Here is a 115,343-nt window from a genome sequence, read left to right on the forward strand (position 1 = left end):
CGCTGTAGTGCGTGTACTTCCGTTTGATGCTCGCCGCGCCATGCAGGCGGTATCCCGCCACCCAGCGCCGTACTGTTCCGCTGTCTATTTCATGGCGTTTGGCGATCTCACCATAGCCTGCCTGACCGTCCAGGTAGCTCTGGATAACTRTCAGCCTGAACTGCTCCGAGTACCGATACATGAAAACACCCCAAAAGTTGGTGTCCAACTTTTGGGGTGCAGTTCAGATGCCTGGCTTTCTTGTTTCTGCACGATCCCGTCAGAGGATCTGCCGGCCAATCCACCATGCGATGGCGGCCATGAACGCCGACGCCGGAATGGTCAGCACCCACGCCCAGACGATGTTGCCCGCCACGCCCCAGCGCACGGCGGACATCTTCTGCGCCGAACCCACGCCAACGATGGCACCGGTAATCGTGTGCGTGGTCGACACTGGCACACCAAGCGCCGAGGCGATGAACAGCGTAATCGCCCCGCCCGTCTCAGCACAGAAACCGCCAACCGGCTTCAGCTTGGTGATCTTCTGGCCCATGGTGCGGACAATACGCCAGCCGCCGAACAGCGTGCCCATGCCGATGGCCACGTAGCAGCTCACGATCACCCAGGTCGGCGGGCCCGAGGCCCCCGTGGCGATATGGCCGCTCGCGATCAGCAGCATCCAGATAATGCCGATGGTCTTCTGCGCGTCATTGCCGCCGTGGCCGAGGCTATAGAGCGACGCCGACACCAGTTGCAGACGGCGGAACCAGCGGTCCACGCGCGACGGCGGCGTGCGGAAGAACGTCCAGCCCACCACCACCATCATTATCGATCCCAGCACGAAGCCGAGCAGCGGCGAAATCAGGATGAAGGCCACGGTCTTGATCAGGCCGTTACCAACCAGCGCGCCGGTGCCGGCCTTGGCCACCGCTGCGCCGACCAGTCCGCCGATCAGCGCGTGCGACGACGACGACGGAATCCCGTAGAACCACGTGATGACGTTCCACGCGATGGCGCCGACCAGCGCGCCGAAGATAACGTAGTGATCGACGATGTTGACGTCAATCGTGCCCGTGCCGACGGTGGCGGCCACCTTCAGGTGGAACACGAAGATCGCGACCACGTTGCACATGGCGGCCATCGCCACGGCATGGTGCGGCTTCAGCACACCCGTGGACACCACCGTGGCGATCGAGTTGGCCGCATCGTGGAAGCCGTTCATGAAGTCGAACAGCAACGCGAGCACGACCAGCAGGCCGATCACCCACAAGCTCATTTGAATGGTTTGCATGCGAGTGCGCGCCTCAGGCGTTTTCCAGGACGATGCCTTCGATGATGTTGGCCACGTCCTCGCACTTGTCGGTAATGGTCTCCAACTGCTCGTAAATCGCCTTCAACTTGATCAGGCGCTTCACGTCGGTCTCTTCCCGGAACAGCTTCGACATGGCCGAGCGCATCACGCGGTCTGCCTCGGACTCGAGCTGGTCGATCTGCTGTGCGGTCTTCAGGATCGTGCTGGCATTACCCATGTCTTCGAGCAGCCCCACGGCAATCTTCACCTGATCGCAGCACTGCACGCAGATGGTGGCCAGGCGGCGGGCTTCGTCCGTCAGGCTGGTCACGTCGTAGAGCGAGATCGTCTCGGCCACGTCTTCCATCAGGTCCAGGATGTCGTCCATGGTCGTGATGAGCTTGTGGATCTCGTCGCGGTCCAGCGGCGTGATGAAGGTCTTGTGCAGCAGGTCGATCGTGTCGTGCGTGATGCGGTCAGCCTTCTTCTCGGTGGCCTGCACGCGCCGGGCATGGGCTTCAGCGTTGGGCAGGTCGTTGACGAGGGCTTCCAGCTCGTGGGCGGCGGTCACCGCGCAATCGGCGTGCTGGTTGAAGTATTCGAAGAACTTGCCCTCGGTGGGCATGAATCGGCCGAACATGAAATGTCCTTGTGGCGCGCGCGCTGGCGCGTCAGGTTGTGTTGCAAAGGGGAGCCCGGCACACGCCGGCGCAGATTGCACGACAGCCGCGCTGGGCGGCTGTCATCAAAGCGCAATATTTTACAGGGTTACGGCCCGCTCAGGGGTTGCCGTGTGGGATCAGGTGTCGTTGTCAAAGAACGCCGGCCCACCGCTGAAGTTGTCGAACTTCGTGAATTGACCCAGGAACGTGAGCCGAACGGTGCCGATCGGGCCGTTACGCTGCTTACCGATGATGATTTCCGACGTCCCCTTGTCCTGCGAGTCCGGGTTGTAGACTTCGTCGCGATAAATGAACAGGATCACATCGGCATCCTGTTCGATGGCGCCCGATTCACGCAGATCGGACATCACAGGACGCTTGTTCGGACGCTGCTCCAGGCTTCGGTTCAGCTGCGACAGCGCGATCACCGGGCAGTTGAGTTCCTTGGCGAGGCCCTTCAGCGACCGGGAGATCTCCGAAATCTCGGTCGCGCGGTTCTCGCCGCTGCCCGAGCCGGACATCAGCTGGAGGTAATCGATGATGATCAGGCCAAGCTGCCCGCACTGGCGCGCGAGGCGGCGCGAACGCGCGCGCAGCTCCATCGGGTTCAGTGCTGGCGTTTCGTCGATAAACAATTGTGCGTCGTTCATGCGCTGGATGGCATGGGTTAGACGCGGCCAGTCCTCGTCCAGTAGGCGGCCGGTACGCAACCGGTGCTGGTCGAGCCGGCCCACCGAGCCCAACATACGCATGGCCAGCTGCACACCGGCCATTTCCATCGAGAACACAGCCACGGGCAGACCCTGCTCCACGGCCACATGTTCGCCGATGTTCAGCGAAAATGCCGTCTTACCCATCGACGGACGGCCTGCCACGATGATCAGGTCGCCGGCCTGCATGCCGCTGGTCATCTTGTCCAGGTCGATAAAGCCAGTGGGCACGCCGGTCACGTCGGTGGCGGAATCACGGTGATACAGCTCGTCGATCCGCTCCACCACCTGCGTCAGCAGCGGCTGGATTTCCTGGAAGCCCTTCTGCCCCCGCGAGCCCTCTTCGGCAATCGCAAAAACCTTGGATTCTGCTTCATCAAGCAGCTCACGGACCTCGCGGCCCTTCGGCGCAAAGGCGGCCGAGGCAATGTCGTCCGCCACGGTGACCAGCTTGCGCAGCACCGAGCGCTCGCGCACGATTTCCGCATAGCGGCGGATATTGGCCGCGCTCGGCGTGTTCTGCGCCAGGGAGTTCAGGTAGGCCAGCCCACCCACCTCCTCGGCCTTGCCGGCCACCTGGAGCATTTCATACACCGTGATCACGTCCGCCGGCTTGGTGGCGGAGATCAGGCGGGCAATGCTCTGGAAGATGAGGCGGTGATCGAAGCGGTAGAAGTCCGATTCGGAGAGGAAGTCGGCAATACGGTCCCAGGCGGCGTTATCCAGCAGCAGACCGCCGAGTACCGATTGCTCGGCCTCGATGGAGTGCGGGGGAACCTTGAGACTGTCTAGTTGGGGATCGGCGGCAGGCGCATTCATGGGGTGGGATTATAGCGGCGCCGGACCCGGCCCAAGGGCGCGGCGGCAATAAAAAAGGCAGGAGCGGAGCTCCTGCCTTCTTGTGCATCGGACGCACCGGCCGGGGCCGGCGCATCGATACGGTGCTGCTTAGACGTGCTCGCCCAGGACGGACACGGTCACGTCCACCACCACGTCGGTGTGCAGCGCAACGTTGACCGGGTGGTCGCCAACGATCTTCAGCGGGCCGTTCGGCAGACGCACTTGGGCCTTCTCGACCTTGAAGCCTTGGGTTTCCAGGGCTTCGGCGATGTCGGCGTTGGTCACCGAACCGAACAGTCGGCCGTCCACACCCGACTTCTGGGTGATCTGGACGGTCAGGCCGTTCAGCTTCTCGCCTTCGCCTTGAGCGGCGGCCAGCTTAGCGGCAGCGGCCTTTTCCAGCTCGGCGCGCTTCACTTCGAACTCGGCGATCGCGGTTTGCGTGGCGCGACGCGCCTTCTTCGACGGGATCAGGAAGTTACGAGCGTAACCGTCCTTCACGCGAACGATGTCGCCCAGGTTGCCCAGGTTGATGACTTTTTCCAGCAGAATGACTTGCATCGTGTATTTCTCCTTGCGGTCCTGGGACTATCAGTTCTTGTGCAGGTCGGTGTACGGCATCAGCGCCAGGAAGCGGGCGCGCTTGATGGCCGTATCCAGCTGACGCTGATAGTGAGCCTTGGTACCGGTCAGACGAGCCGGCGTGATCTTGCCGTTATCGCCGATGAAGTCCTTCAGGGTGTCCAGATCCTTGTAGTCGATCTGTTCCACGCCAGCCACGGTGAAGCGGCAGAAGCGCTTGCGCTTGAACAGCGGGTTCTGTTGCTGGAAGCGCTTCTTGTTCTTGTTGTCACGTTTGACGAATGCCATGATTCAATCCTTTACGAATGCTTTACATCCAGTGATGTGAAAGACGAGTGCCTTGCTGTTGCGGTGCCTGCGGGTGAGGAATCCTTCGCAGTCGAGCAGCGTGCCGAGCGGTAACCGCTCCAGACGCTGGCCGACGGGACCGATCCCCATCGCCGCGATGGCGAATTCCACCTGCCGGGGCGTTTCCGCCTCCATGACCTCGCCGGCATGCTGCAGGATGCAGTTGACGACGGGCACACCGGCCGGGGTGTAGCGCAGCGCATCGCGCTCCGCGAGGGTGGCGGTCAGCCTTAACTGGTTCACCGCTGTGCTCCCCCGCTCTCGCTACCTGGCCTGCCGTGGCGGATTTCGCCTGCCACGACCGGCACCGCAGACTGCATTCAGGCAGCCTGGCCTTCCGTGGTCGTTTGCGCGGCCTTGCGGGCTTCTTCGCGCTGCACTTCCTTCATCATCGGCGAAGGAGCGGTCTCGGCCTTCTTGGTCTGCACGATCAGGTGACGCAGCACGGCGTCATTGAACTTGAAGGCGTGCTCGAGTTCGGCCAGGGTTTCCTTGCCGCATTCGATGTTCAGGCAAACGTAGTGAGCCTTGGCCAGCTTCTGGATCATGTAGGCCATCTGACGGCGGCCCCAGTCTTCCACGCGGTGAACCTGGCCGTTTTGCGACGTGACGAGCTGCTTGTAACGCTCGATCATCGCCGGCACTTGTTCGCTTTGGTCCGGATGGACGATAAATACGATTTCGTAATGACGCATTGACGCTCCTTTTGGATGTAGCCACCCGGGCGCCATGTCCGGTGTAGCAAGGTTGAATAGCCCGCGAGTATAGCCCGGTTCCGGGCCAGCACGCAAGCCGGCATCCCGGCAGGACGCTGGGAATCTCTCAGTATTGTCGGAAAACAGCCTGCAGGCGAGCCGGATCGGTGCCAAGCGACGCATCCGCCGCCAGCGCCACCAGCAGCAGCACGCGCGCCTTGTACGGATTGAGATTGCCGGCGGAGGCGAATTCGCCCGAGGCCAGGCGCGGGCGTGCCGGCCCCGCCACATGGCCGGCGCCCGTGCGGGAGCTTCGCACCACGGCCACGCCTCGCGCAGCTGCATCGGCGAGCGCGTCGCCCAGCGTCTCATGAACCGAGCCATTGCCGGTGGCCGCCACCACGAACCCCTTTACGCCGGCCGAGACCATCGCATCCACGGCCACCCTGCCCGGCTGGGCATAGCTCGCCACGATTTCGACAAGTGGCCACGCCGTAGGCACGGGCAGCGCTGGCGCGTCGCCGGGGGCGAACGCGCGTCCAAAGCGCACGTAGGCATCCTGCACGAAACCAATTGGCCCGCCCGCCGGCGACGTGAACGCATTGACCGCCGAGGTATGGGCCTTGGCGACATCGCGGGCCGCATGAATTTCCTGGTTCAGGACCACGAGCACGCCCTGCCCGCGCGCATCCGGGCTTGCCGCCACGCGCACTGCGTCGAGCAAATTCAGCGGACCATCGGCCGAGAGCGACGTGGACGGGCGCATTGCCGCGGTCAGCACCACCGGCACCGCGCTCCGCTGCGTCAGGTGCAGGAACATCGCCGTTTCTTCAAGCGTGTCCGTGCCGTGGGTAATCACCACGCCCACCACATCGGGCTGCGCGACCCAATGCGCCACCCGTGCGGCAAGCGTCGCCCACAGGCTGAAGGCCATGTCCTTGCTGTCGATCTGGGCCACCTGCTCCGTCTCCACACGGGCCACCTCGCCCAGCGCAGGCACGGCCTGGATCAGCGACGAGACCGGCACGGTGGCCGCGCGGTACTGCGCACTGCTGGCGGGGCTGGCGGACGAGCCTGCGATGGTGCCGCCGGTGGCGAGCACGACGATGCGGGGCAATGACGTAGACATATAGCGAGAAAATCGAGCGAGTGAGCGGGTGGTGCAGGCGATTGTAACTGTGGCACGCCGAGGGCCGCCGCTCTCGCAAACCCGTGTCGCCGGGCGCACTGGAGTCCGCCTGGTGTCGCGCATGCCCCACATCGCCACTGCAAATTGTGCTTGCACTTCACTCGATACTGTATAAAATCACAGCATACTGTTTAAACATACAGTGCTTCGGCACCACGAGAGACCGGCGACCCATGGCGACCCTGACACCCCGGCAACAGCAGATCTTCGACCTGATCCGCAACACGATCCGGCACACCGGCATTCCGCCGACCCGTGCCGAGATCGCGTCCGAATTCGGTTTCTCCTCGCCCAACTCTGCCGAGGAACACCTGCGAGCGCTGGCCCGCAAGGGCGTGATCGAGCTGACGCCAGGCGCGTCGCGCGGCATCCGCCTCAAGGTGGCACGTAGCGATTCGGAGATGACGGACCAGTTCTCGCTGCCGATGGCCGGCGTGATGCAGCTAACGCTGCCGCTCGTGGGCCGCGTGGCCGCAGGCAGCCCGATCCTTGCCGCAGAGCACATCGACCGTCAGTACCAGGTAGACGCCTCGGTATTTGATGATCGACCTGATTACCTGCTGCGCGTGCGGGGCCTGAGCATGCGCGATGCCGGCATCCTCGACGGCGACCTGCTCGCCGTCAGGAAAGCCAGCGAAGCCGCCAACGGCAAGATCGTCGTCGCGCGGATCGGCGACGATGTGACCGTCAAACGCCTGAAGCGGCGCGGCGACATGATCGAGCTGATCGCCGAAAACCCGGATTTCGAGAATATCGTGGTGCAGGCCGGCCGCGAGGAATTTTCGCTGGAAGGCATCGCCGTCGGGCTAATCCGCTCCTCGGGCTTCTGACTTCCGAGACCGGACGGGCGGCCGCCTGTCCTGGTCCCCAGTTTCGCATTGCCAACGCCGCCCCGTTCTCTCCGGACGACGGGCGTGGACTCCTGCTGTCGCAAACTTCGAGGTGCCGCCATGCTGCCAGTCAATCACACCGCTTCCCGCCGCCCGGTCAAGCCCGTGCCGTTCCGCCAAACCAAGGGCGTGCGCGTCTACCAGGGCGCCCAGCGTCGTACGATGGTCGGCAGCATGGCTGCAATCTGCCGGATGCTGGAACTTGCGGATATGCCCGACAAACTGGACGCATGAACCGCTAGCGGCGGATCCGCGTCGCCCAAATCATTATAACTAGTGCAGTTGCGAGCCCACCACGTGAAATTAAGAGAACGTTTAATTCATCGTGAAAGGTGCTTTACACTCGATGGCGCGCATCCGTAGTACTGGCGCATTGGCGCCGATGCGCGAAACCGGAACTTGTCGACCCCGCCGAGTGCCGGTTTTTTTTCGCCCTCCCCGGCTGGATCAGGTACCAGGATACATGCCAGTCATGTTCTTGCGCAGACGGTCCCACAGCATACGCACGCCCCGCACGGTCCCGCTCAGACCCGCCGAGTAGCCAGGGTCGTAGTAGTGAATCAGCAACGACCGGCGCTCGCCAACTTCCACATCAAGGTTGGCATGCTGGAGCACAAAGCCGTTGAAGACATAGACGCTGCCCGGCTCCACCGGCACGCGGTTGCAGCGGCCACGGCGCAGATCCCGTAGCGTCAGCCATTTTCTGATGTGAAACGGCAGATTGCGCTGAATGCCATGACGAAGCTTGCAAAAAACATTGGCCACAGTGGATACCGCCAGCCGTGGCGGGTGATAAACCAGCAGATCACCGTTGCAAACGCCATCGGGGGCGAGCTTCAGCGGAATCAGCAGCGTCAGCAGATGCGAATCGTAGTGGCGGCAATGGCTCTCGTTGCGCGTAGACGTGCTGGCACAACGAATCACGTGGAACGCTTCCCAACGCAGCGACTTCTTCAGGAGCGTGGTGGCCATGGCCCGAGTCTCGGCGCACACCGTCTCCTCGAGCTTGCGGAAGGCTTCATTGCGACGTAGTAACTCAGCCATTGCGAATGGCTCGGCACGCTCGGGCTGTTCGCCGAAGGATCGATCGATAGCCGCGTTAATGGCAGCCAAGGTCGGCATCGGAATCACACTGGAAAATGCCGCCAGTGCTACATCAGGGTTGAATCGAATTCGCTCCGCCACGGCATGACCTCGCGCTTCGTATAGGTGATTTGCCTAGATGATATGGATTAGACCATTTGGCCCGCCGTGAAGCGTAGCGAAAATCATTCTCGAAAACTTGTCACTATGTGGGCTGTCGCACATGATCCGGGAACAAAGCCCAGTGCATCCACGCCCCCGACGGTTTTCCGGCACATGGGCCGATCAACGATTATTCTTTGGGTGAAGGATCGACGGACACTGGCTGACGATATAAGGGACGCAATGAGGACAAGCCTGGCGGCATGGCTCCTGGTCATCGCCGCACTGATTTCGGGGCCGGGGGTTGCTGCTGAGTTCGGTAGCAAGGGTGGCCCCGAGCCCGCCAATATCGATCAGATTACCGACCTACTTCGCGAAGAGCCCTACGACCTGGAGCTACTGATCAGCTTTGGGACATCGAAGGGCGGATCGGCTGGCCATATCGCCCTGGGCGTCCGTGACGACACGCTCGGCGACGACATTGTCTACTCGGCAAATTTCTACGCCGACCGCACGCCCAAGCACGAGAATGATTTTTACACCGCCAATCTGATGGCGGGCATCCCAAAGAAGGAATATCTGTTCAAGACGGCCTCCTCCATCGCGGAAACGACGATGTTTGGCCTCGACTATGGCGAGATCTACAAGCGGTCGGTGATCGGTGTGCGGGTCTACGGCGTGCCCACGCAGGAAAAACAGTCGCTGGTCGATTACTTCCGCCGCATCAACGACGATTACCATCGGCGGGCAACGGACACCGAATATCACAGCGGCACAATCCAATACGATTATTTGCGCCTGAACTGCGCCAAGACCATCGGCGCCGCCTTCAAGTACGGCGCCGGCTACAAAAATTTGACGATAAAGAGCCCCAAAGTCCTATCCGGGCGACGCGTGGTGGCCGCCGCGACCGCGAATATTCCCACGGAGATGGCGATGAAGCTGATCAAGGAATGGGGCAAGCGCGGATACGGTATGGACGTAGTGCTGTACAAGAAGTACGGCAGCTCCACCTATGTGGAACCTCGCGAAGAGGAGAAGGTGGCATTCAAGGACCTGCCCAACCGCTTCCCCTCCGTCCTGTCGCTCGATTTCCGCAGGGAGCAAGGGGCCTATCGCGACTTCGACAATCTCTACGCCATGTACCTGTTCTACAACCTGGGCCGGTTCAGCGTGCGCGTGAATGAGCAGACGCGGTTGCTGGAGGTCGAGAAGGACAAGGAGCCGATGCCCTATCGACAAGCCGCGGAACTGGCCAAGGCCAGCGCCGAATCGGACAGCGAAAAATTTCGTCGCCACGCCGAAGCGCCGGACAACACCCATCTCTACTATTTCTCGGAGGGGAATCAGGACGGGAGTGCTCGCTGAGCGGGTAGCAACGGCGCGCAGAAAAGCAAAACGGCCACTTGAGTAAGTGGCCGTTTTGTTAAGCAATTTGGGGTGGCTGATGGGACTCGAACCCACGACGACAGGAATCACAATCCTGGACTCTACCAACTGAGCTACAGCCACCGTAGAGGTTTTGCCAGCTTGCCGCTGGCGCTTCCGCTAACCGGCGTTGCCGTTCAACGAAAAACAAGATTCTACAAGGATCTTCAGAGGATGGCTAGTATTCCGCACAAAAAATTTCAACCGGCCTCGCCTGCCTTATCGACTGCCATGCCACTTCGCTTCGAGCAGCACCGCCTCCTTGATTGCGGCAACAGTCTCGGCCTCGCTCGGGAACAAGCCGAGCAGTCGCCGGGACTTGCCATTGAGCACATCGCGCTGCAATGCTTTACCCGCTTCCACCGAGGTGCCGGCGTGCCAGCAGTACCGCGCAGTCCATTTGCCGTCCTGCAGACGCTCGGCCACCCAGATCAGGCGGAAGTCCTCGAAGACCTCGCCAAATGGCTCTTCCCCATCCACCATGTGCTATCCCCCAAGGCTCGCTTCCGATCCGTCGCGCCGGCCCATGCTCGTGCACGCGCTGCGACGCCGACTACCGGCCAGCCCACTTGCTTTTCCCCCACCGAAACCCTGGTTGCACAGGATTCACAGGCCACATGCCGACTGCCACGGCATTGATGGCATCGTAACATGACGAAAACGCCGCTTACCTACTTTCAGAAATCCAGATGTCTATAGCGTGGGACATCGAACGCCGTTTCGCCAAGTCAAAATGTCTATCGGCTACCGCACGAAAAACGCGGCGGGCCCCACGAACGCAGGGTTCTGGCGCAATTGGTGCTGATAGATACTCTTTCGCGAGGGACATTGACCCCCCTCGACATTCCCGTCAGGCGGCCTTGGTAACCAAGAGTCGCCTGCTTTTTTTGGGGACGCGCAGAATGTGAGGACGAAAAAAAAGAGCCCGCCGTAGCGGACTCTTAAAATTAGCGATCTCAATGCCCTGAAGGCAGGATCAATGTAGTCGGCCCGGATCGTGAGCACTATTCGGGCAAACCCAAGGTACGGCGGACAAAAAAAGAGCCCGCACACGGCGGGCCCAATAATCAGTTGAAGAAAGCCCTGTATTCGAGGGCAAGCACAGTGTAAGAAGGTGCCCGCTAAGCGGCGAATTAGGGGAATCCCTTTGCTGGTGCGGGATTCGACGCCACCGACTGCCCAATACACCGCTGCACGCACCCGTCCGGGCACCCTGCATAGAACGATCGTTCGAAATTAGAGTTTTCCTTCGATTCCGGCGGGCGCTCAGGCTGCCTCAAGCAGGCCCGGACGCAGGTGGCTACGCGCTTCTTCGAAGAGCGCGTCCACGGCGATACGGCTACGCGCGGCGTGCATGCGACGTGCATCTGACAGCACACGCCGCCAACCCCGGCCACCGTGAATGCCCCGATGCAAGCCCAGCATGTGCCGCGTGACGGCGCCCATGTAACCGCCTTGCTCCACCAAAGCGCCGATGTAGTCCTGCATCGCCAACTCCACTTCCTGCCGCGCAGAAATAGGCGTGGTCGCGCCATAGAAGCGCGTATCCATTTCCGACAGGAAATACGGTTGGTGATACGCCTCGCGGCCAATCATGACGCCATCCACGTGTTGCAGATGCTCGGCGATCTCGTCGTAGGTCACGATGCCACCATTGATCAGAATCTCGAGTTTCGGAAACTCGCGTTTTAGCTGATAAGCGACCTCATAACGGAGCTGCGGGATTTCGCGATTTTCTTTTGGGCTCAGGCCCTTCAATATCGCGTTGCGCGCATGGACGATAAACGTCTCGCATCCCGCATCAGCGATCGTGCCAACAAAATCGCGGACAAAATCGTAATGCTCGATCGTGTCGATACCGATCCGGTGCTTGACCGTCACCGGAATGGACACCGCATCGCGCATCGCTTTCACGCAATCCGCCACCAGAGTCGGCTCCGCCATCAGGCAAGCGCCAAACGCGCCACGCTGCACGCGCTCCGACGGGCAGCCGCAGTTGAGGTTGATTTCCTTGTAACCCCATTGTTCGCCGAGTTTTGCCGCCTGGGCGAGGTCGGCAGGCTCGCTGCCGCCCAGTTGAAGCGCTACGGGCTGCTCGGCGGCGTCGAAATCCAGGTGGCGCGCCACATCGCCATGAAGAAGCGCGCCCGTCGTCACCATTTCGGTATAGAGCCAGGTGTCCCGGCTCAACGCGCGGTGAAACGTGCGGCAATGGCGATCAGTCCAATCCATCATCGGGGCCACCGAGATGCGGCGGGGATTTACGGTCATGCGGGTCGTGGGATAGCGGATGTAGCCTGGGACGAACCCGGCTATTGGGAGACCCGCAGTATACGTGAGCTGGGCGTGCGTTGCAGGGCGTGGTAAGGGATGCGCCGGCTGCACTCGGCGGGGTGCTGCGTCAAAGAAAACGGCGCCCGAAAGCGCCGTTTGGCTCTTGCTCGTGATGCGGGGGCATCAATGCATGAACAGCCAGATCAGAACCAGCACGAAGGCCGGGACGCCGAGTAGCCACGCGACGATGTACGGCATGGTTTTCCTCCTGAATATCTGTAGTGGGCTTGACTCCACTATAGAAACAGGCACCTGCCGGCGATGTCGGGGCCGCCCCGCTTCGCACTGTAGGACTGGGCTGACCCTGCCTTCCCCACCTGGATCAGCGAGCGGCGTTCTTGTCGATCCAACTGGCAAACGTCGTCAGGTACTTGCTCAGGAAGCCGCGTGTCGATTCGTTCGCAATCCCGCCCTGCGCGTCGAACAGCTTGTCTGCGCCGCTGATATAGGCTTCGGGCTGCTGCAAGACCGGGATATTGAGGAATACCAGCGACTGGCGCAGGTGGTGATTGGCGCCGAAGCCACCAATGGCACCCGGCGATGCGCTGATCACGCCGCCCGGCTTGCCGTCCCAGGCACTCTGCCCATAGGGGCGCGAGCCGACGTCGATGGCGTTCTTGAGGACGCCGGGCACCGAGCGGTTGTACTCGGGCGTGATGAACAGCACCGCATCTGCGCGGCGGATGCGGTCGCGGAACGCCACCCACTCGGCCGGTGGATTGTCGTCGTCGTCCTGGTTGTACATCTGCAGCTGCCGGATATCCACGATATCCAGTTTCAGCTGCGGCGGCGCCAGCGCTGCCAGCGCTTTGGCCAGCTTCAGGTTCAGGGATTCCTTGCGCAGGCTTCCCACCACTACGGCGACATCACGAGGATTGCTCATCACGGGTTCCTTTCACTGTTGACGGTTGAAGTACAACGGATTGCAACGGATGCAGCGAAAATCCGGGCGGGGCATGTTGCCCTGCCCGAGTTGTCTATCGATTCAGTCTATCGACCCAGACCGGCCAGCGGATGTTCCTCGCGCCGCCACGGGCTATCGAAGAATGATCGCACACGTGCCGTGGTCACGTCGTCAAGCCGCGCCGGCTGCCATTTGGGCTGATGGTCCTTGTCCACGGCGAGCGCGCGGATGCCTTCCACCTTCTCGCCAATGCGGAACACGTGGTACATCATGTCCAGTTCCATGCGCAGCTCGTCGTCCAGCGCCATCGACCGCGCACGGCGAATCTGCTCGAGCGTCACGCATAGCATCAGCGGCGAACGGCTGCGCAGCATCGCGGCGGTCTGGGCGGCCCAATCGCCTTCGGCATCGCTGATGGTGGCGAGGATGGCCGGCACCGTCACGCCCGCGAACGCGGTGTCGATCTGGTCCGACAGCCGCGCGAGGGTGCTGTCGGCCGGCTGGCAGGCCGCTGCGTGCTGGTCCGTGAACCTGGCGATATGTGCCAGCACCGACTCGGGGCTGCTGAACCGGGYCGCCTGCAGCGCCGCTACCATCTCGGCCAGCGCATTGGCGGGCAGGTAGGCATCCGCCAGACGCGCGTACAGCGCATCGGCGGCGTGGATGACCGTGCCGGTCAAGCCCAGGTATTCGCCCAGCCGGCCCGGCGTGCGGGCGAGGAACCAGCCGCCGCCCACGTCTGGGAACAGGCCGATATTGGTCTCGGGCATCGCCATCTTCGTGCGATCCGTGACGATGCGCAGGCGGGCACCTTGCGAAATGCCCATTCCACCGCCCATGACCACGCCGTCCATCAGCGCGATATAGGGCTTCGTGTAGCGGTGAATCAAGTGGTTGAGCGCGTATTCCTCGACGAAGAACTGGTCGAGCAGCGGGTCCTGCGCGTGCCATGCCTTGTGGAACCAGCGGATGTCTCCGCCAGCGCAGAACGCCTTGCCGCCTGCGCCCGCCACCACCACCGCGTGCACCGCCGGATCGGCCTCCCAGCGCGTCAGCGCGTCCGTGATCGCGCGAATCATCTCCAGCGACAGCGCGTTCAGCGCCTGCGGGCGGTTCAGCGTCAGATACGCCACCCCGCCACGCTCCTCGGTCGTCACTTCCACCACTGCCTGCGTCGATCCAAACTCCGTCATGTGTCTCTGCTCCTTTCTTGTTGCCAGCGATTTTACGCCAGCCACATGACGATGCCGGGCCACTTTGCGATTTTCAGAATCGTCTCAACGGACTCGGCTCAGGCCAGCCGGAAGGCGGCCATGAGACCCGTCAGCCGCTGGGCCTGGTCCTGGAGCGACGCCGCCGCGGCAGCCGCTTCCTCGACCAGCGCCGCGTTCTGCTGCGTCATGCCGTCCATATGGGACACCGCCACGTTCACCTGTTCGATGCCGCGCGACTGCTCGTCCGATGCCGCGCTGATGCCGCCGATGATGTCGCTCACGCGTCGTACTTCGTCCACGATGTCCTGCATCGCCCTGCCCGCCCCGTCCACGAGGGAGGTGCCCTCGCGCACGCTGGACACCGACGCGCCGATCAGCCCCCGGATCTCCTTAGACGCCGCCGCGCAGCGTTGAGACAAATCTCGAACATCGCCCGCTACGACGGCAAAGCCGCGCCCGTGCTCCCCCGCCCGGGCGGCTTCCACGGCGGCATTGAGCGCCAGGATGTTGGTCTGGAACGCGATTTTCTCGATCACCTCGATGATGTCGACGATCTTGTTGGCGCCGGCGTCGATGGCGCGCATGGTGTCCACCACGCGCGAAACCGCCGCGCTGCCGCGCTCGGCAAGCGTCTGGGCGTTAGTCGCCAGCGAGGTGGCGTCGCGCGCGCTATCGGCGTTGTGGCGTACGGTGCTGGTCAGCTGCTCCATGCTCGATGCGGTCTCCTCCAGCGACGCGGCCTGCTGCTCGGTGCGCTGCGACAGGTTGGCGTTGCCGCTGGCGATCTGCGCGCTGGCGGCGGCGATCGAGTCGGCGCCGCCGCGCACCTCGCCCACCATCTCGCGCAACCGCGCCTGCATGCGGCCGAGCATCCCCAGCATGCGACTCGTCTCATTCCTGGCGTGCTCGTCGACCATTACGCCGGCGTCCTCCCGATGCGCGGTGCCGAGATCCCCGTCGGCAATGCGGGCGAAGCGGGCGATGGCCACGTCGAGCGGCCGGACAATGGAGACCCGCAGGCGCCAGGCCACCACGGTGCTGAACACCAGACCCACGGCCAGCACGACGAGCGAGAGCGTCAGCAGCCGACCGTAACGATCTTGAGAACTTTCGTACACGGCCTTGGCGCTCGCCACCTGTAGACGGGCCAGTTCCGTGTTGACGGCCGTGAACTGGATGTCGAGCTTGGGAATCGTGTCCATGACCGCCGTCATCATCGCGTCGCGGTTACCGGCATGGAGCGCGGCAATCATTGGCGCCACGCCCTGCGTGAACAGCGCCTGGCGACGGGCCGACACGGCCTCGGTGGCGCGCGTCTGCTCCTCATTGCGAGGAATCTCAAGATACGATTTCCAGGCCGCGTCCGACTGGCGCGCGAAGTCCTGTGCCGTGGCCGCGCGCGCCTTGGCGTCGGCCGGTTCGGTGGCGAATGCGGCCTGGTCCAGCAGCACGCGCACCAGCAACTGGTTGGACCGCGCTTCGGCCAGATACGTCGCAGCGGCAAGCTGCTGCTGATAGACCTGGCGCGTGGCGTCGTTGCTGCGCGACATGCCCAGCCAACCGACGCCGCCGACAATCAGCAGCAACAAATTCGTGACAATCGTGAGGAGCCACAGCCTGGCTCCGATCGTAGTGTTGCGAAACATGGGGGCGACTCTCCGTAACGTGAAAAGCGGCCACTCCTCCTCGGCCGCACACGCAATGACGGCGCGCCCGCACGAACCTTGATGCATCGCGAGGGATAGTCTGTGTTGCAGATTTGTGATGATGTGCGATAGACGACGCGCGCGCGCACGATCGAGCACATGGTGCGTATGGAGGAAGCCCTCCACGCAAAAACCTTGAGAATGTGCACACTTGCGCCATGCACGTCACGCCCCCGCAATCCGCCGGCTTCGATCCCGGCCTGATCCTGATGGCCTTCGCGCCGGTCTTCCTGCTGACTATCGGCTGGGAGGCCTGGTACTGGGCCCGCCGCGACCCCGCCGTCTATAGCTGGCGGGACACGCTATCCAACGCCAGCCTCGCGCTGATGCATCAGGCGTCGGACGCCTTCTTCCTCTGGCTGCTGATCCGCACGGTCTACACGTGGTGCTACGCGCACGGTCTGCGCGCGGTGCCGGAGACCTGGTGGTCGTTCGCGCTGCTGCTGTTACTACAGGATTTTCTTTATTACTGGTTCCACCGGGCCAGCCATCGGGTGCGCTGGCTGTGGGCGTCGCACGTGGCGCACCACTCATCGGAAGGCATGAATTTCTCGACGGCGTTCCGGCAGAGCCTGACCTATCCGATCTCGGGCATGTGGCTGTTCTGGATTCCGCTCGCGTTCATCGGATTTACGCCAGATTGGGTGATCCTGGCCGTCGGCCTGAACCTCGCGTTCCAGTTCTTCGTCCATACGCGGCTGGGCCGGCGCTGGCCGCTCGTTGAGATGGTTCTCAATACGCCGTCGGTACATCGGGTCCACCATGCAAAGAATCCGCAGTACATCGACCGTAACTACGCGGGCGTGCTGACCCTCTGGGATCGCCTGTTCGGCAGCTTCGTGCCCGAGGAGGCCGCGCCCGAATACGGCATCACGCGGCAGATACGCACGCACAACCCGCTGACACTCACCTTCCACGAATGGCGTGACATGTTCCGCGACGCCTGGCACGCCCGAGACCCGCGCTACTTCTGGAAGCCGCCCGAGTGGCGCAGCCCCAAACACGTTGAACCATGAAAAAACCGCGCTCGAGGGCGCGGTTTTTTCACGGGGCAAACCGGTGTTACACGGTGTCGCGCGAAGCACGCTTACGCTCGTGCTCCTTCAGGTGGCGCTTGCGCAGACGAATGCTCTTGGGGGTGATTTCCACGAGTTCGTCATCGGCGATGAATTCCACCGCGTATTCAAGCGACATCTGGATCGGCGGCACCAGGCGCACGGCTTCGTCAGTACCCGAGGCGCGCACGTTGGTCAGTTGCTTGCCCTTGATCGGGTTCACGACGAGGTCGTTGTCCCGGCTATGGATGCCGATGATCATGCCTTCGTACAGCGCATCGCCCGGCTTCACGAACATGCGGCCGCGATCCTGCAGCTTCCACAGTGCGTACGCCACGGCGTCGCCGTCGTCCTGCGAGATCAGCACGCCATTGTGACGCTCGCCCAGGCCGCCTTCGCGCACCGGTGCATAGTCGTCGAAAATGTGGCTGATCAGGCCCGTGCCGCGCGTCAGCGTCAGGAACTCGCCCTGGAAGCCGATCAGGCCACGCGCCGGAATACGGTACTCCAGGCGGGTACGGCCCTTGCCGTCCGATGCCATGTCGAGCAGTTCGCCCTTGCGGCGGCCCAGCTCTTCCATGACGCTGCCCTGGTGGCCGTCTTCCACATCCACGGTCAGCAGTTCGTACGGCTCATGCTTCACGCCATCGATTTCCTTGAACACCACGCGCGGGCGCGACACGGCCAGCTCGTAGCCTTCGCGGCGCATGTTTTCCAGCAGAATGGTCAAGTGCAGTTCGCCACGGCCCGACACTTCGAAAATCGTGTCGTCGCCGGTCTCGGCCACGCGCAGGGCCACGTTCGACTTCAGTTCGCGGTCCAGGCGTTCGCGCAGCTGGCGGCTGGTCACGAACTTGCCTTCACGGCCGGCCAGCGGCGACGTGTTCACGCAGAAGTTCATGGTCAGGGTGGGCTCGTCCACCTTCAGCATCGGCAGGGCGTCCTGGGCGTCCGGCGCGCACACGGTGCAGCCGATACCCAGTTCCTCAATACCGTTGATCAGCACGATGTCGCCGGCTTCCGCCTCGGGCACGATTTCGCGCTCCAGGCCACGGAACTTCAGCACCTGGTTGATACGACCCTTGATCGGGTTGCCTTCCGGGCCGAACTTGACCACCACGTCCTGCAGCGACTTGGCGCGGCCACGCGAAATGCGGCCCACGCCGATCTTGCCGACGTAGCTCGAGTAGTCGAGCGAGATGATCTGCATCTGCAGCGGACCGTCCGGGTCGTCGTTACGAACCGGCACCTTGGTCAGCACGGTCTCGAACAGCGGCTTCATGTCACCATCGCGCACGTCTTCGGTCAGACCGGCATAGCCGTTCAGCCCCGAGGCGAAGATCACCGGGAAGTCSAGCTGCTCGTCGTTGGCGCCGAGCTTGTCGAACAGGTCGAAGGTCTGGTTGATCACCCAGTCAGGGCGTGCGCCCGGACGGTCGATCTTGTTGATCACGACGATCGGCTTCAGGCCGAGCGCGAGTGCCTTGCGCGTCACGAAACGCGTTTGCGGCATCGGGCCTTCCACGGCATCGACGAGCAGCAGCACGCCGTCGACCATCGACAGCACGCGCTCCACTTCACCGCCGAAGTCGGCGTGGCCCGGGGTGTCCACGATGTTGATGTGSGTGCCGTTGTACTCSACGGCACAGTTCTTCGCGAGGATCGTGATCCCGCGTTCCTTTTCCAGGTCGTTCGAGTCCATCACGCGTTCAACCATTTGCTGGTTTTCACGGAAGGTACCTGCCTGGCGCAGGAGCTGGTCGACCAGGGTGGTCTTGCCATGATCGACGTGGGCGATGATGGCGATGTTACGGATGGCGCGGGTCATTGCGGCGTCCCCTTGACGCGGAGCGTTCGAAAAATTAACCCGATATTCTAGCATGCTGCGGCGCAAAACGCTCTGCTGCGGATCGACCTTCTATGTTAGGCGTCGTTGCGGTTTCTGCAATGACGAATTTCCGTTCTTGCGGATCGTGCGTCACATGCATATATTTGTCACAGCAAAGATTGCGGCGACAAACAATGAGTGAATCTAACACCACTTTTACGACCACTTCCGGCGCAGGGCCTGCCGAGCCGGATCTTTTCGATCCGGCCGTCTACGAGCTTGGCTCCAGCGTTGGTTACCTGCTGGCCCGGGCCAAGAACCTGCTAACGCTCGGCATCGAGCAGGAAGTGAATGGCCTGGACATCACGCACGCCCAGGCGAGCTGCCTGATCATGTTGTCGATGGGTGGCGCCAGTACCGTCACCGACATCGGCCGCAGCCTGAACACCGATGCCGGATCGATCACCCGCATGTTGAGCCGGCTTGAGAAACGGGGACTTATCGTGCGCACGCGCCGCGACGACGATCGCCGCGTGGTGGACCTGTCGCTGACGCCCGAGGGCACGGCCATCGCCGCCCAACTGCCTGCCGTCTACTGCAACGTGATGCGGCGCCATTTCGTCGGCTTCAGCCAGGCGGAAATCGACGTACTGCGCGGCATGCTGCATCGGGTCATCGACAACGGTGGCGGGCAGGCCGTCGGCACCTGCTGGACTGAGCGCGATGGCGGCTAGCGCACCCCTGCCCCGCCCTTTGCACGTTTTCTCATCACCCGGCGCCACCATCCTAGCGACAGGCTAAATAAGAAGTCAGATCGATATGCAACCCGTTATCTCCTCCGCATCGCGCCGTCTGGGCGCCCTGGCCCTCACGGTCATGGCCGCGGCCGTGCTGGCCGGCTGCGCGGCGTTGGGTGACTCGCACAGCACCCAAAACCTGGCCGAGCCGCAGGCGCTGGCGTCGCCGCAGACCTTTACCAACGATCACGGCCAGTGGCCGTCGCAGGACTGGGTCGACCAGTTCCACGATGCGCAACTCCGCGCGCTGGCCGACGAGGCCGTCAAGGACAATCCGAGCCTGCAGGCCGCGATTGGCCGCGTGGCGGCATCGCGTGCACTGGCCGAAGCCACGCGCGGCGCGCTGTATCCGAGCGTGGACTTCGAAGGCAGCATCGTGCGCCAGCGGTTCTCCGAAACCGACCTGTTCGAAGGCACGCCGCTGGCCGGCTCCTGGCAGAACCAGTCGCGGCTGCAGATGGGCCTGTCGTGGGACCTCGACTTCTGGGGCAAGAACCGCGATGCGCTGGAAGCTGCGCTCTCCGACGACCGCGCCATGGAGGCCGAGAGTCAGGCCGCGCGCCTGATCCTGACCACCTCCATCGCCCGCAACTACAACCGGCTGGCCGCGCTGTATGCGCAGCGCGATGTGGCCGAGCGCGCCATCGCCCAGCGTCGCGACCTGACCGACCTCTCGCGCCAGCGTCTGGCCGCCGGGCTCGATACCCAGGTCGAGACCACGCAGGCACGCGGCACCGTGGCCGCCGCGCAGACCGACCTCCAACGCGTGGAAGAGGAAATCGCCCTCGCCCGCAACCAGATCGCCGCGCTGCTGGGCAAGGGCCCGGATCGCGGCCTGCAGATCGCCCGCCCCACCCTGCTCGCCAACGCCACGCCGCTGCTGCCCGATGACCTGACCATCGGCCTCATCGGCCGTCGCCCGGATGTGGTGGCGGCGCGCTGGCGCGTGGAGGCGGCGTCGAAGGACATCAGCGTGGCAAAGAAGGAGTTCCTGCCCGACGTGACGCTGACCGCGTTCGCCGGCGTGGCCTCGCTCGATCCGTCGAACCTGCTGATGGGCATCAGCCGCACCTTCGGCATCGGTCCTTCGGTGCGGCTGCCGGTATTCGAAGGCGGCCGGCTGCGCGCCAACCTCAAGGGCAAGAACGCGCAATACGACATCGCCGTGGCGAACTACAACCAGACGCTGGTCGACGCGCTGCGCGAAACCGCCGACACCGTGACCAGCATTCGCAGCGTGGACACCCAGATCAAGACCCAGCGCGAGGCGCTGGACCTGGCCGAGCACGCCTACGCGCTGGCCACCACGCGCTACAAGGCCGGTCTCGGCACGCAGCTGACCGTGCTCAACGCCGAGAGCAATGTGCTCCAGCAGCGCCGGCTGGCCACCGACCTCCAGGCGCGGCGGCTCGATTTGCAGATGGGGCTGATGAAGGCCCTAGGCGGCGGCTACCAGGGCGAGACGCCGGATACCGCGCAAGCGCCGCACGCCGCCCAAGGCTGACCGGGCGCTCGCCCGCCGACACCAGACAATCCGTCAAAGACTACGCAAAAGACAGACATCATGAGCAACACTCCGCGATCTGCCGCGCCGCAAACCCCGACCCCCGCCGCCGACAACAATGGCAAGCGCCGCCGCCTGCTGGTGGCGCTGACCGCCGCCGTCGTTGTGGCCGGGCTTGGCTATGGCCTGTACTGGGGCGTCTACGCGCGCCATTTCGAGAATACCGACGATGCCTACGTCGCCGGCAATGTGGTGCAGGTGACGCCGCTGGTGGGTGGCACGGTGATCTCCATCACTGCCGACGACACGCAGCTCGTTACCGCCGGCCAGCCGCTGATCCAGCTCGACCGCGCCGACTCCCAGGTGGCCATGGAACAGGCCGAGGCCCAGCTCGCCCAGGCCGTGCGCGAGGTGCGCACGCTCTACGTGAACAACGGCTCGCTGTCCGCCAACGTGGCGATGCGCCAGGCCGACGTAGCCAAGGCGCGCGACGACCTGCGCCGCCGCCAGGCCATCGCCGGCTCGGGTGCCGTGTCGAACGAAGAAATTTCTCATGCGCAGACCGGCCTGAAGGCCGCCGAATCGGCGCTGCTGGCCGCGCAGGAGCAACTCGCTTCGAACAAGGTGCTGACCGACCAGACTACGGTTGAGAAACATCCCAATGTGCAGCGCGCTGCCGCGAACCTGCGTTCGGCCTACCTCGCCTTCGCCCGCTCGACGATGCCCGCGCCGGTCACCGGCTACGTGGCCAAGCGCTCGGTCCAGGTGGGCCAGCGCGTGAGCCCCGGCACGCCGCTGATGGCCGTGGTGCCGCTAGACCAAGTGTGGGTGGATGCCAACTTCAAGGAAGTGCAGATCACGCATATGCGGATCGGCCAGCCGGTGGAGCTGGAGGCCGATGTCTATGGCTCGAAGGTCAAGTACACGGGTCACGTGGCGGGCTTCTCGGCCGGCACGGGCTCCGCGTTCTCGCTGCTGCCGGCACAGAACGCCACGGGCAACTGGATCAAGGTGGTGCAGCGCCTGCCGGTGCGTATCGCGCTGGACCCGCAGCAGTTGAAGGACCATCCGCTGCGCGTGGGCCTGTCGATGAACGTCACCGTCGACGTGCGCAAGGAAGAAGGCGGCGCGATGCTCAGCGCCTCCGCCGCCAAGCCGCTCCAGACCGATGTCTACGACAAGGTGGCGCAGGACGCCGACGAACTGATCGCCAAGATCATCTCGCTGAACAACGGCGGCCGCACCTCGGCCGCGCCGCAGGGGGCACCGGCCGTGACCGGCAAGGCGGGCGCCGCGGCTCCCGTGGCCAAGCCGGCCAATACGTAATTGTCTGACTCCCTGATTCCGCACGGCTGACCGCTCATGGCTAATTCCACCACCGCCACGCCGGGCGCGGGCGCTTCGCCGGCACCGGCCAAGGCGCCCTCCGCCACGCCACCGCCGCTGACCGGCGGCAAGCTCGTGATCGGCACGATCGCGCTGTCGCTGGCCACGTTCATGAACGTGCTCGACTCGTCGATTGCCAATGTGTCGATTCCGGCCATCTCGGGCGATCTCGGCGTCTCGCCCAACCAGGGCACCTGGGTCATCACCTCGTTCGCGGTGGCCAACGCCATCTCGGTGCCGCTGACCGGCTGGCTGACCACGCGCTTCGGCGCGGTGCGGCTGTTCGTGCTGTCGATCCTGCTGTTCGTGGTCTCGTCGTGGCTATGCGGCGTGGCGCCGAACCTTGAGACGCTGCTGGCCGCCCGGATCCTCCAGGGTGCTGTGGCCGGGCCGATGATCCCGCTCTCCCAGTCGCTGCTGCTGGCCAGCTATCCACCAGCCAAGAGTTCGATGGCGCTGGCGCTGTGGGGCATGACCACGCTGGTCGCGCCGATCATGGGGCCGCTGCTGGGCGGCTGGATCTCGGACAACATGACCTGGCCGTGGATCTTCTATATCAATATCCCGGTTGGTCTGGGTGCCGCCTACGCCACCTGGGCGATCTATCGCGAGCGGGAAACGCCCACCAAGACGCTGCCGATCGACCGCATCGGGCTGGCGCTGCTGGTGATCTGGGTCGGCTCGATGCAGCTGATGCTCGACAAGGGCAAGGAACTCGACTGGTTCCATTCCAACGTGATCGTGGCGCTGACCGTGATTGCCGTGGTGGGCTTCCTGTTCTTTCTGATCTGGGAAAACTACGAGAAACATCCGGTGGTGGACATCCACCTGTTCAAGGGGCGCAACTTCGCCGCCGGCGTGGTGGCGATCTCGGTCGCGTACGGGCTGTTCTTCGGCAACCTGGTGATCCTGCCGCTGTGGCTGCAGACCATCGTCGGCTACACCGCCACGGACGCGGGCATCGTCATGGCGCCGGTGGGCATTTTCGCGATCATCCTGTCGCCGATCATCGGGCGCATCCTGCCCAAGGTGGACGCGCGCTGGGTGGCGACGGGCGCGTTCATCACGTTCGGCATCGTCAGTTTCATGCGGGCCGGCTTCACCACCGGGGTGGATACGCGCACGCTGATGATTCCCACGCTGATCCAGGGCGCGGCGATGGCGCTGTTCTTCATTCCGCTGACGTCGATCATCCTGTCCGGCCAGCCGCCTGAGAAAATTCCGGCGGCCTCCGGCTTGTCGAACTTCGTGCGGATTACGTTCGGGGCAATCGGGGCGTCGATCTCGACCACGATCTGGGAAAACCGCTCGGCGCTCCATCACGCGCAACTGGTGGAGCAGATCAACCCCTACAGCGCCACCTACACCGAGCAGTTGAACCATCTGATGCAGATGGGTATGACGCAGACGCAGGCCATCGGACTGATGGAGCGGAACATCTCGCTCCAGGCGTCGATGCTGGGCGCCAACGACATCTTCTGGATCTCGGGCGTGCTGTTCTTCGTGCTGATCGGCTTTGTCTGGCTGACCAAGCGCAGCCAGGGCGGCGGCGGCGCCGAGGCGGCCGGCGCGCACTGAGCGCGTCACAAAGCGCACCCGCCGCTATCGCCGCTCCGGCGGCGACGCGGCGCCAACGGGCGGCACCATCCGCGTGCCGCCCTGCCAGGCAAACGCGGCCAGCAACACGGCGGCGCAGCCCCAGGCGAACACCGGCAGCCAGGGCAACCAGCCCGCCAGCGGCGCGGCGGCACCGGCGGCCAGCATGGCGATGCGCGCCAACGCCGCCAGCGCCGCGAGCGAGAACACCAGCCCGACGAAGCGCCCTTCCCGCCCCACATGGCCGGCATCGGTCGCCGCATTGACCACCGTGCCGAAGACCATCGCCCACAACACGCCCGCAACGCCCTGCGCGAGCAACACGCCGGGGAGCGTGGAGGCCGTGGCGAAACCGACCAGCGTGAGCGCCCCCAGCAGCGCTGAAGCCAGCAGCAGCACGGCGGCCGGCACGCGCTTCAGCAAAGGCGCCTGCGGCAGCAACACCCCAAGGACGAAGCCCACCCAGAAGGCCGGCATGTAGCGCACCAGCTCTGTGGCGGGCGCGAAGCGGAGATAGGCGGGACCGGAATTGATCGCGATGTGGATCTGGAAGCCGAACGCCAGCAGCCACGTGGCGGCGAAGAACAGCCAGAGCGCCGGCATCGGCGCGGGCGGGGCGCGGCGTGGCGGGGGAGCTTCGCGCGGCGGCAACTCGATCCAGCGCAGTGCGACCACTGCCACCACGAGGCCGGCGCTCGCCAGCACGAACGGCACTACGGGCGACGACTGGCGCAGCGCCGCCGTCAGCATCGGGGCCAGCGCCCCGGCCAGCCCGATGCCCAGTATCGACCATGCAATCAGAAGCGGCGTGGCGGAGCGTTCAAGACGACGCGCGATGATGACCGTCGGCGGTGCACGCAGCACGGACGAGGTGACGGCCCAGAGCGCGGTCAGGCCCACCAGCAGCGCCGGCGACGTGGCGGCCGGCAGCAGCACGAAAGCGACGCCGGAGACGACCGAAATCGCCAGGATCCAGACGCCCAGACGGTGCATGGCGTTGGCCATGCGGTCGGCGGCGATGCCCATGGCACTGTCGGCGATGACGAAGATCGCCTGATCCATCAACAAGATCCACGCGACCTGCGCCTTGCCAATGCCGACCTGCGCGGCGAGTTGCGGCAGGAAGGCCGCGTAGAGCGTCCACGTCACGGCCAGCAGGCACTGCACCGCGCAAAAAATCAGGCAACGCATGGCTCCCACCGCTGATTCGTGGCTGGTGGGTCAAGGATAGGTCATGGGAGCCTCGGCCCGGGGCCGCTCGGTCAGGGGCCGGGGGCGTAGCCGAAGCCTAGCTGCCTCGCGCCACAATCGAGATCTGCACCTGCCCCTGCGTGTTGCCTCCAGCATTGCGGGCCGTGACCGTGTAGACCGCCTGCGACTGCACGACCGCTGGCGTGCCGGAGATCACGCCGGTTTGCGTGTTCATGCTCAGGCCCACCGGCAAGGGCGGGCTGACCGTATAGGCGATGACCGCGCCGCCAGTCACCACAGGGGTATTGGGTACGATGGCTTCCGCCACGACGTAGCGGGCCGTGGGCGTGCTGAACGCCAGGCTGGCCGGTGCCACGACGCCCGCCTGCACGGCGATACGCAGCGTGGCGGTGGTCTCGCCCGCCCCGTTGTTGCCCGTGACGGTATAGCTCGACTCGGCCGACACGACGGTCGGCGTGCCAGTGATGGCGCCCGTCTGGGTATTGAATGCCATCCCGGCCGGCAGTGCGGGCGCGATGCGGAATGTGGAAATGGGGCCGCCGGCGCTGGTGGCCGTATTGGCCGTGATGGCTGTGCCGACGGTGTAGATGACGGCCGACTCCCGGTAAGTCAGCCCCGAAGGCGCCGCCCCGGTATTGCGCACCTCGATTTGCACCCGGGCGGTAGCGCTGCCGCCGGCGTTCTCGGCGGTCACTACGTATACAGTGGCGGCGCTGACCGAGGCGGGCGTACCGGCAATCACCCCACTGGCCGCGTCGATCGTCAGCCCGGCCGGCAAGGCCGGTGCCACGGAATAGCGCGTCACAGGGTCGCCACTGACGCTGGGTCGATTCGGCACGATGGGCTGGCCGGCTACGTAGATCGCCGATGTCATGGCGTAGCTCAGCCCCGCCGGTGCCTGGACTTTCCCGTCGTCTTCATCGGTGACACATCCCGACAGCAACGCCACACCACACAGAAAGAGAATCGCCAGCCACGACCGGGCCGACGACAGACCAGCATGCGGCGCGCGCAGCGCGGCACCGAAGGATCGGAAAGACATCGTCAGCCCCGTAAGTGGTTGTTTTTATTGCGGCCCTGCCCGCTGGCCGCGCCGATGCCTATGGCATCACGCGTGAATATACAACACGTCCGTCGGGGACTGGCTGGCCGCTGCCCGGCCAGATTTTAGATCTTTACGAGCCGCTCCGGGCGCAGTGCGCCCTCTCGCATCCGGGCCACGCCCAGCAGGCGGGACGGCTCGCCGCCGTACACGCGCGCCAGGGTTTCCTCTTCCAGCGCGGTGCCCTCGGGCAGGTCGCGCCGTGCGATGCGCTGGCCCTGGAGGAATCGCGCCATCGCGGCGTCGTCGAGCTGCACGAGCACGCAGCGTTGCAGCAAGGCGTCCACGGGCGCGAGCATGGTCGGGCGAATATCGTCGGATTGCTGGTCGATTTGTTCCAGCGTGACCGCGCCATCGAGCGTGAGGTCGCCCACGGCCGTGCGGCGCAAGGCGGTCAGGTGGCCGCCGCAACCGAGCGCTTCGCCAATGTCCTCGCCCAGCGTGCGGATGTAGGTGCCCTTGCTGCAGCGCACGCGCATCGTGAATTGCGGCGGACTGGCGTCGAGGGCCACGTCGAGCAGTTCGATCGCATGGATCGTCACCGCCCGCGCCGCGCGTTCGATGGTCTGGCCGGCGCGCGCGTATTCATATAGCGGCTTGCCGTCCTTCTTCAGGGCCGAATACATCGGCGGCACCTGTTCGATTGGGCCCGTAAATCGTAATACCGCCAGATCCAGCGCGGCGCGGTCGCAGGTGACCGGGCGTTCGGCAACGACTTCGCCCTCGGCATCGCCGGTGGTCGTCGTCACGCCGAGCCGCACCACGGCCTCATAGGTCTTGTCGGCCTCGAGTAGATCCTGGGAGAACTTGGTCGCCTCGCCGAAACACAGCGGCAACAGGCCGGTGGCGAGCGGGTCCAGCGTGCCCGTGTGGCCAGCCTTGTTGGCGCGCAGCATGCGCTTGGCGCGCACCAGCGCGTCGTTGGACGACAGGCCCAGTGGCTTGTCGAGCAGCAGCACGCCATGCACGTCGCGGCGCGGCAGCCGGGGCGGACGGGTTGCGGAGGAATCGGTCATTGCGGCGGGGAGAGAAGCGCGGCGCAGGAGCGGGTCCGGCGCGCGTCACAAAGGCGGAACGGCGCGACGGACTTACTCGTCGTCCTTGGCCCGCGTCGAATTGGCTTCGTTGATCAGCTTCGACATTTCGATGGCATGTTCCACCGAGGTGTCGTGATGGAAATGCAGCGTCGGCACGGTGTGGATGTGCAGGCGCTTGAATAGCAGCGAGTGCAGGTAACCGGCCTTCTCACGCAGGATACCGGCGGCCACCTCAGGCTCGGCGCCCAGCACCGTGAAGTAGACCTTGGCGTGCGCGTAATCGGGCGTCAGCGCCACCGATTGCAGCGTGACCAGGCCCAGGCGCGGGTCGCGCAGTTCGCGCTGGATCATCTCGGCCAGTTCCTTCTGGATCTGGTCGGAAAGCCGCAGATTGCGGGAAGAGATATTGCCTTTCTTGGCCATTCAAACCTGTCTTGTGCCCAAAGTGAAAACGGCAGGCCGGAGCCTGCCGTCTTGCGTATCGCCTTACAGCGTACGCGCCACTTCGGTGATTTCGTACACCTCGAGCTGGTCGCCTTCCTGAACGTCGTTGAAGTTCTTGATCGACAAACCGCACTCGAAGCCTTGCTTGACTTCCTTGACGTCGTCCTTGAACCGCTTGAGCGAGTCCAGTTCGCCGGTGTGCACCACCACGTTGTTGCGCAGCACGCGCACCAGCGAGTTGCGCTTGACCATGCCGTCGGTGACCATACAGCCGGCCACGGCGCCAATCTTCGGCACACGGAAGACCTGGCGGACTTCCACCTGGCCGATCGTGGTCTCGCGCTTCTCCGGCGCCAGCATGCCGGACATCGCCGCCTTGATCTCGTCTACCGCATCGTAAATGATGTTGTAGTAGCGGATGTCGATGCCGTTGTGCTCGGCCAGCTTGCGCGCGCCGGAATCAGCCCGCACGTTGAAGCCGATGACGACTGCCTTCGAGGCCACAGCCAGGTTGACGTCCGACTCCGAGATGCCGCCCACGCCGCCGTGCACAATCTGCACGCGCACTTCCTCGGTCGACAGCTTCTGCAGCGACTGCACCAGCGCTTCCTGCGAACCCTGCACGTCGGCCTTCACGATCAGCGGCAGCGATTGCACTTCGCCTTCGCTCATCTGCTCCAGCATCGTTTCCAGCTTGGCGGCCTGCTGCTTGGCGAGCTTCACGTCGCGGAACTTGCCCTGACGGAACAGGGCGATTTCACGCGCCTTGCGCTCGTCCGGGAGCACCAGCACTTCCTCGCCGGCGGCCGGCACTTCCGACAGACCCTGGATTTCCACCGGGATCGACGGACCAGCTTCCTTCGTCGGCTTGCCGTTTTCGTCCAGCATGGCGCGCACGCGGCCGTAGGCACTGCCTGCGAGCACCACGTCGCCACGCTTGAGCGTGCCGCTGCTGACCAGGATCGTCGCGATCGGGCCCTTGCCCTTGTCGAGCTGGGCTTCCACCACCAGACCCTTGGCCGGGGCGTCCACCGGTGCCGTCAACTCCAGCACTTCGGCTTGCAGCAGCACCTGCTCGAGCAGGTCGTCGATGCCCAGGCCGGTCTTGGCGGACACCGGCACGAACGGCGAATCGCCGCCGTACTCTTCCGGCAACACCTGCTCGGCCACCAGTTCCTGCTTCACGCGGTCCGGGTTGGCTTCGGGCTTGTCGATCTTGTTGATCGCCACCACGATGGGCACGCCGGCAGCCTTGGCGTGCGCAATCGCTTCCCTGGTCTGCGGCATCACGCCGTCGTCCGCCGCAACCACCAGGATCACGATGTCGGTGGCCTTGGCGCCACGGGCACGCATGGCCGTGAAGGCCTCGTGACCCGGGGTGTCCAGGAAGGTGATCACGCCACGTTCGGTTTCGACGTGGTAGGCGCCAATGTGCTGCGTAATGCCCCCGGCTTCGCCCGCGGCAACCTTGGTGCGGCGGATGTAGTCGAGCAGCGAGGTCTTGCCGTGGTCGACGTGACCCATCACGGTCACCACCGGCGGACGCGGCAGCAGTTCGGCGTCGGTATGGTCTTCACCATCCACCACCAGCAGTGCTTCCGGATCGTCCAGCTTGGCGGCGAACGCCTTGTGGCCCATTTCTTCCACCACGATCATGGCGGTTTCCTGGTCCAGCACCTGGTTGATCGTGACCATCTGGCCGAGCTTCATCATCTGCTTGATGACCTCGGACGCCTTCACGGCCATCTTGTGCGCCAGATCGGCCACCGAGATGGTTTCCGGCACGTGCACTTCACGCACCACCGGCTCGGTCGGCGCCTGGAAGTTGCTGCGATCGTCGGCATGCTGCTTGCCGCCGCGGCCACGCGGGCCACCGCGCCAGCCACCCACACCGCCCGACGTATCGCCGCGCGTCTTCAGGCCGCTGCCCTTCTTGCGCGAGCTATCGTCCTGCCACGTACCGGTCTTGACCGGCTTGCCGGTCTTCTTGTCGACGGTGGTCGTGGCCGTGGTGGTCGTGGCCGGTTTCTTGTCGTCCTTCTTGGCTTCGGTCGTCGTGCCAGGCGGCTTCACCGGCTTGTGCAGCGTACCGGTCTGCTCGGCCTTCTTTTCCTCGGCCTTGCGTTCCGACGGCGCCTTCAGCACGCGGGCCGGGGCGTTCAGCATCTGCTGGATCGCACGGGCCTCGGCCTCGGCAGCCTCGCGGCGGCGGCGGGCGGCGTCCTGCTCGGCACGGGCCTTGTCGGCCGCTGCCTTCGCGTCATCCGCATCCTTCTGCACCTGCACGCGCTCGGCGGCCACGCGGGCCTGGTCGTCCTCGGCCTTCTTGCGCACGGCAGCGTCCTCGACGGCGTTGTTCACCGCCTGGGCAGCCACGGCCTCTTCCTCGGCCTTGCGGGCGAGAAGTTCGGTCTGGCGGCGCTGCTCGGCCTCGAGGGCTTCCTGGCGCGCACGGCGCTCGGCTTCCTCGCGCTCGGCGGCTTCCTGGCGTGCCTTCAGTTCGGCTTCCTGGCGCGCGAGCGCCTCGGCCTGCTGACGGCTTTCCTCTTCCTCGCGGCGTGCCTGTTCGGCGGCGGCCTCGGCCGCTTCCGCGGCGTCCACGCCATCGGCGTGTGCATCCCCGGCGACCTCGTCACGCTTGATCAGGACGCGCTTCTTGCGCACCTCGACCTGAACGGTACGGGTCTTGCCGGTGGAATCGGCCTGACGGATTTCGGACGTTTCGCGCTTGGTCAGCGTGATCTTTTTGCGTGCGCTGTCGTCGGCCTGACCGTGCGACCGCTTGAGATAATCAAGGAGTCGGGTCTTGTCCGATTCGGTGATGATGTCTTCCGGCGTCGCTTTGCCCACCCCAGCTGCCTGCAATTGTTCCAGCAGGGCAGCTGCGCTGCGGCTCAGTTCTGCGGCCAGTTGGGCAACTGTTGTGCTTGCCATTCAAACCCTTTCAATGCTCGGTTTCTACGTCGGGACAAATCGTATGCGGAAAGCGCCGGGGCCCCTGGCCCCGTACGTGTCCCTCAGTTAAACCAATGTTCCCGTGCTTTCATGATCAGCGCCTTGGCTTCCTCATCCGCCACGCCGGCCAGCTCGACCAGTTCGTCCACAGCCAGTTCGGCCAGGTCGTCACGCGTGTGGATATTGCCTTCGGCCAGCTTGCCGATCAGCTCGGGGGTCAGGCCGTCGAGCGAGCGCAGATCCTGCGACACCTCTTCCACCTTTTCTTCCCGGGCCAGTTCCATCGTCAGCAGCGCATCGCGTGCGCGGTTGCGCAGCTCAGTGACGGTGTCCTCATCGAAGGCCTCGATTTCCATCATTTCACTGATGGGCACGTAGGCAACTTCTTCCAGCGTGGAGAACCCTTCCTCAATCAGGATGTCCGCCACTTCCTCGTCCACGTCCAGCTTGGCCATGAACAGCTTGCGTACCACTTCGCTTTCCTCGGCCTGCTTCTGCGCCGATTCTTCCTGCGTCATGATGTTGATCTGCCAGCCGGTCAGTTCGGACGCCAGGCGTACGTTCTGGCCGCTGCGGCCGATGGCGACGGCGAGGTTTTCCTCGTCCACCACCACATCCATGCAATGCTTTTCCTCGTCCACGACGATGGACTGCACCTGCGCCGGCGCCAGTGCGCCGATCACGAACTGCGCCGGGTCTTCCGACCACAGCACGATATCCACGGCCTCGCCGCCGATCTCGTTGCGCACAGCCGTCACGCGGGTACCGCGCACGCCCACGCAAGTGCCGATCGGGTCGATGCGCTTGTCATGGGCCACCACGGCGATCTTGGCGCGCACGCCGGGGTCGCGGGCGGCCGCCTTGATCTCGAGCAGGCCCTGTTCCATCTCCGGCACTTCGTTCTCGAACAGCTTGATCAGGAACTCGGGTGCCGTACGCGACAGTTCGATCTGCGGGCCGCGCGCGGCGCGATCCACATTGAGGATATACGCCCGTACGCGGTCACCGGTACGGAGATTTTCCTTCGGAATGATCTGGTCGCGGGCCAGCAGCGCTTCCACGCGGCCGGACTCCACGATCAGACCCTTCTTGTCGGCACGCTTGACCGTGCCGGTCATGACCTTTTCGCCACGATCCAGGTAATCGTTCAGGATCTGCTCGCGCTCGGCGTCACGGATACGCTGCAAAATCACCTGCTTGGCCGCCTGGGCGCCAATCCGGCCGAATTCCACGGACTCGATCTGCTCTTCGACAAACTCCTCGAGCTCGATCTCCGGATCCTGATCGCGGGCTTCGAACAGCAGGATCTGCTTGTCCGGCTCCTGCAGGCCCTGCTCGTCGGGGACGACAAGCCAGCGGCGGAACGTTTCGTGCTCACCGGATTCGCGGTCGATGGCGACGCGGATATCCACGTCTTCCTCGAAGCGTTTCTTGGTGGCCGAAGCGAGTGCTGCTTCGAGCGCACCGAATACCACATCCTTGTCGACGTTCTTTTCACGCGCAAGCGCATCGACGAGCAACAGAACTTCGCGGCTCATTGCTTGTTCCCTTTTCTTTGATTTCCCTTGAAGTCGATCACTGGCACGAGCCGTGCCTTGTCGACGTCGGATATGGCGAATTCCAGCAGTGCCGGGCCGTCGCGTCCTTCGAATTCCAGGCCGATTTTCTCGGCTCCGTCATCGCCAGTGGGTGCCTGGATGATGCCGACGAAATTCTTCTGGCCATTCACCGGGAGGCGCAGCGTGATTCTGGCCTCGACGCCGGCAAAACGGACGTAATCGGCCAGCTTCTTCAGCGGCCGGTCCAGACCGGGCGAGGACACCTCGAGGCGCTCGTAGTCGACATTTTCGACCGTAAGCACATGGGTAAGCTGGCGGCTTACTTTCTCGCAATCCTCAATGACGATGCCGGTTTCAGGCTGATCGATATAGACACGCAGCAGTCCGACGGGGGCACGCTCAAGCTCAACCAACTCGTAGCCCATGCCGTTAAGGGTGGTTTCGATCAAATCTGCCAGATGCACTGTATTCCCGAATAGTGGCCTTCAACACCATGGCAGACACCGGACAACGACTTCCGTTCTGAAACTAGGTCCTGAAACGAGGTTCTGGAACGAACCGCTGCCTTGCCTGCCCCGTCATCCCCGGCGCCGGCGTGGCGCAGTCGCGGCCACAAGCACAAAACGGGCGAACCAAAAAAAAATGGGCGCAATGCCCATCATTCGCCCACCCTCGCTAAGGATGACACTTTTGAATAGACTTGGATTATACGCGGATTATGTCCAAAAGGCAAAAGCCGGACAGGATCCGCGGGCAGCGTGCGGCCAGGGCGAGCCCCGGCCGGCATGCCGCCTGCCTGGGTTAGCGGTGACCGCCACCCCCCTGGTTGCCGCCACGACCGCGCGGACGACGCGGGCCGCTGGCATTGCCGCCGCCCTTGGCTGCCTTCGGCATCACATTGCCGTTGGCCTCGCCACCACCGCCGCGACGCTGCTGGCCGCGCTGGCCACCCATGCCTCCGCCGCCCAGGCCACCACCGCCGCCAAGGCCGCCGCGATTGCCACCGCGCCCACCGGCACCGCCGCCACGCAGGCCGCCGGCCGCGCCACCACTGAACTTGGTGGTATGCGACGTCAGCGGCGCCGGGCCGGTCGGGATGTAACCCATCGAGGTCTGCATCGGATCGGGCTGGCCACCACGGCCGGCACCGCCGCCGTTACCGCGCGCGCCTCCCTTTTCGTAGCGCGGCAGGCCGTCCATGCCGGTGTGCATCGGCATGCCCGCAATGGCCGCCTCGGTACGCGCCTTGCGGCCGCCCACCTTGGTGGCACCCTTGCCGCCCTGCTCGCCCTTCGCCGGCGCTTTCAGGCCGATATTGGCCATCAGCGCGCGCACGTCGGTCGGGTCCAGCTCTTGCCAGCGGCCACGCTTCAGGCCGCGCGGCAGCAGGAACTGGCCGTAGCGCGTACGGATCAGGCGCGACACGGTCAGGCCAACGGCCTCGAACATGCGGCGCACCTCGCGATTACGGCCTTCGGTCAGCGCCACGTGATACCACTGGTTCACGCCTTCGCCACCGCCATCAGCGATGCGCAGGAAGTTCGCTTCGCCATCGTCCAATTGGATACCGTGCAGCAGCGCCTGGCGGTCGGCCTCGGCCAGCTCGCCCAGCGTGCGCACCGCGTATTCGCGCTCCACGCCGTAGCGCGGGTGCATGAAGCGGTTGGCGATATCGCCCGAGGTCGTGAAGATCAGCAAGCCTTCGGTATTGAAGTCGAGACGACCCACCGCCACCCACTTGCCGGCCTTGATGCGCGGCAGGCTGTCGAACACGGTCGGACGGCCTTCCGGATCGCTCTGGCTCACGATTTCGCCGGACGGCTTGTGATACAGCAGCACGCGCGGTGGCTTGCTCGACACCTTGCGATGGATCAGCTTGCCGTTCACGCGCACCTGGTCGGTCGGCAAGATCCGCTGGCCGATGTGGGCCGGCAGACCGTTAACCGAGACACGACCCTCGAGGATCAGCTGTTCCATTTCGCGGCGTGAGCCGAGGCCGCCTTCGGCCAGCACCTTGTGCAGCTTGGGCGCGTCATCGTCGGCGGACAGTTCGCGCACCGGCTTGGCCTTGGTGCGCGGCAGCGCCATCTCTTCCTGATCGAATTGTTCCGAGATCACGAATTTGAAGACGTCCTCGGCACCGCCAGCAGGCTTGCCGGCCTTCGCGCCGCGAGCCGGCTTGTCACCGGCGCGCTGCTCGAATTTTTCCGAAGGCTTGCCGCCTGCGGCGCCCGCCTGCCCCTTCCGCTGACCCTGGCCGCCTTGGCCACCCTGACCGCCTTGGCCGCGCTTGTCGCGCCGGCCCGGCTGCTGGGCTGCCGGCTTGTTGTCGCCATCGACCAGCGCAGCCTTGCGCTGGGGCTGCTGGCGGCGCTTGCGCACGCCGGCACCCTGTGGCTGCGCAGGCTGGCCGTCGGCGTCACTCGCCTCGGCGCGCGGTTCGCGGACGTCACKGGCATCACGATCGGCTGCCGGCTTGCGGCGGCCACGGGCGCGCGGCTCGCGACCGGCCGGTGCGGCGGCGTCGGGCTGCGGCGCGTCGGCTTGCGCCGGTGCGGCGGCATCGCCCTCGGCACGGCCACCCTCGCGGTCCTGTGCGGACTGGCGGCGCGACGCCACCAGATTGCGCAGGCCACGGCGCAGGCCCTTGCGGCGCGGCGCGCCGTCGGTGCCATTGCCCGCGTCGGGCGCAGCGCCGGTATCGCCCGGCGCGTCCGGTTGCCGGACGTCTTGCTCAGCGGAATCAGACAAAGTATTCACTATCGATGTTGCGTGTTATTCAGTTGGACACGCGTTCGTCGTCCTCAGCAGGATGCGGCGCGTTGCCGTCCCGGACCGAATCGTCGGCCGCTTCCGGGGAGGAAGCAGCTGTGTCCACGTGGAAACCGTTGGCGTGGGCCAGCGGCGCGTCGTCGTCATGCCCGCCATCGGCGGACCACTGCGCAACGCTGTTGTCTTGCGGGTGCGGCGTGTCGTTCTGTTCGGTATCGGCGCCGTGGGCTTCCGTCTCCACCGGCTCCGCATGGTCGCTCTCCGCCGCGGCCATGACTTCCGCTTCCACCGCATCGGTAGCGGTCTCGGCGGCCTGGGGCTCGGCAAAGGTCTCTTCATCGCCAGCCGGCGGGTTGGCCGTGGCAACTTCTTCAAAATCTATCGCCTGCTGGTCCAGCAGGGCTGCCTGGACCTGGGCCTGGGCATCCTCGAGCGGCGGCAGCTCATCCAGCGTGCGCAGCCCCAGATCGTCCAGAAACGCCTTGGTCGTGGCATAGAGCGCGGGACGGCCCGGTACGTCGCGATGCCCGATCACCTCGATCCAGCTGCGGTCCTCGAGCTTCTTGACCACGTCGGTGCTGACCGTCACGCCGCGAATTTCCTCGATATCGCCGCGCGTCACGGGCTGGCGATAGGCGATGATGGCCAGCGTCTCCATCACCGCGCGCGAATACTTGGGCGGCTTTTCCGGGTTGAGCCGGTCGAGGAACTCGCGCATCTCGGGCCGGCTCTGGAAACGCCAACCGCTGGCCAGGGCCACGAGTTCCACACCGCGTTGCTGCCAGTCCTGTCGCAATTCGTCCAACAGGGCGCGGATGGTGTCGGCGCCGACATCGTCGGCGAAAAGACGGCGGAGATCGTTGACGCGCAGGGGCTCCTGCGCACAAATCAGCGCGGTCTCGAGGACGATCTTCGCCTCTTGGGTATTCATGTGATTGTGTGCAGCCTGTCTTTGCACCTGCTCCCGGACGAATCCCGGAGCACTGGAGATTTCGGATACAGCGGTACCGATGCCACCGCCATCTCATTGCGCAGCCAACTCGCAGCCTGTCGCAGCCCAGGCAGCCAAGCGGTGCACTTCGTTCTTTTGCATCGATTTGCCGGGTCGTTCCGGCAGGAGATCGTCCGCATCCGGCTGGCTTCGCCGGGAGTCGAACCTCTTGCGTCGCGCTCTCGCCTTTACCCTCGCAGGCGGAACCCTTCCCCTTGGAGCGGACATTCGCCAGGACAATCAGATTGCCAAGGCGGCAAGAAAAAACGGATATCGGCCCGGACAAGCTTCGTCCTGCGCCTGCACCACCACTCCACAAGGCCGACCGGCCTTTTAAACCAGATCTTTTGAACCGGATGCACTGTGGGGACGGATCCGGCAAGCCAATGCTGCCTCGGACCCATGGACACGCATCCCAGATCAGGGATGCCGGCCCGGCGACGCCAGGGAATTACGTGGCGCGATACCGTGGTTCTCGCGATTGTATGGCATTCCCGCCCCCCTCCGCAACCCGCCCGCCGCCCGGCGTGGCGAATGGCACGAACCGGGGCGGCCTGTCCGCCGCCCGGAATCGTCCTAGAACACCACGCAGAACCCATGCGCAGCCAGCGTCTCCGGGAGCCAGACCGCCCGCGCCACGCCCACGATGCCGAAGCCGATGATCAGCACGCCCGCCACGGTCCGGACCGCCGGCCGGCGCGACACATGGCGCACATAGCCCGACAACCCCGAAATCACCAGCAGGTTTGGCAGCGTTCCCAACCCAAAGGCGAACAGGACCAGCGCGCCCGACGCCGCATTGCCGGCCAGCAACGCCATTGCGAGTGCCCCATAGACCATCCCGCACGGCACGATCCCCCAGGCGAGTCCCAGACCGAAGCGCCGCAGCAGCGGCGCATGCCGGGCCAGGCCGGCAGGCAGCCTGATACCGAGCGCGCCCATGCGACCCACCACCCCTTGGGCCATGCGCACCGCGAACGCCTCCAGGCGCGCCGCACGCATGGTGCGCCCACGCAACAGCCAGAAGCCCGACATCACCAGCATCGCTCCGCCTGCGCCATAGAGCCATCGCTGCACAGGCAGATAGTCCTGCTTCCATACGGTGGCGCCGACGGCACCCACCACCGCCCCCAGCAACGCGTAGGTGGTCAGGCGGCCGGCGTGCATCGCCAGCAATTCCACGAGCCAGCCGCGCGGCGAGCGATGGATCGTCACCGGCACGCGCACCGCCGCGCGCTGCTCGGCCGCCATCGCAATGCCGCCACACATCGCAGCACAGTGGACGCCACCAAACAACGCAACGATAAAAACGCTGAAAAGCACACCAAATGGCAACGGTCCCTCGCTTCCGCGTCACTTCACGCGGTAAAATTGATCTGTCGCGCCCTCGCTGCAATGCGCATCACCAAGAGCCCTCAATTGCTTACCTCCATACCCGTCACCGAGATCTCGCCCCGCTGCTCTACGTGCGGGATGGGCCAGCTTTGTCTGCCGGTAGGCATGTCGCACCAGGACCTCCTGAAGATGGACACGCTCGTGCAGGAACGCGTGCGCGTGCACAAGGGCGAAACGCTTTACCGCATGGGCGATCCGCTCACCGCCGTCTATGCCGTGCGTTTCGGCACGCTCAAGACGCACGTGACGCTCGAAGACGGCCGCTCGCAGATCACCGGCTTCCATCTGCCCGGCGAGATGGTCGGTATGGATGGCCTCGGCGAAATGCAGCATGCTTCCGATGCCACGGCCCTCGAGGATGCCGAAGTCTGCGTCGTACGCTTCAACGACTTGCAGGCGCTCTCGTCTGACCTGCCCTCGCTGCAAACCCAGTTCCTGCGCTTGATGAGCAAGGAGATTTCGCAGGACCAGGTGATGCTGATGACGTTGGGTTCGATGCGGGCCGAGGAGCGGCTTGCCGCGTTCCTCGTCAATCTTTCCGATCGCCTGTCGGCGCGTGGCTACTCGTCGAGCGAGTTCGTGTTGCGCATGAGTCGCGAGGAGATCGGCAGTTATCTTGGCCTGAAACTCGAAACCGTCAGCCGCCTGTTCTCTCGTTTTGCCGAGGCGGGCCTGATCCAGATCCGCCAGCGCCACGTCAAGCTCATCGACATGGCCGGCATCAAGCAGATCTACAACCGCTCCTGCTAAGGCCGGCTCGCCGGCGGCGGTGCACTCGCTACTCGAGTTCATCGGTATCGCTGAGCGGCGTTGGCATGGTGTAGAGCGTCAGGCCGCTCGACAAGGCGCAGAACAGCCACGCCAGCAGGAATCCCACGGTATAGATCGCCTCACGCGACGCGTCGACCGGATGACCGAAGAAGCTCAGGTCACTGGGATCGACAATCGAGAACACCGTTGCCGTGGCCACGCCGCCCATCAGGAACGCTGGCCACATCACCCACATCAGCCAGCGTAGTCTCATGGCCGCCTCGCCGTGTCATTGACATGGGCGTCGGCACGCACGGCGGACCCATCCAGCTTCTCCACCACCAGCCCATGCCGCGCGGCATCGCGCACCGGCACGTCGGCGTGGGTATTGGCGAGCCAGATCGTCACACCACAGCCGATCATCGCCAGCAGCGGTCCGCTCATCAGCAGCCACGGCCACGGTTCCTTCCACCACGGCTTGACTTGTTGCGCTGTCATTGCCTACTCCTTGCGTCGAATATTTCCTGAATGACCTGTCCTACAGGCCGCGCGGCACGATGAAACTGGTCGCTTCCTGGATCTGCGCGCGTCCGCGTGCGTCGTCCATACCCTCCCCCGTGACCGTGATACGGATCTTGTGCGTGCCCTGCGGCGCGTGGTCGATCGGGATACGGATCCGCACCGGCAACAGCCGGTTCGACGTAGGCGCCAGCGTTTCTGCCGACTTGTCATACTCGATGGTCAACCCTTGCAGCTCCGCGCTCGTCGCCTGTACCCGGACGCGCATCGGCGTCTCGGTCGTATTGATCAGTTGCAGCCGGTACACGTTCTCGATCCAGCGACCTTCGACCTCGCGGCCCAACGCGCCACGGTCGCGGATGACATCGACCTTGAGCGGCGTGCGCATCGCCAGCGACCCGATGAAGCCCCCCACCAGCGCCGACCAGATCACCGCGTAGACAATCGTCCGCGTGCGGAACAAGCGCTTGCGCGCGGCGACTGCCGACAGGCCCTTGCGCATCGCGTTCTCAGAGGTGTAGCGGATCAGGCCACGCGGATAGGCCATCTTGTCCATGACCTGGTTACAGGCGTCGATGCAGGCACCGCAGCCAATACACTCGTATTGCAATCCGTCACGGATGTCGATCCCGGTCGGGCAGACCTGCACGCAGATGCTGCAATTGACGCAATCGCCAATGCCGGCGGTGTGCCGGTCCGTCTTGCGCGAGCGGCTGCCGCGCGGCTCGCCACGGCCTACGTCATAGGTCACCACGAAGGTATCGCGGTCGACCATCACGCTCTGGAAACGCGCATACGGGCACATGTACTTGCACACCTGCTCGCGCATGAAGCCGGCGTTGCCCCAGGTGGCGAAGGCATAGAACAGCATCCAGAACGACTGCCACGGCCCCAGCGAGAGGTCGATCACCTGCCCGCCCAGCTCGTGGATCGGCGAGAAATAGCCGACGAACGTGAAGCCGGTCCACAGGGCGATCACCACCCAGAGCGTGTGCTTGGTCGCCTTGAGCCGCAGCTTGCGCAGGCTCCACGGGTCGCCGTCCAACCGGATGCGGGCGATGCGATCACCTTCCACGCGTCGCTCGATCCACATGAAGATTTCTGTGTAGACGGTCTGTGGACACGCGTAGCCACAGAACAGCCGGCCCGCGATGGCGGTGAACAGGAACAGGGCGAGCGCCGAGATGACAAGCAGGACCGCGAGGTAGATCACGTCCTGCGGCCACAGCACGAGGCCGAAGATATAGAACTTGCGCGCGCCGAGGTCGAACAGCACCGCCTGGCGGTCGTTCCATTGCAGCCACGGGGCGCCGTAGTAGACCAGCTGGGTGAGGATGACGAGCCAGACGCGCCAGCTCGAGAAGGCGCCCGTGACCGAGCGCGGATAGATCTTGCGCCGGACCTCGTAGAGTGTTTCTTCCGAAGATTCAGCCGATTGGGCAGATTGCCCGGATAGCGGCGTGGCAGCCGGGCGCCATGGCGGGCTGTCGTCGGGCCGTGAGGGCTCCGACGTAGCGGGGTCGTCCGCTACGGGCTGTGCAGCATTGGGGGGCGCGTTCATCTTGTGTTCCTCGCGCCCCGGCAGGCGGCAAGCCGCCCTGCCCGGGGGCTGTTGATCATTGTCCGGCCGCTCCTGTATTGGAGAGACCCCACACGTAGGCGGTCAGCATGCGGATGCGCTCGGGCGTCAGGATTTCCTCATGCGCGGGCATGTGCCCGTTATGACCCTTCTGGATCGCCTCGACGATGGCATTTTCCGAACTGCCGTAGAGCCAGACGCTGTCCGACAGGTTCGGCGCGCCGAGCGCCTGGTTGCCCTTGCCGCTGGCCCCATGGCAGGCCGCACACGTGGTCTTGAAGGTGCCCTCGCCCCGCGACGCGCGGATCGGGTCAGACGCCAGGCCCGACAGCGAGCGCACATACTGGGCCGTGTCCCCGGCGAGCTTGGCGTCGATGACGCCCGCGAACGGCGGCATCATGCCGTTGCGACCCTTGATGATCGTCTGACGGATCGTTTCGGGGTCGCCGCCATAGAGCCAGTCGTTGTCGGCCAGGTTCGGAAAGCCGCGGCTGCCGCGCGCGTCGGAGCCATGGCACTGCGCGCAGTAGTTCAGGAACAGGCGCTGGCCAATTTCACGGGCGTCGGGGTCGGCGGCGACCTTCGTCACGTCCATCGACATGTACTTCCCGTAGATCTCGTTCTGCATCTTCTCGGCGGCCTGTCGATGCGCCGCCAGTTCGCCCTGCGAGGAGAACCCCAGCACGCCGGCGTAGGAACCCAGGCCCGGATACAGGACCAGGTAGCACACGCTGAAGATGCAGGCCAGCAGGAACATCCACATCCACCAGCGCGGCAGCGGGTTGTTCAACTCGCGCAGGTCACCATCCCAGACATGGCCGGTATCCTCGGTCGCACCCTGGCTTTTTGGCGCCCGGCGCTGCGAGAACAGCAGCCACACGCACCACGCGATGCCGACCAGCGAGATGGCCGTAATGTAGTAACTCCAGTAATCGGAAAAGAAATCGCTCATGACTGTGGGTTCCGGCTTGTCGTTATCGTGGTCTCGTCGGGCAACGCGAAGGGCAGCATGGCTGACTCCTCGTTGGCGGCCTGGCGCCGCGACGACCAGGCCCACCAGCAGATGGCGAGGAAGGCCAGCATCGACAGCACGGTGGCAGCGGAGGTCAGGATGGCCATGGCGGTTACTCCTTCGGTGCCGCGGCCGCCGTGGCGGCGTCCAGGCGCACGTTGCGGCGGTTCAGGCCGAGGCCTTGCAGGTAGGCCACCATCGCGTCCTCTTCGGTCTTGCCGGCGAGTTCCTCAGGGGCATGGGCGATTTGCTCCTCGGTGTACGGCACACCCAACCGCTTCAGGGCGCGCATCCGGCCCTGGATATCGCCCGTCGGCAGCGCGGTCTTCTCGAGCCACGGATACGACGGCATCACCGATTCCGGCACCACATCGCGCGGATTGCGCAGGTGGATGCGCTGCCAGTCATCCGAATACCGGCCGCCCACGCGGGCGAGGTCTGGACCGGTACGCTTGGAACCCCACAGGAACGGATGGTCATACACCGACTCGCCGGCCGTCGAGAAATGGCCATAGCGCTCCGTCTCGGCCTGCAGCGTGCGCACCTGCTGCGAATGGCAGCCGACGCAGCCTTCGCGGATATAGATATCGCGGCCCATCAGGCGCAGCGGCGTGTAGGGCACGATGCCCGCGTCGGGCTTGGTCGTGGAATGCTGGAAGAACAGCGGCACGATCTGCACCAGACCCGCAATGCTCACCACGATGATCGTGGCGATGATCAGCCAGCCAACGTTCTTTTCCAGTGTTTCGTGGGTGAAGAATCCTTGTTTTTGTGACATCTCAGCAATCCTCGGCGGTCAGTGTGCGGGAGCCTGGGCGGAAGCCGGCAGGCTGGCCGGGATCGGCGCGTCCGTGGCCGTCTTGCCGGCGATCGTGCGCACCACGTTGTAGGCCATGACCAGCATGCCGGTTAGGAAACACAGGCCACCGAGCAGGCGGATCAGGTAGAACGGATACTTCGCCTTGACCGCTTCGACGAACGCGTAGGTCAGCGTGCCGTCCGGCTGCGTGGCGCGCCACATCAGCCCTTCCATCACGCCGGCGATCCACATCGAGGCGATGTAGAGCACCACGCCGATCGTCGCGATCCAGAAGTGCCACTCGATCAGCTTGACGCTGAACATCTCCTTTTGCCCGAACAGGCGYGGRATCAGGTAGTASAGCGAKCCRAWCGAGATCATCGCGACCCAGCCSAGCGCGCCSGAGTGGACATGGCCGATSGTCCAGTCCGTGTAGTGCGACAGCGCATTCACGGTCTTGATGGACATCATCGATCCTTCAAACGTGGCCATGCCGTAGAACGACAGCGCAACCACCATGAACTTGAGGATCGGGTCCGTGCGAAGCTTGTGCCAGGCGCCGGACATGGTCATGATCCCGTTGATCATCCCGCCCCAGGACGGCGCGAGCAGGATCAGCGAAAACGCCATGCCGAGCGACTGCGCCCAGTCCGGCAGCGCGGTGTATTGCAGATGGTGGGGGCCGGCCCACATATAGGTGAAGTTCAGCGCCCAGAAGTGGACGATGGAGAGCCGGTACGAGTAGATCGGCCGTCCGGCCTGCTTCGGGATGAAGTAGTACATCATCCCGAGGAAGCTGGTGGTCAGGAAGAAGCCCACGGCGTTATGGCCGTACCACCACTGGATCATCGCGTCCTGCACGCCCGCATAGGCGGAATACGACTTCCACATCGACGCCGGCATCTCGATGTTGTTCACGATATGCAGGATGGCGATGGTCAGGATGTACGCGCCGAAGAACCAGTTGGCCACGTAGATATGGCGCGTCTTGCGCTTGATGATGGTGCCGAAGAACACCACCGCGTAGGCGACCCAGACCAGCGTAATCAGGATGTCGATTGGCCATTCGAGTTCCGCATATTCCTTGGAAGTCGTGATGCCGAGCGGTAGCGTGATGGCGGCCGCCACGATGACGATCTGCCAGCCCCAGAACGTGAACGCTGCCAGCGGCCCGCAGAACAGGCGCGCCTGGCAGGTGCGCTGCACCACGTAGTACGACGTGGCGAACAGCGCGCTGCCGCCGAAGGCGAAGATCACCGCGTTGGTGTGCAGCGGACGCAGGCGCCCGAAGGACAGCCACGGGGTATTGAAATTGAGATCTGGCCAGATCAGTTGCGCCGCCAGCAGAACGCCGACGGCCATGCCGACGATCCCCCAAACCACGGTCATCACGGCAAACTGCCGTACGACGCCGTAGTTAAAGGTGTCGACGCGTGGAGACGCGGTAGAGACATCCATTCAGACCCCCAAATACAGAAGTAAAGATCGTTTAACCCTAGTGTTGGTGTGACTTTAGAAAGTCGCCGCCGCCCGCGCGTTGATCCCGGTCAAGTCGCAATTCAACGAAGGGAACTGTTGCTGCCGCGCGCCACTCGGGCTCGTAAAAAGCTTGCAATTCATGGCTTGTCGTTATCGAGCAGGATGGCTTCGCCGGGTCGGTCGAGGTCGTCGTACTGGCCCGCGTTGAGCGCCCACCAGAGCGCGCCAGCTATCAGCGCCACGAGCACCAGGCTCATTGGCACGAGCAGGTAAAGGGTTTCCATGGTCAGCGCTCCTTGTTCGGTGCACGCAGCAGGCGCCAGGCATTGGCCACCACAAGCAGCGACGACACGGACATGCCGATGCCTGCCATCCAGGCCGTGACCAGCCCTGTGGCGGCCAGCGGAATGGCCACAATGTTGTAGAAGAAGGCCCAGCCGAGGTTCTGCCGCACCACGCGGCGCGTACGGCGCGCGGCGGCGATGGTGTTGGCAATCTCGGCCACGCCGCCATGCGTGAGGACCGCGTCGGCGCCTGCCTGGGCCAGCGGTGCGCCGCTCCCGATTGCGATGGAGACCTGTGCCTGGGCCAGCACCGGCGCGTCATTGATGCCGTCGCCCACGGCCAGCACCACAGCGCCCTGCTCTTGCAGCGCGGCCACATAGGCGCGTTTGCCTTCGGGCGTCACGGCGCCATGGGCGGTTTCCATGCCGAAATGGTCGGCCCACCAGCGCACCGCTTCGACGTTGTCGCCAGAAATCAGATGAGTACGAATGCCAAGCAGGTCGAGCGCATCGATCAGCGCCGGCGTCTGCGGGCGTGCAATATCGGACAGGAAAAACCGTGCCAGCAGGCCCTCGGCAGCGCCCAACCAGACCTCGGTAGCGCCGCGATGGGCGTTGCCAGAGGCGCCGATGGCCGCGTCATCGCCGACCCAGACGCCCGGCTCCAGCGCCAACGCCGCCGCGAAGTCGCGCCGGCCAAGCCGCACGCGCCGCCCGTCGACACAGGCTTCGACTCCCTGCCCCGGCACATTGCACAGATCGTCCACCGAGGGCTGCTCCCGCCCGGTCGATGGTGCGCGGGCATCGAGGAACGCCCGGGCTATCGGATGCTCGCCGCCCTGCTCCATCGCCGCGGCAATCGCCAGGCAGATGTCCGCTTCGAGGCGGCCTGTGGCTTCGGTCAGCACCACCGCGAAGCGCCCCTCGGTCAGCGTGCCGGTCTTGTCGAGCACGATGTCGGTGACGCGCGCGAGGGTTTCGATGGCGTGAGACCGCGTCAGCAGCACCCCGCGCCGCGACAGTGCCGCACCGGCGGCCGCCAGCGCCGCAGGCGTAGCCAGCGACAGCGCGCAGGGACAGCTCACCACGAGCACCGCCACCGTCACCAACAACGCGCGCGACGGATCGATCCAGACGGCCCAGACGATACCGGTGACCGCCGCCATCCCAAGCAGCGCGCCGACAAACCAGCCTGCGACGCGGTCGGCCAGCATCGCCAGTCGTGGCTTTTCCGCAAGGGCACGGTCCAGCACCGCCACGATCTCGGCCAGCCGCGTATTGGCGCCGATGCGCCCGACGCGCACCTCGAGCGGGCTGGCCGTGTTGAAACACCCGGCGAGTACCGCATCGCCGATACCCCGCCGCACCGGTCGTGCCTCGCCGGTCAGCATCGATTCGTCGAGTTCGCTGATGCCAGCCAGCACCACGCCGTCCACGGGCATGATTTCACCGGCCTTGACCCGGATACGGTCGCCCGCGCCGAGGCGGGCCACCGGCACGCGCTCGGCGGTGCCGCCCTCCGTCAGGCGCTCGCAGGTGGCCGGGAGCTGACGCGCGAGCATCTCGGCGCCGCTTCGGGACGCCTGACGCACGCGCAGTTCCAGATAGCGGGCCAGCAGCAGGAAGGCCACGAACATCGTCACGGAATCGAAGTAGACCTCACCCACGCCGCGCACCGTGGCGGCTGCGCTGGCCAGAAAGCCGGCGGCCACGCCGATGGCCACGGGCACGTCCATGCCCATCGCGCGCTGGCGCAGGCTGCGCCAGGCGCCGGTGAAAATCGGGGAGGCAGAATAAAAGACGACCGGAAGCGTCAGCGCGAAGCTGGCCCAGCGCATCAGTTGCAACTGGCCAGCATCGATCGTGGCTTCATGGGTGTAGATCGGCCACGCGTACATCATGACCTGCATCATGCCGAGCATCGCCACGGCCATCCGCATCAGCAGCCCGCGCCGTTCGCGGCGGTCCTGGCGGTCGCTGCGGGACACCTCGAATGGCCACGCCATATAGCCGATGTCCGCTAGGGCGCCGAGCAAGGCTGACACGGTTTGTTGCGATTCCCGCCAGCGCACCACCACGCGGCGCGTTGCCACGTTGGCCACCGCCAGTTCCACACCCGGCAGCTGGCCCAGGCGCTGCTCGATCAGCCACGCGCAGGCAGCGCAGCGGATACCTTCCGGCGCCAGAGTGACCTCAGCCTTGTCATCGCCTAGCGGGCGGACGAACTGCTGGCGCAGCTCGGGCGTGTCGTAGGCAGCCCAGACCGGCTCGGCTTCCCGGCGCGCGGCGTCGTCGATAGGACGCGCGAAGCGAGAGGTATCGCCATACAGATGGCCGAAACCGGCCGCGTGGAGCATCTGCGCCAGCGTCTGGCAGCCGCCGCAGCAGAAACTGCGCGCGCTGCCTTCGACATCGGCAATGAATACCGGCTCCGCTGGCGTCAGCGGCTGGCCGCAGTGAAAGCAATGACCGTCTACGTGCGTGGAAGTCGATGGGGATGGCGAAGCGCCCGCCATCGTGGGGGCCGCAGGCGTCGCGGGAATCGCGCGCCGGGCGGCGGATGGGGGCGGTAAGGTCGTCGTTGTCGCTGGCAGCACCCCAAGGGGGCCGCCGGCTGGTGCGAGCGATGGGGTAGGTAGGGACGGGGACGGCATGGCGCGCTTTTAATACCCACGGATAGTAGGTAGCACGCACACCATACGCCTTGATGCAGATCAAATAGGTCGGATTCGTACCAGTCCGACAACAGCTTCCAGCCCGCTCAGGTCAGCGAGGTATCCATGGTCCGTCGCTCGGACTCCAGGTACTCCCGTGACTGCATTTCGATGATCCGCGACACCGTGCGATGGAACTCGCCAGCCATCTGCCCTTCGGTATACAACTCGTCGGCAGGCACCTCGGCGGACATCAGCAGCTTGACCTTGTGGTCGTAGAACACGTCGATCAGCCAGGTGAAGCGGCGCGCCTCCGACGACATCCGCGGCGTCATCTTCGGCACATCCGACAGGATCACCGTATGGAACTGCGACGCCAGCTCCAGATAGTCGTTTTGCGAGCGCGGGCCGCCGCAGAGCGTGGCGAAGTCGAACCAGACCACACCGTTCGCCTTACGCAGCGCCTTGAGTTCACGGTGCTCGATATGGAGGATCGGCGATTCGTCGGCCGTGCCGGCGATACCCACGAAGGCATCGCGCAGCGCCGCGCTGGCCTCACGGTTCAGCGGCGTGTGGTACGCCTCGACCTGCTCCAGGGCGCGCTTGCGGTAGTCGATACCCGCGTCCACGTTGAGCACGTCGAGCTTCTCCTGGAGGAGGTCGATCGCGGGCAGCACGCGTTCGCGGTGCAGACCATCCGGGTACAGCAGGTCCGGGCGATAGTTCGACGTCATCACGAATTGCACGCCATTCGCGAACATCTGGTCCAGCAGGCGGTGCAGCATCATGGCGTCCGCCACGTCGCTGACGTGGAATTCGTCGAAGCAGATCAGCCGGTATTTGCGCGCGATGCGCTTGGCCAGTTCGTCGAGGGGGTCGGGCCGACCTCGCAATTCCTCCAACTGGCGATGCACTTCGCGCATGAACTCGTGGAAATGGAGCCGCGTCTTCCGCACCACGGGCACGCAAGAGTAGAAGCTGTCCATCAGGAACGACTTGCCGCGCCCCACTCCACCCCACAGGTAGACGCCCTTGGGCACATCGGGGTGCACCAGAAGCTTCTTCAGCGCGTTGTTGCGCCGGTTCTTGTAGGCCACCCATTCGTCGTAGCACTGCTGCAGCCGTGCCACGGCGCGCAGTTGCGCCTCGTCCGACTGGTAGCCGCGCTGTTGCAGTTCTTTCTCGTAAAACTCGGTGACGTTCATGCTGGGTTCACGCTGGGGGCGTCCGGCGCAAGATGCGCGGGCGCTGCAAGTGAAAACGGCGCGCCGCTGGTTGCGGCGCGCCGGTGCTCACGCAATGGCAGGCATCAGCCTTACATGTTGAGCTGGCGCTTGTCCACGGCCAGCGCGGCTTCGCGCATGACTTCGGACATCGACGGGTGCGGATGGCAGACGCGACCGATATCCTCGCTGGCGGCCTTGAACTCCATCGCCACGACGGCTTCGGCGATCAGGTCCGACGCGTTGGCGGCCACGATGTGCACGCCCAGGATCTCGTCGGTCTTGGCATCGGCCAGCATCTTGACGAAGCCGTCCGAGGCGCCCATGCCCAGCGCACGGCCGTTGGCCATGAACGGGAACTGGCCCGATTTGTACTGGCGGCCTTCGGCCTTCAGCTGCTGCTCGGTCTTGCCGACCCACGCGATTTCCGGGAAGGTGTAGATCACCCAAGGAACCGTGTTGAAGTCGATGTGCGGCTTCTGGCCGACGATGCGCTCGGCCACGGCCACGCCTTCGTCTTCCGCCTTATGGGCGAGCATCGGACCACGCACCACGTCGCCGATGGCCCACAGGCCCGGCACCTTGGTCTGGCAGTGGTCGTCCACCTCGATGAAGCCGCGCGCGTCCGCGCCCAGGCCCACCGCTTCCAGGTTCAGGTTGTCGGTGTTCGGCACGCGGCCGACGGACACGATCAGGCGGTCCACTTCCAGCGTCTGGGCCTTGCCGTCCTTGTCGTCATAGCTGACGGTGACGCTGTCCTTGCCGGTCTTGACCTGGTTGACCTTCACGCCGAGGCTGAACTGCAGGCCCTGCTTGGTCAGCAGCTTCTGCGCTTCCTTGGCCACGCCTTCATCGGCAGCGCCCAGGAACGCAGGCAGCGCTTCCAGCACGGTCACTTCGGCACCGAGGCGGCGCCACACCGAGCCCAGTTCCAGGCCGATCACGCCGGCGCCGATCACGCCCAGCTTCTTCGGCACGGTCGGGAACTTCAGCGCGCCCTCGTTATCGCTGACGAGGTTGTTGTCCACGGTGATGCCCGGCAGGTGACGGGCCTTCGAACCGGTAGCGATAATGACCTGCTTCGCGGTCACGACCTCACCGGCCACTTCCACCTGGAAGCCTTCGGCAGCCTTGCCGGCGAACTTGCCGTAGCCCTTGAGCAGCGTCACCTTGTTCTTGCGGAACAGGAACTCGATGCCCTTGGTCATCTTGCCGACGATGTCGTCCTTGCGCTTGAGCATCTTGGGCACGTCCACCTTGACGTCACCCACGGTGATGCCGTGGTCGGCTAGGTGGTGCGAGGCGTTCTCGAACTCTTCCGAGGAAGCCAGCAATGCCTTGGAGGGGATGCAGCCCACGTTCAGGCAGGTGCCGCCCAGGCGCGGCTCGCCCTTGGGGTCGTCATAGGCGTTGCCTTCGCAGCAGGCCACGTTCAGGCCCAGCTGGGCTGCGCGGATGGCGGCGATATAGCCGCCGGGGCCGGCGCCGATCACCAGCACGTCGAATTGTTTGCTCATGGAGTTTCCTTCTGGACGGCCTGCTCCCACGCGCCCGATTCAACGGGCGGCGGGGAGCGGGTGTCCTTCAATTCAGAGGGAGGAGACGGACGCTTACAGGTCCAGCAGCAGGCGGGCCGGATCTTCCAGCGCTTCCTTCATCGCCACCAGGCCCAGCACAGCCTCGCGACCATCGATGATCCGGTGGTCGTAGGACATGGCCAGGTAGTTCATCGGGCGAATCACGATCTGGCCGTCTTCCACCACGGCACGATCCTTGGTGGCGTGCACGCCCAGGATGGCCGATTGCGGCGGGTTGATAATCGGCGTCGACAGCATCGAACCGAACGTACCGCCGTTCGAGATCGAGAACGTGCCGCCCGTCAGTTCTTCCAGCGACAGCTTGCCGTCACGGGCCTTGGCGCCGAACTCGGCGATCTTCTTCTCGATGTCGGCCAGGCTCATCTGGTCGGCGTTGCGCAGGATCGGCACCACCAGGCCACGCGGCGAACCCACCGCGATACCGATGTCGAAGTAGCCGTGGTAGACGATATCGTTGCCATCCACCGAGGCGTTGATGATCGGGTACTTCTTCAGGGCGTGCACGGCAGCCTTGACGAAGAACGACATGAAGCCCAGCTTCACGCCGTGCTCCTTCTCGAAGCGGTCCTTGTACTTGTTGCGCAGGTCCATCACCGGCTTCATGTTCACTTCGTTGAACGTAGTGAGGATGGCGTTGGTGGACTGCGACTGCACCAGGCGCTCGGCGATACGGGCGCGCAGGCGGCTCATCGGCACGCGCTCTTCCGGGCGGTCGCCCAGCGCGGCGAAGTCCACCTGGGCGGACACTTGCTGCAGGGCCGGCTTGGCCGGAGCCGGTGCCGGGGCGGCCTTGGCGGCCGGTGCGGGCGCCGAGCCGGCGGCCAGCACGTCACCCTTGGTGATGCGGCCATCCTTGCCGGTGCCGGCAACCTGACCGGCGGACAGGCCGCCTTCGGCCATCAGCTTGGCAGCCGACGGCATGGCGATGCCGCTGGCGCCAGTGGCGGCAGCGGGAGCCGGGGCGGCGGCGGCAGGTGCAGCGGCCGGAGCCGGGGCGGCAGCAGCCGGAGCGGCGGCGCCAGCGGTGGCTTCGGTATCAATCTTGGCGATCAGTTCATCGGCCACGACGGTATCGCCGTCGTTCTTGATGATCTGCGACAGCACGCCGGCGGCGGGCGCCGGCACTTCCAGCACGACCTTGTCGGTCTCGATCTCGATCAGGATCTCGTCCTGGGCAACAGCTTCGCCCGGCTTCTTCTTCCAGTTCAGCATGGTCGCTTCGGCGACCGATTCAGACAGTTGCGGAACCTTGACGTCAACAATAGCCATGGTGAGAAATTTTCCTCGATGTATGCGTGTATGTTCAAACAGGCCGAAGCCCGGCGCGCACCACTGCGCGCCGGGCCGGCCGTCTTATTACTTGGTCAGCACAAAGCCCTTGAGCTTGGAGAACGCAGCGTCCAGCAGCGCCTTCTGTTGCTCGTTGTGCTTTGCGTAGTAGCCCACCGCCGGCGAAGCCGAGGCAGGACGACCGGCATAACCGAGCTTCTGGCCTTCCGTCATGTTTTCCATGATGTAGTGCTGCACGAAGAACCAGGCACCCTGGTTCTGCGGCTCGTCCTGGCACCACAGGATTTCGGTCACGCCCGGGTACTTCTTGAGCTCGGCGGCCACAGCCTTGTGCGGGAACGGGTACAGCTGTTCCAGGCGGATGATCGCCGTGTCGGTGGCACCACGCTCCTTGCGGGTGTTGACCAGGTCGTAGTAGACCTTGCCCGAGCACATGATCACGCGCTTGACCTTGCTGGCGTTCAGTTCTTCGTGATCGGGGATGACCGTCTCGAAGTGACCCTTGGCCAGGTCGGACAGCGGCGACACCGCATCCTTGTTACGCAGCAGCGACTTCGGCGTCATGATCACCAGCGGCTTGCGGAACAGCCGGATCATCTGGCGACGCAGCAGGTGGAAGATCTGTGCCGGCGTGGTCGGCTGCACAACCTGAATGTTGTGGTCTGCGCAGAGCTGCAGGAAACGCTCGATACGGGCCGAGCTGTGTTCCGGACCCTGGCCCTCATAGCCGTGCGGCAGCATCATCGTCAGGCCCGAGGCGCGGCCCCACTTCACTTCACCCGACGAGATGAACTGGTCGATCACCACTTGGGCGCCATTCACGAAGTCGCCGAACTGGGCTTCCCAGATCACCAGCGCATTCGGTTCCGCAGTCGAGTAGCCGTATTCGAAGCCGAGCACGGCTTCTTCGGACAGCACCGAGTCGATCACGGTGAACGGGGCCTGATTCTCGGACACGTTCTGCAGCGGCACGTAGCTGCCGGCATCCCAGCGCTCGCGACCCTGGTCGTGCAGTACCGAGTGACGGTGCGTGAAGGTGCCACGGCCAGCATCCTGGCCGGTGATACGCACCGGGTAGCCCGAGGCCACCAGCGACGCGAACGCCAGGTGCTCGCCCATGCCCCAGTCCAGAGGCTGGTCGCCACGGCCCATGTTGGCGCGGTCCTTGATGACCTTTTCCACCAGCGGGTGCAGCTTCAGGTGCTCGGGGATGGTCGTGATCCGCTCGGCCAGGCGCTTCAGCTCGGTCACCGGCACGGCGGTGTCGGCTGCGTCGGTCCACTTGCGGTTCAGGAACGGCATCCAGTCCACGGCGAACTTGTTCTTGAAGTTCGACAGGACCGGGTCCACCGTGTGCTTGCCCGCGTCCATCGCGGCACGGTATTCCTTGACCAGCTGGTCGCCAAAGTCGGCGGGCACCAGGTTCTGCGCGGCCAGCTTGTCGGCGTACAGCTTGCGCGTGCCCGGGTGTTGCGAGATCTTCTTGTACATCAGCGGCTGCGTTACAGCCGGCGTGTCCTGCTCGTTGTGGCCCAGCTTCCGGAAGCAGATGATGTCAACCACGACATCCTTCTTGAATTCCATGCGGAAGTCGGTGGCCAGTTGCATGGCGTACACCACGGCTTCGGGATCGTCGCCGTTCACGTGCAGCACCGGAGCCTCGATCATCTTGACCACGTCCGTGCAGTACAGCGTGGAACGCGCGTCGCGCGGGTCAGACGTCGTGAAGCCGATCTGGTTGTTGATGACGATGTGCATGGTGCCGCCCGTGCCGTAGCCGCGGGTCTGCGCCAGGTTCAGCGTCTCCATGACCACGCCCTGGCCAGCGAAGGCGGCGTCGCCGTGCACCTGCACCGGCAGCACTTCCTTGTGGCCGGCTTCGCCACGGCGTTCCTGGCGGGCCTTCGACGAACCCTCGACCACCGGGTTGACGATTTCCAGGTGCGACGGGTTGAACGCGAGCGACAGGTGAACCGGGCCGCCTTCGGTCGAGACATCGCTCGAGAAGCCCTTGTGGTACTTGACGTCGCCGGCGGGCAGGTCATCGACGTGCTTGCCTTCGAATTCGGCGAACAGGTCGGCCGGCATCTTGCCCAGCGTATTGACCAGCACGTTCAGACGGCCACGGTGGGCCATGCCGATCACGATTTCCTGCACACCCTTCGAACCGGAGTGCTGGATCAGCTCGTCCATCGCGGCGATAAAGCTCTCGCCGCCTTCGAGCGAGAAGCGCTTCTGGCCGACGTACTTCGTGTGGAGGAAGCGCTCAAGGCCCTCGGACGCGGTCAGGCGGTCCAGGATGTGCTTCTTCTTTTCCAGCGTGAACACGGGCTTGGAACGCGTGGTTTCCAGGCGCTCCTGCCACCAGCGCTTCTGCGCCTGGTCGCTCACGTACATGAACTCGGCGCCGATGGTGCCGCAGTAGGTCTCACGGAGGTTGTTGAGCAACTCGCGCAGGCTCATCGATTCCTTGCCGAAATACGTGTTGCTGGCATTGAAGACGATGTCGAGGTCGGCCTCGGAGAAACCGTAGAACGCCGGATCCAGATCAGGCAGGGGCGGACGCTCCTGGCGCTTCAGCGGATCGAGGTCGGCCCAGTGGGTACCGATGTTGCGGTAGGCAGCGATCAGCTGGGTCGCAGCAACGCGCTTGCGGCCCATGTCGGAATCGGCCGAGGCAACGATGGTCTTGATGGGGCCCTGCTTGGCGCGCTCGGCGAACGAGGCAACGATCGGTGCGTGGGGGATATCGCGGGAGTTGGACCCATCCACAGCCGGGACATTCTGCATCGCGTCGAAATACGCGCGCCAGTTGTCGGGAACCGAGCTGGGATTCTGGAGATAGGCCTCGTACAGCTCTTCCACATAGGGGGCGTTGCCGCCGAAGAGGTACGAATTGCTCTGATACTGCTGCATCATGGGGCGCTCACTATTCTCCGGGAATGCCGGAGTTAAGCGGGTTCATCAACCTTCCGCGACACGGCTTGACCGGTTAGCGGATTGCAAACAACTCTTGGGAGCCAGACAGCGCTACCTTGAACGAACGGCACCGCGAAGGTGCCGTCTGTCTGGGGTCTCACCGACAGCCCGAAAGGGCAAGTTGTGCGGGGAAGGACCTTAGTCTTCACTCGCAAAAGCATAGCACGTTTGCCCAACGACAGTGGGGACTTTTCGTGATGCAAAATCATGACCGTTGCCGCCACACATCGGTGCTACGCCATCAGGCGGCCGGCTCGATCCGATCGACCGCGTCCGTGATCAGTCCGTCCAGCCCCCAAGACAATAGCTCGGCGGCCCGGGACGCGTCGTTCACCGTGTAGCACAACACTTGAAAACCGTCCGCATGGGCGCGGGCGATGACGGCCGCGTCCAGCTCGCGATGGTTGGCGTCCAAGGCTACGCAGCCCAGCCGGCGCAGGCGTTCGGGCCAGTCGGCGGGCAGCTTGTCGAGCAGTAGCGCGCGCGGCAGGCCGGGCGCCACCTGGCGGGCGGCGTCGAGCGCCTCCTCGGAAAACGACGAAAGCAGCGGCGGCACGTCGGCGCCCTGCCAGAGCGAAAGCGCATCAATCGCCACTGCTGCGCCGGTCCGCCATTCCGTGCCAGGCACCGGCTTGATCTCGATATTGACGTGGAAGCCATTGGCGCGCGTGTAGCGGGCGATCGTCGCCAGGGTCGGCACCGGTTCGCCGGCATAGGCCGGGCTATGCCAGCTTCCGGCGTCCAGCGCGGCCAGTTCGCCCAGCGTCATAGCGTCGACGCGGCCCTTGCCGGACGTGGTGCGGTCCAGCGTGGCATCGTGCATCAGCACCGGCTTGCCGTCGGCCGACAACTTCACGTCGAACTCGAACATCCGGTAGCCGAACGACGCCCCGTGCCGGAACGCGGCCAGCGTGTTCTCGGGTGCGAGCTTGCCGGCACCCCGGTGCGCGATATGGCGCGGATACGGCCAGTTGGCTGCATCGACCACAGGAAACGTGACGATTGACGCACTCATGCCAGTGCCTCGATACGCTTGCCCGACGTCGCGTCGAAGAAGTGCAGATGATCAGCCGAAGCCGTGATCGGCAGACGGTCACCGGCACGCACTGGCATGTGGCTGTCCAGCCGGACCACGATCAACTGGCCGCCCAGCGAACCATAGGCGAATGAATCGGCGCCGAGCGCCTCGACCACGCGCACATCGACATGCGCGATGGCGTCGTGGGCCGCGCACGGCTCGATATGCTCGGGGCGCAGCCCCATCAACGCCTGCTCGGGCAGGTGCAGGCCCATCGGCAGATGGCCGAGCGTGGCCGGCGCACCCTGCCCTTCGCCGGCACCATTCGCCTTCGGCACCACGCGCATCTGCGCCTCGCCCTGGGCGGCGTTGGTACGCACCACGGGCACGAGGTTCATCGGCGGCGAGCCGATAAAGCCGGCCACGAAGGTGCTGGCCGGACGCGAGTAGACCTCGAGCGGCGTACCGATCTGCTCCACCCGGCCTCCGTTCAGCACCATCATGCGGTCGGCCAGCGTCATGGCCTCGACCTGATCGTGGGTGACGTACAGGCTGGTGGTGCCCAGGCGGCGATGCAGGTCCTTCAGCTCGAGCCGCATCTGCACGCGCAGCTTGGCATCGAGGTTGGACAGCGGCTCGTCGAACAGGAACACGGCCGGCTCGCGCACGATGGCGCGCCCCATCGCCACGCGCTGGCGCTGACCGCCCGAGAGCGCGCGCGGCTTGCGTTCGAGCAGCGCGCCCAGCTCCAGGATGCCCGCCGCGTGCTTCACGCGCTGGTCGATCTCGGCCTTGGACATGCCGCGAATCCGCAGGCCGTAGGCCATGTTGTCGTACACGGTCATGTGCGGGTAGAGCGCGTAGTTCTGGAACACCATCGCGATGTCGCGCTCGGCCGGCTCGAAGTCGTTGACTACCTTGTCGCCAATATGGATCTCACCGCCGGTAACGGTTTCCAGCCCGGCGACCATGCGCAGCAGCGTGGACTTGCCGCAGCCCGAGGGGCCGACGATGACGATGAACTCGCCGTCGGCGATTTCCATGTCGATGCCGTGCACGACCTGCGTGCCGCCGGCGTAGGTTTTCTGAACGTTGCGAAGTGACAGTTTTGCCATGGCTTTCTCGTAATCCGCTTGTTTCGCTTACTTTTCTGTTTCGACCAGGCCCTTGACGAACCACCTCTGCATCAGCACCACCACCACGGCAGGCGGGATCATCGCCAGCATCACCGTGGCCATCACGAGATTCCAGTCCGTCGCGGCATCGCCCGAGCGCGAAATCATCTGCGTCACGCCAACCACGACCGGCGTCATCGATTTTTGCGTAGTAATCAGCAGCGGCCACAGGTACTGATTCCAGCCATAGATGAACTGGATTACGAACAGCGCCGCGATGCTGGTGCGCGAGAGCGGCAGCACCACGTCCCAGAAGAAGCGCAGCGGACCGGCGCCATCGATGCGCGCGGCCTCGGCCAGTTCATCGGGAATGGTCAGGAAGAACTGGCGGAACAGGAACGTGGCCGTGGCCGATGCGATGATCGGAATGGTCAGGCCGAAGTAGCTGTCCAGCAGGCCGAGGTCCGACACCACCTTGTAGGTCGGCAGGATCCGCACTTCCACAGGCAGCATCAGCGTGATGAAGATGAGCCAGAAGAAGGTCTTGCGCAGCGGAAATCGGAAATAAACGATGGCGAAGGCCGAGATGATCGAGATCGCGATCTTCCCGAGCGCGATGCCCAGCGCCATGATCAGGCTGTTCTTCATCATGGTGGCGACCGGCGAGGCGGCCTCCCCCACGCCCTTGAACAGCACGGTGCGAAAGTTCTCAACCATGTGGCTGCCGGGGATCAGCGTCATGGGCGAATCGAGCACCTGTTCGGCCGTCAGCGTGGACGCCACGAAGGTCAGGTACACCGGAAACGCCACGACGATGATGCCGAGGATCAGCACCACGTGGGTGATGACATCAAGAATTGGACGACGTTCTACCATTTTTGGGCGCCTTTCGTGTCAGTACTGGACCTTGCGTTCCACGAACCGGAACTGCACCACGGTCAGCGCAATCACGATCACCATCAGCACCACGGACTGCGCGGCCGAGCCGCCGATGTCCATGCCGCGGAAGCCGTCGTGGAACACCTTGTACACAAGCGTGTTCGTCGAATTGAATGGGCCGCCATGCGTCACGGCATCGATGATGGCGAAGGTATCGAAGAATGCGTAGACCACGTTGATGACCAGCAGGAAGAACGTGGTCGGCGAAAGTAGCGGAAATATGATGGACCAGAAGCGCCGCCACGGTCCGGCGCCATCGATGGCGGCCGCCTCGATCAGCGAGCGTGGAATGCTCTGCAACCCGGCCAGGAAGAACAGGAAGTTGTAGCTGATCTGCTTCCACGCGGCGGCCAGCACCACCAGCGTCAGCGCCTGATTGCCATTGAGCAGGAAGTTCCAGTCCACGCCGCCCTTGCGCAGCGCGTACGACACCACGCCCAGCGTCGGGTTGAACATGAACATCCAGAGCACGCCCGCCACGGCCGGGGCCACGGCATACGGCCAGATCAGCAGGGTCTTGTAGCCCGTGGCCACGCGCACCACGCGGTCGGCGAAGTAGGCAAGCAGCAGCGCCACCGACAGGCCGACCACCGTCACACCAATGGCGAAGATGGCCGTGACCTCGAACGACTCCACATACTGCGGGTCTGCCCACAGCGTCCTGAAGTTGTCGAGCCCTACGAATTCGAGATTGATGCCGAAGGCATCCTGCTGGAGCAGCGACTGCCACAGCGCCTGGCCGGCCGGCCAGAAAAAGAAGATCATCGTGATGGCGATCTGCGGCAACACCAGCAGATACGGCAGCCACGGCGACCGGAAAACGACGCGTTTTTCCATCGTCAAACCTTTTCATAACGCAAGCGGGCGACGGTTTCGCCGCCGCCCACTTGCCGCACGTCTGGCGCCCTCAGCCCGGACCGGTCATACCGGCCAGGCCGCGCGACGCCCCTGACTTACTCTTTCGCAGTCTTCTGGAAGCGCTCCAGCAGGTCGTTGCCGCGCGCCACCGCCGTGTCCAGCGCAGCCTTCGGCTCCTTCTTGCCGGCCCAGACGGCTTCCAGTTCCTCGTCCACCACGGTACGGATCTGCACCAGGTTGCCCAGGCGCACACCGCGCGACTTGTCCGTGGTCTTCACGACCATTTGCTGCACGGACACATCGGCGCCCGGGTTCTTGTCGTAGTAACCCGATTTCCTGGTCAGATCGTAGGCGGCCATCGTCACCGGCAGGTAGCCGGTGGCCTGGTGCCAGTCCGACTGGATCTCAGGCTGCGACAGGAACGTGAAGAACTTGGCTACGCCCTTGTATTCCTCGGCCTTCTTGCCACCCATCACCCACAGCGACGCGCCGCCGATGATCGTGTTCTGCGGGGCGCCCTGCACGTCCGGGTAGTACGGCAACTGCGACACGCCGAACTGGAACTTGGCGTTCTTGCGAATGTTGGCCAGCGATGCCGACGAGCCCGTGAACATCGCACACTCGCCGTTGAAGAACTTGGCCTGCGACTCTGCCTTGCGGCCGCCGTAGCTGAAGTAGCCCTTCTTCACCATCTCCTGGAGATTGGTGATGTGCTTCACGTGCAGCGGGCTGTTGAAGACCAGGCGGGCGTCGGTGCCGCCGAAGCCGTTGTTCTTGGTCGCGAACAGCGTGTTATGCCAGGCCGAGAAGCTTTCCAGGTGCACCCAGCCCTGCCAGTCGGTGGTATAGGCGCAGTTCGTGCCCGATGCCTTCAGCTTGGCCGAATATTGCATCACTTCGGGCCAGGTCTTGGGCGGCTCGGAGAGGCCCGCCTTCTTGAAGGCGTCCTTGTTGTAATAGAAGACGGTGGTCGAGCTGTTAAACGGGAACGACAGCATCTCGCCCTTCGACGAGGTGTAGTAACCGGCCACGGCGGGGATGTAGGCCTTCTGGTCGAACTTCTCGCCCGCATCCTTCATCACCGTGGAGACCGGCTTGATCGCGCCTTTGGCACTCATCATCGTGGCCGTGCCCACTTCGAACACCTGCAGGATCGCCGGAGCGCCGCCCGCGCGGAAGGCGGCAATGCCGGCCGCCATGGTTTCGTCGTAGTTGCCCTTGTTAACAGGCACGATCTTGTAGTCGGTCTGGCTCGCGTTGAACTTGTTGGCGATCTCGTTGACCTTGTCGTTCAGCGCGCCCTGCATGGCGTGCCACCACTGGATCTCGACCGCGGCGTGGGCGGTGCCGGCCATGGCCAGGGCGGCGACGGCAGCGAATTTTAGGGCGGTGCGTGGAAAGGACATGGACTTCTCTCCTGAGGCTGTTATCAGTCGGGCAAATCGGGCAAGAAACAAGAAAAAGCGCCCGACTGTATGCATTTTTTGTGACAGCGGGATGTTACGCCCGTCGCACCTCGCCGCAAACCGGGCAAACCCGCCTTGCGGTGAGAATATTGCTGCATTTTGACGACACATTGATGTCACACAACCGGGCGCGCCGCACCGGCGGACGTTTGCGTACAATCCTCGCCCATGAGCACGATGAAACCCTTCGCCACCTTGCCGGACGCCGCCCTCCGGCGCGTGCGCGGCATCCTGACCGACATCGACGGCACCCTGACGACCGATGGCCGGCTGCCTGCCCCCACCTATCTCGCACTGGACCGGCTGGCCCGGGCTGGGCTGCATGTCGTACCCGTCACAGGACGCTGCATCGCCTGGGCGGAGATCCTCGTCAGACTCTGGCCGGTAGATGCCATCATCGGCGAAAATGGCGCCTTCTTCTCACATTTGCGCGACAACAAGCTGATCACACGCTTCCTCGACGATGCGCCGACGCGCGCCGGGAATCTTGAGAAGATCCACGCGCTGGGCGAGCGGATCGTGCGCGAGGTGCCTGGCTGCGCGCTGGCATCGGACCAGGCATGGCATGCGGCCGACCTTGCCATCGACCATGCCGAGGACGTGGCACCCCTGCCCCAGCCGGCGGTGGACCGCATTGCCGCGATGATGCGCGAGGCCGGCATGACGGCGACGGTCAGCTCGATCCACGTTAACGGCTGGTTCGGCGACCATGACAAGCTGTCGATGAGCCGGCTTTGCGTGCAGGAGTTGCTGGGGGATGACATCGACGCCGCGCGCGACGAATGGCTGTTCATCGGCGACTCGGCCAATGACGCGGCGATGTTCGGCCACTTCCCGTTGTCGGTGGGCGTGGCGAACGTGCGGGAGATTCTGGATCAGTTGCCGGTGGCGCCCGCCTACGTCACGGAGGCGGCCGGCGGTGAAGGCTTCGCCGAGATGGCGGAGCGACTGCTGGCGGTACGTAGCAACGGCTGAGACGATTCTTGTTCTCTGCTCCCCCGCAGCGGGAGAGCAGAGAATCGTCTCAACCCCTGGACATCAATCGAATCCCAGCTCCTGCAGCTTGCGGGTAATCGTATTGCGTCCAATCCCAAGCCGGGTGGCGGCTTCCACGCGGCGCCCGCGCGTGACGCCCAGCGCGGCTTCGAGCACAGCTTTTTCGAAGCGCCGCGTCAGCACATCCATCACCTCGGGCAGGCCCGCTTCCAGCATCGACTTGGCCTCGCCGGCCAGCAGCGACTCCCAGCTTGCCGACACCGCATTGCCCGCGAAGGCCGGTGCGGACGCCATGCCTGGCGCCGTGGCGGTCATCGGTGGGCGCGTGGCGACCATCGTGTCACCCTCGCCTGCCGCGGTGTTCATGCCGTAGTCGGATGTCTCGACCGCATCGTAGTCGCCACCTGCCATGCGCGACTCGCCGCCCGGCGCGCGCATCGGCGAACCGGTGCTTTCCGCCTGGGGCGTGCCGATCATCTCGCGTGGCATATCCTTGACCTCGATGGTCTGCGCCGGCGCCATCACGGTCAGCCAGTTACACAGATTCTCAAGCTGTCTCACGTTGCCCGGGAACGGCAGCGTGCTGACGTAGGCCAGCGCCTCGTCGGACATGCGCTTGGGTTCCACGCCAAGCTCCTTGGCGCTCTTCTGCAGGAAGTGGCGCGCCAGCAGCGTGATGTCCTCGGGCCGCTCGCGCAGCGGCGGCAGCCGCAGACGAATCACGTTCAGGCGGTGGAACAAGTCCTCGCGGAACAGCCCCTCTTTCACGCGCGTCTCGAGGTTCTGGTGCGTGGCCGCAATCACGCGCACATTGGCGCGCAACGGGTTGTGGCCACCCACGCGATAGAAGTTGCCGTCCGACAGCACGCGCAACAGCCGCGTTTGCAGATCGAATGGCATATCGCCGATTTCATCGAGGAACAGCGTGCCGCCCTCGGCCTGCTCGAAGCGGCCACGCCGCATCGTCTGCGCGCCCGTAAACGCGCCGCGCTCATGGCCGAACAGCTCGGATTCGAGCAGATCCTTCGGAATCGCCGCCGTGTTGAGCGCGATAAATGGCCCGTTGGCGCGCGGGCTGTGCTTGTGCAGCGCCCGTGCGACGAGTTCCTTGCCGGTGCCGGACTCGCCGGTAATCATCACCGTCACGTTCGACTGCGACAGGCGGCCGATGGCGCGGAACACGTCCTGCATCGCCGGTGCCTGACCCAGGATCTCAGGCGCGTCGACTAGCCGATCGTCCATTTCCTCCTCGCGCAGGCTCTCTTCGAGCGCGCGACGGATCAGTTCGACGGCCTTGTCGACATCGAACGGCTTGGCCAGGTATTCGAACGCGCCACCCTGGAACGCCGCCACGGCGCTGTCCAGGTCGGAATACGCGGTCATGACGATGACCGGCAGGCCCGGGTGCCGCGCCTTGATGGCCTGCAGCAGGTCCAGGCCCGAGCCGCCAGGCATGCGGATATCGGAAATCAGGACCTGCGGCTCGTCATCCTCCAGCGCCGCGAGCACGTCGCGAACATTGGTAAAACTGCGAGAGAGCAGGCTTTCACGGGCAAGGGCCTTCTCGAGGACCCAGCGGATTGATTGATCGTCGTCGACTATCCAGATCGGCTTCATGTGCGTCGCTTGTCTGCTCGGTGTCATGTGGTCTCCCGTTGTCCCGCCATCGTCCCACTCAGGCAGGTCCCGCGCCGCTCGCACATCCGGGCCGGTCAGAGGCGCGGGAGGTCAGTGCAGCGGCAGCAGGATACGGAAGTCGGTACAGCCCGGCCGGCTCTCGCATTCGATCAAGCCCTCGTGCTGCTGCACGAAGGTTTGAGCGAGTGTGAGACCGAGTCCGCTGCCGCCGTCCCTGCCCGATACCAATGGATAGAAGATGCGTTCGCGGATGTCCTCGGGGATGCCCGGGCCGTTATCGATGACATGCAAGTCCAATGCCAGCTTGAACAAGCGCTTGGCAATCGTCACCTGCCGTGCCACCCGAGTCCGCAATACGATCTGCGCATCGCCGCGCGCGATGCGCTCGTGCAGCGCCTGGGCAGCGTTGTGCACGATGTTCAGCACGGCCTGGATCAGTTGCTCCATGTCGCCGCGCAGGTCGGGCAGGCTCGCGTCGTAGTCGCGCACAATCTCCAGCCCGTTCGGGAATTCGGCCAGCACCACCGAGCGCACGCGCTCCAGCACCTCGTGGATATTGAGGTCCGAGACGATGTGCGGGTGCCGGTGCGGCTCCAGCAGCCGGTCCACCAGCGTCTGCAGGCGGTCCGACTCCTTGATGATGACCTGGGTGTACTCGCGCAAGGACCGTTCGGGCAGCTCGAACTCAAGCAACTGGGCCGCGCCACGGATGCCCCCGAGCGGATTCTTGATCTCGTGGGCCAGGTTGCGGATCAGTTCCTTGTTGGCCGACGTCAGGTCGAGGATGCGCTCCTCGCGGTCGCTGCGTACCTTCTGCTCGTTCAGAAGGATCTCAACCAGGACCGTATTGGCATGGCCTTCGATCGCCCCGATCACGACATGGGCATGCATCGGCTCCTGCAGCGGCGGGCGCAGCACGAGATCCTGGCGCCGCACATCGATCTGCCGCGCGATCACCGTCTCGATCATGCTGTCCAGCTCGTCGATCTGGCCGAACAAGTCCGGCAGCGTCAGTTCCACCATCGCCCGGCGGGACAGCGCGAAGCTGGCCTCGGCGGCCGGATTCGCGTAGACCACCTGCAGCCCGGGCTGGCGCACCAGCAGCACCGGGTTGGCCACCACGTCCAGGCCGGGGTGGAACGCCGCGTCGCCCAACGGCAGGACCTCGGCTTCCGCCTTGCGGTCTGCTCCGGTGACTTTGCGCGACACTCCGCGAATCAGGCGACCCATGGCCATTTCACTATTCCTTAAGGTTCGATAGCTCACGGCGCAAGGAGGCGGCGTTAGCTTCGCTACGTGCGACGTCGTCGCGCAGGCGTGCCGTGCGATCGAGATATTTCTGATAGTTGCGCTCGTTGCCCTGGCGCTCGGGCTCGCCATTGTTGTACTCGGCGCGCAGCCCGGCCAGCTTGGCTTCTTCGCTCTGGAGTTCCTGCTCCAGCACCGCGCGGCGCTCGCTGTCGCGGTTCTTCTGGGTGGCGCTGTCCACGCGCGGGAAAGCCGCCGGGGACGCCGAAGGCGCCGCCGCCTTGCCACCGCCCGAGCTGGCAGTGCGCGAACCCGGCACCGTGATCACGTCAGGCAGGTTCAGCTTCTTGCAGTCCTTGCTGCCGCCCGGATTGCCGTTGCGGTACTCGGGCACGCCGTTGGGGCCCTTGCACATATAGACATCCGACGACTGCGCCGGCGCGGGCCGGCTCCAGGCGCCGAGCCCCAGCGCCATGGCCATCACCAGAATGGGGAAACCCACCCGGATCTGGTGCGTCATCCGGTATGAACCCTGGTGCGACAGTCCGCCTTGGCGGCTGCGCGTGACCTTATTTGACATCGCGTTCATGAACATCGGCATGAAGGTTAGGGAAGGAGCCCCATTCTAGYGATCAACCCGCTCGCAAAACAAAAAGGGACAGCCGAAGCCGCCCCTTCCTGGTGCAACTGTTGCCCGGTGACAACCTGGCAACSGGACGCGATTACAGCGAGTAGTACATCTCGAACTCGATCGGGTGCGTCGTCATGCGGAAACGCGTGACTTCTTCCATCTTCAGTTCGATGTAGGCATCGAGCATGGAGTTGGAGAACACACCGCCGCGGGTCAGGAACTCACGGTCGTTGTCGAGATATTCCAGGGCCTGGTCGAGGCTCGAGCAGACGGTCGGGATCTTTGCATCCTCTTCCGGCGGCAGGTCGTACAGGTTCTTGTCGGCAGCTTCGCCCGGGTGGATCTTGTTCATCACGCCGTCCAGGCCGGCCATCAGCAGCGCCGAGAAGCCCAGGTACGGGTTCATCAGCGGATCCGGGAAGCGCGTTTCGATGCGGCGGCCCTTCGGGTTCGCCACGTACGGAATGCGGATCGAGGCCGAACGGTTGCGGGCCGAGTAGGCCAGCTTCACCGGGGCTTCGAAGCCCGGCACCAGACGCTTGTACGAGTTCGTGCCCGGGTTGGTCAGCGCGTTCAGGGCACGGGCGTGCTTGATGATGCCGCCAATGTAGTACAGCGCGAATTCCGACAGGCCGGCGTAGCCGTTGCCTGCGAACAGGTTCTGACCGTCCTTCCACACGGACTGGTGCACGTGCATGCCCGAGCCGTTGTCGCCAACCACCGGCTTCGGCATGAACGTCGCCGTCTTGCCGTAGGTGTGCGCCACGTTCTGGATCACGTACTTCTGGAGCTGGGTCCAGTCGGCGCGTTGCACCAGCGTGCTGAAACGCGTGCCGATTTCGTTCTGGCCCTGGCCAGCCACTTCGTGGTGATGGACTTCAACGGGAATGCCGAGCGATTCGAGGATCAGGCACATTTCCGAACGGATGTCCTGGAACGTGTCGATCGGGGCAACCGGGAAGTAGCCGCCCTTCTTGCCCGGACGGTGACCGCTGTTGCCGTGCTCGAATTCCTTGCCCGACGACCACGGGGCTTCCTCGGAGTGAATCTTCACCGAGCAACCCTGCATGTCGACGTTCCAGGTCACGCCGTCGAAAATGAAGAATTCGGGTTCCGGACCGAAGAAGGCGGTGTCGCCCAGGCCGGTGCTCTTCAGGTAGGCTTCGGCACGCTTGGCGATGGAACGCGGGTCGCGGTCGTAACCTTTGCCGTCCGACGGCTCGATCACGTCGCAGGTCAGCACCAGCGTCGGCTCTTCGTAGAACGGGTCGATGTGGGCCGTGTTCGAATCCGGCATCAGCAGCATGTCCGAAGCTTCGATACCCTTCCAGCCGGCGATCGAGGAACCGTCGAAGGCGTGGCCGCTCTCGAACTTGTCGTCGTCGAAGTGCGACACGGGCACAGACACGTGTTGCTCCTTGCCTTTGGTATCCGTGAAACGGAAATCGACGAATTTGACGTCGTTTTCCTTCACGAGCTTCATCACATCTGCAACGCTGTGGGCCATGCCTATCTCCTGGAAATTCGGGCTGAGTCTGGGAAAGCCATTGTTGGGTTCGGCCCCGGAAAACCCTCGCGGGAACCGCCCCAAAAGGGACGAGGAATGTTAGCAGAAAGCATGCCAACCGACGCCCTCATTTGCCCTCGCCATCCCGAAAAATGTGCAGTGATCGGTCACGCCGCACCGTGGCGGGGGCCGCGGATTGCATACAACCCAAGCTGAACATGCCGACGCGGCGAACGATCCACTTGCGCACCGCTCCGCGGCGACTTCATCAAACACCATCTCGGTGCGCGATTCAAGGAAAAGCACTATTTTAGTGCCTATGCACCAGAATACGCACCGAAGATGGGCATGCGCCGCGCAGGCGGATTTTCGGGGGATGGCCGTGGCTGCACGCTAGAATAGCGCCGAACGCGGCGACATCCCAGCGCCGTGCCCGATCCCGGGTCACGCTGTTGCCCCGGCACAGCGAACCCCGCTTTACTCCGCTTCTCTTATTGACTCCGTCACAGAAGATGACCACCCGAGACGACCTCCTCCAGGCCGCGCACGCGCGCCAGCAACAGAACCAGCTTGCGTACTTCGGCGCGCTGGACCCACAGCAAGCCTATGACCTGCTGCAGGCCGACCCGAAGGCCGTGCTCGTGGACGTGCGCACGCAGGCAGAACTGGATTGGGTAGGTGGCGTGAACCTGCCGGACGAGCAATTCGCCCATGTGGAATGGAACAGCTATCCCGGCGGCAAGCAGAACCCGAATTTCGTCGAGGAACTCAAGGCCCGCGTGCCGACCGATGCGCCGGTGCTGTTCCTGTGCCGTAGCGCTGCGCGCTCGAAGCACGCGGCCCGTCTGGCCACTGAGGCCGGCTACACCTGTGCCATGGATGTGCTGGAAGGCTTCGAAGGCCCCCGCGACGAGGAATACCACCGCAAGACCGTGGAAGGCTGGTGCAAGCGCAACCTGCCGTGGCACGGGGCGTAAGGGGAGCCATCAGCTAACGCCCGTCCATGGCGTGTGGGAGCGGGGTTGCCCGCTCCGCGCGCAGGTCGGCCAGCGCCTGTAGGCAGTAGTGCCCGAACCAGGGCACGGCAAAGATCAGAATCGCCATGTACGCCCACATGACGAACAACATGACCACCGGCAGCAGGATGCAGACTGCCACCTTCAGCCCGCTCCAGTCCCACATAGCTGCGCGCCACATGCGCCGCCACGGCGTCTTCGAAGAAGGCGCTCAGATACACCATCATCGAGATGATGATCAGCGGGAACACCGACACCCCGACAACAGCGACGCCCACGAATGGCCGCAAGAATGTCAGACGCATCCATGCCAGCCCGATATCGAGCCAGAGACCCAGTTGGGAATTCGTGATGAAAGCATTGACGGCCTGAACGATCGGCTCCCGCCACCACCAGAACACGGCGGCCCAGAACAGCGGTATCAGGATCAGCGGCACAAGGGCATGCAACACCATGCGCGGATGCAGCATGCATAGCATCGCGCGGCCGAACGCTCGCAGGACATCGTTCATGCGTGAGGGGCTGCGGGGCAGCCAGGCTGTCGAAAGCCGCACACGCTATCACGGGTCGGGCTGACCGCGATCCGACCCAGATCAAAGTCTGGGCGGGGCCTCTTACTGCTCGACGATCTCGTACCCCATGGCGCGGACGCCTTCGAGCAGCATCGCATAGGCTGGCAGGACCTGTTCCGCCGGTCCCTTCACCCCAAGATCGATATGGCGCCGCGCGAAGCGGTCGCCCCGGCTCACGTCGCCCACGGATGGCAGGCTGAATACGCGGATGCCGGCGAATGCGGCCTCCACCTGCTCCATCAGCGGTGTCAGGGTCGACTCGGGCGCCTCGAACACATAGAAGGCGCGCGACTGCGCTACCTCCAGGTGGAACAGGTGGGTGTAATAGTGGTCGAGCACCCATTCCATCATCGGCCACGCCATGACGGGGAAGCCTGGCATGAAATGGTGGTCGGCCACCGAGAAGCCCGGAATGCGGTTGTAACTGTTGGGGATGATGCGCGCCCCGACCGGAAACTCGCCCATCTTGAAGCGATGCTGGTTATCAGGCAGGTTCAGGTCAGCCTTGACCGGGTCGCCATTGGCGGTCTCGGCGATGCGTAGCGCAATCTGCTCGCGCGCCTCGGGGTGCAGCGCCAGCTCCACGCCCAGCGCGGCGGCCGCGCACTGACGCGTGTGGTCGTCCGGCGTGGCGCCGATGCCGCCCGTGCAAAAGACCACGTCCGGCCCGGCCAGCGTGCGGCGCAGCGTGGCGGTGATGCGCTCGCGCTCGTCGCCCACGTACTCGGCCCAGTCCAGCGCCAGGCCGCGTGCGCCCAGCAGTTCGATGGTCCGGCGCATGTGCTTGTCCTCGCGCCGCCCGGACAGGATCTCATCGCCGATGACAATCAAACCGAAACCCATGGTGTTCCTCGCTCAGGATTGTTCAATGCGGCGCACGTCGCCCGGCGCCAGGTCGATCACGTCGGTGGCGGGCGGCGGCGGGGGTGCCGCGGCGTCGCGCTCGGCGCGCAATTCAGCCAATGCCCGGAGGCAGAAATGGCCGAACCAGAGCGCCGAGAAGATAAAGATCAGCACGTACAGCCACAGCGTGCCGGCCAGCACCACCGGAAACAGGAAGATGATGACAGCCGACCAGACCCACAGCAAGGTCGGCGCGGAGCCAAGCAGGCCCACGGCCACGCCGATCATCAGCAGCGAGGTGCGATGGCGCTTCATCAGCGTCTTGCGCTCCTCGGCCGTGGCGTGTTCGGCCAGGGCGTCGTAGGTCATCACGCGGTAGGTGAGCCAGCCCCACAGCACGGGCGGAATCAGCGCGAAGAACGGCGGAATCAGCCATAGCGGCATCGTCACGAGCACCAGCAACAGGAACACCACGGTGTTGCTGAGCGCCTGGAACACGCTGCCGGCGACGCTGCCGCCGCGCGCCTTGACCAGCCCCGGATAGCTGCGGTCCAGGTGCTTCACCACGGCCGGCACCGAGAACAGGCTGATGAAGATCAGCATCGACGCGATCACCAGCGGCACAGCCAGCGTCAGCACGAACAGCGGCGCCACCACGGTGCGCAGCGACTGCAGACCGAGCCAGTCCAGCGCGGAGTAGATCCAGCTCGTGAAAACGGAGCCCTCGAGGATGGCGCGAGCGCCGCCCATGATCGGGTCCCAGCCCCACCAGATCAGGCCGCCCCATAGCACGGTGGCGAGGACGAATGGCACCAGCGTCAGCATCAGCATGCGCGGATGCAACTGGCTGATCAGGGCACGGCCAAACGAGCGAAAGATATCGTTCATGCAGGAAAGCGGTCGGGAAAACCTTCAGAGCCTAGCACAGGCCGAAAAGATCCCACGCCGACGACATTCCCGGTCAGCGGAGCCGTAGCAGCCGCTTCAGGCCCAGCCACTGCTGGGACAGGAATCCCGCGCCGTAGTCGCGGCCGTGGCCGGTGGGCGGCGGAAGCTGGTCCCGGATGCCCGTCGGATGGTAGGCCTCGACGAACCGGGCGGTGCGGAACAACATGTCCCACCACGGAAAGATCACGCCGTAGTTGCAGCCGCCAAGCCGCACCGGCTTGCCCGCCGCCTGCTGCTCGTGGCCGAGCCCCACCGCGTGGTGCGTGCGATGGAAGCGCGGCGAAACCAGCAGTCGCTCCCCGAGCCAGCCGAAATGCAGTCGCAGGTTGGCGTGCTGGAGGCTTTGCAGCAGTTGCGAAAGCGCCACCAGCAGCACGTACTGCGACGGCTCCACGCCAACCGCCAGCGCCACGGTCGCAAAAACTGCGTCACGTAGCATATCGTCCAGAAGATGGTTGCGATTGTCGCTCCAGAGCGTCATTTGGCGCTGGCTGTGGTGCGTGGCGTGCAGGCTCCACCACCAGCGATAGGTATGCGAAAACCGGTGATACCAATAGTCGAGCAGATCGAACAGCAGCAGGTAGACGAAGAAGCTGACCAGCGGGATCGACGTCACGCCGGGCCACCAGTCCTCCACGTTGATCCGCTGCCAGCCCAGCAGGCGCAGATGGCCTTCGAGGCCATCCATCAGCGGCGCCAGCACGAAGAACATCGCGAGCCGGAACAGGCCCAGGCGATGGATCATCGTATAGAGCATGTCCGTGCGCACGGCGGCGCGGTCCGTCACCGGCTCCACGGGTCGCAATTTCTCCAACGGGCCGAGGATCAGCACCATCACTGCGATCTGCACCACACCCACTAGCAACCATTCGGTGCCTGTGAAGGCGTCCTCGGCATAGCCGCCGAAGCCGAGGTGGTAGACCACCGGCAGCACCACGCCCTGGAATACCGTGGCTTCCACCTGGCCTACCCAGAGGCTGATCCAGTTCGTGAACGCGTCCCACATTACCGCCGGCCCTCCGCCCCGTGCTGCTGGAACCAATCCTTGTAGCGGGGATGCTCGCGCAGCGTGGCGAAGCAGAAGCCCTTCTGTTCGAGGCCGGTCAGCAGCGGTTCGAGCACGCCCGGTGCCCAGGGGTCCTTGCGCGACCAGATGCCGAGGTGCGCCATCGTAATATCGCCATCCCGGAGGTCGCGCAGCGCGCGGTCCAGCAAAGCCCGGTTCGGAAATTTCTCGGAAGACAGTTCGTCGCCGAGGAAGCCGGCCGGCGCCCAGCCCACGTGCTTGAAGCCGCATTGCTCGGCCCAGGCCAGCGTCTGCGGGGCGGTGCGGCCGCCCGGCGCGCGCCAGATCGGCGCCATCGGCTGGCCAGTCATCGACTGGAATGCCTGGGCGCTGCGGCGCAGTTCCGTGCAGAAGGCGTCGGCAGTCATCGCGACGTCCTTGCCGCCCTGCGCGCCAAACTGCGGACGCATCGTCACCTTGTCCCCGTGCACCCCGCGCAGGTAGACGTGATCGAACGTATGGGAACCGAACACGTGCCCATCGGCGGCCAACGCTTTCCAGTAAGGGGCCCAGGTCGGGTCCAGCGAGTTGTCATGATTGACGGTCGGCTCGCTGGCCAGGAAGAACGTGGCGCGGATATGATGCCGGCGCAGCGTGCGGGCGATCAGTTCCGCCTGGCTCATGCTGCCGGTGTCGAAGGTCAGGTACAGCGTACCGGCACGGCAACTGGCGGCGGCGTCCGCCGCCGAGGCAGCACCGGCCAGCGCCAGCATCGCGGCCAGCATGGCAAGAATACGAATCAGCAGCCGAGCCATGTCGAACCCTGCCTCAGTAGAGCGGCGCCCGCGTGCGGAAGTAGATACCGTGTGGCGACTTGCCCACCCGGATGGTCTTGACCAGCTTGCGGCTCGCCACGTCGATCAGCCCCACCGAACGCGCCCAGCGGAACGTCACCCAGAGTGTCTTGCCATCGGCGGTCAACTCCATGTCGTCAGGCCCCGGCAGCAGGCCGGTGATATCGCCAACTTTGGACAGCGTCTGCTGGTCAATGATGCTGATGGACCCCGAGACGCGGTTGGTCAGGAACAGATGACGCTTGTCGCCCACCGCGCGGAAATTGTGCGCGCCCTTGCCGGTCTGGATCTGCTTGACCACGGTGCGCGTGCGCCAGTCGATCACGGCCACATAGTCGGCGCCGGTCATGCCCACCAGCAGGTATTTCTGGTCCGGCGTCACCCAGATCCCGGCCGGCGCCGAGCCGGCGTCCATGGTCCAGAGCACGGTCAGCGAATTGAGGTCGATCGCGGCGATCTGATCGCTGTCCTGCAGGGTGATGAAGGCGATCTTGCTGTCCGCCGTGAACGCGATATGGCTGGGCGTCTTGGGCAGCGGGAATTGCTTGGCGATCTTGAGCTGGTGGCCGTCCCAGCGGTAGACGTCCACGCGGTCGAGCCGGTTGCCCGTCGTCACGAACCATTTCTGGTCCGGCGAGAAGCCGATCTGGTACGGATCGTCGATGTTCGGTACGCGCTGCTGCACCTTGCCGGTCACCGGATCCAGGAACACCAGGTCGTTGCCGACCGCGTTGGCCACGATCAGCGACTTGTCGTCAGGCGTGGCAATCAGGTGGTGCGGTTCCTTGCCGACGGGGAAGGTTTCCAGCACCTTCTGCGTGTCCTTGTCGATCAGGGTGACGGTTGCATCACCCGAATTAAGGATCGTCACAACCTCCGCTTGCGCGGGGGCGGACACCACTGCCAATGCCAGCGCGCCGACCGACACCACGCTAGACACAACACGACGCAACGAGAGCATAAGACCGTCAACCATGAGGAATCGGGCATTCTAACGTTTGAGCCGGGGGTTACGCTGACCGTTTGCGCGAATTTATCTTTCGCCGGGCATTCCGACACAAATCGTGGTTTTCCACACGAACTCCGCGTCAGCGCTGCATGGACTCCCACACCTTCTGCAACCGCTTGACCGACATCGGCACCGGCGTGCGCAGCTCCTGCGCGAACAGCGCGATGCGCAGCTCCTCAAGCATCCATCGGAATTCGTCCAATCGGGCATCTTCGGCCCCCCTGCCCTGCGTGCGGAGCTGTTTCTCGGCGCGCTGCCACTGTTGCACCAGCGGTGTCATCTCCTGGGTGCGCTGGCTGTCGCGGCCGGGGTCGCCCTTGAGCTTGTCCACGCGCATCGCCATCCCCTTGAGATAGCGCGGGAAGTGCACGAGCTGCGTGTATGGCGTATCGATCACGAACGACTTTGTCATCAGCCGCGCCAGTTGCGCCTCCATGTCCTGGTGGGCGGAGCCGAACGGCTTGGCCTGGAGCAGCTTGCGCGGAAGTCCCGCGTACTCGGCCAGGATCGCGCCCACCAGCCGCGCCATCTCCTGCGCCAGCAGCGACAGCCGCGCGCGCCCCTCGTCCTTGCGGGCGTTGAACTCGGCCTCGTTGCGCGGCAGCGGCGGCTGCATGCAGGCGCGCTCCAGCGTGACCATCACGATCTGGTTGCGCAGTTCCTCCTGCGTGCCCAGGGTCATGTACTGCATCGCCATTTGCTGAAGATTCGGGATGTTCTTCTCGATGAACTTCACCGGCTCGCGGAGCTGGATCGCGAACAGTCGGCGCAGCCCCGTATGGTGGATGCGTGCCGCCTCCTGCGGGTCGTCAAAGACCTCCACCTCGCAATGGTCGCCATGATCCACAAGGGCCGGATAGCCGAACAGGGTCTGGTTGCCCTTGCGGATTTCCAGCAGTTCGGGCAGTTCGCCGAACGACCAGGACGTCAGGTTTTCGTACTGGCCGGCCTCGGCCGCGGGCACGTCGCGGGCGGCAATGTTCTGGAACGACTGCTGCGCCTGTCCGCCGAACTCGGCTCGCAATTGCGCCAGATTCCGCCCCATTTCGAGCTGTCGGCCATGTTCGTCGATGACCTTGAAGTTCATCGCATGGTGGGCCGGCAGGGTCTCCTGCTTGAAGTCTGCGCGGCGCACCATCGTGCCGGTCTGCTCGCGGATGTCGGCAATCAGCACGTCGATCAACTCGCCCTCGCCGAACGGCTGGCGGTCGACAAACCCGCCCGCGTACTCGGGCAGCGGCACGCAGTGGCGGCGCAGCTTCTGCGGCAAGGACTTCAGCAGCAGGTGCACCTTCTCCTTGATCATGCCGGGCACCAGCCATTCGGTGCGCTCGGGCCGCACCTGGTTCAGCGCGTACAGCGGCACGGTCAGCGTCACGCCGTCGCGGTGGCTGCCGGGCTCGAAGTGGTACGACAACCCCATGTCCACGCCGGCAATCGGCAGCAGCTTCGGGAACAGGTCGGTCGTGATGCCGGCCGCTTCGTGCCGCATCAGTTCGTCGCGGTTCAGGTACAGCAGCTTGCGATCCTTCGCGCTCTCCGCCTGGTACCACGTCTCGAAGCTGGTCTGGTTATGGGTGTCCGCCGGGATCGCCCGGTCATAGAAGGCGTAGATCAGCTCGTCGTCCACCAGCACGTCCTGCCGGCGCGACTTGTGCTCCAGATTCTCAATTTCGCGCCGCAGCCGCTGGTTGTGGGCGTAAAACGGCAATTTCGTGTCGAATTCGCCCTCCACCAGCGCGCGGCGGATGAACAGCTCGCGCGCCTCGGCCGGGTTCATCGGCCCGTAGTGCACGCGCCGATGCTGGTAGATGGGCAGGCCGTACAGCGTGCCGCGCTCCATCGCCAGCACCTGGCCGGCCTTCTTTTCCCAGTGCGGGTCGCTCCAGCTCACCTTCAGCAGATGGCTGCCCACCTGCTCGATCCATTCCGGCTCGATCCGCGCCAGCGTGCGTGCGAACAGCCGGCTCGTCTCGACCAGTTCAGCGGCGATGATCCAGCGGCCCACCTTGCGCGCGATCAGCGAGCCCGGCCACAGGTGGAACTTGATGCCGCGCGCGCCCAGGTACTCGCGCCCGCGCCCGTCGGCCTCGTCCAGCTTCAGGCCGACGTTCCCGAGCAGCCCGGTCAGCAGCGCCTTGTGGACTTGCTCGAACGTCGGTTCCGTCTCATTCAGGCGCCAGCCCTGCTCGGTCACCGTGGTCAGCAGTTGCGAGTGCACATCCCGCCACTCTCGCAGCCGCACGTGCGACAGGAAGTTGGCCCGGCACTGGTCCTGCAGTTGCCGGTTGGTCTTCTTGTGGGCCACTGCCTCCTCGAACCACTTCCACAGCTTGACCCACCCCAGGAACTCGGACTTTTCGTCCATGAACTTGCGATGGGCCTGGTCGGCGGCTTCCTGCGCCTCCTGCGGACGGTCGCGCGGATCCTGCACGGACAGCGCGCTGGCGATGATCAGCACCTCGCGCAGGCACTGCTGCTCGCGCGCGGCCAGGATCATGCGCGCCACGCGCGGGTCCAGCGGCAGCTTGGCCAGTTGACGGCCAGTGCCAGTAAGCTGGTTGGCCTCGTCCACGGCGCCCAGTTCCTGCAGGAGCTGGTAGCCATCGGCAACCGCCCGGCCCAGCGGCGGCTCGATGAACGGGAACGACTCGATGTCGGTCAGCCGCAGCGCCTTCATGCGCAGAATCACCGCCGCCAGCGACGAACGCAGGATTTCCGGGTCGGTGAAGCGCGTACGGGCGATGAAATCGGATTCCTCGTATAGACGGATGCAAACGCCATCGGCTACCCGGCCGCACCGGCCCGCGCGCTGGTTGGCGGCGGCCTGCGAAATCGCCTCGATCTGCAACTGCTCCACCTTGTTGCGGTACGAGTAGCGCTTGACGCGCGCAAGCCCCGTATCCACCACATAGCGGATGCCCGGCACGGTCAGCGAGGTCTCGGCCACGTTGGTCGCCAGCACGATCCGCCGCGCGTTCGATGGCTTGAACACGCGCTCCTGCTCCTGCACCGAGAGCCGCGCGAACAGCGGCAGGATCTCGGTATGCGGAGGATGGTGCTTGCGCAGCGCCTCGGCGGCCTCGCGGATCTCGCGCTCGCCTGGCAGAAAGACGAGAACGTCGCCGGGGCCGAGCCGGCACAGTTCGTCCACGGCCTCGACAATGCCGTCGTACAGGTCGCGCTCGCGGGCCTGGGCGGATTTCGGCGCGGCGTCGGGCGGCGCATCGGACTGGATCGGCCGATATCGCACTTCCACGGGATACAGCCGCCCGCTGACCTCGATCACCGGTGCCGGCTTGCCGTTACGGGCGAAGTGCTCGGCGAACCGCTGGGCGTCGATCGTCGCGGACGTGATGATGACCTTCAGGTCCGGCCGCTTGGGCAGGATCTGGCGCAGGTAGCCGATCAGGAAGTCGATGTTGAGGCTACGCTCGTGCGCCTCATCGATGATGATCGTGTCGTAGGCACGCAGCAACGGGTCGTTCTGCGTCTCGGCCAGCAGGATGCCGTCCGTCATTAGCTTGACAGAGGCGCCGGCGGACATCGTGTCGTTGAACCGCACCTGATACCCGACGTTCTGGCCCAGCGGCGTGCCCAGTTCCTGGGCGATGCGCTTGGCCGTGGACGTGGCGGCGATCCGCCTGGGCTGGGTGTGGCCGATCAGGCCGCCGCCTTCCTTGCCTTCCCGCGCTGGGCCACGGCCGATCGACAGCGCGATCTTGGGCAGYTGGGTGGTCTTGCCGGAGCCGGTCTCGCCGGACACGATCACCACCTGGTTGGCCTGCAGCGCGGCGGCGATCTCGTCCCGGCGCGCGGAAACCGGCAGCGCTTCGGGAAAGGTGATCTCGGGCAGCGGATTAGCCATGCGGACCGGGCGCACGGGGCGCGGCTCGCGCGGCTCTCGAGGGGTCTGGGCGTCGCGCGGCGGGCGCGGCGCGCGCTCCGGCCGCGGCTCGCGCCGCTGTTCGGAAGACTCCTGGGGCCGCTGCTCGGGAGGCTGGCCCGCCGGGCGCGCCTCACGTGATGGACGGGGCGGGCGTGGCGGCCGGGAAACAGGTTTGACGGGGCGTTGTGCTGACATTGGCCGGGATTATAATCCGCGGCATGAACGCCAGAACCTCCAATGCGCAGGCGCCTGCTCCGGCCCCTGTCGCCCCCGACGAAGACGCCCCCGCTGCCCTGAGCGCAGCCCCCCTCCCCGTCGCCGAACCCGCCACGCCGATCCCGTCCGCCACGGCCGCCGCCGAGTTGGCCGAGGCCAGCGGGCCGGACCACCAGCAGTTCGTGGATTGGCTGCGCGCCGTCGCGCCTTATATCCACGCCTTCCGCGGCAAGACCTTCGTGATCGCCTTCAGCGGCGAGCTGGTCAAGGCCGGCGTGCTCAACGCGCTCGTCAACGACGTGGCCCTGCTGCACGCCATGGGCATGCAGATCGTGCTGGTCTTCGGCTCCCGCCCACAGGTGGAGGAGCAGTTGGCATTGCGCCATGTGGAATCCCAGTACGCGGACGGCGTGCGCATTACCGACAACGCCGCGCTCGAATGCGCCAAGGAGGCGGCCGGCGAGCTGCGCCTGGACATCGAGGCCGCCTTCAGCCAAGGCTTGCCGAACACGCCGATGGCTGGCGCGCAGCTGTCGGTGGTCTCCGGCAACTTCATCACCGCGCGGCCGGTGGGCATCGTCAACGGGGTCGATTACCAGCACACCGGGCTGGTGCGCAAGATCGACAACGACTCGATGCACATGTCGCTCTCGCACGGCAAGGTGGTGCTGCTGTCGCCGCTGGGCTTTTCGCCCACCGGGCAGGCGTTCAACCTGTCGATGGAAGACGTGGCCAGCGCCACCGCCAGCGCGCTGAAGGCCGACAAGCTGATCTACATCACCGAAGTGCCCGGCGTGCCGGACCCGGTGGGCAAGCTGATGAAGGAAATGTCGCTGCGCACGGCCGTGGAGCGGTTGCAGAACAACCACCTGCCGCCGGACGTGGCCTATTACCTGGAACATCTGGTCAAGGCGCTCAAGGGCGGCGTGCCCCGCGCGCACTTGATCCCCTATTCGCTCGACGGCTCGGTGCTGCTGGAGCTCTTCCTGCACGATGGCGTAGGCACCATGGTGTCCGACACCGACCTGGAAAGCCTGCGGGAAGCCACGCTGGATGACGTGGGCGGCATCCTGCAACTGATTGCACCGCTCGAGGCCGATGGCACGCTCGTGCCACGTGGACGTCACCTGATCGAGCGGGATATCGGCAATTTCTCGGTGATCGAGCACGATGGCGTGCTGTTCGGCTGCGCCGCGCTCTACGAATTCCCGCGCGAGAACATGGGCGAGATGGCCTGCCTGACGGTCTCGTCCGAGGCCCAGGGCACTGGCGACGGCGAGCGGCTGCTCAAGCGCATCGAGCGCCGCGCCCGCGCGCTGGGGCTGGACCGGCTGTTCGTGCTCACCACGCGCACCGAGCACTGGTTCCTGAAGCGCGGCTTCGTCCACGCCACCGTGGACGACCTGCCGGAAGACAAGCGCAAGCTCTATAACTGGCAGCGCAAATCGATGGTGCTCATGAAGAAACTGTAACGCCGGCAGGGCCAAGCCCAGCCTTGGCCGGGCTTGGCTACAATAGCGGCCACGCAGCCGCCCAGAACCGGCATCACGAATCGGCGTCCCCTCGCACCACAAAAGCGCCACGAACAAGGAGTTTCACATGGCCCGCACGGTCCATTGCATCAAGCTGAACAAGGAAGCCGAAGGCCTCGACTTCCCGCCGCTGCCGGGCGAACTCGGCAAGAAGATCTGGCAAAGCGTGTCGAAGGAAGCCTGGGCCGGCTGGCTCAAGCATCAGACCATGCTGATCAATGAGAATCGTCTGAACATGGCCGACACCCGCGCGCGCCAGTACCTGCTCAAGCAAACCGAGAAGTACTTCTTCGGCGAAGGCGCCGATGCGGCCGCCGGCTACGTGCCGCCGGCGAACTGATTCGCCAGTCTGGAAAAACGAAAAGGGGTGCTTTATCAAGCACCCCTTTTTCATGGGCGGCCGGTTAGGCCGCTCGGGCCACGCTTCCGGTCAATAATCGGTGCGCTGCACACCCTGCTCCGTGCCCAGCAGCAGCACGTCCGCGCCACGCAGCGCGAACAGCCCCACCGTCACCACACCCGGGATCTGATTGATCTGCTGTTCGATGTCCTTCGGCTGGGTGATGCGCAGCGCCGAGACGTCGAGGATCACGTTGCCGTTGTCGGTCTTGTAGATGCCGCCTTCCTTGGTCATGCGCAGGCGCGGCTGGCCACCGAGCGCGGCCAGCTTGCGCGCCACGGCTGCACGTGCCATTGGGATCACCTCCACCGGCAGCGGGAACGCGCCGAGCGTGTCCACGAGCTTGCTGCCATCGGCGATGCAGACGAAGCGGCCGGCCACGGCGGCCACGATCTTCTCGCGCGTCAGCGCGCCGCCGCCGCCCTTGATCATCGCGCCCGAGGCGTCGATCTCGTCGGCGCCGTCCACGTAGACGGGAATCTCGTCCACTTCGTTCAGGTCCAGCACCTGGATGCCATGCTGCTGCAGGCGTCGCGTGGAAGCCTCCGAGCTGGACACCGCGCCCGAGAAGCGCTCCTTGAACGCCGCGATGGCGTCGATGAAGAGGTTGGCGGTGGAGCCGGTGCCGACGCCGAGTACGGCGCCCTGGGGCACTTCCTGCTTCACGTAGTCGGCGGCGGCTTGCGCCACCAGCGCCTTGAGTTCATCCTGCGTCATGTGAAAACAGCCTGATTGCTTGGGGGGAAACGCGTAGTGTAGCGGATCGGCGTGTGACGGCGTTGTTTCCAACCGTGCCAGCGCCGTTACAATGAATGCTGACTTCCCAAGCGGGCGGCAACTGACGGAACCGGATGGAACAGATCATGACCGAGCTAGAGCAACTGAGACAATTCACCACGGTAGTGGCCGATACCGGCGACTTCCAGTTGATGAAGCAGTACACGCCGCAGGACGCGACCACCAATCCGTCCCTGATTCTCAAGGCGGTGCAGAAGGCCGAATATCGGCCCCTGCTCGAGCAGGCCGTGCGCGACCATCATGGCAACGCGGGCCTGGACGCCGTGATGGACCAGCTCCTGATCGCCTTTGGCTGCGAGATCCTGGCCATCGTGCCGGGCCGCGTGTCCACCGAGGTCGATGCACGGCTCTCGTTCGACACCCAGGCCACCGTGGACAAGGCGCGCCACCTGATCGGGCTGTACGAGCAGCGCGGCGTGGCGCGGGAGCGCGTGCTGATCAAGATCGCCTCCACCTGGGAAGGCATCAAGGCGGCCGAGATCCTCCAGCGCGAAAACATCCGCTGCAATATGACGCTGCTGTTCTCACTGGTGCAGGCCGTGGCCTGTGCCGAGGCCGGCGCGCAGCTGATCTCCCCGTTCGTCGGCCGTATCCTCGACTGGTACAAGAAGCAGGCAGGTGACAAGTGGGACGCCGACGCCAATGCCGGCGACAACGACCCGGGCGTGCGCTCGGTGCGGCAGATCTACGACTACTACAAGAGTTTCGGCCATGCGACCGAGGTGATGGGCGCGAGCTTCCGCGGCACCGGCCAGATCCTGGCCCTGGCTGGCTGCGACCTGCTGACGATCAGCCCGGAGCTGCTCGAGCAGTTGGCGGCTGGGCGCGGCACGGTCGAGCGCAAGCTGTCGGTAGAGCATGCGCAGGCAGCGAATGTGGCGCGCGTCGTGGCCGACGAGCCGGCGTTCCGCTGGCAACTGAACGAGGACGCGATGGCCACCGAAAAGCTGGCCGAAGGCATCCGCCTGTTCGCGGCCGACGCGGTGAAGCTGGAAAAGCTGGTGGGAGAGCTGGCCGCCTAGGCCCTTACCACAGCGCCGGCAGGCACTGCCCTGCTGGCGCCGCCAGCACGAGGTCCGCGGTGGCGTCCAGCGCCGACGGCTGCGGATTGACCACGATCACGAACGCCCCGTTCTCCCTGGCCATGCCCGGCAGCGCCGCCGCCGGATACACCAGCCCCGACGTGCCGACCACCAGGCACAGATCGCAGGTCTCCGCCGCGTGCTCGGCGCGATAGCGCGCCACGCGCGGCAGATCCTCCCCAAACCAGACCACCCCGGGCCGCATCATCGCGCCGCACAGCGCGCAATGCGGCGGCTCGCCCGGTACCGGCGGCACCGTGTCGCAGTGTCCGCAGCCATCCAGCCATTTGTTGGCGAACAGGTTGCCGTGCAACTCGATCACATGCTGGCTGCCGGCCTGCTGGTGCAATCCGTCGATATTCTGCGTGACCAGCGTGACCGGTTTCTGGTCCGCCAGCTGCGCCAGCGCGAAGTGCGCGGGGTTGGGCTGGGTGGCCGAAACCATCGCGCGGCGGTGCTCGTACCACTGCCAGACCAGCGCCGGCTGGCGCCGGAACGCGGCCTCTGTAGCGAGATCTTCGGGGTCGAAGCGGGCCCAGAGGCCCGTCAGCGCGTCACGGAACGTCGGCACGCCCGATTCCGCCGAGACCCCCGCGCCAGTCAGCACGAAGATCTGGCGCGCCGCCGCGATTCGGTCGCGCGCCTGGGCGAGCAATGCCGCGTCCAGAATCATCGCCAATATGCCGATGTCAGCGCGGCAGTCGGCGCTGGCGCACCGCCTCGTACAGGCAGACGCCGCTCGCCACCGACACGTTCAGGCTTTCCACGCCGCCCGCCATCGGAATGCCGACCAGCTCGTCGCAGGTCTCGCGCGTCAACCGGCGCATGCCCTCGCCTTCGGCGCCCATGACGATCGCCATCGGGCCCTTGAGGTCCAAGTCGTACAGGGTCTTCTCGGCGCCGTCGACCGTGCCGACCACCCAGATGCCGCGCTCCTGCAGCTCGCGCAGCGTGCGCGCGAGGTTGGTCACGGTGATGTAAGGCACGGTTTCGGCCGCGCCGCTGGCCACCTTGGCCACCGTGGTGTTCAGCCCGACGCTGCGATCCTTCGGGGCGATCACGGCATGCGCGCCGGCGCCATCGGCCACGCGCAGGCAGGCGCCGAGGTTGTGCGGATCGGTCACGCCATCGAGCACCAGCAGCAGCGGCGTGCCTTCGATGCTATCGAGCAGTTCGTCCAGATTGAGCGCCAGCGAGATGTCGTCGGCACGCGCCACCACGCCCTGGTGGCGATCGGTGCCGGCCATGCCGCGCAGGCGGTCGGCATCCACCGGATGCAGGCGCACGTTCAGGCTTTCCGCGAGGCGGATGAAGTCCTGCATGCGGCGGTCGCGCCGGTTGGATTCGATATAGATGTCGGACACGCTCTTCGCGTCTTGGCGAAGGCGTGCGTTCACGGCGTGAAAGCCGATCAGGAGTTTGTGTTTGGCCATGGCGGGATTGTACCCGCCATGGCCACCCCGGCGCCGCGTGTTTTAACGCTTGCGTGCCGGGCGCGCGGTCTTGGCCGCCGCCTTGGCGGTGCGCTTGGCCGTGGGCTTGCGCGGCTGCTCGAGGTGCGCGGGCTTGGGCTTGGCCGCGCGCTTGGCCGGCTTGCCGCCGGACTTGCCATGCGGCGCATGACCCACATGCGGCTTCATCGGCGTGATCACCGCCTCGAACACCGGCTGCTCCTCGATCACGCGGTCCRGCGTCTCGTCGAACGATTCCTCAGGCTTCGACGTGCCGCCAAGCAGCGCCGCCAGCTGACGGCCCTTCTTGCGCGCGGGCACCGCATGGGCGGCCGGAACGCGCGGTTGCACTTCGGGTCCCGTCGTGCGGGCGCGCAGCGTCTTGGCCGACGGCTCCTGCACCAGGCGGAAGTCGATCTTGCGAGCGTCCAGGTCGACGCGCGACACCTGCACGCGCACGCGGTCGGTCAGCCGATAGCGGATGCCCGTGCGCTCGCCGCGCAGTTCGTTGCGAGCCTCGTCGAACTGGAAGTAGTCGCTGCCCAGTTCGGTCACGTGCACCAGCCCTTCGACATAGAGTTCGTCGAGCTGCACGAAGATGCCGAAGGAGGTGACCGCGCTGACCGTGCCGGCGAAGTCGCTGCCGAGCTTGTCGCGCATGAAGTAGCACTTCAGCCAGGCCTCCACATCGCGGGAGGCCTCGTCAGCCCGGCGCTCGTTTGCCGAGCAGTGCAGGCCCAGCTCATCCCAGATGGCTTCGTTGCGCTTGGCCCGGGCGGCCGAGTTCTGCGCCTTCTTCTCGGCATCGGCCGCGTTCAAGCGGCGCGCCTTGGGCGAGACCGCTGTGTTCAGCTCGGTGCCGTGCGCGAACGCCGGTTGGTACTTGGTGTGCGCCAGCACGGCCTTGATCGCGCGGTGCACGAGCAGGTCGGGATAGCGACGGATCGGACTCGTGAAGTGGGCGTAAGCCTCATACGCGAGGCCGAAGTGGCCGATATTGTCGGGGCTGTAGACCGCCTGCTGCATCGAGCGCAGCAGCATGGTCTGGAGCATCGGCGCGTCGGGGCGGGACTTGATCTTGTCCATGACCTCGGCGTAGTCCGATGCCTGCGGCTTGTCGCCACCGCCCAGAGACAGGCCGGACGTGCGCAGGAACTCTCGCAGGTTCTTGAGTTTTTCCTCGCTCGGGCCCGCGTGGATGCGGTACAGCGCCGGATGCTTGAAGCGCTCGAGGAAGTCGGCCGCGCAGACGTTGGCCGTCAGCATGCACTCCTCGATCAGCCGGTGCGCATCGTTGCGGGTGCGCGGCAGGATCTGCTCGATCTTGCCCTGCGCGTTGCAGACGATGTAGGTCTCGGTGGTGTCGAAGTCGATCGCCCCGCGCTCGCGGCGCGCCTTGAGCAGGACCTGGAATAGCTCGTACAGGTTCTGCATGTGCGGCACGAGGTCACCGCGCTTGTGCGCCTCGGGACCCTTGGTGTTCGACAGCACGGCCCAGACCTCGTTGTAGGTCAGGCGCGCCTTGGAGTGCATCACCGCCGGGTAGAACTGGTAGCCCTTGAGTTCGCCCTTGGCCGTGATCACCGCGTCGCAGACCATGCACAGGCGGTCCACGTGCGGGTTCAGCGAGCAGAGGCCGTTGGACAGCTTCTCGGGCAGCATCGGAATCACGCGGCGCGGGAAGTAGACCGACGTGGCGCGGTCCAGCGCATCGGCGTCCAGCGGCGTGCCTGGGCGCACGTAGTGCGACACGTCGGCAATCGCCACGATCAGGCGCCAGCCCTTGGCGCGGCCGATCTTGACCGGCTCGCAATAGACGGCATCGTCGAAGTCGCGCGCGTCTTCGCCATCGATGGTGACCAGCGGGATGTCGCGCAGGTCGATGCGATGGTCGAGGTCGGCTTCGCGCACCTCGTCCGGCAGCCCCTGCGCTTCCTTGGCGGCGGCCGGCGAGAACGCATGCGGCACGCCGTACTTGCGCACGGCGATCTCGATTTCCATGCCGGGATCGTCGATATCGCCCAGAATTTCCACCACGCGGCCCACGGGCTGCACGTAGCGGTCCGGATACTCGATCAGCTCCACGCTGACCACCTGTCCCACGCGGGCCTTGCCCTGCTGCTTGGGCGGAATAAGAATGTCCTGGCCGATGCGCTTGTCCTCGGGCGCTACCACGAGCACCCCGTTCTCGGACAGCAGGCGACCAATCACATAGCGGTTGGCGCGCTCGACGATCTCGACGATCTGCCCTTCCGGGCGGCCACGGCGGTCGTAGCCCACCACGCGCACTTGCGCGCGGTCGTTGTGCATCGCCTTCTGGAGTTCGCGCTCGGGCAGGAAGACATCGTCCTCACCGTCATCGCGAATCAGGAAACCGAAACCGTCGCGGTGCCCCTGCACACGGCCGACGATGAAATTCGGTTGGTGGGCCAGCTCATAGCGGCCCTTGCGGTTCAGTTCGATCTGGCCGTCGCGCTCCATCGCGGCGAGGCGCTTCTGGAAGCCGTCGTGCTCCTTGCGCGTGACGGCCAGGGCCTTGGCGATATCGCCTGCCGATTGCGGCGACCCCGAAGTTCTCAGCACGCCGAGGATTTCTTCCCGGCTAGGGATCGGATAGTTGTTCTGATTCAATTTTTCTGGAAACTATTTGACAAACGTTTTACGGTCGCTATAATGGCGGCTTCGGTTGTTTCGACACCTGCCCAGGTGGCGGAATTGGTAGACGCACTAGGTTCAGGTCCTAGCGGTGGCAACACTGTGGAGGTTCGAGTCCTCTCCTGGGCACCAGGTTTCAGCGAGAAGCCCGCAACGCAAGTTGCGGGCTTTTTGTTTTGCGGCATCGCTATGATTTTCGCGTTGCCGACGCTGATCCGAGAAACCTGCAAATCCGCACTCCCCTCTACGCCATTCTGGCTTGTGAATTCATTGGCGGCACGGCGCCGTCGATGAGTGTATCAGTTTCAGTGCCGATTCCGGCATTATCCGGCACGATTCGGCCACCCTTCGCGAAAAACAAACGGCAACAATGGCCATTTACCGTGTTGACAGTTYRACCATCTGTAACTAMKATGGTTTCACATTGAGATTTCSYKCATGASCACCAGCAGCCGGTTTGCCGTCGCCGTTCACACCCTGACCCTGCTCGCGCAGAGCGACGGCCCCGTGCCGTCGTCGATGATCGCCGGCAGCGTGGGGACGAACCCGGCGCTGATCCGGCGCATCATCGGCGCCCTGACCGACGCCGGATTCGTGGCCACAACGATGGGCAGCACCGGCGGCGCCACGCTTGCGCGGCCCGCATCGGCCATCACGCTGCTCGAAGTGTTTCGTGCCGTGGAGACACCGTCGATGATCACGCTGCACCAGAGCGCGCCCAACCCAGCCTGCATGGTCGGCCGCGAGATCACCGGGGCGCTGCGCCAGGTGGCAGACCGGGCGCAAGCTGCCATGGACGCCACGCTCGCGGACATCACCATTGCCGGCATGCTCGCGGATGTCGAACACGCCGCCGCGCAGCGCCGCAAGCGCTGATTTTTTTACCTCGATATGTAACCATCTTGGTTTCATATCGCCACTGTGAAGGAGCAACACCCATGAAAATCGCCATCATCGGCGCCACCGGCAACGTGGGCACCCGCCTCACCGATGAAGCCCTGCGCCGCGACCACACCGTGACCGCCCTCGCCCGCCAGGCCAGCAGCCTGCCGGCACGCACCGGCGTGACGCCGCGCAACGTGGATGTGGCCGACGGCGCAGCTCTCGCCGCCGCCCTGCGGGGCCACGACGCCGTGATCAGCACCGTGCGATTCCTGCAGGCCAAGGCGCCGCAGATCGTCGATGCGGTCAAGGCCGCCGGGGTCGAGCGCTTGCTGGTGGTGGGTGGCGCAGGCAGCCTGTTCGTGGCGCCCGGCGTGCAACTGGTCGACACGCCGACGTTCCCAGCCCAGTACAAGGACGAGGCCGCCGCAGGCCGTGATTTCCTGAATGCGCTGCGCGGCGAAACCGCGCTGGCGTGGACGTTCCTGTCCCCGTCCGCGCTGTTCCTGCCGGGCGAACGCACGGGCAAGTTCCGGCTCGGTGGGGAGGAACTGCTGGCCGATGCGGCCGGCAAGAGCACGATCTCGATGGAAGACTACGCGATCGCCATGCTCGACGAGATCGAAGCGCCGGCGCATGTGCGCCAGCGGTTCACGGTCGGCTACTAGTCCGGCTACTGAGTCCGGATCGCGGATAGCGCAGCCGACATGGCGATGGCTCGGCCGGCTCAGGCCGCCGAGTCGTCGTCCAGCAGCGAGGCGCGCTTGCCGCGCTTGAGCCAGGCCGCCAGGTTGTGCGGACGCAGCGTGTCGTATTCCTCGAACGGCTGGTGGATCCAGGGGTTCGACGGCAGGAACGTCACATGGTAATCCGGCTCCACCTTCGAGCACGCCTTGTACCAGAGCACGGCCGAGCGCACGTCGGTCACGGCCGGATAGCGCTCCTTCAGGTGGCGGCCCACACGTTCCAGCGTCACGCCGGAATCTACGAGGTCGTCCACGAGCAGGATCTTGCCGGACAGCTCGCCGCGCGTCATCGTGATGTACTGGGCGATGTCGAGATCGCCCTGCTGCGTGCCCGCCGCCTCGCGGTAAGAGCTGGTGGCCAGGATGGCCAGCGGCACGTCGAAAATCCGCGACATCTGGTCACCCACGCGCAGGCCGCCGCGTGCCAGGCACAGGATCTTGTCGAACTTCCAGCCCGACTCGTGCACGTTCAGCGCCAACCGCGCGACCAGGCGGTGGTAATCATCCCAAGAGACCCACAGGTTCTCTTCGTCATTGGTAGGCAGGTTCATGATCTGTTTCTTCTCTCAGGTCAGGTCTCTGGTCGATGACCGATAGACAAAGCCGATAAAGCTTCGGCCCGCATTCCGCGGGCCGATTGGCTTGGTGAGGCCGCGACACTCGTGGCGCCGCGATCATGCTCACGGGTAATACCGATACGTCAGGCCACCTGGTACGGGTGGCGCAGCAGGATCGTTTCGTCGCGGTCCGGACCGGTCGAGATCATGTCGATCGGAATGCCGACGACTTCCTCAATCCGCTTCAGGTACACGCGGGCCGCCTCGGGCAGCGCGTCCCATTGCTTCACGCCGAACGTCGACTCGTTCCAGCCCGGGAATTCCTCGTACACCGGCACGCAGGCGGCCACGGCATCCGAGCCGCGCGGCAGGATGTCGACGGTCTTGCCGTCGAGCTCGTAGCCCACGCACAGCTTGATCGTTTCCAGGCCGTCCAGCACGTCGAGCTTGGTCATGCACAGGCCCGAAACGCCGTTGATCTGCACCGAACGCTTCAGCGCGGCGGCGTCGAGCCAGCCGGTGCGACGCGGACGGCCGGTCACCGAGCCGAATTCCTTGCCGACGTTGGCCAGGCGCACGCCCACGGCGTCCTGGCGCGCGGGGTTGTCGTTGTCATACAGCTCGCTCGGGAATGGGCCCGCACCGACGCGCGTGCAGTAGGCCTTGGTGATGCCGAGGATGTAGTTCAGACGGCCCGGGCCGACGCCCGCGCCCGCTGCAGCCGCACCAGCCACGCAGTTGCTCGACGTGACGAACGGATACGTGCCATGGTCCACGTCCAGCAGCGTGCCTTGCGCGCCTTCGAACATCAGGTTGCCGCCGCTCTCGTTCACGGCGTACAGCTCGGCCGACACGTCCGCCACCATCGGCTTCAGGCGCGGCGCGTACGACAGCATCTCGTCGAGAATCTGCTGGTAGTCCACGGCTTCGGCGCCCAGGTACTGGGTCAGCATGAAGTTGTGGAATTCCACGTTCTCGCGCAGGCGCTCGGCGAAGTGCTTCGGATCGAACAGGTCCTGCACGCGCAGCGCGCGGCGGGCAACCTTGTCTTCGTAGGCCGGGCCGATGCCACGACCGGTGGTGCCGATCTTGGCGGCACCACGGCGCGCTTCGCGGGCCTTGTCGATGGCKACGTGGTACGGCAGGATCAGCGTGGTGGCTTCGGAGATGCGCAGGCGGTTCTGCACCTGGAGGCCGGCGGCCTCGAGTTCCTCGATCTCACGGAAGAGTGCCTCGGGCGACAGCACAACGCCGTTGCCGATGTAGCAGACGGTGCTCTCGCGCATGATTCCCGACGGGATCAGTCGCAGGATGGTCTTCTTGCCGCCGATGATGAGCGTGTGGCCAGCGTTGTGGCCGCCCTGGAACCGCACCACGCCTTTTGCATGATCGGTAAGCCAATCGACGATTTTCCCTTTGCCTTCGTCACCCCACTGGGTTCCGATCACGACGACATTGCGTCCCTGGCCTACTGCGGATGCGGACATGTTGAATTGGTCAGAAGGTTAAAAACGTATTCTACTCTCGTTGCCGGACGGTTCCCGATTTTCGGGCGCACGTATGACACCGCGACAGCGATTTTGCGCCGAAAAAAGGCGCAAAAAGTCACATGGAGAGCGGAGGAAAATGCCGGAACGCGTCGTGCGAACCGGCTGAATCGGGTCTTAGCGCGGTACCACCACCCAGGCATCGCCCTGACGAACCAGCTGCCGGTCGCAGTTGAATTCATCGAGCTCATGAGTATGGCCGGGCAGCGACTGAATCACGATCTCGCCGGTCGCGCGCAGCGACGCGATGGTCGTGCGCAGGCCCGGATCGGCGTCCCACGGGGCGTAGATTGCCAGCGCGCGGACTTCCACCGGCGACAGTGCCGCCACCTCGCGCAGATCGAGCGAGAAGCCGGTAGCCGGGCGCGCGCGGCCGAAGGCCTCGCCGACCTTGTCGTAACGGCCGCCACGGGCCACGTAATTGGGCAGACCGGCTACGTAGGCCGTGAACATCACGCCGCTGTGATAGTGGTAACCGCGCAAATCGGAAAGGTCGATGTTCACGCTGGCGCCGCGTACCTGCGCGGCCAGCGCCGACAGCTCGTCCAGTGCGCGGCCGATGGCCGGGCTGGCCGGCAGCGTCGCGCGGGCGCGCTCGATCACCTCGACGCCGCCGTAGAGCGTCGGCAGGGCCAGCAGCGCGTCGCGCTCGGTCTGGGGCAGGCCTTCGGTCAGCACGCGCAGTGCGGGCACGTCCTTGGTCTCCAGCGCGGCAAACATCGCGTCCTCGATCTTGCGGATCGACGGCAGGCCGTCCAGCAGCGCCTCGAGGATGCCGGCGTGGCAGAGGTCCAGCCGCACATTGGTCAGGCCGGCGGCATCAAGGGCGGCCAGCATCAGTTCCTGGATCTCGACGTCCGCTTCCAGGCCGGCATGGCCGTAGATCTCGGCGCCGATCTGCAGCGGCTCGCGCGTGGCATGGAAGCCGGCCGGGCGCGCGTGCAGCACGTTGCCGGCGTAGCACAGGCGCGTCACGCCGGGACGATTCAGCAGATGGGCGTCGATGCGCGCCACCTGCGGCGTGATGTCCGCGCGCAGGCCCATGGTGCGGCCCGACAGTTGATCCACCAGCTTCAGCGTGCGCAGGTCCAGGTCATGCCCGGTACCGGTCAGCAGCGACTCCAGGTACTCGAGCATCGGGGGCATGACCAGCTCGTAGCCATAGGTGCGGAACAGGTCCAGCATGCGGCGGCGCAGTTCTTCGATCTTGCGCGCTTCCGACGGCAGGACGTCGGCAATGTTTTCGGGCAGGAGCCAGTGGTTGGACATGGTGAATCTCTTCTCTCAAAAACGGTTTCAGGCCGGCTGGTCTGACCGGCCGGCCTGGCTATCCGGCGCGGACGGCGGCGCACTTCGGCGCGGCCCCTCCAGCCGGACAAAACCCCGGGCGGGCCGGGGTTTTGTCGAACGCACGCGAGTCTGCGCGTGCCGCCCTACTTCTTGCCTGCGGGTGCGGCAGCCGGACTTCCGCCGGACGAGCGCATATAGCGGAAGAAGTCGGAATTGGGCTCCAGCACCATCACGTCACGCTTGTCGCGGAACGTGTTGCGATAGGCCTCCATGCTGCGCCAGAACTGCGCGAAGCTCGGATCCTTGCCGAAGGCATCGGCATAGACCTGCGATGCCTTGGCATCGCCCTCACCCTTGACCACCTGGGCGTCGCGATAGGCCTCGGCCAGCAGCACCTCGCGCTGGCGGTCGGCATCGGCGCGGATCTTCTCGCCCTCTGCGGCACCGGTGGAACGCAGCTCGTTCGCCACGCGCTTGCGCTCGGCTTCCATGCGGCGGTAGACCGATTCGCTGATGGCGGGCAGCAGGTCCACGCGCTTCAGGCGCACATCGAGGATCTCGACGCCCACCGACTGCGCGTACTCGGACATGCCGGCACGAATGTTCTGCATCACCTTCTCGCGCTCGCCAGCGACTACGTCAGCCACGGTGCGCTTGCCAAACTCCTCGCGCGCCACGGAGTCGATCCGCTGCGTCATGCGATCCTGGGCGCCGCGCACGTTGCCGTTGAACGCCACGAAGAACTTGCGCGGATCGGTGATGCGCCATTTGACGAACCAGTCCACCACCATGCTCTTCTTCTCGGCGGTCAGGAAACGCTCGCTGGCGGCCACGTCGATCGTCTGCAGGCGGCGGTCCATGAAGACCACGTTCTGCAGCGGCGGCGGCAGCTTGAAGTGCAGGCCGGGCTCGCGCACCACCTGCTTGATCTCGCCGAACGCGAACACCACGGCGTACTGGCGCTGGTCGACCACGAACAGCATCGACGACACCACGGCCAGCAGGATGAAAAGTCCAATCGCGAAGGAAATCAGTCGGTTCATGACGGGTCTCCTCAGCGCGAATCGCGGTCGCGGTTGCGCATGCCTTCGCGCGACCGGATGTCGGTGCCTGCCTCGGGCACGGGCGGTGCGCTCGTGCCCGGCGTCGGCGCGGGCGTGGCGGCGGTGCCTTGCACCTGCGACATCAGCTTGTCCAGCGGCAGGTACAGCAGGTTGTTGCCGCCCTTGGCGTCGATGAGGATCTTGTTCGTGTTGGCGTAGATCTGCTGCATGGTTTCCAGATAGATGCGATCACGCGTCACCTGCGGCGCCTTCGCGTATTCCGTCTGCACCGAGCGGAAACGGGCCGCATCACCCTCGGCCTGCGCCACCACGCGGGAGCGGTAGCCCTCGGCCTCTTCCTTGAGGCGGGCGGCAGTACCCTTGGCACGCGGCAGGATGTCGTTGGCGTACGACTGGCCTTCGCTGATCGCACGCTCGCGATCCTGGCTGGCCTTGTTCACGTCATCGAACGCAGCCTGCACCTGCTCGGGCGGCTGCACGCTCTGGACGTTGACCGAGATCACGCGGATGCCGGTCTTGTACGCGGACAGGATCGTCTGGATCGACTTGGCCAACGACTGCGCAATCTCCTCGCGGTTCTCGTACAGCACCGCATCCATCTTGTTGCGGCCCACGATCTCGCGCACCGACGTCTCGGCGGCCTGCGTCACCAGTTCCTCATCGCCACCGCGGTCGGTCTTGTTGAAAAACAGGAATTCGCCGGCGTCCTGGATGTCGTACTGCACCGTGAAACGGACGTCGATGATGTTCTCGTCCTGCGTGAGCATCGACGAGTCCTTGAGGTTGCTGTCCTTGATCGACGTGGCACGGCCCACCTCCACCGAGCGCACGTTCGACAAGTTGACCACCTCGGCCGACTGAACCGGCCAGGGCATGCGCCAGTTGATACCGGGGCCGGTCGTGTACTTGAACTTGCCGAACTGCAGGATCACGGCGGTCTGGCCTTCCTGCACCATGAAGAAGCCGCTGGCCAGCCAGATACCGACCACGGCCGCCACGATGATGCCCATGCCGATGTTCGAACCCTTGCCCGGCGTACGGGGGCCGTTGCCGAAGTTCGGGCCACCCCCGCCGTTGTCCTTGCGGCCCAGCAGGCCGTTCAGGCGGCGGTTGAAGTCGCGCCACAGTTCGTCGAGGTCGGGCGGGCCGTCCTGCGGCCGCTGGTTCTGCTGGCGATTCTTATCCTTGTCCTTGTCTTCATCGTCCTGACCGTTACGGCCCCAGCGGGGATCGTTCAGCGAGAAGATGGCGCGCAGGCGCGACCAGCCTGCAGGATGCAGGGCTTGGCTGCCTGGCACAGAGCGCGAGTCAGGATTCCGTTGGAACAGGGGCATGAAGTGCACGGGTCCGGGAAGTTTGGAACAGGGGGATTCTAGCAGTCATCTTGATCACTTTTGCTCAAAATCCCCAATCGGGTGGCGAATCTCGCTGAACAACAATGAGATTGCCTGCTTAATTCGCGCGCGGAGGGTCCGAATCGGGGTCATCTGGGTCATCTGGGGCATCTGGGCCCTCCCAGCCGTCCGGTTCGAACATGGCGTCGTCGGCCAGCCCCGGCACCTCGGCCAGGCGCGGGTCGTACGGCGCCGGCGCATCGGGTTGCTCCGCCAGCCAGCGCGCCACATCGACGATGGCCTCGCGCAGCACGTCGAGCCCCACGCCCTCGCGGGCGGACAGGAACACGCGCTTCGGCACGCCATCCTCGTCGCGCTCCACGCGCGGGCCCTGCTCAAGCAGTTCGGGCGCGGCGTCGATCTTGTTCATCACGACGATCTGCGGGATATCCGACGCGTTGATCTCGGCCAGCACGCGGTTGACCTGCTCGATCTGCTCATGCCGCACCGGGCTGGAGGCATCCACCACGTGGAGCAGCAGGTCGGCGTGCACGGTCTCGTCCAGCGTGGCGCGGAACGCCGCCACCAACTGCGTCGGCAGGTCGCGGATGAACCCGACCGTATCCGACAGCACGACATTACCCAGGCCCTCCAGGAACAGACGGCGCGACGTCGTATCGAGCGTGGCGAACAGCTGGTCGGCGGCATAGGCGCGCGCCTTGGTCAGCGCGTTGAACAGCGTGGACTTGCCCGCGTTGGTATAACCCACCAGCGAGATGCTGAGTGTGTCGTTACGCGCGCGGGCACGGCGCTGCGTATGGTGCTGGCGCTGGAGCCGCGACAGGTCGGCTTTGAGCCGCTTGGCGCGCTCATCGAGCATCCGGCGGTCCAGTTCGATCTGGCGCTCGCCGGGGCCGCCGCGCATGCCGATACCGCCCTTCTGCCGCTCCAGGTGGCTCCATGCGCGAACCAGGCGCGACGCCTGGTACTGGACCTGGGCGAGCTCCACCTGCACCTTGCCGACGTGGCTTTGCGCACGCTGGCCGAAGATGTCGAGGATCAGGCCAGTACGGTCGATGACATGCCGGTTCAGGAATCGCTCCAGATTCCGCTGCTGGGCGGGACTGAGCGCGTGGTTGAACACGACGATGTCGGCGTCGAGCGCGTCGGCCGCTTCCTTGAGTTCCTCCGCCTTGCCGGAGCCGATGAACAGCGCGGGGTCGGGACGCGAGCGCTTGCCCGTCAGCGTATGCACCGGCAGCGAGCCGGCCGTGGAGGTCAGCAGCGCCAGTTCGGACAGGCTTTCCTGGAAATCATGCTTGCCGAAATCCACGCCCACCAGGATGGCGCGAGACGGATCGGTATTGGAGGTAGCTCTGGGTTGCAAGCGGGAGGACGCGAAGCGCCTGAAGGAGAAACGGTTGTTAATACAATGGCCGGCTGCGGCAACGTGCCGCGGCGGATGGCACCATCCGCGTGGGACGGTACTGAAGAGGGAAGGCACGGTGCTGCGGCCGCATCGCAATGCGGCCGGCAGCGAGAGAGGAAGTATCAGCCCTCGGGGGAGTCATCCACGCGGAAGTTGACCGCGCGCGCAGGCACGACGGTGGAAATCGCATGCTTATAGACCATCTGCGTCACGGTGTTACGCAGCAGGACGACGTACTGGTCGAACGATTCGATGTTGCCTTGCAGCTTGATGCCATTGACGAGGTAGATGGAAACCGGCACGTGCTCTTTGCGCAGCGCGTTCAGGAACGGGTCTTGTAGCAATTGCCCTTTGTTGCTCATGGCACACTCCAAAATTATAGATTTAGTGATGGATGATGGGGACAAAAGTCCCCGGTTCAAGTCAGTTGGCGCAAAACCGCGCCAGAAAAAAGATCAAAACGGTACCAGGCTGGCATCAACGTGCAGGGCTTCCCCTGCTACCGTGAATTTAGCCTCAGTTCCAAACGAACGCAAACGAAACTTGGCCGCGAAGAAAGGCACCATTGCGCCTCATTCCTTCGAGTCGGCGTACGGGTTTTTGTTCGTACGAAATTCGATGCGCAGCGGTGTGCCCTTGAGTTTGAACGCTGTCCGGAAGCGGTTTTCCAGATAGCGACGATAGGTCTCGGCCACACCTTGCAGCGCGTTGCCGTGCACCACGATGATCGGCGGATTCGAGCCGCCCTGGTGCGCGTAGCGCAGCTTGGGGCGCGACGCGCCCACCCGCCTGGGCTGCTGGAACTCCACCGCTTCGGCCAGCACACGGGTCAGCTGCGGCGTGGGCAGCTTGACCATCGCGGCGGCGTACGCCTCGTCCACGGAGCGCAGCAGCGCGCCGATGCCGGTGCGTTCGCGCGCGGATACGAAGTGGAAATTCGCGAAGCTCAGGAATTGCAGCTTGCGCTCCAGGTCGTGCTTGATGCGGTCACGCGCGTGGCCGTCCAGTCCGTCCCACTTGTTCACGCCCACCACCAGCGCCCGGCCGGATTCGACGATGAAGCCGGCGATGTGCGCGTCCTGCTCGGAAATGTCCTGCTGGGCGTCGAGTAGCAGGACGACCACGTTGGCGTCGGCAATCGACTGCAGCGTCTTGACCACCGAGAACTTCTCGATCGCCTCGAACACCTTGCCGCGCTTGCGCAGGCCAGCCGTGTCGATCAGCGTGTACGGCTTGCCGCCCCGCTCGAATTCCACATAGATCGCGTCACGCGTGGTGCCCGGCATGTCGAACGCGATCACGCGCTCCTCGCCGATCAGCGTGTTGACCATCGTGGACTTGCCCACGTTCGGGCGCCCCACGATCGCGATCTTCACACCGCGATGGCTCTCATCCGTCTGCTCGGCGAGCTCCGGACGCTCCTGCACGGCCATCTCCAGCGCCTCGTCCACGAGTTCGCTCACGCCGTCGCCGTGCGTGGACGAAATCGCATAGGGGTCGCCCATGCCGAGTTCGTAGAAGTCCGCGGCTACCGAGGTGTACTTCATGCCCTCGGCCTTGTTCACGGCCAGCATGATGCGACGACCGGTCTTGCGCAGGTAGTCGGCGATCACACGGTCCTGCGGCGCCAGGCCCAGGCGGCCGTCGACSAGGAAGATGACSACRTCGGCCTCGACCACGGCCTGGCGCGTCTGCTTGGCCATCTCGGCCACGATGCCGTCCTTGGCCACGGGTTCGAAACCACCCGTGTCGATAACGATGAACGGACGCTCGCCGATGCGGCCTTCGCCGTAGTGGCGGTCACGCGTGAGACCCGGCAGGTCGGCCACAAGGGCGTCCCGGGAGCGGGTCATGCGATTGAATAGCGTCGACTTGCCCACATTCGGGCGTCCGACGAGTGCGATAACTGGTTTCATGCAATAAACGGAAACGGGGGGCGGCATATGCCGTCCCCCGGCAACTCCGGAGTCATGTTGATCCGACAACCATCGCACGGATTACCGCGCGGCTGGCCGTATTCCCTGAAATGGGGCTTCCTGTCGGGCGCGGAACCGGGGCGAATCGCCACCTTCCGCAGTTGCTGGCACGACCAGGGATCATGCTACCGGATTGGCGCCGGCCGTGCGACAGGGGCACGGCCAGGCTTGCGTGCGCTGGCGATCAGTTCGGTACGAAACCGAAGATATCACCGTCGCGGGTCTGTACGACCAGCGTCTGGCCGGCCACGACCGGCGCTGCGCTGACGGCGCTGCCGTCGGTCTTCATGCGGGCCACGATCTGCCCGTCTTCACGGGACAGGAAGTGGACAAAGCCCTCGAAATCGCCCACCACCACCGAGCGGCCGAGCGCGATCGGCGCGCCCAGGCTGCGATAGCGGAGCTGGTCGTTCTTCCAGCGCTCGTTGCCGTTGGAACGGTCGAACGCAAAGAGGGTCGAGGTTTCGTCGCTGGCGAACAGTGACGTTTCATCCTGGGCCAGCCCGGTCGGCGAGGAGAAATCCTTGCCCCACTGCGGCTGGCCGTTGGCCAGTTCCAGGCACGACACACGGCCCTGGAAGGTCGTGGCGCACACCTGGCGGCCATTGACGGCCGGTACGCCGGTCACGTCGTTGAGCCGTTCGATCTCGGACACGCCCTTCGGATACGACACCGTGCTTTCCCAGCGCAGCACGCCGTTGCCGGGTGCCAGCACGCCGAGCTTGCCGCCCGGGAAGCCCATGACGATGCCGTCGCCAGCATAGACCATGCCCATGGCGGCGCGCAGGTTCAGCGGGGTCTGCGAGCGCTGGTAGATCCAGCGGCGGTCGCCGGTCTGGGCGTCGAGGCCGATCACACGCGTATCGGTCGTGCGCACGACCACGAGGCCGTTGCCGACCAGCGGCGCCGACAGCACCTCGCCGTTGACCTGCTTCTTCCAGATCTGCTTGCCGCTGGTGTCGAAGGCGTAGATCGCGCCCTTCTCGCCGGCCACAGCCGTCACCGAGCCGTCCGAGCCGGGGCCCGAGGTCAGGTCGAGGTCGGTCTTGGCCTTCCAGAGCGTACGCCCCGAATTGCCTTCCAGCGCCAGCACGGTGCCGCCCTTGGACGACACGTATACATTATTACCAGCCGCCACCGGGGCCATCACGTACGGGCCGCTCTTGCCCACGTCGGCCTTCCAGGCCTGCTTGACGGACAGCGTGGCCGAAATCGGTTTCAGCTCGGTGGGCGGATGCTTGTTTTCCTTGCCGAACAGCGAGCAGCCGGCCAGCGCGCTCACGCAGGCGCCGGCGACTACCACGCGGGCGACACGGCGAGACACCACGGGAGACAGCGAACAGATGGCGGCGGCGCGGAGCAATGACGTCATAGGGATACGATCCTAAGGATTATTCGATGTGCCGCTCAGGCCGTGCCCAGCGCGTCGAGCTTGAACTGGATGATCTGGCGCATACCACCTTCATCGGCGCTCAGCTTCTCCAACGCTTGGCGGTAAGCAGTGCGAGCGTCGTCGCGCTTGTCCTGCGCGGCCAGCAGGTCGCCCCGGCGGTCAGCGAACAGTGCCTCGAACTGGGCGGGCGGCGTGTCCTTCAGCAGCGCGAGGCCCTGGTCGTACGCCTTCTCGTCGAGCAGCACGCCGGCCAGGCGCACGCGCGCCAGCGGCGCGTACTCGTCGCCACCATGATCCACGGCCCACTGCAGCTGCGTCTTGGCGCCGGCCAGATCGCCCGCATCGTACAGCACCTTGGCCGCCACGAGCGCGCTCATCGGACCATAGGCCGTACGGCCGAACTTGTCCTCGAGGTCGGTGGCGGCGCGCTTCACGCGGTCCGCGTCGCGGGCCTCGGCAGCCTTGGTGACCTGCTCGTACAGCAGCGCGGCATCGCGCGCCTGCACGCGCTGCCAGTAGTTCCAGCCACTCCAGGCCGCGAAACCGAGCAGCGCGGCAATCACGATCCACGTGATGATGTTGCCGTACTGGTTCCACCAGGCCTTCAGGCTCTCAAGCTGTTCCTGTTCTTCTAGATCGTAAGCCATGTCTCGCAAGCCATGTCGCGGCAGTTACCCGCAAAGGTTGATAAGTCCGGCCGTCCCCCGGGATCGGCCAGGCTGGATACCGCTGAATTCGCTTATTGTTCGTCTTCCGCGTCGTCCGCGGTGTCAGACTCTGTCGCGTTGATCATCGCGTCGATGATGTGGTCCACCACCGCTTCGGCCGCAACGCTTGCCTGCGGGCCGCCGTCACCAGCGCTGCCGCCACGCAGCTGCTTGACCTGCATCACGCCGGCCGCCACTTCGTCGTCGCCAATAATAACGGCAAAGGATGCGCCACTTGCGTCGGCGCGCTTCATCTGCGACTTGAAGCTGCCGCTCTTGCCATCCGGCGTGGCATGCACCACCACGTCCAGGCCGGCGTCGCGCAACCGCTCGGCGACGATCATGGCCTGCTGGCCGGCCGCCTCACCCTGGTGGACCAGATAGACATCGCAACCTGGCGCTTCCGGCGCGAGCTTCTCTTCGCGCATCAGTTCGATGATCCGCTCGATGCCCATCGCCCAGCCGCAGGCCGGTGCGGGCTTGCCGCCCATCTGCTGGATCAGCGGATCGTAGCGACCGCCGCCGGCAATGGTGCCCTGCGCGCCGAGCTTGTCCGTGATCCACTCGAACACGGTCAGGTTGTAGTAATCGAGCCCGCGCACGAGGCGCGGATTGATCTTGAACGGAATATTGTTGGCCAGCAGCAGGCGCTGCACGCCCTCGAAGTGGGCCAGCGACTCCTCGCCCAGGAAGTCGATCAGCTTGGGCGCGTTGGCGGCCATTTCCTGGAGCGCCGGATTCTTCGTGTCCAGCACGCGCAGCGGATTCGTGTAGAGGCGGCGCTTGCTGTCCTCGTCGAGGATGTCCTGGAAGCCCTCGAGGTACTTGATCAGTTCCTCACGGTGGGCCGCGCGCTCATGCGCCTGACCCAGCGAATTGAGTTCCAGCCGCACGTTGACCAGGCCCAGGTCGTCCCACAGGCGCTGGCACATGAGGATGATCTCGGCGTCCACGTCGGGGCCGGCAAAGCCAAGTGYCTCGGCGCCAAGCTGGTGGAACTGGCGATAGCGGCCGCGCTGCGGACGCTCATGGCGGAACATCGGACCGGTGTACCAGAGGCGCTTCGGGCCGTCATAGAGCAGGTTGTGCTCGATGGTCGCGCGCACCGCCGCCGCCGTGCCTTCCGGGCGCAGCGTCAGGTGCTCGCCGTTCAGCGCATCGGTGAAGGAATACATCTCCTTCTCGACGATGTCCGTCACCTCGCCAATGCCACGGACGAACAGCTGCGTATGCTCGACGATCGGCGTGCGGATCTGCTGGTAGCCGTAGGCACGCAGCATGCTGCGTGCGGCATTCTCGAACATTTCCCACAGCGGGGCGTCGGCGGGCAGCATGTCGTTCATGCCCTTCACGCCCTGCAGTGCCTTGGCGGCCTTCGTCTTCTCTTCGCTCATATCCGTTTCGTTACCTGCGGTGTTGCCTGCCTCGCTGCGATGCAGCCGGGTTCAGGCCACCGATTCTTGTACTTGCTGCGTGGCGCCGGGGCCGTAGTGCGTGCGCACGTACTCGTCCACGATCGCCTGGAATTCCTCGGCGATGCGTTCGCCGCGCAGCGTCTTCACCTTGACGCCATCGACGAACACCGGCGCCGCCGGCGACTCGCCCGAGCCCGGCAGCGAGATGCCGATATTGGCATGCTTGCTCTCGCCGGGGCCGTTCACGATGCAGCCCATCACGGCCACATCCATTTCCTCGACGCCCGGATACGCGGTCTTCCACGTCGGCATCTGCTCGCGCAGATACGACTGGATGCTGGACGCGAGTTCCTGGAACGTGGTGCTCGTGGTGCGACCGCAACCCGGGCAGGCAATCACCATCGGCGTGAAATTGCGCAGCCCCATGGTCTGCAGGATTTCCTGCGCCACGTAGACTTCCTTCTCGCGCGCCGCGCCCGGTTCCGGGGTCAGCGAAATGCGGATGGTGTCACCAATGCCTTCCTGCATCAGCACCGACAGCGCGGCCGTCGAGGCCACGATGCCCTTGCTGCCCATGCCGGCTTCGGTCAGGCCCAGGTGCAGCGCGTACTCGCAGCGGCGGGCCAGCTCGCGGTACACCGCGATCAGCTCCTGCACCTGCGAGACCTTGCACGACAGGATGATCTGGCTACCCGGCAGGCCGATTTCCTCGGCCTTCTGCGCGGACTCGATCGCCGACGTGATCAGCGCCTCGACCATCACGCTCTGCGCGCCCCAGGGCACGGCACGGGCGGCGTTCTCGTCCATGATGCGGGCGAGCAGGTCCTGATCCAGGCTGCCCCAGTTCACGCCGATGCGCACCGGCTTCTCGTAGCGGCACGCCAGCTCGATCATCTCGGCGAACTGCCGGTCGCGCTTGGCGCCCTTGCCGACGTTGCCGGGGTTGATCCGGTACTTCGACAACGCCTGTGCGCACTCGGGATAATCGTGCAGCAGCGTATGGCCGTTGTAGTGGAAGTCGCCGACCAGCGGCACGTCCACACCCATGCGGTCCAACTGTTCGCGGATGGCCGGCACGGCGGCGGCGGCCTCGGGCGTGTTCACCGTGATGCGGACGATCTCGGACCCGGCGCGCGCCAGTTCCTTGACCTGGATCGCGGTACCGATGGCATCAACCGTATCCGTGTTCGTCATCGACTGCACACGGACCGGTGCGCCACCACCCACGGTGACGATATTGTCGCCCCACACTACACGCGCCTGGCGCGATTGCCGGCGCGGCAACGAACCCGGCAGGACCGGCTGGGAAGCCTTCTCGTTCATAGCGTTACCACCTTGTTGCATCGCTTGATGCGCCACCCGACTGCATCACTGCAGCGTCAGGCGCGCCACATTATTTCGGTTGGCTGACTGGAAATCGACGGGCGCGCCATTGCGCGTGATCGATTCCACACCCTTCACATTACCCAGGATCATCTTGTACGGGCCGCCCGCGCCGCTGCCGGCAGCGGTATCGCCGGCCTTGGCGGTGCCGCCCAGGATGATCTTGCCGGTGCGGTCACGCACCTCGTACCAGGTGTCCGCCGAGAAGCGGATCTGGATCGTGCCGTCCGCAGCCGTGGTGGCCGTGGCCGCAGGCGTCGCCGGGACAGGCTTGGTCGTTTCCGTCACGGGCGTCGCCGTGGCGGCCGGAGCGGGCTTCGTTGCAGCGGGTGCCGACGGCGCGGCAGGTGCCGCCGAAGTGGCATCCGAAGTGCCCAATGCGCCACCCGTTGCCAGCGGCAGGCCCGCCACGGTGGTGGGCGGTGCTTCCGACGGCGCCGGCGAATCGTTGCCGGCCATGACCGGCGGCAGCGCTGCGGTCACCGTACCGTCGCCATGGCTCTGCGCCGTGGTGGGGTCTTCCGTGACAACGGCGGCGGCCGGCGCTTCCGCGGCGGCTTGCTCACGCGATTCCCACCATGCACGGGCGTGGTCGAAGCCGAAATAGCCGCCGGCGCCCAGCACCACGAGCACGAAGAACAGCCACACCCAGCGGCCGCCCGCCCCGCTCGAACTCTTCGAGCCGAAGCGCTTGCGGTCGTCGAACGTCTGGTTGATCGCACCTTCGCGGCGGCGCGTGATTTCCTGCACCGGCGCGGTCTGCGCCTGGGCGTGATACTGGCCCAGCAGCGCGTCGATATCGATATGGAGCGTGCGCGCGTAGGCCCGCATCACGCCCTTGGCGAACGTTACGTCAGGCAGGCTCGCCACGTTGCCGGACTCGATGGCCGCCAGCTTGGCCGACGCCACCTTGAGCCGCGCGCTCACGTCCTCCAGCGACAGACGCTGCGTCTGGCGTGCTTCTTTCAGTTGCGCCCCGATCTCGCGGGCCACGGCCTCGCGGTCGGAGTCTGTCGCGCCACTGCCGACGTGACCCGTCGTCGCAGCTTCCAAGGCGCGCTCTTGTTCACTCATCCCAAGCTCCTCTCTCGTAGGCCGTCAGCTCGCGCGAGTCGGGAAACCGGTTGCGGAGTTGCGACAGCAGCGAATTCTGTGTCGCTGTGTCGCCCTGACGGCGTGCAATACGCGCTCCCAGCCAGAGGGATTGCGCGCTGACAAACCGGCTGTTGTTGACCTTGCCGGCATATTCCTGTGCTTGTGCGAAGTCGCCGCGCTTGTAGTTCAGCAGCGCCAGGTTCGTATTGACCGACGGATCGCTGCGGTCATAGCCATACGCGGTCTGGAGGTTCTTTTCCGCCGCCACCATGTCGCCGTTGCGCAGCTCGCAAGCGCCGAGGTTGGTCAGCGGCTTGACCGGGCCGTTGGCGGACGGCGCCTGCACCGCGCGCTGGAGCGTGGCCTTGCCCTCGGCAAAACGGTTGGTCAGGCAGAGAAACCAGCCGTAGTTGTTGAGCACGTCCGGATCGTTGGCACGCATCGAGAGCGCCGTGCGGAAGCTATCCTCCGCCAGCGCGTTCTCGTTCATGCCCATGTAGATCAGGGCGCGCACATGGTAGGCGTCCACGGAGGCCGGATCGATCGCGATGGCCTGCTTCACCTCGTCCAACGCCACCGGATACTGGCGCGCGTCAAGATATTGCGTAGCCAGTTGCAGCCGGATGGCGGCGCGGCGGCTCGCTGCGGTCTGGTCGGAGGCGGTCTTGATGTCCTGCGAAGGCGGAGGCGGCAACGTGCAGGCGGACAACATCATCAGCCCTGACAGGGCTGCGACAATCAGACGGGTCATGCAGGACGGGCCTCCCGAGATTGACCGGCGGCAACCACCGGCACCAGTGGCGTGATCTTGCCGAACTTGCCGCGCTCGGCCAGACGGGTCCGATCCATGACCTCCCCGGCCAGTTGGCCACAGGCGGCGTCGATATCGTCGCCGCGGGTCTTTCGGATCGTGGTAACGATGCCCGCGTCCATCAGCACCTGGGCGAAGCGGCGGATCTGCTCGTTGTTCGAGCGCTTCAGGCCAGATTCCGGGAACGGGTTGAACGGGATCAGGTTGAACTTGCACGGCACGTCGGCCACAAGCTTCAGCAGTTCCCGCGCGTGCTCGACGCCGTCGTTGACGCCATCGAGCATGCAGTATTCGAAGGTGATGAAATCGCGCGGCGCGAACTCGAGGTAGCGGCGGCATGCCGCCATCAGTTCGGCCAGCGGGTACTTCTTGTTGAGCGGGACCAGCATGTCCCGCAGCGGGTCGTTCGACGCATGCAGCGACACCGCCAGCGCCACCGGCAGGTCTTTCGACAGGCGGTCCATCATCGGCACCACGCCGGAGGTGGACAGCGTGACGCGGCGGCGCGACAGGCCGTACGCGTGGTCGTCGAGCATCAGGCGCATGGCCGGCACCACGGCGTCGTAGTTGAGCAGCGGCTCGCCCATGCCCATCATCACCACATTGGAGATGACGCGCTCGTCTTTGGGGCCGCGGCCCAGCTGGGCACGCATGGCGAACTCGGCCATCCACAGCTGGCCGATGATCTCGCCAGTCGACAGATTGCGCGAGAAACCCTGCTTGCCGGTCGAACAGAACCGGCAGTTGACGGCGCATCCAGCCTGCGAGGACACACACAGCGTGCCGCGCGTGTCCTCGGGGATGTACACCGTCTCCACCGCGTTGCCAGCGCCCACGTCGAGCAGCCATTTGCGCGTGCCATCGGTCGACACGTTGTCGGTGATGATGGCCGGCGAGCGGATCTCGGCGCGCGTGGCGAGCTTCTCGCGCAGCGACTTGGCGAGATCCGACATGGCGTCGAACTGGCTGGCACCGAACTGGTGGATCCAGCGCTGCAATTGCCGGGCACGGAACGGCTTCTCGCCGAGCTCGCCGCAATAGGCGGTGAGCGCGTCCGCGTCGAGATCGAGCAGGTTGACGAGAGGGTTCATGACGGCAATTCCAGCTTTACTTCAGTACAGGTCGTGATGTCAGGGACAATCAGCGGCCGTAAACGTTCATTCCCGGGAAGAAGAAAGCCACTTCCTGAGCTGCCGTTTCCGCGGCGTCCGAGCCGTGCACGGCGTTGGCGTCGATGCTGTCGGCGAAATCGGCGCGGATCGTGCCCTTTTCAGCCTTCTTCGGGTCCGTGGCGCCCATCAGGTCGCGATTCTTGGCAATGGCGCCTTCGCCTTCCAGGGCCTGGATCATCACCGGGCCGGAAACCATGAAGTCCACCAGGTCCTTGAAGAACGGGCGTGCCTTGTGCACGGCGTAGAACTGCTCGGCTTCACCGCGCGACAGGTGAACCATCTTGGCAGCAATGATCTTCAGGCCAGCGGCCTCGAAACGGGCGTAGATCTGGCCGATAACGTTCTTGGCCACGGCATCCGGCTTGATAATCGACAGGGTGCGTTCGATCGCCATGAAAAACTCCGAAAAATGAAGGGGTTACAAATGGATTAAACGTGCAATTCTAGCACGAGACCAAGACGGATTCGAGCGCGTGACCCGTTCGCCCCGTTGTGAGCCCTGGCGCACGATGTTGCGGCGCAATAAGTAGCGTAAAATACACTTTTTGGGTGCGCAGCCGGGGAACGGAAGGCCCAAAGTCTCGTCCAATGTTTGCGAAATCGGAAAACAACCAGGCCAATGCGTTATTGTTAAGACAAAGGCCCTTGCAAAACCGCCTACGCAATGCCACATTGACGCTGTGCCGCCCGGGTCTCACCCGGCGCCTCACCGAACATTGATGACAGGAGTCACCATGAACAACAAGCTGAACACCTACGGTTTCGGCAACAACGCGGGCGCGACCGATGTCGTCGTCCGCAATCGGGTCCTACGCAACACCTACTGGCTGCTGGCCCTCTCGATGATCCCGACCGTGCTCGGCGCGTGGATCGGCGTGGCCTCCGGCTTCACCCTGATGGCGGGCAGCCCCGGCCTCTCGATCCTGATCTTCTTCGCGGTCGCGTTCGGCTTCATGTACGGCATCGAGAAGACCAAGAACAGCAGCATGGGCGTGGTCCTGCTGCTGGCGTTCACGTTCTTCATGGGCCTGATGCTGTCGCGACTGATCAGCGCGACGCTGTCGTTCTCGAACGGCCCGGCGCTGATCATGTACGCGTTCGGCGGCACGGCGGCCGTGTTTGCCACGATGGCGTCCGTCGCCACGGTCAGCAAGCGCGATTTCTCCGGCATGAGCAAGTTCCTGTTCGTCGGCGTGATCTTGCTGATCCTGGCCAGCGTGGCCAACATCTGGCTGCAGATGCCCGCGCTGATGATCACCGTGTCCGTGATCGCGATCGGCATCTTCTCCGCGTACATCCTGTTTGACGTGCAGCGCATCGTGAAYGGCGGCGAGACGAACTACATCACCGCCACGCTCGCGATCTACCTCGACGTCTACAACGTGTTCGCGAACCTGCTGGCGCTGCTCGGCATCTTCGGCGGCAGCCGCGACTGACGCACGACCCGCAACGTTGTTGCAAACGAAAAACCGGCCTTCGGGCCGGTTTTTTCATGCCTGCGCGATGAGCATCGCCGCCGGTCAGTCCCGCTCGAAGACCGCGATCGACTCCACGTGGGACGTGTGCGGGAACATGTTGACCACACCGGCGCCGGCCAGCCGATAGCCGGCTTCGCGCACCAGCATACCCGCGTCGCGCGCCAGCGTGGCCGGGTTGCAAGACACGTAGACGATGCGCTGCGGCAGCACGTCGCTGCCGGCCTGGTTGAGATCACCCAGCGCCTTGCAGACCGCCAGCGCACCCTCGCGGGGCGGATCGACGAGCCAGCGGTCGAAGCGGCCCAGCGCGGCGATATCCTGGGCCGTCACCTCGAACAGGTTGCGGGAGGCGAACGACGTCTTGCCAGCCAGCCCGTTGTACTCGGCATTGGCCAGCGCGCGCGTGGTTAGCACCTCGCTGCCCTCGATGCCCATCACCGATGCGCCCTGCGTGGCCAGCGGCAGCGTGAAATTGCCGATACCGCAGAACAGGTCGAGCAGCCGGTCCGTGGGCTGGGCGTCCAGCAGGCGCAGCGCGCGGYCAATCAGCACACGGTTGATCTGATGATTGACCTGCGTGAAATCGGTCGGCTTGAACGGCATGCGGATGCCGAACTCGGGCAGCGTGTACGCCAGTTCCTGATCGGCCGGATAGAACGGATAGACCGTGTCCGGGCCCTTCGGCTGGAGCCAGAACTGCACGCTGTGGCGGTCGGCGAAGGCGCGCAGCAGGTCCTTATCGGCATCGGTCAGCGGCTCAAGGATGCGCAGCACCAGCGCCGTCACTTCCTGGCCCACCGCGAGTTCGATCTGGGGCATGCGGTCGCGGATCGACAACGCCGCGACCAGCTCGCGCAGCGGCACCAGCAAGGCGGACACATGCGGCGGCAGGATCTCGCAGCGCGTCATGTCGGCCACGTAACTGCTCTTGCGCTCGTGGAAGCCCACCAGCGCCCCGCCCCTCTTCGCCACATAGCGGACGGTCAGTCGCGCACGGTAGCGATAGCCCCAGTCTGGGCCGGCAATTGGACGAAATACGACGTCCGGCCGCACCTTCGACAGATGCCAGAGATTGTCCTCCAGCACGCGCTGCTTGATGGCCAACTGGGCGCGCGCGTCCAGGTGCTGCATCGAGCAACCGCCGCACACGCCGAAATGCTGGCACCCCGGCTCCACGCGCATCACAGACGCCTGCTTCACCTCCACCAGATGGGCCTGCTCGTAGCTCCGCTTGCGGCGGAAACTGCGATAGCTGACCGTCTCGCCCGGCAGCGCACCTTCGACGAAGATCACCTTGCCCGGCGTGCCGTCTTCATTGACCAGGCGGCCGACGCCGCGCGCCTCCATGTCAAGGCTTTCGATCTTGACGATCGGGTCGGGAGACCCCGGAGTTGTGGCGGAAGCGACACTAGACTGCGTCGCCGGCTGGGCGGGTGAAGACACGGCTTGAGACACCAGTGGGACCTGACGTATTGTTTTGCGAAAGCGCGATTGTATTCCAGTCACGGCGCCAAACGGCAGCCGCAATAGAGGACGGCGATGGAACTGATTACGTGGAATATCCAATGGGGGCGCGGGGCAGACGGCAAGGTCGACCTCGCGCGGATCGTCGACACCATGCGCGGCATGGCCGACGCCGACGTGATCTGCCTGCAGGAGGTCACGCGGGGTTTCACGGACATGGCCGGCAACCCGAGCCGCGATCAGGTGGCCGAGCTGACCGCCCTGCTTCCCGGCTACCGCGTCATCTTCGCGCCGGGCGTCGACCGCACCGGGAACGATGGCAGCCATCGCCAGTTCGGCAACGTGGTCGCGACTCGGCTCGCGGTGCGGGAGGTCTTCCGCCATGCATTACCCTGGCCGGCTGATCCGGAAGTGGCGTCGATGCCACGCGTGGCGCTGGAGGTCACAGTGCAGATTGGCGCCAGGCGTCTGCGTGTGATCTCCACGCACCTGGAGTTCTATTCGAAGCTCCAACGCGAGGCCCAGGCTACCGCCCTGCGCGACTGGCATAAGGAGGCGTGCGATCACGCGCGGCGGCCCAGCAAATCGGAATCACGGCCCGGCCCGTTCACGCCGGAGCCACGGCCCGTTGAAGCGATCCTGTGCGGCGACTTCAACGCCAAGCCGGAGGATGTGGCCTACCGGACCATGCTCGAGCGCTACCCCGATGCCACGCCGAACTGGCAAGACGCGTGGATCCACACCCACCCGGGCGAGCCCCACGCGCCGACCTGCGCCCTCTATGACAAGAAGCAATGGCCGGAGCCGCCCTTCGCGTGTGATTTCGTGTTCGTGACGGAGAATTTGCTCGCCGAAGTGCAACGTTGCGAGGTCAACGGCGAGACCGATGCATCGGACCACCAGCCCATCCATCTGACACTGGACGCCTAGATTTCGGGCTCTTCGTCGTCCTCGGGGCTCATCGGCTTGAGCTGGAAGGCGCGCAGGTACTGCATCCACTGCTCGCCCGGCAGCTCGGCCAGCGACTCCTGAACCAGCGACACTTCCATGTCGAACTCGCGCGGCGTCAGCCCGCCGCGCATCAACTGGAAGCGGCAGTACATCAGGTAGGTGTTGACGACGTCAGTCTCGCAATAATCGCGAATTGCGGCGAGCTGGCCTTGCTGGTAGGCCTCCCAGACCTTGCTGCCGTCCATCCCCATCTTGCCGGGGAAGCCGCATAGCTTGGCCAGGTCGTCGAGCGGCGCACTGGCCCGTGGCTGGTACATCGCCAGCAGGTCCATCAGGTCCAGATGCCGCATGTGATAGCGGCTGATGTAGTTGTTCCACTTGAACTCGCGGCTGTCGTCGTCGCGGCCCTCACCCATTTCCCAGTAACGCGGCGCAGCGACCCCGTTGATCAGCCCACGATAGTGGAGCACGGGCAGGTCGAAGCCACCGCCATTCCACGACACCAGTTGCGGGCTGTAGCGCGCGATCAGTTCGTAGAACTTCTGGATCAGCGTGGCCTCACCATCCTCGAGCGTGCCGAGCGAGCCGACATGGAACACGGCGGACCCATCGCGCTGCGTGCGACGCAGCACGCAGGAGATGGCAGCCACGCGCTGCAGGTGGTGCGGCATGAAGTCGGAGCCGGTCTTGTCCCGGCGGGCGGCAAACGCATGCTCGGCGACTTCGGCGTCGCTCATCGATGCGGGATGGTCATGCAAACGGCGCAGGCCGGCGACATCGGGAATCGTCTCGATGTCGAATACCAGCACAGGGGTCATAAAACGGCGTCCTTCCTGACACCTTGCGAAGCGAAATGCCGCTTGAGCTTGACCAGCGCTTCCTGCTGGATCTGGCGCACGCGCTCGCGCGTCAGACCCATTTCCTCGGCCAGCTCCTCGAGCGTAGCCGGCTCGATGTGGTTCAGGCCGAAGCGGCGCTCCACCACATAGCGATGCTTCTCCGACAGGCGGGCCAGCCAAAGCTTCATCAGGTTTTCCARCTCSCGGTGSGCSACYTCCTGGTCGGGCGCGGCGTTGTGCTCGTCSGARAGGAAATCGAGCARGCTGGAGCCYGGRTCGAGATCGAAMGGCGTATCGAGCGAGGTGGTATGTTCATTGAGTGCCAGCACGTCCTGCACCTCGTCAGGCGTCTTTCCGAGGAGATGAGCAATGTCCTCGAGGCTGGCGTCGCGGCCATCGGTGCCACCTTTTTCAAGATGACGCTTGGCACGCAGTACTTGATTGAGTTCGCGAATCACGTGCACCGGCAACCGCACCGTGCGGGCCTGATTCATGATCGCGCGCTCGATGCTCTGGCGGATCCACCACGTGGCATAGGTGGAAAAGCGGAAACCACGGGTCGGATCGAACTTCTCGATGGCGTGCATCAAGCCGAGATTGCCTTCCTCGATCAAATCGAGCAGCGGCACGCCACGGTTCAGGTAGCCCTTGGCGATGCTGACCACGAGGCGCAGGTTTCGCTCGATCATCACCTGCCGCGCGGAGAAATCCCCGCCCTTGGCCAGCGTGGAGAAATGGAGTTCCTCCGGCGCGGACAGCAACGGCTTGATGCTGATGCGGTTCAGGTAATGCTGGACGGTGTCGGCGGCGAGTTCCGTGTGTAGCACGGTCTTGAAGTCGTCGTGCTCGGGCGCGGCCTCGGCGGCTTCTTCTTCCTCTTCCTCGTCCTCGGCTTCATCGTCGTCGCCGTCGTCGGCGGCGACGACGTCTACGCGCAGGTCGGTGGCGAGATCGGTGTCACGCAGGCCGGCACGCGAAACGGGCGTGATGGGCTCGTCGGTAGCCGGGACCATTTCGGCAGCAGGATCGTCGCCGAAGCCCTCGGCGTCCACCACGTCGGCAGATTTCGCCACACCAGCCTTTCCTTCCGGCTGCTTGGGACGACGGGTCCTGCTGACAACTCCGGATGAGACAGTTTTCTGGCGTGGCATGAAACCTCACTGTGGCGGCAGATACCGCATCGGATCGACCGGTTTTCCGTTCTTGCGAACCTCAAAGTGCAGCTTGACCCTGTCAGTATCACTGTTACCCATTTCGGCAATCTTCTGGCCCTTGCGGACCATTGACTGCTCTGCCACCAGCACCTTGTCGTTATGACCGTAGGCGGTGAGATACGTGTCGTTGTGTTTGATGATGACAAGATTCCCGTAGCCGCGCAAGGGGCCTACGTGAATCACCCTACCCTCGTCGGCAGCCAGCACGGCATCGCCTTTTTTACCAGCGATATCAATGCCTTTGTTACCTTTGTCATCAAATTTTCCGATCAGCTGACCGCTGGCGGGCCAGGACAGGCGGACGTCGCCAGCCGGGGCCGAAGCCGCCGCTGCTGCCGATGCACCGGCCGAGGGCGTGGCGGCCGGCACCGAGGCCGCTGCCGTGGTGCCGGAGGGGGTCCCGACAGAGGTTCCGACAGGGGTGCCGACCGGACGCGCCGCGTCAATCGGCTGCGACTGCACCGTGCCAGGCGCCACCGGCACCGTGGCGACGCCCGGGGCTACGTTAGCGTCGGCGCTCGGCGGCACAACGCGCAGCAGTTGTCCGACCTCGATCTGATTCGCATTGCCGATATTGTTCCACGACGCCACGTCGCGATACGACTGCCCGTTCTCGAGCGCGATACGGTAAAGAGTATCGCCTCGCTTGACCCGATAGTATCCAGGCGGCGCCGGCTCCACGGACGCGGCGGCCTGTCCACCTGCGGTGGAGGTACGGTCCACCACCGGGGCGGGCATGGGCGAATTGGCGCAGGCAGCCAGCAGGGCGACGAGCGCGGTGACGGTGAAACGTTGTCCCAAACGTGCGAAATGTTCCGATTTCACGATGTTGTGCATAGTTCGACTCAGATGGTGCCCGATTTTAAGGGCACAAAGAAAACGGCTTCAAGCGCGGTCCTGTGAAACCGATGACGGTTCAGGCGCTCGATCAGCAAGAGCTGCTGGGTGACGGTCTGGCCGGGGCCGCCCGGTGCGGATGCCACCACCGGGGCGATCAGCCGGCCGCCAATCGCCAGTTGCCCGAGCAGCGCCTCGGGCACGTCCATCCCGGCGGCGGCCAGGATGATGGCGGAAAACGGTGCGGCCTGCGGCAGCCCGAGCATGCCATCGCCGTAATGCAGGCGGATGTTCGGCACGCGCAGCGGACGCAGGTTCGCCTTGGCTTGTTCGTGGAGCGGACGAATCCGCTCGATGGAGAACACTTCCTGCGCGACGAGGCTCAGCACGGCAGCCTGGTAGCCGCAGCCGGTGCCGATTTCCAGCACCCGCGGGATCGGCTGGTCCGGCGTGAGGCCCTCGCGCAGCAGTTCGATCATGCGCGCCACCACCGACGGCTTGGAAATGGTCTGCTGATGGCCGATCGGCAGCGCGGCGTCCTCATAGGCTTGCGAGGCCAGCCCCGGCTCCATGAACAGATGACGTGGCACCGTGGCGATGGCGCTCAGCACGCGCTCGTCGCGGATGCCGCCGGCACGCAGCCGTGCAGCCAACGCGGTGCGGGCGCGATCGGACGCCATGCCGCCCCCGCCCGCCGTGGCCGCCGAGGCACGCGCCTCCACGGCACTGCCCGGTGGCGGCGGGGCCGCAGGCGGTGCGGACGGCTTGCGTGGCTTGACGGTCGCCGGCGCGGGCGCGGCCACATGCCGGCCGCCCACGGCGGGCAGGCCGGCCGTGCGCTTCGGCGCGGGCTTGCGTTCGACTACCGCATCGAGCGGCAGCGGAAAGCGGGATCGGCGCGGCGTGGTGCTCATCGGCGCGATACCGGAATCGAAGACTGGAGGGCCGACGCGAACGACACGCCTACCCCAGCCACTGTCCGAGTTGTTCGAGCTGCGCGCGATGGGTCAGGTCGAGCTGCAACGGCGTCAGCGAGACAAACCCATTGGCGGTGGCGTGGAAATCGGTGCCTTCGCTCGCGTCGCGCGCGTCGCCGGCCGGGCCGATCCAGTAGTTGGTATCGCCACGCGGATTCACCTGCGTGATGACCGGCTGCGAAGGATGGCGCTTGCCGAGGCGCGTGGCGCGCTGGCCCTTCAGATGTTCGAACGGCAGGTTCGGGATGTTGACGTTGAGCAGGAACGGCTCCTGGGGCGGGCTGGCGATCACGCGCTCCACGATCTCGCGCGCCACGCGCGCGGCGGCGTCCAGGTGCTCCCAGCCCTTGTCCACCTGCGAGAACGCGATGGACGGGATGCCGAACAGATAGCCCTCGATGGCGGCGGCCACGGTGCCCGAGTACAGGACATCCTCGCCCATGTTCTGGCCCTGGTTGATGCCGGACACTACCAGGTCGGGCCGATCCTCGAGCAGGCCGGTCAGTGCCACGTGCACGCAGTCGGTGGGCGTACCATTGATGAAACGGAAACCCTTCTGCACGCCCTCGCGCGCCTCGAAAACCGAGAGCGGACGTTGCAGCGTGAGCGAATTCGACGCACCGCTATGGTTCTGCTCGGGCGCGATCACCGTCACGCGCGCAAGCGGGGCGAGCGCGGCATGCAGAACGGCAAGGCCCGGCGCGAGATAACCGTCGTCGTTGGCGAGAAGGATATGCATGGCCGCGATTGTACCCGAGCAAAGCGGCCATCGCGGCACCAAAACGGCGTGGAACCGCCGCCCGACACGAACAGAACGATCGTGCTTTTTTGCGCTACACTTCCCGGAGCGCAGACCATCGCCACACCACAACACCACCACCGGAGACAAGATGAAAGCCGTACTCTGCAAAGCCTGGGGCCCGCCCGATTCCCTTTCGCTCGACACCCTCCCGGACCTCGTACCCGGCGATGGCGAGGTCGTCATCGACGTCAAGGCCGCCGGGGTCAACTTCCCGGACGTGCTGATCATCCAGAACAAGTACCAGGCCAAGCCGGCGCTGCCTTTCTCGCCCGGTTCGGAGCTGGCCGGCGTGGTCAACGCGGTGGGCGCGCGCGTGACGCACGTCAAGCCCGGCGACAAGGTCATCGCCTATCTCGGCAACGGCGCCTTCGCCACGCAGGCCAAGGCCCCGGCGAGCGCCGTGGTGCCGATGCCGCCCGGCATCGACTTCGACGTGGCCGCCGCCTTCACGCTGACCTACGGCACCTCCCACCACGCCGTGGTGGACCGGGGCGAGCTGAAGGCTGGCGAGACGATGCTGGTGCTGGGCGCGGCCGGCGGCGTGGGCCTGGCGGCCATCGAGATCGGCAAGGCGATTGGCGCGCGGGTGATCGCGGCGGCGTCTACCGACGAGAAGCTGGCGGTCTGCAAGGAGCACGGCGCCGACGCGCTGATCAACTACAGCACCGAAGACCTGCGCGAGCGCGTCAAGGCGCTGACCGACGGCAAGGGCCCGGACGTCATCTATGACCCGGTTGGGGGGATTTATGCCGAGCCGGCCTTCCGCTCGATCGGCTGGCGTGGCCGCTACCTCGTGGTGGGCTTCGCCAACGGCGAGATCCCGAAGATGCCGCTGAACCTGGCCCTGCTCAAGGGCGCGTCGCTGGTCGGCGTGTTCTGGGGCGATTTCGCCCGTCGCGAGCCACGTAACAATCAGGCCAATATGGCGCAGATGCTGGGCTGGATGAAGGAAGGCAAGATTCGCCCGCACATCTCGGCACGCTACCCGCTGGAGCAGGCGCCGCAGGCGCTGAAGGACATGGAAGCGCGCAAGGTGACCGGCAAGATCGTCATCATGCCGTAACGCTTCTCCGCCCTTCCCCGGCCTGTCCTTTGTCTGGACATGGCCGGGAGAGGGCGAATTCAACAACGTTTAACACAGTATTTCAGAGTTTTTCGGTCTCACCCGAACTCGGCTGCCACTTCATCAGCCGCTTCTCCCCCACCGTCACCATCCAGTCCAGCACCAGCGCGCACGCGGTCAGTACTACGATGCCCGCGAACACCGTGTTGATGTCGAACGTGCCTTCGGCCTGGAGAATCAGGTAGCCCACGCCGCGCGCGGAACCCAGGTACTCGCCCACCACCGCGCCCACGAACGCCAGACCCACTGACGTGTGCAGCGACGAGAACACCCAGCTCGTGGCGCTGGGCAGGTACACGTGGCGCAGCAGTTGCTTCTGGTTCGCGCCGAGCATGCGTGCGTTGGCCAGCACCACCGGACTCACTTCCTTCACGCCCTGGTAGACGTTGAAGAAGACGATGAAGAACACCAGCGTCACGGCCAGCGCCACCTTCGACCAGATCCCCAGCCCGAACCAGACCGCGAAGATCGGCGCCAGGATCACGCGCGGCATCGAGTTGGCCGCTTTCACATACGGGTCGAGCACGGCCGAGGTGAACGGGCTCAACGCCAGCCACAGCCCCACGCCCAGCCCGGCCACCGTGCCGATGCCGAACGCCAGCACCGTCTCCAGCAGCGTCACGCCCAGGTGGATATAGATGTCACGCTCGACGACGAACCAGGTCCAGATGCGCTTCGCCACCATCAGCGGTTCGCCGAAGAAGAACGCCACCTCTTGCGAGCGCGTGGCCGCATGCCACACCCCCAGGATCACCACCAGCACCAGCAGCTGCCACACACGCAGCATGCCCTTAGAATCCGCTCGAAAAGCCATATCGTTGTTCTACGAGTTTTTGTATCGTCAGAGGGTCAGGCGACCTTGCGCTGCTGCGCGTAGCCCTTGAGCACTTCCTCGCGCAGCACGTCCCAGATGGCGGCGTGCAGCTCCACGAAGCGCGGATGGTTGCGGACTTCCGCCACGTCGCGCGGACGCGGCAGGTCGATCGCAAATTCGCCAATCGGATGGGTGCCCGGGCCGGCCGACAGCACCACCACGCGGTCACTCATGGCGATGGCCTCGTCCAGGTCGTGCGTGATGAACAGCACGGCCTTTCGCTTGGCGGTCCAGAGGTCCAGCACCTCGTTTTCCATCAGCTGGCGGGTCTGGATGTCCAGCGCCGAGAACGGCTCGTCCATCAGGATGATGTCCGGGTCCAGCACCAGCGTCTGCGCCAGGCTCACGCGCTTGCGCATGCCGCCCGAGAGCTGGTGCGGATAGCGGTCGCCAAACCCACCCAGGCCCACGCGGCGTAGCCATTCCTCGCCCTGCGCCTCGGCCTCGGCGCGCGGCACGCCGCGGAATTCCAGGCCGGCAATCACGTTGTCCAGTGCGCTGCGCCACGGCATCAGCGCCTCGGACTGGAACATATAGCCGGCGCGGCGGTTGATGCCGACCAGCGGCTCGCCGAACACGCGCACGGTGCCGCTGGAAGGCTCCAGCAGGCCGGCGCCGACGTTCAGCAGCGTGGACTTGCCGCAGCCCGTGGGGCCCACCACCGAGACGAACTCGCCGGGCTGGATGGACAGCGTGACATCGCGCACGGCGGTGTAGCGCTGGCTGCGGTCCTCGCGCGAGACGAAGGTGCAGGTAACGTTCTCGAGGGAAAGTGCGGGCGTGCTCATTGCTCGAAGAAAACTCGTCGAAAAACTGGACTCAGAGAAAACACAAGCCCGCCGAGCGTTGCGCGCGCGGCGGGCGGCGTGAAGGCGGGTGCGCTGACTTGTCGATTACTTGTACTTGGCGTTGGCGCGCTGGACGAACGTGTTCRTGAACGTGTTCTCGAGCTTGATCGACTTGCCCTTCAGCTCAGGATCGAACTGCTGCAAGGTGTTCAGCGCCGTCTTCGGGCCATCAGCCGGCATCGTGCCGTCCGGCGAGATGGCTTCCTTGACCTGCTCCCAGGCGGCCAGATAGAGCGCGCGGTCGCCCAGCAGGTAGCTCTCGGGCACGGTTTTCACGATGTCCGACGGGCCAGCCTTCTGCAGCCACTTGAGCGCGCGGACCATGGCATTGGTCATCGCCTGCGTGGTGTTGGGGTTCTGCTGGATGAAGGCGGTCGAGGCATACAGGCAGCCCGACGGCATATTCCCGCCGAACACCGCCTGGGTTTCCTTGAGCGTGCGGGTGTCCGAGGCGATCTTCACCTCGTTCTTCTGCGTCAGCATCGACACCACCGGATCCAGGTTGGCCATCGCGTCGATCTGGCCCGAGCGCATGGCGGCCACCGCGCCGGCGCTGGCGCCCACGCCGATGAACGACACGTCCGACGGCTTCAGGCCCGACTTGGCCAGCACGAAGTTGGCCATCATATTGGTCGAGGAACCCGGCGCGGTCACGCCGATCTTCTTGCCCTTCAGGTCGGCAATCGACTTGAAGTTCGGCATGGTCTTGTTCGACACCACCAGCACGATCTGCGGCGCACGGCCCTGGAGCACGAATTCCTGGTACTGCTGGCCCTTGGCCTGCAGGTTGATGGTGTGCTCGTAGGCGCCGGACACCACGTCCGCGCTACCGCCGACCACGGCCTGGAGCGCCTTGGCGCCGCCGGCGAAGTCGACGATTTCCACGTCCAGGCCCTCTTCCTTGAAGTAGCCCAGGCGCTCGGCAATCGTCAGCGGCAGGTAATAGAAGAGATTCTTGCCCCCCACGGCGATGGTCACCTTGGTCTTCTCGGGCTTGCCCTGCGCCTGCGCGCTGCTGAAGGTGAACCACCCGGCCAGGAACAGGGCCAGTGCGATCAGCGCCCGCTTCCAGAATGTCTTGTCGTACATGAGATGCTCTCCTACCTGACTACCTGTTTTTGTTCGTTGCGTGCCGCCTTGCGGCAAATTGCGATGCTACCGGCCGCGGCCGGTGCCCGCATCGGGATCAACACCTACCGGACGATGCAGACATTTGGCGGACATTGCCAACGCAACGCAATGCCGGCCGTAAACGCAGCGCGGCGGCGCACAGTGTACGTGCGCCGCCTTTCGATCACCTTGCCATGGTCGGAATGTCTGGCTCCGTGACCTCCTCCGCTTTACTCCGCGTGGATGTCGGCGGACTTGATGACCTTGCCCCAGCGCGTCAGTTCGGCCCGCTGGTACTGATCAAGCTGCTGCGGGTTCATGTAGCGCGCCTCGGCGCCCAGTTCCTCGGCCTTCTTGCGGAAGGCATCGGACTTCATGATCTTCTCGATCTCCGAAGTCAGCTTGTCGATGACGGGCTTCGGCGTGCCGGCCGGCGCGTACATGGCGAACCACGACGACACGTCCAGGTCGGGATAGCCCGCCTCCGGTGCCGACGGCACGTCCTTCAGGCTAGGCAGGCGCGTCTTGCTGGTCACCACCAGCGGGCGCAGCTTGCCGGCGGCGATATGGCCCATCAGCGGS

The 115,343-nt window shown here is 64.9% G+C and carries 104 protein-coding genes and 2 tRNA genes (1 of these 106 running past the window's edge); 20 read left to right on the plus strand and 86 right to left on the minus strand.

The window, feature by feature from the left end; all coding sequences use genetic code 11:
- From AC1DEL_RS10500 to AC1DEL_RS10540, 9 genes are all read right to left on the minus strand, one after another.
- On the minus strand, positions 1-181 hold a 181-nt coding region (locus tag AC1DEL_RS10500; protein WP_477125724.1), incomplete at its 3' end, for a transposase.
- A 78-nt stretch (positions 182-259) separates the two neighbouring features.
- Positions 260-1,270 (minus strand): inorganic phosphate transporter, encoded by a 1,011-nt coding sequence (locus AC1DEL_RS10505; RefSeq protein WP_092289446.1) that lies wholly within the window; start codon positions 1,268-1,270, stop codon positions 260-262.
- Positions 1,271-1,283: 13 nt separating this feature from the next.
- The gene (locus AC1DEL_RS10510) at positions 1,284-1,910 is read right to left on the minus strand and encodes a DUF47 domain-containing protein (RefSeq protein ID WP_092289447.1); all 627 of its coding nucleotides are present in this window, start codon (positions 1,908-1,910) and stop codon (positions 1,284-1,286) included.
- A gap of 159 nt (positions 1,911-2,069) precedes the next feature.
- Complete coding sequence (locus tag AC1DEL_RS10515) at positions 2,070-3,461, minus strand: replicative DNA helicase (protein ID WP_092289449.1); 1,392 nt, start codon at positions 3,459-3,461, stop codon at positions 2,070-2,072.
- A gap of 129 nt (positions 3,462-3,590) precedes the next feature.
- A complete protein-coding gene (gene rplI, locus AC1DEL_RS10520) occupies positions 3,591-4,043 on the minus strand; it encodes a 50S ribosomal protein L9 (RefSeq protein WP_092289451.1) in 453 nt (150 codons plus the stop codon).
- A gap of 30 nt (positions 4,044-4,073) precedes the next feature.
- Entirely contained in the window at positions 4,074-4,352 is a 279-nt protein-coding gene (rpsR, locus tag AC1DEL_RS10525; protein ID WP_006163606.1) for a 30S ribosomal protein S18, read from the minus strand.
- Between the two features lie 3 nt (positions 4,353-4,355).
- On the minus strand, positions 4,356-4,655 hold the full coding sequence (priB, locus tag AC1DEL_RS10530) for a primosomal replication protein N (RefSeq protein WP_092289453.1): 300 nt from the start codon (positions 4,653-4,655) through the stop codon (positions 4,356-4,358).
- Between the two features lie 77 nt (positions 4,656-4,732).
- A complete protein-coding gene (gene rpsF / locus AC1DEL_RS10535; RefSeq protein ID WP_019448365.1) occupies positions 4,733-5,107 on the minus strand; it encodes a 30S ribosomal protein S6 in 375 nt (124 codons plus the stop codon).
- Between the two features lie 127 nt (positions 5,108-5,234).
- A complete protein-coding gene (locus AC1DEL_RS10540; RefSeq protein ID WP_369823371.1) occupies positions 5,235-6,278 on the minus strand; it encodes an asparaginase in 1,044 nt (347 codons plus the stop codon).
- Between the two features lie 191 nt (positions 6,279-6,469).
- On the opposite strand from AC1DEL_RS10540, the gene lexA reads away from it, so the two are divergent.
- Both lexA and AC1DEL_RS10550 read left to right on the plus strand, forming a co-directional pair.
- A complete protein-coding gene (gene lexA / locus AC1DEL_RS10545) occupies positions 6,470-7,126 on the plus strand; it encodes a transcriptional repressor LexA (RefSeq protein ID WP_092289457.1) in 657 nt (218 codons plus the stop codon).
- 120 nt (positions 7,127-7,246) lie between these two features.
- Positions 7,247-7,420 carry a hypothetical protein gene (locus AC1DEL_RS10550; RefSeq protein WP_177219820.1) on the plus strand — a complete coding sequence of 58 codons (174 nt, stop codon included), beginning with the start codon at positions 7,247-7,249 and terminating at the stop codon, positions 7,418-7,420.
- Positions 7,421-7,633: 213 nt separating this feature from the next.
- Here AC1DEL_RS10550 and AC1DEL_RS10555 read toward each other — a convergent pair whose 3' ends face one another.
- The gene (locus AC1DEL_RS10555) at positions 7,634-8,371 is read right to left on the minus strand and encodes a hypothetical protein (RefSeq protein WP_477125725.1); all 738 of its coding nucleotides are present in this window, start codon (positions 8,369-8,371) and stop codon (positions 7,634-7,636) included.
- A gap of 243 nt (positions 8,372-8,614) precedes the next feature.
- Between AC1DEL_RS10555 and AC1DEL_RS10560 the strand changes: the two genes are divergently transcribed.
- Positions 8,615-9,739, plus strand: a complete 1,125-nt coding sequence (locus AC1DEL_RS10560) for a hypothetical protein (protein WP_441593574.1) — start codon at positions 8,615-8,617, stop codon at positions 9,737-9,739.
- Between the two features lie 68 nt (positions 9,740-9,807).
- Here AC1DEL_RS10560 and AC1DEL_RS10565 read toward each other — a convergent pair.
- From AC1DEL_RS10565 to AC1DEL_RS10590, 6 genes are all read right to left on the minus strand, one after another.
- A tRNA-His gene (locus AC1DEL_RS10565) sits at positions 9,808-9,883 on the minus strand.
- Positions 9,884-10,018: 135 nt separating this feature from the next.
- Positions 10,019-10,282: a hypothetical protein gene (locus AC1DEL_RS10570; protein ID WP_369823365.1), complete on the minus strand. Its 264-nt coding sequence runs from the start codon at positions 10,280-10,282 to the stop codon at positions 10,019-10,021.
- A gap of 783 nt (positions 10,283-11,065) precedes the next feature.
- A complete protein-coding gene (gene dusA, locus AC1DEL_RS10575; protein WP_477109959.1) occupies positions 11,066-12,070 on the minus strand; it encodes a tRNA dihydrouridine(20/20a) synthase DusA in 1,005 nt (334 codons plus the stop codon).
- Positions 12,071-12,455: 385 nt separating this feature from the next.
- The gene (locus AC1DEL_RS10580; RefSeq protein ID WP_092289568.1) at positions 12,456-13,016 is read right to left on the minus strand and encodes an NADPH-dependent FMN reductase; all 561 of its coding nucleotides are present in this window, start codon (positions 13,014-13,016) and stop codon (positions 12,456-12,458) included.
- Positions 13,017-13,123: 107 nt separating this feature from the next.
- Positions 13,124-14,230, minus strand: coding sequence for an enoyl-CoA hydratase/isomerase family protein (locus tag AC1DEL_RS10585; protein ID WP_477159064.1), 1,107 nt, complete (start codon positions 14,228-14,230; stop codon positions 13,124-13,126).
- Positions 14,231-14,328: 98 nt separating this feature from the next.
- The gene (locus AC1DEL_RS10590) at positions 14,329-15,897 is read right to left on the minus strand and encodes a methyl-accepting chemotaxis protein (RefSeq protein WP_477125727.1); all 1,569 of its coding nucleotides are present in this window, start codon (positions 15,895-15,897) and stop codon (positions 14,329-14,331) included.
- A 218-nt stretch (positions 15,898-16,115) separates the two neighbouring features.
- Here AC1DEL_RS10590 and AC1DEL_RS10595 point away from each other — a divergent pair, with 218 nt between their 5' ends.
- On the plus strand, positions 16,116-16,973 hold the full coding sequence (locus tag AC1DEL_RS10595; RefSeq protein ID WP_441593570.1) for a sterol desaturase family protein: 858 nt from the start codon (positions 16,116-16,118) through the stop codon (positions 16,971-16,973).
- A 46-nt stretch (positions 16,974-17,019) separates the two neighbouring features.
- Here AC1DEL_RS10595 and typA read toward each other — a convergent pair whose 3' ends face one another.
- The gene (gene typA / locus AC1DEL_RS10600; RefSeq protein WP_092289575.1) at positions 17,020-18,840 is read right to left on the minus strand and encodes a translational GTPase TypA; all 1,821 of its coding nucleotides are present in this window, start codon (positions 18,838-18,840) and stop codon (positions 17,020-17,022) included.
- Between the two features lie 194 nt (positions 18,841-19,034).
- Here typA and AC1DEL_RS10605 point away from each other — a divergent pair, with 194 nt between their 5' ends.
- The 4 genes from AC1DEL_RS10605 (at position 19,035) to AC1DEL_RS10620 (ending at position 24,105) form a co-directional block, all read left to right on the plus strand.
- On the plus strand, positions 19,035-19,574 hold the full coding sequence (locus tag AC1DEL_RS10605; protein WP_092289577.1) for a MarR family winged helix-turn-helix transcriptional regulator: 540 nt from the start codon (positions 19,035-19,037) through the stop codon (positions 19,572-19,574).
- Between the two features lie 85 nt (positions 19,575-19,659).
- The gene (locus AC1DEL_RS10610; protein ID WP_441593568.1) at positions 19,660-21,141 is read left to right on the plus strand and encodes an AdeC/AdeK/OprM family multidrug efflux complex outer membrane factor; all 1,482 of its coding nucleotides are present in this window, start codon (positions 19,660-19,662) and stop codon (positions 21,139-21,141) included.
- A 60-nt stretch (positions 21,142-21,201) separates the two neighbouring features.
- Entirely contained in the window at positions 21,202-22,467 is a 1,266-nt protein-coding gene (locus AC1DEL_RS10615) for an EmrA/EmrK family multidrug efflux transporter periplasmic adaptor subunit (protein WP_477125728.1), read from the plus strand.
- 36 nt (positions 22,468-22,503) lie between these two features.
- Complete coding sequence (locus AC1DEL_RS10620) at positions 22,504-24,105, plus strand: DHA2 family efflux MFS transporter permease subunit (RefSeq protein ID WP_441593566.1); 1,602 nt, start codon at positions 22,504-22,506, stop codon at positions 24,103-24,105.
- A 24-nt stretch (positions 24,106-24,129) separates the two neighbouring features.
- Here AC1DEL_RS10620 and AC1DEL_RS10625 read toward each other — a convergent pair whose 3' ends face one another.
- The 10 genes from AC1DEL_RS10625 to AC1DEL_RS10670 form a co-directional block, all read right to left on the minus strand.
- Positions 24,130-25,314 (minus strand): MFS transporter, encoded by a 1,185-nt coding sequence (locus tag AC1DEL_RS10625; protein ID WP_477125729.1) that lies wholly within the window; start codon positions 25,312-25,314, stop codon positions 24,130-24,132.
- Positions 25,315-25,411: 97 nt separating this feature from the next.
- Positions 25,412-26,377, minus strand: coding sequence for a putative Ig domain-containing protein (locus AC1DEL_RS10630; RefSeq protein WP_477125730.1), 966 nt, complete (start codon positions 26,375-26,377; stop codon positions 25,412-25,414).
- 125 nt (positions 26,378-26,502) lie between these two features.
- Positions 26,503-27,453 carry a tRNA pseudouridine(55) synthase TruB gene (truB, locus tag AC1DEL_RS10635; protein WP_092289587.1) on the minus strand — a complete coding sequence of 317 codons (951 nt, stop codon included), beginning with the start codon at positions 27,451-27,453 and terminating at the stop codon, positions 26,503-26,505.
- 72 nt (positions 27,454-27,525) lie between these two features.
- Positions 27,526-27,897, minus strand: coding sequence for a 30S ribosome-binding factor RbfA (gene rbfA / locus AC1DEL_RS10640; RefSeq protein ID WP_092289589.1), 372 nt, complete (start codon positions 27,895-27,897; stop codon positions 27,526-27,528).
- A 63-nt stretch (positions 27,898-27,960) separates the two neighbouring features.
- Positions 27,961-30,852, minus strand: a complete 2,892-nt coding sequence (gene infB, locus AC1DEL_RS10645; protein ID WP_477125731.1) for a translation initiation factor IF-2 — start codon at positions 30,850-30,852, stop codon at positions 27,961-27,963.
- Positions 30,853-30,935: 83 nt separating this feature from the next.
- A complete protein-coding gene (gene nusA / locus AC1DEL_RS10650) occupies positions 30,936-32,411 on the minus strand; it encodes a transcription termination factor NusA (protein ID WP_092289593.1) in 1,476 nt (491 codons plus the stop codon).
- Positions 32,408-32,896: a ribosome maturation factor RimP gene (rimP, locus tag AC1DEL_RS10655; RefSeq protein ID WP_092289595.1), complete on the minus strand. Its 489-nt coding sequence runs from the start codon at positions 32,894-32,896 to the stop codon at positions 32,408-32,410. Before rimP ends, nusA begins: the two co-directional genes overlap by 4 nt.
- A gap of 337 nt (positions 32,897-33,233) precedes the next feature.
- The gene (rluB, locus tag AC1DEL_RS10660; protein WP_477159065.1) at positions 33,234-35,183 is read right to left on the minus strand and encodes a 23S rRNA pseudouridine(2605) synthase RluB; all 1,950 of its coding nucleotides are present in this window, start codon (positions 35,181-35,183) and stop codon (positions 33,234-33,236) included.
- A gap of 28 nt (positions 35,184-35,211) precedes the next feature.
- Positions 35,212-36,135 carry an SMC-Scp complex subunit ScpB gene (gene scpB, locus AC1DEL_RS10665; RefSeq protein ID WP_477125732.1) on the minus strand — a complete coding sequence of 308 codons (924 nt, stop codon included), beginning with the start codon at positions 36,133-36,135 and terminating at the stop codon, positions 35,212-35,214.
- Between the two features lie 636 nt (positions 36,136-36,771).
- Positions 36,772-37,530 (minus strand): sulfite exporter TauE/SafE family protein, encoded by a 759-nt coding sequence (locus AC1DEL_RS10670; RefSeq protein ID WP_092289600.1) that lies wholly within the window; start codon positions 37,528-37,530, stop codon positions 36,772-36,774.
- 84 nt (positions 37,531-37,614) lie between these two features.
- Here AC1DEL_RS10670 and fnr point away from each other — a divergent pair, with 84 nt between their 5' ends.
- Complete coding sequence (fnr, locus tag AC1DEL_RS10675; RefSeq protein WP_092290819.1) at positions 37,615-38,340, plus strand: fumarate/nitrate reduction transcriptional regulator Fnr; 726 nt, start codon at positions 37,615-37,617, stop codon at positions 38,338-38,340.
- A gap of 28 nt (positions 38,341-38,368) precedes the next feature.
- Here the strand turns inward: fnr and AC1DEL_RS10680 are convergent, their stop codons facing one another.
- From AC1DEL_RS10680 to ugpB, 18 genes are all read right to left on the minus strand, one after another.
- The gene (locus AC1DEL_RS10680) at positions 38,369-38,614 is read right to left on the minus strand and encodes a hypothetical protein (RefSeq protein WP_092289602.1); all 246 of its coding nucleotides are present in this window, start codon (positions 38,612-38,614) and stop codon (positions 38,369-38,371) included.
- Entirely contained in the window at positions 38,611-38,838 is a 228-nt protein-coding gene (locus tag AC1DEL_RS10685; RefSeq protein ID WP_092289604.1) for a hypothetical protein, read from the minus strand. Before AC1DEL_RS10685 ends, AC1DEL_RS10680 begins: the two co-directional genes overlap by 4 nt.
- 40 nt (positions 38,839-38,878) lie before the next feature.
- Positions 38,879-40,420 carry a cytochrome c oxidase accessory protein CcoG gene (gene ccoG, locus AC1DEL_RS10690; RefSeq protein WP_477125733.1) on the minus strand — a complete coding sequence of 514 codons (1,542 nt, stop codon included), beginning with the start codon at positions 40,418-40,420 and terminating at the stop codon, positions 38,879-38,881.
- Between the two features lie 55 nt (positions 40,421-40,475).
- Positions 40,476-41,390 carry a cytochrome-c oxidase, cbb3-type subunit III gene (gene ccoP / locus AC1DEL_RS10695; protein ID WP_477125734.1) on the minus strand — a complete coding sequence of 305 codons (915 nt, stop codon included), beginning with the start codon at positions 41,388-41,390 and terminating at the stop codon, positions 40,476-40,478.
- Positions 41,387-41,557: a cbb3-type cytochrome oxidase subunit 3 gene (locus tag AC1DEL_RS10700; protein WP_092289610.1), complete on the minus strand. Its 171-nt coding sequence runs from the start codon at positions 41,555-41,557 to the stop codon at positions 41,387-41,389. The genes ccoP and AC1DEL_RS10700 overlap by 4 nt, the downstream gene beginning before the upstream one ends.
- Before the next feature lie 5 nt (positions 41,558-41,562).
- The gene (gene ccoO / locus AC1DEL_RS10705) at positions 41,563-42,228 is read right to left on the minus strand and encodes a cytochrome-c oxidase, cbb3-type subunit II (protein WP_092289612.1); all 666 of its coding nucleotides are present in this window, start codon (positions 42,226-42,228) and stop codon (positions 41,563-41,565) included.
- An 18-nt stretch (positions 42,229-42,246) separates the two neighbouring features.
- Positions 42,247-43,707, minus strand: coding sequence for a cytochrome-c oxidase, cbb3-type subunit I (gene ccoN, locus AC1DEL_RS10710; protein WP_477159066.1), 1,461 nt, complete (start codon positions 43,705-43,707; stop codon positions 42,247-42,249).
- A gap of 158 nt (positions 43,708-43,865) precedes the next feature.
- Entirely contained in the window at positions 43,866-44,012 is a 147-nt protein-coding gene (ccoS, locus tag AC1DEL_RS10715; RefSeq protein WP_092289615.1) for a cbb3-type cytochrome oxidase assembly protein CcoS, read from the minus strand.
- A 2-nt stretch (positions 44,013-44,014) separates the two neighbouring features.
- The gene (locus AC1DEL_RS10720; protein WP_092289617.1) at positions 44,015-46,528 is read right to left on the minus strand and encodes a heavy metal translocating P-type ATPase; all 2,514 of its coding nucleotides are present in this window, start codon (positions 46,526-46,528) and stop codon (positions 44,015-44,017) included.
- Positions 46,529-46,773: 245 nt separating this feature from the next.
- Complete coding sequence (gene zapE / locus AC1DEL_RS10725; protein WP_441593555.1) at positions 46,774-47,871, minus strand: cell division protein ZapE; 1,098 nt, start codon at positions 47,869-47,871, stop codon at positions 46,774-46,776.
- A 110-nt stretch (positions 47,872-47,981) separates the two neighbouring features.
- Positions 47,982-49,406: a dihydrolipoyl dehydrogenase gene (gene lpdA / locus AC1DEL_RS10730; RefSeq protein ID WP_441593554.1), complete on the minus strand. Its 1,425-nt coding sequence runs from the start codon at positions 49,404-49,406 to the stop codon at positions 47,982-47,984.
- A 93-nt stretch (positions 49,407-49,499) separates the two neighbouring features.
- Positions 49,500-50,756 carry a 2-oxoglutarate dehydrogenase complex dihydrolipoyllysine-residue succinyltransferase gene (odhB, locus tag AC1DEL_RS10735; protein ID WP_092289624.1) on the minus strand — a complete coding sequence of 419 codons (1,257 nt, stop codon included), beginning with the start codon at positions 50,754-50,756 and terminating at the stop codon, positions 49,500-49,502.
- An 87-nt stretch (positions 50,757-50,843) separates the two neighbouring features.
- Complete coding sequence (locus tag AC1DEL_RS10740) at positions 50,844-53,696, minus strand: 2-oxoglutarate dehydrogenase E1 component (protein WP_092289626.1); 2,853 nt, start codon at positions 53,694-53,696, stop codon at positions 50,844-50,846.
- A 301-nt stretch (positions 53,697-53,997) separates the two neighbouring features.
- Entirely contained in the window at positions 53,998-54,771 is a 774-nt protein-coding gene (ugpQ, locus tag AC1DEL_RS10745) for a glycerophosphodiester phosphodiesterase (protein WP_092289628.1), read from the minus strand.
- Complete coding sequence (locus AC1DEL_RS10750) at positions 54,768-55,889, minus strand: sn-glycerol-3-phosphate import ATP-binding protein UgpC (RefSeq protein ID WP_092289630.1); 1,122 nt, start codon at positions 55,887-55,889, stop codon at positions 54,768-54,770. Before AC1DEL_RS10750 ends, ugpQ begins: the two co-directional genes overlap by 4 nt.
- A 27-nt stretch (positions 55,890-55,916) precedes the next feature.
- Complete coding sequence (gene ugpE, locus AC1DEL_RS10755; protein WP_092289632.1) at positions 55,917-56,765, minus strand: sn-glycerol-3-phosphate ABC transporter permease UgpE; 849 nt, start codon at positions 56,763-56,765, stop codon at positions 55,917-55,919.
- An 18-nt stretch (positions 56,766-56,783) separates the two neighbouring features.
- Positions 56,784-57,665 carry a sn-glycerol-3-phosphate ABC transporter permease UgpA gene (gene ugpA / locus AC1DEL_RS10760; protein WP_092289634.1) on the minus strand — a complete coding sequence of 294 codons (882 nt, stop codon included), beginning with the start codon at positions 57,663-57,665 and terminating at the stop codon, positions 56,784-56,786.
- Between the two features lie 116 nt (positions 57,666-57,781).
- The gene (gene ugpB, locus AC1DEL_RS10765) at positions 57,782-59,092 is read right to left on the minus strand and encodes a sn-glycerol-3-phosphate ABC transporter substrate-binding protein UgpB (RefSeq protein WP_092289636.1); all 1,311 of its coding nucleotides are present in this window, start codon (positions 59,090-59,092) and stop codon (positions 57,782-57,784) included.
- Positions 59,093-59,329: 237 nt separating this feature from the next.
- Here ugpB and AC1DEL_RS10770 point away from each other — a divergent pair, with 237 nt between their 5' ends.
- Positions 59,330-60,127, plus strand: coding sequence for an HAD-IIB family hydrolase (locus tag AC1DEL_RS10770; protein WP_092290821.1), 798 nt, complete (start codon positions 59,330-59,332; stop codon positions 60,125-60,127).
- 63 nt (positions 60,128-60,190) lie between these two features.
- On the opposite strand, the gene ntrC is transcribed toward AC1DEL_RS10770, so the two are convergent.
- From ntrC to AC1DEL_RS10790, 4 genes are all read right to left on the minus strand, one after another.
- Positions 60,191-61,765: a nitrogen regulation protein NR(I) gene (ntrC, locus tag AC1DEL_RS10775; protein ID WP_477125784.1), complete on the minus strand. Its 1,575-nt coding sequence runs from the start codon at positions 61,763-61,765 to the stop codon at positions 60,191-60,193.
- A 111-nt stretch (positions 61,766-61,876) separates the two neighbouring features.
- Positions 61,877-63,016, minus strand: coding sequence for a nitrogen regulation protein NR(II) (gene glnL, locus AC1DEL_RS10780; RefSeq protein ID WP_092290823.1), 1,140 nt, complete (start codon positions 63,014-63,016; stop codon positions 61,877-61,879).
- 10 nt (positions 63,017-63,026) lie between these two features.
- Entirely contained in the window at positions 63,027-63,554 is a 528-nt protein-coding gene (locus tag AC1DEL_RS10785) for a DUF4124 domain-containing protein (RefSeq protein WP_092290825.1), read from the minus strand.
- 202 nt (positions 63,555-63,756) lie between these two features.
- Positions 63,757-65,172 carry a 3-hydroxylaminophenol mutase gene (locus AC1DEL_RS10790; RefSeq protein ID WP_092289640.1) on the minus strand — a complete coding sequence of 472 codons (1,416 nt, stop codon included), beginning with the start codon at positions 65,170-65,172 and terminating at the stop codon, positions 63,757-63,759.
- A gap of 512 nt (positions 65,173-65,684) precedes the next feature.
- Between AC1DEL_RS10790 and AC1DEL_RS10795 the strand changes: the two genes are divergently transcribed.
- On the plus strand, positions 65,685-66,149 hold the full coding sequence (locus tag AC1DEL_RS10795) for a rhodanese-like domain-containing protein (RefSeq protein WP_092289641.1): 465 nt from the start codon (positions 65,685-65,687) through the stop codon (positions 66,147-66,149).
- A gap of 13 nt (positions 66,150-66,162) precedes the next feature.
- Here the strand turns inward: AC1DEL_RS10795 and AC1DEL_RS10800 are convergent, their stop codons facing one another.
- The 7 genes from AC1DEL_RS10800 to hrpA all read right to left on the minus strand — a co-directional run bounded on the left by AC1DEL_RS10800 (position 66,163) and on the right by hrpA (position 75,504).
- Positions 66,163-66,369: a hypothetical protein gene (locus AC1DEL_RS10800; protein ID WP_477125735.1), complete on the minus strand. Its 207-nt coding sequence runs from the start codon at positions 66,367-66,369 to the stop codon at positions 66,163-66,165.
- A 433-nt stretch (positions 66,370-66,802) separates the two neighbouring features.
- Positions 66,803-67,603 carry a competence/damage-inducible protein A gene (locus AC1DEL_RS10805; protein ID WP_092289645.1) on the minus strand — a complete coding sequence of 267 codons (801 nt, stop codon included), beginning with the start codon at positions 67,601-67,603 and terminating at the stop codon, positions 66,803-66,805.
- A 12-nt stretch (positions 67,604-67,615) separates the two neighbouring features.
- Entirely contained in the window at positions 67,616-68,491 is an 876-nt protein-coding gene (locus tag AC1DEL_RS10810) for an EI24 domain-containing protein (protein ID WP_092289647.1), read from the minus strand.
- 73 nt (positions 68,492-68,564) lie between these two features.
- A complete protein-coding gene (locus AC1DEL_RS10815) occupies positions 68,565-69,557 on the minus strand; it encodes a sterol desaturase family protein (protein ID WP_092289649.1) in 993 nt (330 codons plus the stop codon).
- Positions 69,557-70,372 (minus strand): polysaccharide deacetylase family protein, encoded by an 816-nt coding sequence (locus AC1DEL_RS10820; RefSeq protein ID WP_477125736.1) that lies wholly within the window; start codon positions 70,370-70,372, stop codon positions 69,557-69,559. Before AC1DEL_RS10820 ends, AC1DEL_RS10815 begins: the two co-directional genes overlap by 1 nt.
- Positions 70,373-70,385: 13 nt before the next feature.
- Positions 70,386-71,372 carry a YVTN family beta-propeller repeat protein gene (locus tag AC1DEL_RS10825; RefSeq protein WP_092289653.1) on the minus strand — a complete coding sequence of 329 codons (987 nt, stop codon included), beginning with the start codon at positions 71,370-71,372 and terminating at the stop codon, positions 70,386-70,388.
- 127 nt (positions 71,373-71,499) lie between these two features.
- Complete coding sequence (hrpA, locus tag AC1DEL_RS10830; protein ID WP_477125737.1) at positions 71,500-75,504, minus strand: ATP-dependent RNA helicase HrpA; 4,005 nt, start codon at positions 75,502-75,504, stop codon at positions 71,500-71,502.
- 23 nt (positions 75,505-75,527) lie between these two features.
- Between hrpA and argA the strand changes: the two genes are divergently transcribed.
- Entirely contained in the window at positions 75,528-76,997 is a 1,470-nt protein-coding gene (gene argA / locus AC1DEL_RS10835; protein ID WP_092289657.1) for an amino-acid N-acetyltransferase, read from the plus strand.
- Between the two features lie 127 nt (positions 76,998-77,124).
- Positions 77,125-77,397 carry an oxidative damage protection protein gene (locus AC1DEL_RS10840; protein ID WP_092289659.1) on the plus strand — a complete coding sequence of 91 codons (273 nt, stop codon included), beginning with the start codon at positions 77,125-77,127 and terminating at the stop codon, positions 77,395-77,397.
- A 90-nt stretch (positions 77,398-77,487) separates the two neighbouring features.
- On the opposite strand, the gene rpiA is transcribed toward AC1DEL_RS10840, so the two are convergent.
- On the minus strand, positions 77,488-78,174 hold the full coding sequence (rpiA, locus tag AC1DEL_RS10845; protein ID WP_092289661.1) for a ribose-5-phosphate isomerase RpiA: 687 nt from the start codon (positions 78,172-78,174) through the stop codon (positions 77,488-77,490).
- A 146-nt stretch (positions 78,175-78,320) separates the two neighbouring features.
- Here rpiA and tal point away from each other — a divergent pair, with 146 nt between their 5' ends.
- Positions 78,321-79,277: a transaldolase gene (gene tal / locus AC1DEL_RS10850; protein WP_092290827.1), complete on the plus strand. Its 957-nt coding sequence runs from the start codon at positions 78,321-78,323 to the stop codon at positions 79,275-79,277.
- Between the two features lie 4 nt (positions 79,278-79,281).
- Here tal and AC1DEL_RS10855 read toward each other — a convergent pair whose 3' ends face one another.
- Genes AC1DEL_RS10855 through rnr form a run of 3 tightly spaced genes read right to left on the minus strand, consistent with a single transcriptional unit; the run spans position 79,282 to position 83,419 of the window.
- Entirely contained in the window at positions 79,282-80,010 is a 729-nt protein-coding gene (locus AC1DEL_RS10855; RefSeq protein WP_441593551.1) for an SIR2 family NAD-dependent protein deacylase, read from the minus strand.
- Positions 80,011-80,026: 16 nt separating this feature from the next.
- Positions 80,027-80,770, minus strand: a complete 744-nt coding sequence (gene rlmB / locus AC1DEL_RS10860; RefSeq protein WP_092289663.1) for a 23S rRNA (guanosine(2251)-2'-O)-methyltransferase RlmB — start codon at positions 80,768-80,770, stop codon at positions 80,027-80,029.
- A 42-nt stretch (positions 80,771-80,812) separates the two neighbouring features.
- Positions 80,813-83,419 (minus strand): ribonuclease R, encoded by a 2,607-nt coding sequence (rnr, locus tag AC1DEL_RS10865; protein WP_477159067.1) that lies wholly within the window; start codon positions 83,417-83,419, stop codon positions 80,813-80,815.
- A gap of 69 nt (positions 83,420-83,488) precedes the next feature.
- On the opposite strand from rnr, the gene AC1DEL_RS10870 reads away from it, so the two are divergent.
- From AC1DEL_RS10870 to AC1DEL_RS10880, 3 genes are all read left to right on the plus strand, one after another.
- Positions 83,489-83,575 (plus strand) — tRNA-Leu (locus tag AC1DEL_RS10870).
- A gap of 306 nt (positions 83,576-83,881) precedes the next feature.
- Positions 83,882-84,319 (plus strand): Rrf2 family transcriptional regulator, encoded by a 438-nt coding sequence (locus tag AC1DEL_RS10875; RefSeq protein WP_477159068.1) that lies wholly within the window; start codon positions 83,882-83,884, stop codon positions 84,317-84,319.
- Positions 84,320-84,381: 62 nt separating this feature from the next.
- Positions 84,382-84,993: an NAD(P)-dependent oxidoreductase gene (locus AC1DEL_RS10880; RefSeq protein WP_477125738.1), complete on the plus strand. Its 612-nt coding sequence runs from the start codon at positions 84,382-84,384 to the stop codon at positions 84,991-84,993.
- Positions 84,994-85,052: 59 nt separating this feature from the next.
- Here AC1DEL_RS10880 and AC1DEL_RS10885 read toward each other — a convergent pair whose 3' ends face one another.
- From AC1DEL_RS10885 to ndk, 16 genes are all read right to left on the minus strand, one after another.
- Positions 85,053-85,622 (minus strand): phosphoribosyltransferase, encoded by a 570-nt coding sequence (locus AC1DEL_RS10885; RefSeq protein ID WP_092289671.1) that lies wholly within the window; start codon positions 85,620-85,622, stop codon positions 85,053-85,055.
- A gap of 149 nt (positions 85,623-85,771) precedes the next feature.
- Positions 85,772-87,115, minus strand: coding sequence for an adenylosuccinate synthase (locus AC1DEL_RS10890; protein ID WP_092289673.1), 1,344 nt, complete (start codon positions 87,113-87,115; stop codon positions 85,772-85,774).
- 177 nt (positions 87,116-87,292) lie between these two features.
- Complete coding sequence (locus AC1DEL_RS10895) at positions 87,293-88,444, minus strand: ATP phosphoribosyltransferase regulatory subunit (protein ID WP_441593550.1); 1,152 nt, start codon at positions 88,442-88,444, stop codon at positions 87,293-87,295.
- A gap of 164 nt (positions 88,445-88,608) precedes the next feature.
- The gene (gene hflC, locus AC1DEL_RS10900; RefSeq protein ID WP_092289677.1) at positions 88,609-89,508 is read right to left on the minus strand and encodes a protease modulator HflC; all 900 of its coding nucleotides are present in this window, start codon (positions 89,506-89,508) and stop codon (positions 88,609-88,611) included.
- An 11-nt stretch (positions 89,509-89,519) separates the two neighbouring features.
- Positions 89,520-90,863, minus strand: coding sequence for an FtsH protease activity modulator HflK (hflK, locus tag AC1DEL_RS10905; protein WP_092289679.1), 1,344 nt, complete (start codon positions 90,861-90,863; stop codon positions 89,520-89,522).
- A 118-nt stretch (positions 90,864-90,981) separates the two neighbouring features.
- Entirely contained in the window at positions 90,982-92,250 is a 1,269-nt protein-coding gene (hflX, locus tag AC1DEL_RS10910; protein ID WP_477125739.1) for a GTPase HflX, read from the minus strand.
- Between the two features lie 164 nt (positions 92,251-92,414).
- A complete protein-coding gene (hfq, locus tag AC1DEL_RS10915) occupies positions 92,415-92,654 on the minus strand; it encodes an RNA chaperone Hfq (RefSeq protein ID WP_092289682.1) in 240 nt (79 codons plus the stop codon).
- Between the two features lie 210 nt (positions 92,655-92,864).
- Positions 92,865-94,208 carry a ribosome biogenesis GTPase Der gene (gene der / locus AC1DEL_RS10920; protein WP_092289684.1) on the minus strand — a complete coding sequence of 448 codons (1,344 nt, stop codon included), beginning with the start codon at positions 94,206-94,208 and terminating at the stop codon, positions 92,865-92,867.
- A gap of 244 nt (positions 94,209-94,452) precedes the next feature.
- Entirely contained in the window at positions 94,453-95,640 is a 1,188-nt protein-coding gene (bamB, locus tag AC1DEL_RS10925) for an outer membrane protein assembly factor BamB (RefSeq protein WP_441593549.1), read from the minus strand.
- Positions 95,641-95,675: 35 nt separating this feature from the next.
- Positions 95,676-96,308 carry a YfgM family protein gene (locus tag AC1DEL_RS10930; RefSeq protein WP_092289688.1) on the minus strand — a complete coding sequence of 211 codons (633 nt, stop codon included), beginning with the start codon at positions 96,306-96,308 and terminating at the stop codon, positions 95,676-95,678.
- Positions 96,309-96,400: 92 nt separating this feature from the next.
- Positions 96,401-97,762: a histidine--tRNA ligase gene (hisS, locus tag AC1DEL_RS10935; RefSeq protein ID WP_477159069.1), complete on the minus strand. Its 1,362-nt coding sequence runs from the start codon at positions 97,760-97,762 to the stop codon at positions 96,401-96,403.
- Between the two features lie 51 nt (positions 97,763-97,813).
- Positions 97,814-99,106, minus strand: a complete 1,293-nt coding sequence (ispG, locus tag AC1DEL_RS10940; protein ID WP_092289692.1) for a flavodoxin-dependent (E)-4-hydroxy-3-methylbut-2-enyl-diphosphate synthase — start codon at positions 99,104-99,106, stop codon at positions 97,814-97,816.
- 45 nt (positions 99,107-99,151) lie between these two features.
- Complete coding sequence (locus tag AC1DEL_RS10945) at positions 99,152-100,240, minus strand: RodZ domain-containing protein (RefSeq protein WP_092289694.1); 1,089 nt, start codon at positions 100,238-100,240, stop codon at positions 99,152-99,154.
- Complete coding sequence (gene pilW, locus AC1DEL_RS10950; RefSeq protein WP_092289696.1) at positions 100,233-101,012, minus strand: type IV pilus biogenesis/stability protein PilW; 780 nt, start codon at positions 101,010-101,012, stop codon at positions 100,233-100,235. The genes AC1DEL_RS10945 and pilW overlap by 8 nt, the downstream gene beginning before the upstream one ends.
- A complete protein-coding gene (gene rlmN, locus AC1DEL_RS10955) occupies positions 101,009-102,163 on the minus strand; it encodes a dual-specificity RNA methyltransferase RlmN (RefSeq protein ID WP_092289698.1) in 1,155 nt (384 codons plus the stop codon). The genes pilW and rlmN overlap by 4 nt, the downstream gene beginning before the upstream one ends.
- 49 nt (positions 102,164-102,212) lie before the next feature.
- Positions 102,213-102,638, minus strand: a complete 426-nt coding sequence (gene ndk, locus AC1DEL_RS10960) for a nucleoside-diphosphate kinase (RefSeq protein WP_092289700.1) — start codon at positions 102,636-102,638, stop codon at positions 102,213-102,215.
- Positions 102,639-102,978: 340 nt separating this feature from the next.
- Here ndk and AC1DEL_RS10965 point away from each other — a divergent pair, with 340 nt between their 5' ends.
- Positions 102,979-103,680 carry a Bax inhibitor-1/YccA family protein gene (locus tag AC1DEL_RS10965; RefSeq protein WP_092289702.1) on the plus strand — a complete coding sequence of 234 codons (702 nt, stop codon included), beginning with the start codon at positions 102,979-102,981 and terminating at the stop codon, positions 103,678-103,680.
- 84 nt (positions 103,681-103,764) lie between these two features.
- On the opposite strand, the gene rlmD is transcribed toward AC1DEL_RS10965, so the two are convergent.
- Positions 103,765-105,093 carry a 23S rRNA (uracil(1939)-C(5))-methyltransferase RlmD gene (gene rlmD / locus AC1DEL_RS10970; RefSeq protein WP_477159082.1) on the minus strand — a complete coding sequence of 443 codons (1,329 nt, stop codon included), beginning with the start codon at positions 105,091-105,093 and terminating at the stop codon, positions 103,765-103,767.
- 168 nt (positions 105,094-105,261) lie between these two features.
- Here rlmD and AC1DEL_RS10975 point away from each other — a divergent pair, with 168 nt between their 5' ends.
- The gene (locus AC1DEL_RS10975) at positions 105,262-106,116 is read left to right on the plus strand and encodes an endonuclease/exonuclease/phosphatase family protein (protein WP_454757161.1); all 855 of its coding nucleotides are present in this window, start codon (positions 105,262-105,264) and stop codon (positions 106,114-106,116) included.
- Here AC1DEL_RS10975 and AC1DEL_RS10980 read toward each other — a convergent pair.
- The 5 genes from AC1DEL_RS10980 to surE are packed head-to-tail and all read right to left on the minus strand — an operon-like array spanning position 106,113 to position 110,743.
- Positions 106,113-106,955: a 3'-5' exonuclease gene (locus AC1DEL_RS10980; protein WP_092289706.1), complete on the minus strand. Its 843-nt coding sequence runs from the start codon at positions 106,953-106,955 to the stop codon at positions 106,113-106,115. The genes AC1DEL_RS10975 and AC1DEL_RS10980 overlap by 4 nt on opposite strands.
- The gene (rpoS, locus tag AC1DEL_RS10985; protein WP_092289708.1) at positions 106,952-108,127 is read right to left on the minus strand and encodes an RNA polymerase sigma factor RpoS; all 1,176 of its coding nucleotides are present in this window, start codon (positions 108,125-108,127) and stop codon (positions 106,952-106,954) included. Before rpoS ends, AC1DEL_RS10980 begins: the two co-directional genes overlap by 4 nt.
- Before the next feature lie 6 nt (positions 108,128-108,133).
- Positions 108,134-109,027, minus strand: a complete 894-nt coding sequence (locus tag AC1DEL_RS10990) for a peptidoglycan DD-metalloendopeptidase family protein (protein ID WP_477125740.1) — start codon at positions 109,025-109,027, stop codon at positions 108,134-108,136.
- Between the two features lie 8 nt (positions 109,028-109,035).
- Positions 109,036-109,941 carry a protein-L-isoaspartate(D-aspartate) O-methyltransferase gene (locus AC1DEL_RS10995; RefSeq protein WP_092289711.1) on the minus strand — a complete coding sequence of 302 codons (906 nt, stop codon included), beginning with the start codon at positions 109,939-109,941 and terminating at the stop codon, positions 109,036-109,038.
- 49 nt (positions 109,942-109,990) lie between these two features.
- Complete coding sequence (gene surE / locus AC1DEL_RS11000; protein WP_092289713.1) at positions 109,991-110,743, minus strand: 5'/3'-nucleotidase SurE; 753 nt, start codon at positions 110,741-110,743, stop codon at positions 109,991-109,993.
- Between the two features lie 151 nt (positions 110,744-110,894).
- Here surE and AC1DEL_RS11005 point away from each other — a divergent pair, with 151 nt between their 5' ends.
- Complete coding sequence (locus tag AC1DEL_RS11005; RefSeq protein WP_477125741.1) at positions 110,895-111,869, plus strand: NADPH:quinone oxidoreductase family protein; 975 nt, start codon at positions 110,895-110,897, stop codon at positions 111,867-111,869.
- 82 nt (positions 111,870-111,951) lie between these two features.
- On the opposite strand, the gene AC1DEL_RS11010 is transcribed toward AC1DEL_RS11005, so the two are convergent.
- From AC1DEL_RS11010 to AC1DEL_RS11025, 4 genes are all read right to left on the minus strand, one after another.
- On the minus strand, positions 111,952-112,743 hold the full coding sequence (locus AC1DEL_RS11010) for an ABC transporter permease (RefSeq protein WP_441593546.1): 792 nt from the start codon (positions 112,741-112,743) through the stop codon (positions 111,952-111,954).
- Between the two features lie 35 nt (positions 112,744-112,778).
- Positions 112,779-113,591 (minus strand): ABC transporter ATP-binding protein, encoded by an 813-nt coding sequence (locus tag AC1DEL_RS11015; RefSeq protein ID WP_477125742.1) that lies wholly within the window; start codon positions 113,589-113,591, stop codon positions 112,779-112,781.
- 105 nt (positions 113,592-113,696) lie between these two features.
- Complete coding sequence (locus tag AC1DEL_RS11020; RefSeq protein WP_477159070.1) at positions 113,697-114,740, minus strand: ABC transporter substrate-binding protein; 1,044 nt, start codon at positions 114,738-114,740, stop codon at positions 113,697-113,699.
- A 251-nt stretch (positions 114,741-114,991) separates the two neighbouring features.
- Positions 114,992-115,343: the 3' end of a Bug family tripartite tricarboxylate transporter substrate binding protein gene (locus tag AC1DEL_RS11025; protein ID WP_477125743.1), read on the minus strand. Its footprint extends 626 nt past the window's final position; 352 of the gene's 978 nt are visible here — the last part of the coding sequence; the start codon falls outside the window, past its right edge; its stop codon occupies positions 114,992-114,994.

This window comes from Cupriavidus sp. 10L43_2 (assembly GCF_056395265.1).

Bases quoted from the DNA above. Each gene is read 5' to 3' on its own strand.
- AC1DEL_RS10505 (WP_092289446.1), bottom strand. From the start codon at position 1,270: ATGCAAACCATTCAAATGAGCTTGTGGGTGATCGGCCTGCTGGTCGTG.
- AC1DEL_RS10510 (WP_092289447.1), bottom strand. From the start codon at position 1,910: ATGTTCGGCCGATTCATGCCCACCGAGGGCAAGTTCTTCGAATACTTC.
- AC1DEL_RS10515 (WP_092289449.1), bottom strand. From the start codon at position 3,461: ATGAATGCGCCTGCCGCCGATCCCCAACTAGACAGTCTCAAGGTTCCC.
- rplI (WP_092289451.1), bottom strand. From the start codon at position 4,043: ATGCAAGTCATTCTGCTGGAAAAAGTCATCAACCTGGGCAACCTGGGC.
- rpsR (WP_006163606.1), bottom strand. From the start codon at position 4,352: ATGGCATTCGTCAAACGTGACAACAAGAACAAGAAGCGCTTCCAGCAA.
- rpsF (WP_019448365.1), bottom strand. From the start codon at position 5,107: ATGCGTCATTACGAAATCGTATTTATCGTCCATCCGGACCAAAGCGAA.
- lexA (WP_092289457.1), top strand. From the start codon at position 6,470: ATGGCGACCCTGACACCCCGGCAACAGCAGATCTTCGACCTGATCCGC.
- AC1DEL_RS10550 (WP_177219820.1), top strand. From the start codon at position 7,247: ATGCTGCCAGTCAATCACACCGCTTCCCGCCGCCCGGTCAAGCCCGTG.
- AC1DEL_RS10560 (WP_441593574.1), top strand. From the start codon at position 8,615: ATGAGGACAAGCCTGGCGGCATGGCTCCTGGTCATCGCCGCACTGATT.
- AC1DEL_RS10570 (WP_369823365.1), bottom strand. From the start codon at position 10,282: ATGGTGGATGGGGAAGAGCCATTTGGCGAGGTCTTCGAGGACTTCCGC.
- dusA (WP_477109959.1), bottom strand. From the start codon at position 12,070: ATGACCGTAAATCCCCGCCGCATCTCGGTGGCCCCGATGATGGATTGG.
- AC1DEL_RS10580 (WP_092289568.1), bottom strand. From the start codon at position 13,016: ATGAGCAATCCTCGTGATGTCGCCGTAGTGGTGGGAAGCCTGCGCAAG.
- AC1DEL_RS10590 (WP_477125727.1), bottom strand. From the start codon at position 15,897: ATGTTTCGCAACACTACGATCGGAGCCAGGCTGTGGCTCCTCACGATT.
- AC1DEL_RS10595 (WP_441593570.1), top strand. From the start codon at position 16,116: ATGCACGTCACGCCCCCGCAATCCGCCGGCTTCGATCCCGGCCTGATC.
- AC1DEL_RS10605 (WP_092289577.1), top strand. From the start codon at position 19,035: ATGAGTGAATCTAACACCACTTTTACGACCACTTCCGGCGCAGGGCCT.
- AC1DEL_RS10610 (WP_441593568.1), top strand. From the start codon at position 19,660: ATGCAACCCGTTATCTCCTCCGCATCGCGCCGTCTGGGCGCCCTGGCC.
- AC1DEL_RS10615 (WP_477125728.1), top strand. From the start codon at position 21,202: ATGAGCAACACTCCGCGATCTGCCGCGCCGCAAACCCCGACCCCCGCC.
- AC1DEL_RS10620 (WP_441593566.1), top strand. From the start codon at position 22,504: ATGGCTAATTCCACCACCGCCACGCCGGGCGCGGGCGCTTCGCCGGCA.
- AC1DEL_RS10625 (WP_477125729.1), bottom strand. From the start codon at position 25,314: ATGCGTTGCCTGATTTTTTGCGCGGTGCAGTGCCTGCTGGCCGTGACG.
- AC1DEL_RS10630 (WP_477125730.1), bottom strand. From the start codon at position 26,377: ATGTCTTTCCGATCCTTCGGTGCCGCGCTGCGCGCGCCGCATGCTGGT.
- truB (WP_092289587.1), bottom strand. From the start codon at position 27,453: ATGACCGATTCCTCCGCAACCCGTCCGCCCCGGCTGCCGCGCCGCGAC.
- rbfA (WP_092289589.1), bottom strand. From the start codon at position 27,897: ATGGCCAAGAAAGGCAATATCTCTTCCCGCAATCTGCGGCTTTCCGAC.
- infB (WP_477125731.1), bottom strand. From the start codon at position 30,852: ATGGCAAGCACAACAGTTGCCCAACTGGCCGCAGAACTGAGCCGCAGC.
- nusA (WP_092289593.1), bottom strand. From the start codon at position 32,411: ATGAGCCGCGAAGTTCTGTTGCTCGTCGATGCGCTTGCGCGTGAAAAG.
- scpB (WP_477125732.1), bottom strand. From the start codon at position 36,135: ATGAATACCCAAGAGGCGAAGATCGTCCTCGAGACCGCGCTGATTTGT.
- AC1DEL_RS10680 (WP_092289602.1), bottom strand. From the start codon at position 38,614: ATGAGACTACGCTGGCTGATGTGGGTGATGTGGCCAGCGTTCCTGATG.
- AC1DEL_RS10685 (WP_092289604.1), bottom strand. From the start codon at position 38,838: ATGACAGCGCAACAAGTCAAGCCGTGGTGGAAGGAACCGTGGCCGTGG.
- ccoG (WP_477125733.1), bottom strand. From the start codon at position 40,420: ATGAACGCGCCCCCCAATGCTGCACAGCCCGTAGCGGACGACCCCGCT.
- ccoP (WP_477125734.1), bottom strand. From the start codon at position 41,390: ATGAGCGATTTCTTTTCCGATTACTGGAGTTACTACATTACGGCCATC.
- AC1DEL_RS10700 (WP_092289610.1), bottom strand. From the start codon at position 41,557: ATGGCCATCCTGACCTCCGCTGCCACCGTGCTGTCGATGCTGGCCTTC.
- ccoO (WP_092289612.1), bottom strand. From the start codon at position 42,228: ATGTCACAAAAACAAGGATTCTTCACCCACGAAACACTGGAAAAGAAC.
- ccoS (WP_092289615.1), bottom strand. From the start codon at position 44,012: ATGGAAACCCTTTACCTGCTCGTGCCAATGAGCCTGGTGCTCGTGGCG.
- AC1DEL_RS10720 (WP_092289617.1), bottom strand. From the start codon at position 46,528: ATGGCGGGCGCTTCGCCATCCCCATCGACTTCCACGCACGTAGACGGT.
- zapE (WP_441593555.1), bottom strand. From the start codon at position 47,871: ATGAACGTCACCGAGTTTTACGAGAAAGAACTGCAACAGCGCGGCTAC.
- lpdA (WP_441593554.1), bottom strand. From the start codon at position 49,406: ATGAGCAAACAATTCGACGTGCTGGTGATCGGCGCCGGCCCCGGCGGC.
- odhB (WP_092289624.1), bottom strand. From the start codon at position 50,756: ATGGCTATTGTTGACGTCAAGGTTCCGCAACTGTCTGAATCGGTCGCC.
- AC1DEL_RS10740 (WP_092289626.1), bottom strand. From the start codon at position 53,696: ATGATGCAGCAGTATCAGAGCAATTCGTACCTCTTCGGCGGCAACGCC.
- ugpQ (WP_092289628.1), bottom strand. From the start codon at position 54,771: ATGAGTGCGTCAATCGTCACGTTTCCTGTGGTCGATGCAGCCAACTGG.
- AC1DEL_RS10750 (WP_092289630.1), bottom strand. From the start codon at position 55,889: ATGGCAAAACTGTCACTTCGCAACGTTCAGAAAACCTACGCCGGCGGC.
- ugpE (WP_092289632.1), bottom strand. From the start codon at position 56,765: ATGGTAGAACGTCGTCCAATTCTTGATGTCATCACCCACGTGGTGCTG.
- ugpA (WP_092289634.1), bottom strand. From the start codon at position 57,665: ATGGAAAAACGCGTCGTTTTCCGGTCGCCGTGGCTGCCGTATCTGCTG.
- ugpB (WP_092289636.1), bottom strand. From the start codon at position 59,092: ATGTCCTTTCCACGCACCGCCCTAAAATTCGCTGCCGTCGCCGCCCTG.
- AC1DEL_RS10770 (WP_092290821.1), top strand. From the start codon at position 59,330: ATGAAACCCTTCGCCACCTTGCCGGACGCCGCCCTCCGGCGCGTGCGC.
- ntrC (WP_477125784.1), bottom strand. From the start codon at position 61,765: ATGAAGCCGATCTGGATAGTCGACGACGATCAATCAATCCGCTGGGTC.
- glnL (WP_092290823.1), bottom strand. From the start codon at position 63,016: ATGGGTCGCCTGATTCGCGGAGTGTCGCGCAAAGTCACCGGAGCAGAC.
- AC1DEL_RS10785 (WP_092290825.1), bottom strand. From the start codon at position 63,554: ATGACGCACCAGATCCGGGTGGGTTTCCCCATTCTGGTGATGGCCATG.
- AC1DEL_RS10790 (WP_092289640.1), bottom strand. From the start codon at position 65,172: ATGGCCCACAGCGTTGCAGATGTGATGAAGCTCGTGAAGGAAAACGAC.
- AC1DEL_RS10795 (WP_092289641.1), top strand. From the start codon at position 65,685: ATGACCACCCGAGACGACCTCCTCCAGGCCGCGCACGCGCGCCAGCAA.
- AC1DEL_RS10800 (WP_477125735.1), bottom strand. From the start codon at position 66,369: ATGTGGCGCGCAGCTATGTGGGACTGGAGCGGGCTGAAGGTGGCAGTC.
- AC1DEL_RS10805 (WP_092289645.1), bottom strand. From the start codon at position 67,603: ATGGGTTTCGGTTTGATTGTCATCGGCGATGAGATCCTGTCCGGGCGG.
- AC1DEL_RS10810 (WP_092289647.1), bottom strand. From the start codon at position 68,491: ATGAACGATATCTTTCGCTCGTTTGGCCGTGCCCTGATCAGCCAGTTG.
- AC1DEL_RS10815 (WP_092289649.1), bottom strand. From the start codon at position 69,557: ATGTGGGACGCGTTCACGAACTGGATCAGCCTCTGGGTAGGCCAGGTG.
- AC1DEL_RS10820 (WP_477125736.1), bottom strand. From the start codon at position 70,372: ATGGCTCGGCTGCTGATTCGTATTCTTGCCATGCTGGCCGCGATGCTG.
- AC1DEL_RS10825 (WP_092289653.1), bottom strand. From the start codon at position 71,372: ATGCTCTCGTTGCGTCGTGTTGTGTCTAGCGTGGTGTCGGTCGGCGCG.
- argA (WP_092289657.1), top strand. From the start codon at position 75,528: ATGAACGCCAGAACCTCCAATGCGCAGGCGCCTGCTCCGGCCCCTGTC.
- AC1DEL_RS10840 (WP_092289659.1), top strand. From the start codon at position 77,125: ATGGCCCGCACGGTCCATTGCATCAAGCTGAACAAGGAAGCCGAAGGC.
- rpiA (WP_092289661.1), bottom strand. From the start codon at position 78,174: ATGACGCAGGATGAACTCAAGGCGCTGGTGGCGCAAGCCGCCGCCGAC.
- tal (WP_092290827.1), top strand. From the start codon at position 78,321: ATGACCGAGCTAGAGCAACTGAGACAATTCACCACGGTAGTGGCCGAT.
- AC1DEL_RS10855 (WP_441593551.1), bottom strand. From the start codon at position 80,010: ATGATTCTGGACGCGGCATTGCTCGCCCAGGCGCGCGACCGAATCGCG.
- rlmB (WP_092289663.1), bottom strand. From the start codon at position 80,770: ATGGCCAAACACAAACTCCTGATCGGCTTTCACGCCGTGAACGCACGC.
- AC1DEL_RS10880 (WP_477125738.1), top strand. From the start codon at position 84,382: ATGAAAATCGCCATCATCGGCGCCACCGGCAACGTGGGCACCCGCCTC.
- AC1DEL_RS10885 (WP_092289671.1), bottom strand. From the start codon at position 85,622: ATGAACCTGCCTACCAATGACGAAGAGAACCTGTGGGTCTCTTGGGAT.
- AC1DEL_RS10895 (WP_441593550.1), bottom strand. From the start codon at position 88,444: ATGTCCAACCACTGGCTCCTGCCCGAAAACATTGCCGACGTCCTGCCG.
- hflC (WP_092289677.1), bottom strand. From the start codon at position 89,508: ATGAACCGACTGATTTCCTTCGCGATTGGACTTTTCATCCTGCTGGCC.
- hflK (WP_092289679.1), bottom strand. From the start codon at position 90,863: ATGCCCCTGTTCCAACGGAATCCTGACTCGCGCTCTGTGCCAGGCAGC.
- hfq (WP_092289682.1), bottom strand. From the start codon at position 92,654: ATGAGCAACAAAGGGCAATTGCTACAAGACCCGTTCCTGAACGCGCTG.
- bamB (WP_441593549.1), bottom strand. From the start codon at position 95,640: ATGACGTCATTGCTCCGCGCCGCCGCCATCTGTTCGCTGTCTCCCGTG.
- AC1DEL_RS10930 (WP_092289688.1), bottom strand. From the start codon at position 96,308: ATGGCTTACGATCTAGAAGAACAGGAACAGCTTGAGAGCCTGAAGGCC.
- ispG (WP_092289692.1), bottom strand. From the start codon at position 99,106: ATGAACGAGAAGGCTTCCCAGCCGGTCCTGCCGGGTTCGTTGCCGCGC.
- AC1DEL_RS10945 (WP_092289694.1), bottom strand. From the start codon at position 100,240: ATGAGTGAACAAGAGCGCGCCTTGGAAGCTGCGACGACGGGTCACGTC.
- pilW (WP_092289696.1), bottom strand. From the start codon at position 101,012: ATGACCCGTCTGATTGTCGCAGCCCTGTCAGGGCTGATGATGTTGTCC.
- rlmN (WP_092289698.1), bottom strand. From the start codon at position 102,163: ATGAACCCTCTCGTCAACCTGCTCGATCTCGACGCGGACGCGCTCACC.
- ndk (WP_092289700.1), bottom strand. From the start codon at position 102,638: ATGGCGATCGAACGCACCCTGTCGATTATCAAGCCGGATGCCGTGGCC.
- AC1DEL_RS10975 (WP_454757161.1), top strand. From the start codon at position 105,262: ATGGAACTGATTACGTGGAATATCCAATGGGGGCGCGGGGCAGACGGC.
- AC1DEL_RS10980 (WP_092289706.1), bottom strand. From the start codon at position 106,955: ATGACCCCTGTGCTGGTATTCGACATCGAGACGATTCCCGATGTCGCC.
- AC1DEL_RS10990 (WP_477125740.1), bottom strand. From the start codon at position 109,027: ATGCACAACATCGTGAAATCGGAACATTTCGCACGTTTGGGACAACGT.
- AC1DEL_RS10995 (WP_092289711.1), bottom strand. From the start codon at position 109,941: ATGAGCACCACGCCGCGCCGATCCCGCTTTCCGCTGCCGCTCGATGCG.
- surE (WP_092289713.1), bottom strand. From the start codon at position 110,743: ATGCATATCCTTCTCGCCAACGACGACGGTTATCTCGCGCCGGGCCTT.
- AC1DEL_RS11005 (WP_477125741.1), top strand. From the start codon at position 110,895: ATGAAAGCCGTACTCTGCAAAGCCTGGGGCCCGCCCGATTCCCTTTCG.
- AC1DEL_RS11010 (WP_441593546.1), bottom strand. From the start codon at position 112,743: ATGGCTTTTCGAGCGGATTCTAAGGGCATGCTGCGTGTGTGGCAGCTG.
- AC1DEL_RS11015 (WP_477125742.1), bottom strand. From the start codon at position 113,591: ATGAGCACGCCCGCACTTTCCCTCGAGAACGTTACCTGCACCTTCGTC.